This is a genomic window from Desulfosarcina widdelii, assembly GCF_009688965.1.
Classification (GTDB): domain Bacteria; phylum Desulfobacterota; class Desulfobacteria; order Desulfobacterales; family Desulfosarcinaceae; genus Desulfosarcina; species Desulfosarcina widdelii.
Map to the genome: position 1 here is coordinate 2821390 of NZ_AP021875.1, position 115343 is coordinate 2936732.

The following is a 115343-nucleotide window of genomic DNA, read 5'->3' on the forward strand; positions in this document are numbered from 1 at the left end:
GGCCATCAGATGGGACAGCAAATGGCCGTGACGTTTGATCATCAGCGGGACCATATCCAGGTCCACCACCATGTTGCCGAACAGAATCTCGTAGTCCAGGCGTTCGGGAATGTCGCTGTTCTGGGAGCGCCCCCGGTAGCGAATCAGAACCCGTCCGACGCCCTGGGGAAGCTGGGAAAGCTTATGGAGCGTCTCCGAAAGCTGGTCAAAGATCTGGCGCTCCTCCGCCTTGCGGGTATCCGGGTCGATGCGCTGGAAATAACCGGCAAAATGATGGACGATTTCACAGAGCAGGATGCGCCATACATCCTGCTGCTTCTGCTCCGCAGCCAGGCTTTCGGCCATCATTTCTGCAGCCGTAAGCCCTTTTTTGTGCTCCTCTATCCCTTCGATCTGTGCGAAAAGCTGTTCTGCAGCATCATCCAGAAAGATTTCTTTTTCATCCATAGCCAGGACCTGTGTTGCGGTAGAAAGATTACGGTTCCGGTGGGTGCCATTCGGCTCAGTTTTGAATTCCATGTCCGGTCCATCGCCTGGAAACGGGTCAACCCCATGATTCCAGAGCGTATTTACTAAATATCATAAATTTTTCCAAACGGGAAACGAAAAGCCCGGTCCCGCAATTTCATGGCCGGCGGGCAGACACCTGCGACCGCCATCCATGGATCGGATAAACCTGCAATGGAGTTGCTTGTAAAGAGGGCATCCCTTTGATATTTTAAATACGATCTATTTGGATGCTTTGCAAAAAAAGGATGCGGTGCCGACATGCCCATGATCAAATCCGAGGCCCTCGAGGCCAACCTGGCCAACACCTATGTGGACGTTACCATCGATGCCAAGTATACCTGCATCCAGGAGGTCATGTCCCGGTATTACGGTTTGATGGAAGGTGTAAACGCTTTTCTGCAGGAGTTGAGCCACCCCTATCGCAACTGGCAATTTATCGTTGGTGAAGCCCGGGAATACGCCCTGGACTATTTTCACCTTTTTCGGTCCCACCCCCGCGGTGTGGACGCTGCCGAAACCATGGTGGCCATCTTCTGCGAAGCCATCGAAGCCAAGGTGGACGATGGCGTACGCGCCGATGCCGTGGACAACCTTTTGTTGTATCTCCAACAGATCGTCGCAGAGTCGCGCGAACGGCTGACCGACTTTTTGCCGATGATCGACAGGGCCTTCGGCCGGATTCACCGATGCGGGCAGGACCATTTCTTCCTGTTCATCAAGAGCTTCTATCCACTCAAGCGCATTATCCGGCTGTTAGGGGAGCGCGGCGATGGACACATCGACGATTATTCCACCTTCAACCATCTGCTGATACGCGCGTTCAATACCACCTACGATTTCTGGTGCGATCTCAAGGATCCATGGGAGAATTTCCAGGCGGCCGCCGGGGCCATCGAGGAGCCCGAGCGGGTCCGAACCTGTTTCTCCGAGATTTCCCATGAAGTTCTGCACAGCCTGAAGGAGCGTTTGCAACAGATCGAAAACGTGCAGGAAAAAGAAACCCGGGAGGTTTTCGACCAACTGCTGGAACTCACCGACTTCAGCGCAATCGTGGAACAGTACCGCAAAATGCCCCAAATCCTTCAGGACGCCGGTGCCGAATGCGGACAGGGAAATCAGTGGCGGGTGATCTTTCTCTTTCACATCATGAGCATTTCGGACCTGAACATGATTTACGAGGAAACCCTGCGGGATATCAATCGCACCGTAGGGTGGTTGATCAACAATGAGAGTTACCGCAATATCGGCGAACTGATCGAGAAAACATTCACTATTCTGAAAACCCGGACAGAGCAGTTTCCCACCACCACCCTCACCTGCGTCCTCAACATGGGTCAAGCGGTGTATCAGACCGATGAAATCGACATGGTCAACTATTTTATTGATCAGGTAGTGGATCTGGGGTTCCAGACCCCCAATCTGGGCGGGGTGGGCAACGACTGGCAGATCCAGATGAATGCGGCCCATCTGCAGAACATCCGCACCTGGCTGGAACTGATCGAGTGCAAGCCCAGATGGTCGTCGCGGCTGCTCTCCAGCCTCATCATCAAACTGTCGCTGTCCGGCATTTTTATCCGTGACACGGACCTTTTTCCCAGGGATATCACCCGTCTGCTCAACAGCGACATCGGCCCGGTCTACAACCTGGTCAAACAGCTCACCCGGCTTTTTCCGTCCTATTTCAACGATATCGGTGCGGAAGGCAAACTACGGGAAATCTCCACGCGGCTGGACGAAATCACCCATCGGCGCGACATCCTCATCCATTTCCTGCGCAAGCAGAGCCACGTGGAAAGCTCCAACCGCATCATTCGCTTCATGGAGGCGGTGCTTAATTTCTGGAAAACGAGAGACAAGGCCTCCCTTGAGCCCTTCGTTCCCCCCAGCATCTATAACCAGATCGAAACCCAAGGCACCTACATCGACGGGGTCAACAAACTGTTCGATTTCCTGAGCGAACAGGGCTTTGCCATTCCCCATGAACTGCTTGAAATCGAAGATGGCCATACTCGCGCCCTGCTTCAAAAAGCGCCGGACGTCAACCCCGTGGACGTGGAGCGGGTGGCCCTGATCGCCGCATTTTACAAACTGCTCTACCACAAGTATCAACTGGACCACACCTCCCTGCGCCATCACTTGAACCAATTGGACAGGGAATCCTTTCCCGAGCTGGAAATGCTGCACGCCGCCCTCAAGGAAACCAGCCTCAAACAACGCCTGTTCAAACTGATGGATTACCTGGAGCGGCTCAAGGCGGTTATTCTCTCCGAAGAAACCTATGAGATCAAGGCGGACATTTACAAAAAACGCCATATTACCATTGACATTCCATCCATGTACGGCAGCTACCACGAACGCAAGTTCGATGCACTGGGGCTGACCTTCCGGATCGAATCCTTGATCAACGTGCTGTTCGAGGAACTGGTGGACCAGATCAATCTGGGGCTCATCACCCGGGCTACCTTTCACGACATTTACGAACGTCTGACGCTGTTCGACAAAGCCCTGCGCCTGGACGGAATCAATTCGGTGGAACTCGAACGACAGCTGGATCTTCTGGCCCATGCTCTGGAGGTCAGGGGCTTTACCCTCACCCAGTACCTGGATATTTTCAAGGGATTCGCCGTCGCTGTAAATAACATCATCAACGACTATTTCAACAACATCCACGGCCAGAACCTGACCCGTATCCTCACCCACATGAAACCGGATCGAATCCTGGATAAATTTCTTCCCCATGAAAACGCCGTGGACGCCGAAAAGCTCAAGCATCGCGTTTCGGAAATCTTTTTCCGGGATCGTATCGCCACATCGTTGGGCCTCCAGCAGCTGGACCTGTTTCTGACACGCATTCTCAACACCTTGTTTCATCAGTCCAATGTACTGCCAAAAGAAAAGCTTCACCTGCTGCTCAACTACGACCCCCAGCGGATCATGACCGGCCTGGAAGAGATCAACAACGCCGCTGTAGGCATCATTTACATGGGCAACAAAGGCCTGAACCTGCTCAAGCTCAAAAACCTGGGCATGCCGGTCCCGCCCGGTTTCATCGTCACGACCGAGGCCTTCCGCTGCCGGGAGTTGATCGACGGATTCGAGCCGGTGAAAGAAAACTTCAGGCAGCAGGTCCGGAAACACATCGTCCACATTCAGAAAACCACCGGCAAACGGTTCGGCGACCCGGCCAACCCGCTGCTCTTCTCGGTTCGCAGCGGTGCATCCATTTCTCAGCCCGGAATGATGGAGACCATTTTGAATGTGGGCATGAACGAGGAGATTGCCGCCGGGCTGGCCGAAAAAATGAACAATCCCTGGTTTGCCTGGGACAACTATCGCCGTTTTCTGCAGTGCCATGGCATGGCTTACGGGCTGGAGCGGGACGATTTCGATGCCATTATCGCCGAGTTCAAATCCCGCCTGGGCATCCCCCTCAAAAAAGGGTTTACCGGCGAGCAAATGAAAATGGTGGCCCTGGCCTATAAATCCCGCATTCAGGACGAAGGCGTCAACGTGCTGGAGGACCCGCTGGACCAGCTCTACATGACCATCAACGCGGTGTTCGAATCGTGGGAGTCCCACCGGGCCAAAACCTACCGCAAGATCATGGGAATTTCGGACGACTGGGGCACCGCGGTCACCGTGCAGCAAATGGTTTTCGGCAACATCTCTCCCAGCGCCGGTTCGGGTGTCTTTTTCACCCACAACCCCCGCTGGTCCGGGGACACATTGAGCCCCTGGGGCGATTTCACCCTGGAGAACCAGGGAGAAGATGTGGTGGCCGGCCTGGTCCGAACCCTGCCGATATCGGTCAAACAACAGGAACTCGAGTTGCGGGACACGGACATCACCCTGGAAACCCACTTCCCGGACATCTATGCAGCCATCCGTAAATGGGCAGCCCGGCTGATCTATAAAAACGGGTGGAGTCCCCAGGAGATGGAATTTACTTTCGAAAGCGATTCGGCCGACGACTTGTACCTGCTCCAGACCCGCGACATGTCCATCCGGGAACGCAAAACTGTGCTGGCTTTCGATGTAGAAGACGATGCGACTGATCGATACCTGGGCCACGGGGTCGGCGTCGCCGGCGGTGCCATGGCCGGAAGGGCCGTATTTACGTTAAAGGAAATCGACCGCTGGCGTGAAGACGAACCGCAAACCGACCTGATCCTGGTTCGCGGCGACACCGTCCCCGATGACATCAAGGAAATTTATGCCAGCGACGGCCTTTTGACCGGCAGGGGCGGATTGACCAGCCACGCATCGGTGGTGGCCCACCGATTGGGGAAAACCTGTGTCGTGGGCTGCGGGACGCTGGAGTGCAACGAGAAAGAAAAAACGGCACGATTCAACCAGGTCCTGATCCGATCAGGCGACCATATTAGCATTGACGGCCGGCAGGGATCGGTCTATCAAGGGATGATGAAAATCAGGGAAACCTGACAGCGCCCACTGATATAGATATGAACCCAAGGCAAACTTCGGAGCAAAGGCAATGAACGAAGGACAGATGAAGATCGGGATCAACGGACTCGGACGCATCGGCAAACTGACCCTTTGGCATCATGTGGGGCGGCGTTACTTCAATGAAATCGTCGTCAATACCGGCCGTCAGGCAGGCACAGGAATGGCGGACATTGCCCACTACCTCGAACGGGACTCCACCTATGGATCCCTGCACACCTTTCTGCACGGCTATCAGGCCAAACCGGTGATCACCGATGTGGACGAAGCTGAGGGAACCATGGTCATCGACGACATCCCCGTTCGACTGCTGCGAAGCAGTCGAATGCCGATTGAAATCGACTGGAAGGCCCACGGGGTGCGGTTGGTCATCGACACCACCGGCCAGTTTTTGGATCCCACCTTGCCTGCCGATCATCCCAAGGGAGCGGTCCGGGGTCACCTGGAGGCGGGAGCCGAAAAAGTGATTGTTTCCGCACCCTTTAAAATCAAGGAAGAAGGCGCTGCCATGCCCGAAGATGCCGTTACCACGGTCATGGGGATCAACGCCAACGAATACGACCCACGGCGCCACCGAATCGTCTCCAACGCCTCATGCACGACGACCTGCCTGGCGCACATGATGAAACCGTTAATCAACGCTTTCGGCGCCAAGCGGATCCTGTCGGCCTCCATGGCCACGATCCACGCCGCCACCGGCTCCCAGCAGGTACTGGATCGCCTGCCCAAAACCGGAAAAACCGACCTGAGAAAAAACCGCTCGATCCTGAATAACATCATTCTCACGTCAACCGGTGCAGCCAAAGCCCTGAGGCTGGTGATTCCCGAAATGGAGCAGATCGGGTTCATCGCCGAATCGGTGCGGGTGCCGACCAGCTCCGGGTCACTGATCATCCTGGTGCTTGGTATCCAGGAAAATCCCCTGGAAGAACCGATCCGGCGCGAAGCGATCAACGAAGTTTACGAGCATGCCGCCGAATTGGATCCCAACGGGTATCTGCAATTTACTCGCAAGCAGAATGTCTCCGGCGATATCCTCGGCGCGCCCCAGGCCGCCGCCGTGATCGAGGGGCATGAAACCCATACCCGTACAGCGGATTTGAGCCTGGATCTGGCCAACGTTCCCGGTTTTTCTCAAGAAATTTTGGGCAGCCTTCCGGATACCGTGGTCCGCGCACCGGTCACCCAGGCCGTCATTTACGGTTGGTACGACAACGAAATGGGCAGTTACGTGAATATGCTCGGCGACCGAACGGTAACCATGGCCGAAAACATGTGAGATGAAGCGTAGCGCAGATATCGGTTTTTTACGAGTCCGTCAATCTTAGGCCTTGACGACGACACAGCCGGGAACCTATATTATTTTTTATTTGAACCCCAACAGTGCGTTTTGAGTTTCGAATCAGTTGAATCGGTGCGCTTAAGAAAAGGCCATCCAATGGGCGAAAAACCTGAATCGAAAATTGATGAATGCATCTGTGCAGACATCCCCAAAGCGTTATATGAGCGCGTCGAAGACTATTGCAAATCCAAAGGACTATCCCCCAGCGAATTCATTTTAGATGCGGTCAGCGAAAAATTATTCTCTATCCACCGGGAACGACGGAAAAAACCAAGGTTGTAACCGATAGGCCTGTCGTCCGGATGGTTGATGGCCCTTTCATGGGTTCACATGATTTAAAAATTTCCGATTGCCGAACATGCCCCTGTATTCCTCCGAGGCCCCTCTAAAAGCCATCGTGGTAAGCCTTTTTTTGATCCTGATGCTGGCAGGTTGTGCAAGCATGCAGTTGAATCGGTTCCAGGCGCATGCCGACCGGAACGACTACCAGTGGATCGCCGACCAGCAGGTTACCTGTCGGCAGGCATCGGAAAGCTGCGGCTGGCTTCACCTGCTCAAAGGCGATGCCTGCCTGCGACTAGCCGGGGCCGCAGGTGCGTCAGCGAATCGTTACGCCTGCGCCGCTGACGAACTGGCCATGGGATTGACCCTGACCCCCTCCTGGTCCGATCCGGCCGAACGACAGCGGTTTCAGGAAAAACTCTGCGAAGCCATGCTACGCCTGCAGGATTTGCAATCCGGCGAGACTGCCGAAAAAACCCTGGCCCGGCTTAAGGACGCCGCAGAAGCTCTCTACCGACTGGCCCCGGGAAGCCTGTCGGCGGTCTATTACCTGGCCAGTGTGCGCCTGCTGCAGGTGCAGCCTGATCTGCTTGACCTGAATGCCGCCCGACGGGTGCCGGTATGCCACCGGCTCAAACGCACCCTGAACAAGGTCCTTTCGACGATGGAATCCGCCAGGCAGTCGGATTCACGGCAATGGGAACGCTACGCGCAGAACTACCAGCGCCTCGCCTTTGATCTGGGCAGCGCCGTTCGCATGGCCGAATGCTACAAGATGCAATGATGCAACGGCAGCTTCATGTCGCTATTCCCAATACACCTTTATGGATTCTCCTATCCCGATTCGATTTTCAGACGGGTATGGATATCGGCGGCACCGGCCGCGTGGATGGCATCCACAAAGGCCACGTAAAAGCTGCCCGGCCGGTCGCTGACTTCATGGGCCAGCTCCCCGCACAACCCGTAAAAACCGTAAGCCGCCGCGACAGCGTTGAAAAGATCCTCTCCGGCCACGGAACAAAAAGCGCCGGTGACTGCGGAAAGGCCGCAGCCTAGCCCGGTCACCCGGGTCATCAGGGGGACCCCGTTGGCCACCCGCAGCACCCGGTCGCCATCGGCAACCAGATCTTTTTCCCCGGAAATGGAAACGATGCAGCCATATTTCCGGGCGAGGGCACCGGCAGCGGTCACGATCTCGTCGGAAAACGACAGGGAAGAATCCACGCCTTTGGTCCGGACATCGTCCACGGCCAGGGAAAGCACTTCCGAGGCATTGCCCCGGATAACGGAAACCGAAGTTTTCCGAAGAATGGTTTCGGCAACCTTGCTGCGGTAGGCCGTGGCGCCGGCGCCCACCGGATCGAGGATGACCGGGATGCCGCGTTCGTTGGCGGCCTCGGCGGCCAGCAGCATGGCCTCGATCCACTTTTCCTCCAGCGTCCCGATGTTGAGCACCAGGGCGCCGGCCATGGCGGCCATTTCCTTAACTTCCCGGCGGCTGTGGGCCATAACCGGCGAGGCGCCCAACGCCAGCAAAATGTTGGCCGAGGAATTCATCACCACGAAGTTGGTGATGTTGTGCACCAGGGGTGCATTCGTTCTGATCTTGCCGAGCAGTTCGGCAGCAGTCTCTTTTAGATCCATATCGTGTTCATCTTTCGAGCAGGCAGGTTCCGAATCCCCATCAACCGTTTTCGGCGGCAGGCTCCTTGGCCGGCTTCGCCAACTCCAACTGAGCGGCCACAAAATCCCAATTGGCCAAATTCTCCAGTACCGCGGTGACGAAAGCCAGCCTGCGATTCTGGTAATCCAGATAGTAGGCGTGCTCCCAGAGATCCACCGTAAACAGTGGGACCAGGCCATGGGCCAGGGGCGTGTCGGCGTTGGCGCTCGACACCACGGCAAGACGCCCCTCCTCCAGCACCAACCAGGCCCATCCACTGCCGAACCGATCTACGGCCGCTGTAAGAAACACTTTTTTGAAATTGGCAAAACTGCCGAATTCGGCGGCGATCATCTCCGCCAGAACACCCTCCGGTTCACCGCCGCCACCCGGCTTCAGACACTTGAAGAAAAAGGCATGGTTCCAGGCCTGGGCGGCGTTGTTGAAAACAGCCGCCTGGGAAGCATCGCCGGCGGTGGATTGGATCACCTCTTCGGGGCTCTTTCCTCCGAAAGATCCCTTTAGCGTCAGTTGATTGGCTTTCTTCACATAACCGGCGTAGTGCTTGTCGTAATGAAATCCCATGGTCTCGGCGCTGATGGTGGGAGCCAGCGCGTCTTTGGCATAGGGCAGCGGCTGCTTGACGAAGACCGCCGAACCGCCCTTGGACCCGCACTGCAGGAGAAAAGGCGCGCCGACAGCACAGGCCGCGAGAATCGACGAACGCAGGAACTGACGTCTGTTGATAGAGGAAAACGGGGTTGCCATGGTTGGTCTCCTTCTTCTTGTTTGCAAATTGAATATTTTTTCGATTGTCGGAACCGTTCATTGAAACTACATTCAGGCCGACAATCGGTATTTCTCACCGGCCACTGCGCAAGCTTTCGTATAAAACGATGCCGGCTGCCGTGGAGAGGTTCAGGGAACGGATCTCGCCGTTGATGGGAATCCGGTAGCGGGCATCGGGGTAGCGACCGAGGATCGCATCCGGAAGCCCTCCGGTTTCGGACCCGAACACCAGAAACATCCGCCGGCAGGTGGGCATCTCCCAGAAAATCCGGGTGCCGGATTTGGTGAGCAGAACCACTTCGGCATCCCGGGGATTCAGGGCTTGGCAAAATGCGTCGAAACTGTCCCAGACATCCGGGGACACCCGCTCCCAGTAGTCCAAGCCGGCCCGCTTCACCTGGCGGCTGTCCAGGGAGAAACCCAGGGGTCGAATCAGGTGCAGCCGCGCTCCGGCCCCCAGACAGGTGCGGCCGATATTGCCGGTATTCCAGTGAATTTCCGGGGCCACCAGCACCACATGGCGCTCTAGTTCAGAACCGCCAATCATGTTTTCGATCATCACAACCGCAATTCTCTATCTCCGTAATGTCCTTCCATAAATGTCAGATTGCGGTTCAGCAATAAATACAGAAACCGAGAATCCGCATCATCTCAGGCGAATCTGCAGCAAGCCCGAGATCAAGGCTTGCGAGTCCTGAGGAAGGAGGCTGTATTGATCATACGCCGCAGTGACGAAGGACGAAGCGTAACGTAGATATCGGGCTTGCTGCGGATTCGTCGTTATTTGATGTAGCCCCACTCCTTTAGCCGCTTATACGCATACTGCGCCTGATTGCCCTGCTGCACCTGCTGCAGATAGGAATTGTAAGCCCGGGCAGACTGCTGAACCCGCTCCATGCCTTCCAGCGACAATCCCTGGAAAAAAATCGTATTGGGGTTGCCCGGCAGGTGCTGCTCATAAGCACTGAAATCCTGGTAGGCGGCTTCGTACTGCTTGTTGCGGATCTTGGTAATCCCGCTGATATGGTAGGCTTGGGCCTCTTCGGGGTACACCTGTTTGGCCCGCTCCACGTAGCGCTCGGCTTCCGCATTCTTTTTCTGCATCAACTGACACTTGGCCATAAGCAGCAGTCCCACATAATCGTCAGGCGCTTGGGCCAGGGCCTCCTTGAACAGGCTTTCGGCCTGACTGTACGCCTCCTTGCCCATGGCTGTCTCCCCATCCTGCATTTTTTTAATGGCACCCTTCATTTTTCTCAGGCCGGCGGTATTGTCCATGTAGCGTTCCCGGTTAAGCGGCTGGCCGTTGTAGCGCTGGTAGTCGTTGGTGGCCTGATTGACCGCCGTACGATAGCGTTCTGCAGACATGGGGTGGGTGGCGAAAAGAAGTTCCACCGAGCTGGTCTTGTGCTGGTTCATGTTGTTGAGCATCTCCATAAGCCCGACCATCCCTTGGGGGCCATAGCCCGAACGGGCCATGTATTCCATGCCCAGGCTGTCGGCCTGGCGCTCGTTGTCGCGGCTGTAGGAAGCCAGCAGGGCGCCGGAGCCCAGTTGACCCAGTTGCCCGGCCAGGTTGCCGGCGGTAGAACCCACGGCCACGCTGGTGAGAATCGCCAGCCCCCCCACGGCCATGTTGGCCACCTGGGCTTTGGACATGATTGCTGCAGTGTGGCGGGCGTTGACGTGGCCCAGTTCGTGGCCCAGCAGGGCGCCCAGTTCGGCCTCGTTTTCCAGGTCCAGAAGAATGCCCCGGGTACAGGCGATGCTACCGCCGGGAAAGGCGTAGGCATTGACGTAATTGGCGTTGACGCAGTGGAAATTGTAGGGCATCTGCGGGCGGTGGGTGTTGGGGGCCATGCGTTTGCCGGTGGCCTGGATATAATTCTCCAGCGATCGATCCTGGACGATGCCGTAATCGGACGAAAACTGGTGGGGCGCGTTTTTCCGATCGACGGCGATCTCCTGCTCTTCGCTCATGATCATGAACTGGGACCTTCCCGTAACCGGATTGGTGGCACAACCCATAGCCAAACCGGTGGCCGCCATACCGGTCATGACGAGAAATTCACGTCGACTCAGTCCGTTGATTGCCCTTCGATGACGATTCATATTCACCTCATCGGGGAGTTGCTTGAAGCCCCTGTCAACTCGATATCGATGAATCCGTAAAAAACGATGAAAGATGCTGTTTCCGGAGCGAAACGGTCAGGCTCTCTGGCCGCAATGTGGACAATACCGATACGAACGGTCAAACGACCGCCCGCAGGCCACACAAACCTTATCGGTCCCGGACGGTGGCACCGGGGGTGTCGGGGTCCGGAAACCATTGGCCGGCTGTCCGCAGTTGTCACAGAAAAGAAACGTTTCGCCCCGCTTGACCCGCAGCAGGGGAATAAAGAACAGGCTCAAATAATGGTCCACCCGGGTGGCATAGGCCCGGTTCATGCCGCAGGACGGGCAACGCTGCGGATTTTCGTCCACCCGCCTGGTTTTTGGTTGTATGCCGGCAATCAGAAACATGCAATCGGTTATGGAAACATTCCATACTCGGTATTCGTCTTGCGCAGGAGCCGCTTCCAATCGCGTTGGAACAGAGATGATCGCGGCTGGAAGTCTCTCCTGCGCCATTTCTACCTTTTTGCCCATAGCTGCAAAAACCGTCAGGTTCCTCTTGGCGGTTGCAAGCATGGGTTGTATTGTATAAAAAAAAGCTCCATAGTCAATATACAAAACATGGTATCAGGAGTCCCCAATGGCCGACAACAACCTCGAAGTTGAAAAGATGCTCAAAGACCTGATCAAGGTTAACGCCGTTATCGCCACTGAACTGATTCAGTTGGTGGAGAACTCCAGTAGACTGGTTCACGGCGGTGAGGTTCCCGAAACCTGTCGGGTCCAGCACCGGGCCTTGAGAGAGGAAATCGTCCAGATCGCCGAACGCTGGAACGAGGGCTGCGAAACGTTGCGGGACCACAATCTGGCCCATGATTGACCGACTCGTAAAAAGGCCGATATCGGCGTTACGCTCCATCCTTCGTCACCGCGGCGTACGTCTGAGTACGCTGCCTCCGGCACCCGCGATTGCGGTATTCTCTGGATTCGCAAGCCTTGATCTCGGCCTTCTTACGGGCCCGTCCAGAATGTTATTTTTTACGATTCTATCATGATTAACAGTAAGCGATTATCTGTAAAGTTCAAATTAACCAAGGAGTCTACCCATGATCATCGACTTCCACGTCCACACCTTCCCCGCTGACATCCGCGACCACCGGGAGCGGTTTTTCGACGACGAACCCGAATTCAAACTGCTCTACGAATCCCCCAAATCCAAGCTGGTGTCCGCCGAGGATATCGTCGCCATGATGGACGAGCAGGGGGTGGATCTTTCGGTGGTGTTTGGCTTTCCCTGGCGTAAACCCGAGACCTGCCGGCTGAACAACGACTACGTCATCGATGCGGTCAGCCGCTATCCCGACCGCTTGCGAGGGATGTGTTGCGTGGATAGCCTCAACCCCGACGCGGCCGACGAAGTGCAACGCTGCCTGGACGCCGGGCTCAGCGGCGTAGGCGAACTGGCCTTTTACGGATGCGGCATCGACGGCGAATGCCAGCTCAGCCTGGACCCCATCATGGCCATGTGCCGGGAGCGCGACGTGCCGGTGCTGCTGCACACCAACGAGGAGGTCGGCCACCTCTACCCCGGCAAGACCCCCAACACCATGATCCAGATTTACGAAACCGTCTCGCGCTTTCCGGACAACACCATCGTCCTGGCCCACTGGGGTGGCGGCATCTTTTTTTACAACCTGTTGAAAAAAGCGGTCAAGGAAACCCTCAAGAATGTCTGGTACGACACTGCCGCCTCGCCGTTTCTCTACGAAAGCCGCATCTACAGCTACGCCAGGGACCTGGTGGGCATCGACAAGGTCCTACTGGGCACGGACTATCCGCTGCTCAAACCGGCCCGCTATTTCAAGGAGATGCATGAAGGCGGGTTGAATCGGGAGGAAATGGATGCGGTCTGCGGGCAGAATGCCGCTGGCCTGATAAAATTGCCGATATAAACCGCCCTTTCGATATCGACGGAGAAAGGCACAGCGGGAGGCGAACGAGATGCCCCCCCCGTTGCGCAGCATCGTTTAGAACTGGAGAAAGCCTTCAAAAAAATACCCGTAGAAACTGAGGTCCGTGGTGTCCGTCTCCATAAGTTGGCTGTCCACGTCGTCCATATACCCCTGGCTGGTCACCATGTTGAACCAGTTCTGCCATTCGTAGCCGATCTTGGCGCCCATCTGTAAGCCGTTTTTCAATTGGTAGGCGTAACCGATGCCGGCCCGTGCCTCGGCCACCGGTATCAGCCGGTGGTCGTAACTTTCTTCCACCTCTACCCGGGCGGTTCGAGTATCTGAGCCTGCTGCCTGGTCAAACTGCGAGTACGAAACATCGAAATCCCCCATCAGCAGCGATCCGCCAAGGGACCCGAACAGGTCGAAGCCAAGGCCCATTTTCCAGTCGAAATCGATGCCGAAACGCGGCCCCCACCCGGTGAATTTGTTTGTATTGTCAATCCAGCTTGCGCGGTAAAGAGTAGAACTAACCTCTTGGACGTAGGAGATGTCGAATTCCTGATTCACCTTGGCATGGCGTAATCCCGCCTCGAGCCGCAGGTCTAAGTTCTCCCCGACGTTCAACCGTTGGCCGACGCTGATGTCGGCAACGATCTGTTCCCATTCGTAGGTTGCATCGGCGTCGGTCACATCGTTGTCGTCGATGATCGAATTGGCATGGAGCCAGGTTCCCCATAGATCGCTGCCTGTTCCCGCTTCTGCGGATGACGAGTCTCCCCCGGTTACCTTTCCAACCCCGAAACCGATATCTCTTCCCGAATCGGTCTCGATTCTCATCCCGCCCCTCCAGCCGGAACTGTAGCCGGGATCAACATCTATGTAACTGCCGGCCATCCTATCAGGCCCGACTTCGTCCTCATCGAGGACAGCAAAATCGAGGCCGCTGCGGCTGGGGCGCAAATAGACATTTTCGAAAGATACAACTGCTCGAGGCCCGGTTGTCGGTGCGCGGACGAGGGATTTTTCGGCCACGGCGTCCGCATTCGATCCAGGAGCCGGATTTGCCTTGAGCCCGGCCAGTTCGGCCTTGGCCTTGGCGGCTTCTTCCCTGGCCGCTGCTGCCTCTGCTTTGGCCTGGTCCGCTTCGAACTGGGCCTTGCGCGTCTGCTCCAGGACCTCATCGAATCTGGACTCCAGTTTGCGGATCATATTGAGAAGCTCTTCGTTACTGGGCTCCTGCGCCAAGGTTCCAATCGGCAGACATAAAACCATCAATACCGCAACAATAAGCATTCGCATACTTCGATCCTCCGGAAAATAGTGAACAACGACAATCTCTCCAGCACGGCCAAATCGAATCCCAAACAACGGGAAAACAACAAAAGTTGTGCCATTTATCACGTCGACCATGGGGTTGTCACGACCATTATCGTAATGTTCGGTAAAAGTTCGCTTTTCAGGCGTTAAGATTGGCGGGGGATCATTGCGAGAAACGGCGGAATTAATCGAGTTTTTTGTTGTTTACATTGTTCATCAGGATTTCTATAGTATCGTCGAACTTGGCGCTTACGAAAGGAATTTCCGATGAAGCTGGCATCCTGTTTCTGCGCACTTCTGATCGCGACTGTATTGGCTGCAGCCACCGCCCTGGCCGAACCGGTTCTTACAAACGGCGACCGCTGGCCGGTGAGTTCACCCCGGGCCGTAGCCATGGGAGGGAGCTATGTTTACATGGCCCGGGGCAATGTGCTGACCATACTGAACACTTCTTTAAATGTTACGGGTCAAATCGACCTGGATGCCGAAATCCGTTGCATTTGCTATGCAGGGAACCACGTCTTCGCCGCCCTGGGAAGCGCCGGATTGGCCATCGTGGATGTATCCACACCGGCAGTGCCATCCGTGGCAAGTACTTTCGAGCCTGCCGACGGCACCTCGGTGGGCAGTGTCTTCGTCAACGGCAATTATGCTTACATCGCCAACGTCGGCAACCGGTTCAAGATTATAGACATCTCCACGCCAGCCGCCCCTGTCGAAAAAGGTTCCGAAACCCTTTCCGGCTTGCTGGTGTCGGCGGTAAACGTTCACGTTTCCGGGACTACGGCCACCGTGGTGGACCAGGTCAACGGATTGCATCTCTTGAATGTGGCCGATGAAGACAATCCTCAATGGGAAAGCGTCACTGCCATCGCCGGTGCCTTCGACGCGCGCCTGGACGGCAGCTATGCCTACGTGGCCAGCATCTCCGGCGGGTTGGACATCGTGGACATCAGCGATAGTTCCAACCCGGAGATTTTGGGCAGCTACACACCCACGGATGGCTATTCGGTGGGTGTGTTCGTCAGCGGGAACACTGCCTGGCTGGCCGATCAAGTCAACGGACTACATGAAATCGACATATCTGATAAATACAATCCGACTTTGTCGTCAACCGCTGCCGGCACCACCGGAGCCTACAGCACAGCCACCGACGACGGCACCAATGTCTACGTCTGCGACCACGAGCAGGGGATTCAGCGGGTGGCCGGCGGAGCAGCATCCTACGAAGCCCCCTGCGAAGCGATCAATCTTTACCTGGATGACGACGACTACCTGTATGTGGTCAGCGGCAGCGCCGGCGGAAATGCAGACGACGAAGGATTGCGCATCCTCGACGCCTATTATCCTGGCAATGTCGGCTACGAAAGCTTCGTCGAAACGCCGGGGCAAGCGCACGGCGTCTTCGTGGATGACGATTACGCCTACGTGGCTGACGGCGACCAGGGGCTGCAGATCATTGACGTCAGCGACAAATCAAATCCAGGAGCACCGGTAAACGAAGGCACCTCGGGAACGGCATATGAGGTCTTTGTTTCAGGAAATTTCGCCTATGTCGCAGATGGGGGTTCAGGGCTTCAGGTCATCGATGTCAGTGACAAGTCCAATCCCGGAGCACCGGTAAACAAAGACACCTCGGGAACGGCATATGGGGTCTTTGTTTCAGGAAATTTCGCCTATGTCGCAGATGGGGGTTCAGGGCTCCAGATCATCGATGTCAGCGACAAGGCCAGTCCGGCAATCAGCGGCAGTTACGACACCGTTGGAACGGCATATGGAATCTATGTTTCAGGTAGATATGCATATGTAGCCGACGGCGATCAGGGGTTGCAGATCATCGATGTCAGCGACAAGTCATCTCCATCAGTCGTTGGCAGCTACGACACCGACGGAACGGCCAGGGGAGTGTTTGTCCGAAACGGATACGCCTATATCGCCGACGGTACCAACGGGCTGGTAACCGTGGACGTCTCCGACCCAACCGACCCATTGGAAGTTGAGAAATGGTGCACCGGGACCACGGCCGAAGCCCTGGGTGTCCATGTGGTGGGAGAATACGTCTACGTGGCTGAAGGATTGGGTGGCGCGGCCATCTACTACCTAACCGACGAAGATCCTTTCGTACCGACCCCGCTCCCCGACTCGGACGGCGGCGGCGGCTGTTTTCTTAACAGCTTGGGGTTCTGAAGGTCGATTTCTTTCTGGATGCCGGATCAAGTCCGGTATGACGAGTTCGATACTTCTAAGGAAATAACAACTGTTCGGGCGCAGTTTTTCGCTGGAGCGGCGTCCCTCATTCGTCCTCAGCCCTCAGTCTTCCGCCCACCGGCCAGCAGCACCTCGTCATTCTCAAACTCCTGGCGGCGGATGTCGGCGAACATCCCCAACAATCGTGGCACGGTAAGCTTTTTTTTCTCCTCACCGGAAACGTCGATGATGATCTCGCCGGCGTCCATCATCAACAACCGGCTGCCGTAAGTGATTGCGTGGTTCATGTTGTGAGTGATCATCAGGGTGGTCAATCGGTGCTCACGGATAAAGCGGGTAGTCAGATCCATGACGATGGCGGCATTGCGCGGATCCAGGGCCGCGGTGTGCTCGTCCAGCAAGGCGATATCCGGTCTGGACAGCACCATCATCAGCAGGGTCAAGGCCTGGCGCTGGCCGCCGGACAGGCTGCTGACATTTTCCTTCATGCGCGATTCGAGTCCCATTTTCAGGTGAATCAGTTGCTCGCAGAAATAGGCCCGCATCTTGCGGTTGAGGCTGATCACCGGCCATTTGAAACCCTTCTTGCAGGTGATCATCATGTTGTCTTCCAGGGTCATGTTGGAGGCCGTGCCCACCAGCGGATCCTGAAAAATTCGCCCCAAGTAGCGCGCCCGTTTATGCTCCGGGTGGGCCGTGACGTCTTCGTCGCCGATGTATACCTTGCCGGCGGTGGGCATCAGGCTGCCTGAAATCAGGTTGAACAGGGTGGTCTTGCCGGCGCCGTTGCTGCCGATGATGGTGACGAATTCGCCGGCCTGTACCGTCAAATCGAGATCCCGGATGACGGTCTTGGCGTTGGGGGTTCCGGCGTGAAAGGTGCATCTGAGATTTTGCAGGCGAATCATGCGGCGGTCCCTCCCTTGCCCCGGATGCGGCGGTAATTGGTCACCGCCAGGGAGGCGATAATCAGGATGCCGGCGATCAATTTGAGATCGTTGGGTGTCATGTTGATATAATAGCCGTAGAAGCGGCCCAGGTACATGATGGCCTTGAACAGGATGGCGCCCAGGATCACCCGCAGGGTGAGCAGACCGATCCGGTTGGACTTGATGATAAACTCGCCCAGCATCACCGACGCCAGGCCGGACACCACGATCCCCTGCCCCAGGTTGACATCGGCGAATCCCTGATACTGGGCCGCGAATGCTCCGGACAAAGCTACCAGGCCGTTGGACAACCCCACACCGATGAGCTTGAGTGTGGCCGGATTGACCCCTTGAACCCGGACCATCTGCTCATTGTTGCCCAAAGCCCCGAACACCAGCCCCATATCGGTGTGGAAAAAAAGATCCAGGGCCAGCTTGATGGCCAGCACCACCGCAATAAAAAAGATCAACGCGGCCCAATCTGCGGGAATCAGGTTACCGGCCGCAGCGGTAACATGGGTGAGAACCGTGTCCACCCTTAGTAAGGGGAGATTGGCGCGGTTGTCCAGGATGCGGATGTTGACCGAGTAGAGCATGGTCATGGTAAGGATGCCGGCCAGCAGGTGGGGGACCTTGAGCCGATTGTGGATGGCCGCTGTGACGAATCCTGCCAGCACACCGCCGCCGAAAGCCAGCAGCAATCCGAAAAGCGGGTTCTGGCCCGCGGTCAGGGATGTGGCCATGATTACGGCCCCCAAGGGAAAACTGCCGTCCACGGTCAGATCCGGAAAATCGAGAATGCGGAAGGTGAAAAACACTCCCAGGGCCATGATGGCGTAGATCAGCCCTTCAACAAAAATTCCTTCAAGCATGATGGTTCCGTTTTTCGGGTTTGATCAGTTGTAAATTTCAAAAGACCGCTTTCATGTCCATTCATGAATCTTTAGATTGATATGAACAAGAATGCAGGAGCCAGAATTCAGAATTCAGAAGTGCTGCACTCGCTTCGCTCGATCAATCTATTGAAACGATAGCAGCGGTTTTTCTTCCAGATTCTGACTCCTGGCTCCTGATTGCAAATATGCCATTTCTGCATGGTAACTACTGCTTGATCAACTTCCCGTCCTCAACAATCGTATTGGCCTTTTCAATCACATCTTCCGGAAAGATCAGCCCCAGTTCGTTGGCCACATCCAGGTTGATCAGCAGGTCCACATCCGAAGCGTCCGTCATGAAAATCGTAGGAATGGTTTCCGGCTTTTCTCCCTTGAGAATGCGATTCACCAGGCGGCCGGTGGCCCGACCCATCTTGTAGTAATCATGCCCCCAGGCGGCCAGAACGGGAGTGGTTTGGGCGCTGCTGGGATCGGCGGACATCACGGGGATCTTGTATTTCTTGGCCACGCTGGCCACAGCGGCGAGGGCGGACACCACGGTGTTGTCGTTGGAGATGTAAATGCCGTCCACCCGGCCGGCGATGGTCTGAACGGCCTGTTTGACCTCGGCGGAATTGGAGACGGTGGTTTCGACAAATTTGATACCCATCTCCCGGCACACTTCGCGGGCAATGTTGGCCAGGCTGACCGCGTTGGCCTCGCTGCTGGTGTAAACATGCCCCAGCGTTTCGATGGGCTTGATGCGGTTGAGCAGTTCAATCTGGGCCTTGACCGGCGTCATGTCGGAGATGCCGGTCACACTCTTTTCGCCTTTGTCCGTCGAGGCGACCAACCCGGCCCCCACCGGATCGGTAACGGCGCTGAAAATCACCGGACGGTCCTTGAGCGAGTTAACCAGCGCCTGTGCCGTGGGCGTGGCGATGCCCACGGCCAGGGTCACGTCCTCCGATTTGAACTTCTGGGCAATGGACGATGCCGTGGACATTTCTCCATTGGCGTTCTGGAGGTCGAAGCGCGCATCGGGGTGCTGAATCTTGACCACTTCCTGTACACCTTTTTCAATGGCGTCCAGGGCCGGGTGGGCCACGATTTTGGAAATGCCGATCAGGACCGGATCGGATGCGAACGCCGGGACGCCAAAAAGCATGGCAACGGACACGAACAGGGCAATCAGTGTGAAACTGCACTTTTTCATGAACTTTTTCCTTTCCTTTCCACTGTTTTTTCACTATGTTTTTGCAAACAGAAACAGGTTTGATCGGTCCTTACCTAATCGAGAGGACCGGTAAAAACAAGTCTTTTTCCTAATCGCCGAATGGCTGAAACCGGCATCCTGCCGACCATTTTAAAGGCCCGCCCCATGAACGTCGTTACCCGGGAATTAATCGATATTTTTACCCGTACCCGAGACCGCAGGGATATGGAGATTCTTTTCAAGGAGATCTTCACCCCCAGCGAAATCGACACCCTCACCCTGCGCTGGCAGCTCCTCAAGGATCTTTACGAAGGCAAAACCCAGCGCAAAATTGCCGCCGAACACAAGATCAGCCTATGCAAGATTACCCGCGGCTCCAAACTGCTCAAGGCCAAAGGCAGCTACCTGAAAAAAGTTCTGGACGACTACTACGAAGCGAAGGAAAAGGTCTGATAGCAGGACCGGAAATGATGCCATGGGTGTTCGGGAAGTTGTATTTAACCAACGCGAACGGCTGACCCGCCTCGAGCGGCTGGCCTGCAAATGGGGGGCCAGCCGGGCCGCAACCGTTGCCACGGCAAACATCGTCGTGAACGATGCCTTTGCGGAACTTTGCCGTCTTCCGGATTGCACGGTTTACGGGTTGTCCGCCGGCTGTCCGCCCCATGTCGGCGGCACTTTTGAAATGCGGAAGCTGCTCACGCAATACGAGTGGGCCATTGCACTGAAAATCGATGTCCCCACGGATATCCTGCTGGGGGAAGAGCGCTTTCACCTCTACCGTGTCCTGCATGAAATTGTCGCCGCCGTCGAACAGGCGGCCGTGGAAAAGGGCTTCTCCAGAGCCCGGGCCTTTGCCGGAGGGTCCTGCAAAAGGATCTTCTGCGCCGATCAACCCGATTGCAGCGTTTTGTACGGCGGCCCCTGCCGCCACCCGGACCGGGCCCGGCCTTCCATGTCCGGCTATGGCATCGACGTTTCCCGCCTGATGAACGCCGCCGGCTGGCAAATGAGTTGGATTACCCGGAATACTTCAGCGGAAGAAGTCCCCATGGGTGCGTTGGTGGGAATGGTGCTTGTGGGCTGAAGCCGCCTCAACCTTCATCCCACCAGGAAACAATCGGCTGCCTGCGCAGCGGCAGGCGCGGATAGGTAAAGCGAGGGTATCCCACCATCAACGCTCCGTAACATCGATGCCCCGATGGAAGGTCGAGGGCCTCGACCGTGGCGGGGAATCCCTGGGATGCCGCCCAGAAATACCCCGCCCAGCAGGCGCCCAGCCCCATGGGGACGGCGGCCAGTTCCATGTAGGCCAGGGCGATGGTGCAGGCCGGGGGCGCCGCAAAATCATTTTTCGGGGCATGGGCCACGACCAGCGCCGGTGCACCGCGCAGGATCACGTCGTTGCCGTCTTCCCAGCGCTCGACAGCCCTTGCCATGTGAAGCGCGGCTGCCACTTCGGGCTGGTTGTCCATCATCCAGCGCATCCATTCGATCACCGTGCCGGCCAGCATCTCGATCCGGGGCCGGTTGTCGATCACCCGCCACTGAGCGCTTTGCGAATTATGCCCCGACGGGGCATGGCTGGCGATTTCGATCATCTTTTGGATTTTACTGCGTTCAACCGGCTCCTCCTTATAGCGCCGGATGGATCTTCGGCTGCGTAAGAACTGTTCGCACTGATCGGCCGTTAATCGAAGTTCCGGCCGAATCAGCGGGCACTGGTCGGCCGCCATTTTCTCGTGGGAGATGCTGGCCGTGGGGCACACGGCCACACAGTGTCCGCAGGCGATACAATACTCTTGGGCATTTTCGGTCAGCCGCGGCACCTCTCCTTTGGAGAATTCGATGATGCCCGTGGGACATACGGCCGCACAGATACCGTCCCGATTGCAGGTGTTTGCGTCTATGGTCAAAAGGGCCATCGTATTCTCCTTTACAGCATATTCGTCATCCAACGCTATCTTCTATCAGGCGGCCGGGCATCGTCCCAATGGATGCCTGAAAATCTTTTCAGACCGCCCAACACCACACACTCGAATGAAAGGGGGTGGATTCTTGGGAGCGGCTTCCATCCGCGATATGGCTTGCAATCGTCGCGGCTGAAAGCCGCTCTATAAAAAAACCGGTCCCGAACAAATGACAGAAGGCTGTCAAGCGGTCTTGCTCTCCTCGTCCCGCAGCACCCGCCGCAGGACCTTGCCGACCGCGGAAACCGGAATCGCATCGCGAAACTCGATCTGTCTGGGCCGCTTGTAGCCGGCCATGTTCTCCTTGCAGAACTGGAGAATCTCCTCTTCGGTGCATGTTTCGCCGGGATTGACCTGGATGAACGCCTTGACCGTTTCGCCGCTTTTTTCATCCGGAATCCCCACGACAGCGACCAGGGCCACTTTGGGATGGGTAAAAAGAATATCCTCCACTTCTCTGGGATAAACGTTGAAGCCGCCTACCAGAATCATGTCCTTTTTGCGGTCCGTGATCACCACGAACCCGTTTTCGTCCACGTGGCCGATGTCGCCGGTGAGGAAAAAGCGATTTCCCTCGATTTCCCTGAAGACCTCCGCCGTTTCCTCCGGCTTGTTCCAGTACTCCCTCATCACTTGGGGCCCGCAGATGGCGACCTCGCCGTCCTCTCCCTGGGGCAGCTCGGTTTGACCGGTCTCCGCATCCAGAATCTTGAGAACGGTTCCGGGCAGGGGAAAACCGATGGAGCCGATCTTGCGCGTGTCCTTGAAGGTCGGATTGGCCGTGACCACCGGGGCCGTTTCGCTCAATCCGTAGCCCTCGAAAATGACGGCGCCGGTCTTCTCTTCAAACCGCTTGCACACTTCGGGCGGCAAAGGAGCGCCGCCGGAAAAGCAGCCCATCAGCGAAGTCAGATCGAATTGATCCAGCAGGGAGTGGTTGGTGAACGCCACGAAAATGGTCGGCACCGCCGGCATCAGGGTGGGCCGGTGCTTTTGTACCAGTTTGAGCACTTCGGTAAACGGCGGATCGCCGGCACGCGGATCCGGAACACAAACCAGGCGGCTTCCCGACGCACAGGCCGAAAGCATGGCGCAGGTCATGCCAAAGCTGTGATACCAGGGCAGCACGCCCAGGTAGCAATGGTATCCGCCCCTGCGGATTCCTTCGGGAGATCCGCCTTCTTCATGAACCAGCCGGGCCCATGCATCCAGCCCTTTGAGGTCGTAAACAAAGTTGGAATGGGTCAGGGCCGCCCCCTTCGGTCTGCCGGTCGTGCCGCCGGTGTAAATGATCAGAGCCAGATCCTCCATGGGATCGATGGTCACTTCCGGCGGGGCCGGATCGGCTCCGGCCAAGACATCGTCGAACATCAAATGGCCGGGAGCGTGTCGCTCGGCATGGGGGATCTTTCCCAGCAGTCCGCCCAGAAATCCTTTGAGCCAGGGCAGGTAGGATTTGACGTTGCAGATGACCACGGTTTCCACCGAGGTGTCCCGAATGGCCTTTCCGGCCGTGTCGTAAAACTGGGGATGGTCCATACAGAACAGCGCCTTGGCGCCGGCATCGTTGAGTTGATAGTTGAGTTCTCCGGGCGTGTATAGCGGATTGCAGGTCACACAGACCGCGCCCGCCTTGAGAATGCCGAAATAAACGGCTGGGTAGTGCGGCAGGTTGGGCAGGAAGATGGCCACCCGATCACCCTTGCGGATCCCTTGGGCATGCAGGAAGTTGGCGATCCGGTCGGCCGTTTCCTTAACCTGGGCAAAGCTGCGGGTCGCGTCGTTGAAGATGGTGTAGGCCTGGTTGGGATAGTCACGTGCAGCATCGTCGAGCAACTGGAAAAGCGGCATGTTGTAGTCGTCGATTTCGTGGGGAACGCCTTCGGGCCAATAGGGGGTCTTCCAGGGGGCTGTCGTCATAGCGCTTTCTCCTGTCCGTTGAGGTTGATGACCATATCGCGATCCTGACCAGCGGGGTTGCCATTTTTACGACGGGCGCAAAGCGCCTCATTTTCACGAAAGGAATCGTCCCAGTTTCCCCGGTTTTGAGAAAAGGGTCAAGTAATTTTCTCATCGATCTGCCACCATCGGATTCTTCTCACCGCCGGCAGGGACGCATGGGTTGCCTGTCGAATGATTGCGGCGGCACTGTTGCCGGTTGGCAGCCGTCTTATCGGCCCAGTGTCCTGTCACTTTCAGGCCGTCTTCGCGTCGATAATCCGCCACGTTTTCTTTTTTTTCTTCAGTTCCCGGGGAATTCCGTTGAGAATCGACTGCCGGAGAACTTCCAGCAGACGGGTCTTAATGCCCTCGCCGTGGGTGATCATGCTCACCTGTCGGGCCGGTACCGGCGGCTGAAGGGAGCGCACCAACCCCCGCGACGGCGCCGGCAAGGTCATGGCCGCCAGTTCGGGCAGCAGGGTGACGCCGTGACCGGATTCGACGATGCGGATCAACCCCTCGAGGCTCCCGCCCACGAATCGCAGCCGGACCGCCTTTTCATCGCGCGTTTCCAGGGTGCCCAGGCACACCTGAGAAACCTGGCCATGCAGACAGTGGCCGCTGTCCAGCAGAATCATCTCGTCCGGAACGAAGTCGCCGGCGGACAGGGAGGTCCGATCCACCAGCCGGTGCCCGGCGGAAACAAAGCCGTAAAAAGGTTCGTAGAAAAGAGGGCTTTCAAGGATGCCCTTTTCTCCTAAAGGTGTAGCGGCAATGCCCACGTCCAGCATATCGCGGCGCAGGTCCGAGATGATGTCCGCGACCAGCATCTCACGGACCGTCACCCGAACACCTGCATACCGGGCCAGCAGGTCCGGAATGAACCGCGGTAACAGATAAGGTCCCAACGTGGGGATAATCCCCAGGCGAAGTTCTCCGGAAAGTGTCTCCTGCTGCTCGCGCACCACCTCGGCGATGGCCTTGAATTCCTGCAATGCCCGATAGGCCCGCTCGATCACCAGTTGGCCCAAGGGCGTGGCCTGCACCGGTTTGCGCCCGCGGTCAAAAAGACTCACACCCAGTTCCGCCTCCATCTTTTGGATCTGCATGCTTAAGGTGGGCTGGGTGACGAAGCATTGTTCGGCCGCTTTTGAGAAACTGCCGTATCGATCCACCGCGACCAGATATTCCAGCTGGCTGGCTGTCAACATAATCTCTATCTATATTAATATAAAAATTATCGATTTGATTTATACTAAAAGCATTACCATAGTTTGTCAACGAAACAGTTCAGCGCAAATGAAAACATGATTACATGCAACCGATACGATTGGAGGATTGGCCATGAAACATATTTTACCCGAACTACCCTACGCCTACGATGCACTGGAGCCCTATTTCGATGCCCGCACCATGGAAATTCACCATACGAAACACCATCAGACCTACGTGGACAAACTCAATGCAGCCTTACAGGGCCAGGAGGATGCACTGGCGGATAAACATCCCGAAGAACTTCTGGCGGACCTGAATGCCGTTCCCGAGAACATTCGCACCGCCGTGCGCAATCACGGGGGCGGGCACTTCAATCACTCTTTCTGGTGGCCGATGCTTAAAAAAGATGTCCCCTTCACCGGTCCGGCGGCCGAAGCCATCACAAAACAGTTCGGCGGCTACGACGGGTTCAAGGAAAAATTCGCAAATGCTGCCGCCCTGCTATTCGGAAGTGGATGGACCTGGTTGACACTCAACCAGGGCAACCTTGAAATCGTGGCCACGCCCAACCAGGATAATCCGGTCAGTCAGGGCAAAACGCCGATCCTGGGGATCGACGTCTGGGAACATGCCTATTATCTGAAGTATCAGAACCGTCGGCCGGATTATATCGAGGCGTTTTTCAAGGTGATCGACTGGAACCGGGTCAATGATGTTTATACGGCTGCCCAATAGCCATTTTGAAGAAACAGGAAAGGTCAGGACGTCAACCGGCCGGCTTCGATGCGGTTGCGTCCCTCACTCTTGGCCCTGTAAAGCAGGTTGTCCGCTTCCTGAAGCAAGGCTTCGGGGGTGATCGCCTCTTTACAGGTGCCCGGAGAAAAACAGACGACACCGAAACTGCTGGTAATGCCAATCGCTTTATTGTCTGTCTCGATGGGGGTCGATTCGAGGGTTCGGCGGATTCGCTCGGTCAGCACCAGGGCACCATGCAGATGCGTTTCCGGAAGAACGATCAGGAACTCTTCACCACCATAGCGCCCCGCCCAGTCAACCTCCTGCCGGATGGATCCGGCCAGGCACCGGGCAAACGATTTGAGCACAACGTCGCCTACCAAATGTCCATACGTATCATTCACTTTCTTGAAATGGTCGATGTCGCACAGCACCAGGGAAAGGTCTCGTACGTATCGGTGGGCTCTACGAATTTCCTGGGGCAACCGCTCGTTGATGTAACCCCTGTTATAAAGGCCGGTCAGTGAATCGAGGATGGACATCAGGTGGATTTCATCGACTGCGGCCTTGAGGGACCGCTCCAGTTCCAGGATGCGGATACCGGTCCTGATTCGGGCGACCAGTTCTGCGGGATGGGCCGGTTTGGTGATGTAGTCGTCCGCACCGGCCTCAAGGCCGCTGATAATGTCGCCCTTGGAGCCTTTCGATGTGAGCATGACGATGAAAACATAGCGATTCGGGTTCTCGTCCCGAATGGCCCGGCACAACTCCGGCCCTTCCATCTCCGGCATCTGCCAGTCGGTCAAAACGATGGGGAAAAACCGCTGCCGGAACAGTTCGAGGGCTTCGCGCCCATTGGCCACCGTGGTCACCGCGAACCCCTCCCTGGCGAGAATCTTTTGACATAGCCGCCGCGAAATGAGGTCGTCTTCGGCCAGGAGAATGGGATAAGGGGGACAATCGTTATTCATTCGGTTTTCCATCCGATATCATGCAGGTGTTGTATTCTGTTTTTTTATCAGATCTGTCCGTTGAAAGCAAAGGAAGTCGTCGTGGACAGGCATCCTGGCGAATCCGAAGTAACTATAACAAAAAAGTAACACGCCATTATCTTATTCAACCCATTGACAAATAGGATTCACTACTATATAGTTCAATATATTTTAAAGGACAGAATACGGATCGCGAAAAATTATTCATCAATCCAATGACCCTGAGGACAGGATACCGGGCCGCAAATGAACAGCGAACTGCCAAACGACAGGCTGCAGAACTTCGAGAATATCTGCCATGAGAATGGGCTGAGCATCACCCCCCAGCGTGTGGCGATCTACAAGGAGTTGATTGCCTCTTCGGAGCACCCTTCGGCGGCGTCCATATTCAACAGCGTCCGTGAGTACTATAAAAACATTTCTTTGGACACAGTAAATCGCACCTTGTTGAAATTCCAGGAAATCGGTTTGGCAAAAGTGGTCGAGAGTTCAGGGCACCCAAAAAGTTTCGACCCCAATCTGGAGCCGCATCATCACTTCAGATGTGTCAGGTGCGGGAAAATTTACGATTTCAAGGACGAAGTCTACGATGCCCTGGCACTGCCCGAATCGATCAAAGGTAAATTTATCATTCTGGATAAAATTGTGCATCTGGAAGGAATTTGCGATGCATGCCGCGAGGACCGATAGCTTTGCACCCATTTTTTTTGCCTTTAAATAGTAATAACTACTATATAGTTAATTTATTTATTTAATAGCTTTACCAACTTCGTCGGGCATCGGCCCGGCAAGTCAAGGCAGATCAACCGTTCACTCAAACCACAGAAAAGGAGATTCAAAATGGAAAACGGTTTCCCCCTCATCGGCAGCGAATTCCCGAACGTTCAGGCGACCACGACCCAAGGACAACTCAACCTGCCTGCGGACCTCAAAGGAAAATGGTTCGTGCTGTTTTCTCATCCGGCGGACTACACCCCCGTTTGCACGACCGAGTTCGTTGCATTTCAGAAACGGTACGAGGATTTCAAAGCGCTCAATTGCGAGTTGGTGGGCCTTTCCATCGACCAGGTGTTCTCCCACATCAAATGGGTGGACTGGATCAAGGAGAACCTGAATGTGGAAATACAATTTCCCATCATCGCCGACGACATGGGGCTCGTGGCCCGGCAACTGGGCATGATTCACCCCGGCAAGGGCACCAATACCGTAAGAGCCGTCTTCATCGTCGACGACAAAGGCATGGTGCGGACCATTTTTTACTACCCCCAGGAATTGGGCCGCAACATGGACGAAATCCTGCGGGCCGTGAAGGCCATGCAGACCTCCGACGCCAACGGCGTGGCGATGCCGGCCGGTTGGCCTGAAAACGAACTCATCGGCCAGAGCGTCATCATCCCTCCGGCCGCCGATATCAAAACGGCCCGGGAAAGAGAAAAAGAGTACGAATGCTACGACTGGTGGTTCTGCCACAAGAAACTTTAACCACCGCAACTTTGTAGCCGGACCGGAATCTTGCCGGTCCGGCTATTCTATGGCTGCCGCCATTCAACCAATCCCTCGGTTGGCAGGTCGCTGCGCTCATTCTGCGTTGTTTGAAAGAACTCGGGAGCCATTCCGCACGACCCCGATCATGTAAGTTTCACCGGACAGTTGTAGGCCGGCACGTTTGGATGCTCATGTCTGATCCACGACGTCTTTTTGGCTGTCGCCGCCTCGGGCGGTGTATTCCTTCAGTCCACAGGAGAATCTATTGACGGCGTTCGTTTTCGGCATCATCGGGACCCCCGTCTCATGCGAAGACCCGAAGGTGAAAAGCGCTTTTCTTGAATTGTTCTTCTCCGTGGACGGCTGCGAGGTTGTATCGTCGACCAGTCTGCCCTAAAATAATCAAAATGTCTGATGCAGCTTTCGCTCTGTAAAGCCCTTACATCCGGTCTGAGTTGTGCACGGAGACTAATGTGGCCAAATACGGCAAAAAAGATCAGACTCTTGAACAATACTTGAATTATCATTTATTGATTCAAAAGCTGGTGAAGGGTTAACTTTCGATTTATAGCCTTCGGCCAACACCGGCGCAAAAAACTACTCAATACAATGCAAGTGGCGGCCATCGCTTGATCATATGTCTTGTGGTTTAGAAGGATTCAAGAAAAAAACAGTGAAAAATGTTCATGGAACCTTAAAATTTGCATCCGCCGGTCTGGTTTCGGCCTTTCTATTCGGCGCAGCAACTCCGGCCAGCAAATTCTTGATTCACGACATCCAGCCACAATCCCTGGCGGGCTTGCTGTATCTCGGCGCTGCCGTTGGCGTGTTCCCCGTTGCTATGAGAAAGGGGTCCATCCGTTGGCCCTGGCATGCAGGTCGTCGTACCATTTGGCTTCTCACGGGTGCCATCGTGCTGGGTGGCGTTCTCGGACCGTTGCTGCTCTTGATGGCGCTGCAATTCGCAAATGCAGGTTCGGTTTCCCTGTGGCTCAACCTGGAGTTTGTTGCCACGTTGATGCTCGGGCATTTCCTGTTCCGGGAGCATTTAACCTTGCGGGGGTGGATCGCTGCAGGCGGAACGGTCATCGCAGCTCTGTTGCTGGTCGGTGGAAATGAAGGTGGCGGCGTTATTCCCGCCCTTCTGATCGTTTGCGGTTGCATCTGTTGGGGTTTCGACAATCATTTTACGGCGCTCATCGACGGTATTCCGCCAACTCAGACCACATTTTGGAAGGGCGTTGTTGCTGGAAGCGTTAACCTTATGGCAGGTATTGCCATTGACGGGGGGCCAAATTTGCCGGTTTCAATTTTTGTGGCCTTGCTTGTCGGTGTATTCTCCTATGGAATCAGCATCACCCTGTATGTCATGGCGGCTCAAGGTCTGGGAGCCATCCGCAGCCAGATGATCTTTTCAACCGCTCCCTTTTTCGGATTGCTGCTTTCCGTGACCGTTTTGGGGGAGGCTTTCACAAGCGGCCAGGCGATTGCAGCAGGATTAATGGCAGCATCGCTGATGATCCTCTTCAGCGAGAAACACGTGCATTTCCATCGACACAATGCGATGTCGCACCAACATGCTCACCGGCATGACGGGCTTCACCACGACCACCACCATGAAGGTTTAGCAAGCACTGTGAGTCATTCCCACTGGCACGAACACAAACCGATCGCCCACAACCATAAACACTGGCCCGACCTGCACCATCGCCATGACCATGAAGAGAGTGATGTTTAGTGAAATGTCATTTCCCTAATGGTAGAACATCTTTTTTCTATGCATCATACGCTTCCGGGTTCGCCCATTAAAGGGCGGGTCAAGTAAAAAAACACCTCCCCGTGCGAAACGCATGACTGATTTTCGCTTGACCACATTTTTTTTGAACGACAGATTCGCTGTTTTCCCTTCTTCCGCACCCGTTGCTTCAATGATGTCGGCTGAATCGATGATGGTCGATCCGCACCAGTCACCCATCGGGATCAAGGTGGTCTATGCCACCCCTGGCTCAAAGAGCCCCAGAAAACCTTCGGTACCATGCCGATACCAAATGATGTTTCACAGACCGGTGGCTGGAAGCCAGCCCCATCGTGGTTCACGGCATGGGCGGATGAATCGAAAAACAGGCGGGATGCGGCAGTTCCAATCAGACCCTATGGATGATACCAACCCCAGAAATGGATCACTGCCGCACCCAGATTTTACCTGAATAATAATGCCGGATCGTAGGTCGTTTGATCCCGCATGATAAAATATGACGCCTTACTCAACTTGTTGGCCAAAGCCTTGATGGCCACGGTGTAATTTTTCTCAGCCATTTTGCGCTCAAGAAACTTCCGTGCCTGAGAACAACTACGCTTATTGTGATTGGCCGCTTCCACATAGGCCCAGGCCAGGTATCGGTTTCCGTTCTTGCGGTTGTTGTTGCCTTTCTTTTTGCCGTTTGACAGGCTCTGTGCCTTTACACACCGACAATAAGACGAGTAGTGACCAACTTTCTCGAATCGCCTTATATCTCCTACCTCAAGCATGATTGTCATGGCCAGAATCCTTCCGATGCCTGGTATGGTGAGCAAGCCTCTATAGGCGCTGTCCAACTCGACCATGGTCTCAACTTCCGATTCGATGGCCTCAATCTGTTTGCCCAGGAAACGAATTGTTTCTATCTGATGAAGGGCTGTGGAGACCAGATGCGGACAGTCAAACATCTGCTTGATGAAATCGTCCCGGAAACGGACGATGGCGCTGACGCTTTGCTCAACGCCTCGATTGCGAGCAATCATACTTTGAAGGCTGAGGGTTTGAGTGGTTCTCTGCTTGACGAACATCATCCTTCTTCGGAACATATCCCTTACGGATCGTAGCTTCTTGGGATAAATGTAACCTTGGGCCAGGATGCCCAACTGCAGCAGGTGCGCCAGCCAGAAAGCATCCTTTTTGTCATCCCTGTGCTTCAAACCCTTGTACTGCTGGATGGCCGCCGGGTTGGCCAAGTGGACCTTGTAATTATTTTCCATCAGGCCATCCACAAGCCAATACCAATTGTAGGTTGACTCCACGACAACCCCTTGCAGTGTGCGCTTGTACTTGCGCAATACTTTCAGCACAGTCTTCAGATTGTTGTCATAGCGGCGGCTGTGAAGCCGTTCGTTTTTGTGGTTGATCACACCGATGTAATTGTTGCTTGAATGCAGATCGATTCCGGCGTAAGTTTTCATATGGCACCTCCCTTTTGGTTGACATGTTACCCAATTATTCCATAGCGATGGTCGCTATGGAAAGGGAGGTGCCTTTTATTTTAACTCGGCGACTAGCAGGGAATCATCATGTGCGAGAATGGGCCATAAAAGCTCGTCGGAGCTCATGATGATTCCCTGCGGGTTCCATACGCCCTTTAATGATTATCAGAACACTTAAACCGCAGGGTTTCGTTACCGATACCGATGCCGGCAGCGATGTCTATGTGTTTCACACCATTGCATAATACAATGCTCATTCGTGTGCATGATCATGGGAAGTCTTGTCATGCCCCGGGTGATCATGATCATGAGCCCCATGCTCGCCGCTATGGTCGTGGCTGTGATCGTCCTTTCCACTTACATGATTGTGGGCATGGCTGTGTTCATGTCCGTGTTCATGAGAGTGCTCATGCACATGGGGATGGCTATGGGTTTTATCTCCATGTGTATGGGCATGCTCGTGTTCGTGAGTGTGCGTGTGGGAATGTTGATGCTTGTGTTTGTGCTCACCTTCCATGCTTACCTCCTTGACTGTTATAAATCTGCGTTTAATTTGATCGATAAGCGTTAAAACGACAAAGTTTTTAAAAATATAAAACCGATTTGGGCGGTTATACCAACAAAAAAAACGGACTGGACCTATAGTTCATTCAATATCAGCCCGGCAAGGTGCGGGCCGGCGTCCATGTGCGCCAGGTCGTCGAGAAGCAGGAAGAGCCGATAGAGGTCGTCCGGGCTCAGTGCCCTTAGCGCCTCGTCCTCATAGTGCTCGATCCGCTCGGCAAAGGCCATGATATGGGGTTTAATGATCTCCAGGCTGTGCTGGCAATCCTTGCAGCAGCCTAAAAAATCATGTTTTTTCAGTTCGTGCTCATGTCGATAGTTTACATCGTGCATGGATAATCCTATCTTTCCTATCCCGAAAAACATCGAAGCCGGGTTGCCCCTAAATTTCGGTACCCCTGAATGAAAGCTTAGGCACCGACATGCTTGGTTTCAATGGCGCCCAATGGGCAGGCCTCGATGCAGTCCCAGCATCCCATGCACATGTCCTGAAAAATCATCGGTTGTTCGAAGGCACCGTCCAGTTGTTTGATCACCTTGTGTTCACATGCCGGTACGGCTGGACAAAGCCCCTTATCCGGATTGCATCCGTTCGGATGGCATTTTTCGTAATTGATCGATGCAAATGTTTTTTTCGACTGTAAATTCATTTTTACCCGTCAATGGTGTGAAAGTTCCGATTTTCTATACATTCTATAGTTCTTTTCGAAAATTTCCGCGGTTTGGTCAATGGATGCAGCCATTTCTCCACCATATCAGGCCAAACAGCCCCTGCAAACCAGCGCGCCGTCCACGGATTCAAGTTTGGAATGCATGGTTGGCTCACCGCAACGACTGCATGGGGTGGATTTGTCGATGCGCGCCTTGTCGGGCATGCCGGCGGTGATCGGTGCCATGGAAAAGAGGTCTTCGGCGCGAATGTTCAAGATATCGGTCATCCGTTGAACCCCGAGGTTGTCCAGTTCGCTTTTTTCGGCATCGGTAATGCTGCCGTCGCGGTTCTTTTTGAACAACTCGATCTGGCGTTCGTTAACCCGAAACGTATCGGGTCGCATGATCAGCCGCACGCCCTGGCCGGTGCGGCGGTTGAAGAAGGTAAAGCCCATCTTGCCGTAATCCTTGTAAATCAGATTCCCTTTGCCGAAGGTGCAGCCGGTGAGCACCTGGATGGCGTCCACGCAGCAGGCATCGGTTTCCACGATAGCCACCAACTCCTCGTCCAGTGCGCGCTTTCCCCTCAGCCAGTCCATACCGGTCGTGGCGGCCTTGTAGCCGATGGCCAGCCCGCCGCAGACATGGCCGTGAAAGTCTGCGCAGCGCTTCCAATCCTCACTTTCCATGATTTGCTGGGCGTTCATGCGGTTCTCCTTCAATCTATTTCCATTTCCCTGTAAAGCTGTTCCATCCAGGCCGGCGTTTTCAGGCCGTCCACCTTGAGGTAGCTTTTCGAATAGGGCTTTACATCGACGATGGGGCTGCCGTCCACCGCCTCCAATCCTTTAACAGTAATCACGTTGCCGTTGCGCGCAACCAGGGGCACGGCCGATACCAGCACCGGATTGGGCCGGGCCGGACTGCAGGTGGCGAAAATACCCTGCAGGGGCATATCCTTGCGTCCCATGGGATGCACTTTTCTCAGGTTGCGCCGGGACGGGTCAAGCAGGTGCGGCCAGTAAAGCACCAGCACGTGGGAGAAGCCCTCGATGCCATCCAACAGTTCCTCCCACTCGGGATCGATGATCAATTCACAGATGCCTTTCTCGACCTGGCGATGATAAGCCTTGATATTTTCCATTCGATCCGTCAGGGAAAGGTCATCTTCATCCGCCGACAGCATAGGTGCCTTGATCTCGCTGCGTACCACGCCCACCGGCTTCAACGTCATATCCATAAATGTTTGTTTGGTGTCGTTCACTTTTTTCTCCTGTTTCGAAAAATTTTTGGAAAACCAAGGAATCGGTAACCAATCCAGGGGATGAAGCCCCTAAGGCAGCATATATGCCTCGTAGTCGATCAACCCGTTGGCATTCCCTCTGCTCAGCGACTTTTTCAGCATGAATCCTCCAAAAATAAAAAAGCCATGAAAGCGCGGACCCGTTATCGGATTGCTTCGCCTTCATGGCTCGTTGAGTATGTGTGCATCAACCCTAACGGTCGATGTGATTATTTTTTCAAAAATGATCGACTTCGGTCGATGCGATTACGTGTCGAAGGATATAGGCGGTCAAGAACGCAGCGTCAAGTCTTTTAGCTTATGCTGATTTGAATGATTTTATTCAGCGTGAACAATTCTTTTTGAATATCGAGCAACTTGCTCTGCATCAACGTTCCCAGGACCGCCAGGCGCCCCTGATGACTGCCGGATTTGTCGAGCAGATGATCGATCTCTTTTTGATATGCCTTCATATGGGGTCGCTTTTTAAGAAACCGGGCGCGCTCGGCCAGGGCCTCCTGCAAGATCTCCTCTGTCGAAGCAGGCTTCCGCTTATGTTTTTGGATGTCACCTTTGTAATCGTTTTCCATTCGCATTCCGCACCTTTCCTGAATCAGCAACCATTGAGGTATCAATGGTAACATTAGCATACATGGATGCCCACTGGCAGGCAATACCATTGTCTAATTGCAAGCTCGATGCAAGCGACATTCCAAAAACTGTGAATATTTAAATCATAACATTATCAACAGGTTAAAAAGAAGCCGCCATCATGCCGCGTCGAACATGGCAACAACTTCCCAGAAAATGAGCAAACGCGCAGTTTATCTATTTCATTATTTACCCAAGGAAGTTGGTATCTCTCCCGACCATCCAGCAGGGTCCGTTGTTACTGCCATTGACAAGGTCAATTCATCATTGGCGATCCATCCAAATTATCTATTGGACTTCGACGAACGCCTGTGTGATGAGTAAATGCTCATTTATAAGAAATATTCCATAACCAGCCAAGGAAAGGAGGACGTAAGCGCATGAAAAATTTTTTTGCCAGCCGCTGGGGCATCATCAGCGTAGGCGCGATTATCGGCATTCTGGCCGCTTTGCTGCAGAAGCTGGGCAATCCCGGAAACATGGGCATCTGCGTGGCCTGTTTCGAACGCGACATCGCCGGTGCCCTGGGTCTTCACCGGGCCGGTGTGGTGCAATATATCCGTCCTGAAATCATCGGGTTCGTCATCGGTTCGATGATTGCCGCCTATATGTTCAAAGAATTCCGACCCCGGGTCGGTTCGGCACCCATTGTCCGATTCGTTCTAGGTGCCTTTGCCATGATCGGGGCACTGGTCTTTCTGGGATGTCCGTGGCGGGCGGTGTTGCGACTGGCCGGCGGAGACGGCAATGCCATCCTGGGGTTGCTGGGGTTGACCGGCGGGATCTGGATCGGCACTCTTTTCCTCAAAAACGGGTATAACCTGGGCCGCACCCAGAACACCCATGCAACGGTGGGATGGATGCTGCCCCTGATCATGCTGGGATTTCTGATCCTCACGCTGATGTATCCTCAGATAGACGGCGAGCCCAAAAGCGGCGTTCTCTTTTACAGCCTCAAGGGTCCCGGCGCCATGCACGCCCCACTCGTCATTGCCCTGATCGTGGGATTGGGCATCGGTTTTCTGGCCCAGCGCAGTCGTTTCTGTACCATGGGTGCCATTCGGGACGTGGTGCTGTTCGGTCAGACCCATCTGCTCACCGGCTTTCTCAGCCTGGTGGTTTTCGCTTTCCTGACCAACCTGGCCCTGGGTCAGTTCCATCCGGGCTTTGCCGGTCAGCCCGTGGCCCACACCATGCACGTCTGGAATTTCGCCGGGATGGTCCTGGCCGGTCTGGCCTTCGCCCTGGCCGGCGGCTGCCCCGGTCGGCAGTTGTTTCTCTCCGGTGAAGGCGACGGCGATGCCGCCGTATTTGTGTTGGGAATGATTGTCGGAGCCGGGTTCGCCCACAATTTCGGGCTGGCCAGTTCCCCCAAGGGTGTTGGCCCCCATGGCATCGCCGCCGTGGTTGTTGGACTGGTCGTGTGCCTGTTCATTGGCTTTACAATGCGTAAAAAAGCATCTTAAAGCCTGTTTGATAAACCCGTCTAAGGCCCGCTACCGGCGTTGGAAAGTGTCTCAAAATGCTCACATATTACATATATGCTCCGCTTTTAAGCCACCTTCCGCCTTGTTATCGGGCCTGATCCAGATTTCTCGAACAGACTTTCAAGGAGGGTAGAATCATGAGTACAACCATCGATGCACGCGGATTATCGTGCCCACAACCGGTGTTGCTGACCCTGGACGAAATCAAAAAGGGAAGTGAGTCGGAAATCGTTGTCCTGGTGGACACGGACACTTCCAAGGAAAACGTGTCCCGAGCCGCCCAAAGTCAGGGATGCACCGTAACCGGCGTAGAGCCGGACGGGGATGGCTACCGCATTCTGATAGCCAAGGCCTAAAACATGAAGGTGTAAGGTGGGATTTTTCAATTTTTTCGATCGCACTGCCAAAAAATCGAAACCGGCGGCGGTAAGCCAGGAGGACCGGGGCTTTCTGGTATTCGAGAACACCAGCGAAGTCATCCAGGCGGAAAACCTGCTCAAACGGGAGGGCTGGACCGTACAGGTGATGGGGCCGCCGCCGGAGATCCACTCGGGCTGTGACTTGGTGATCACCTTCCCCCTGATCGAAGAACTGAATATCCTGCGGCTGCTCGATAAAAACCATCTCCCGCCCCTGTCGGTGGTGCCGGTCACCGGTCCGTTGCTCGAACCGGTCGGCATCTACCAGGTCAAGGACTTCGGCGAATACCTCATGGTGCGCGCGGCCAACATGAAGATCGTCGTAGAGAAGAAAAACCGAAAAATCGTCAACGTTTCCGGCGGCGGCTGTCCGGATGTGCCCTATCTGGCCCGAAAGATGGTCGGCAAAACCATTGATGAAGCGCCCCGCCCCCGCGAAATCGGCCACACCCTGTGCGGCTATGCCCTGGAACTGGCTTTCGAGGAGACCCGGGTTCGATGCGCGCCATAGTCGGAACCGTACCGTTCGAGGATTTTCCCCTCACCGTGGGCAAAGTCTCTCTCTCCGGACAGGACCTGCACATCGGCGGACGCACCGTACCCGTCAACCGTGGCACGCCGGCCCTGCTGGCGGCAACGGTCAGAGCCCTGGAAGTGCTTGGCAACGGAAAGGTCACCGGTTTTCTTGTCGGGGACATCGGCCTTGGCAAGGGTAGCCGCCGACTGTATGAAATGCTGGTCCGGGATCTGGACGGATATGATCTTGAAAGCCTAACCTTCCACTACCTGCAGCCGGATGTGGACTGGCATAACCGAGTCCTCTTTGCCGTGGAGGAAATGCCCCGGCGACCGCTGCTGATCGCCGACGCCGGGTTCATGTATGCGGCCAAGATGAGCGGCAGCGCAGCCGAATACGATCTGTTCACGCCGGATGCAGGCGAGTTGGCTTTTCTGGCCGACGAAGCGGCCCCCCACCCCTTTTACACCCGCGGGTTCATCCTGCACGACGAAAACAAAATTCCCGATCTGATTCAGCGGGCCTATTCGCACAAGAATGCGGCTCGTCATCTATTGGTCAAGGGAGAAATCGATCGTCTGGCCAATCGTTCGGGTATTCTGGAAAGCGTCGACGGACCGTCCGTAGACGCCATGGAAGCCATGGGCGGCACCGGCGACACACTGACCGGACTGGCCGCCGCGTTGATCGGTTCCAACGGCCTCTCTCTGACCGAAGCGACCATCGCAGCGGCGAAGATCAACCGCGAGGCCGGTGCATTGGCCGATTTGACACCGGCCAGCCAGGTTGCCGATCTGGTCCGTCGGCTTCCACAGGCAATGGAAAAAGTCCTGGGAGCAGTTTCGCAGCGTTGCGGCTTTCCCATTGAAAAAACGAGGTAACGGGAGCCGCTGTTTTTCGCTTTTTATAGATGTAATGAAAATGGGGGTCGGGTCCGACCCCAATTTTTTTATGAATTGTCGCTTTCGTGGGCCAGCAGCGCCGCCCCCAAAGCGCCGATCTGCTGGGGATCGTCGGGGATGCGGATCCTGCGGCCCAGCTTGGCTTCCAGCAGGGCGCACATGCACGGGTTTTTGGCCACGCCGCCGGTAAAGGCGATATCCCCTTGGGCCGAGACCCGATTGACCATGCCGGCCACCCGGCGGATAACGCTGGTATGCAAGCCTTTGGCGATTTCTCGGGGGTTTTCGCCTTTGGCAATCAGCGAGGTGACTTCCGATTCGGCGAAGACCGTGCACATGCTGGAAATACTCAGCCCGTTTTGACCTTTAAGAGCCGCTTGTCCAAATTCCTCGATCGTAAAGCCCAGGGTTTTGGCCATGATCTCCAGGAATTTTCCGGTGCCGGCAGCGCAGCGGTCGTTCATCTCGAATTTTTTTACATTGCCGTTGTCGAAAAGCGCGATGGCCTTGCTGTCCTGCCCACCGATGTCGATAACCGCCTGGACATCGGGAAACAATGCCCGGGCGCCGCGGGCATGGGCTTTGATCTCCGTAACCGTGGCCGCGTTGAAGGAAATCTCGAACAGGTTGCGGCCATAGCCGGTGGCCATGATGCGGTCGAAAGCCACACCGTCTATCATCTTTTTGGCTTCGGCCATGGGGTCGAATCCGGTGTTGGCCTGAACGCTGTCGAGTACTTCTTTCTTCTCGTCTATCACGACCAGTTCGATGGTGCGCGAACCGATGTCGATACCCGCAAAACGCTTGCTCATCGCAGTTGTTCCACAAAGGCCTCCACCCGCGTCTTCAACTGACCGACATCCTCCATGCTGTAGTCGGTCTCCAGGCGCAGGCAGGGAATCTGCCGATCCTCCAGCGCTTTTTCTACCGGAATGGATTCCATCAGATAAGGCTGGCAGAACTGCAAGCCGTAATGGATCACGCCGTCGGCCTTGGTTTCGGCGACCATCTGCTGAATGTGGTCCAACCGGTCCGGGTTGGGGGTAAAAATGGCACAATCCACCTGAAAATACCGGTCGACAATGGCGTCGAGCATCTCTTCAACGGTCTGTCCGGAGTCGTCCGTCAAGTTACGGGTACCGCGTTCTCCCACGCAGGACTCCTCGCCGACGATCACCGCGCCGGCGGTTTCGACGATCATGGGCAGTTTCCAGTTGGGTACCGCCTGGGGACAGCCGGAAACGAGAATCCGAGGGGTCTTTTTCGCGAAAACGCCCTCTTCGGCCGCAATCCGTTTTTCCAGTTCATCGCAGATTTTGTTGACCGAAGCGGTAAACCGGGCCGGATTGTCGTAAAAGAAAACCTGGTTTACCAGGAGGCCATCCAGACCGGAAACCGGCGCCGGATCGGTTTTTCGCAGCGCGGAAAGCCGATGGAGGGCCGCACGCTTGGCGTTGACCGTCTGGATCCCATCCTTTAACCGCTCGGCGGTGATGGTGACGCCGGTAAGCTTCTCGACGGCCGCCTTAAATCGCAAAAACTCGGCCTTGAGCAGAGCCTTTCCGTTTTCCGATTTCACCTGGGGCAGGTCCATGACGTAGAGATTATCGACCAGACCGGCCAACGACTCGTAGGCCTTCTTCTTTCCGTCGCAGGTGTTCTCGCCGACAATCATGTCCGCGCTTTCCAGGTAGGGACAGACCTTGCCAAGCTTGAAGCCGAAAGAGGATTTGATCAGGGCGCAGGTGTTGCGCGGCAGCATCCTCTCAACGTCCTCGGTGGCGAAATCAGCGCCGGAGCATAGGCCGACCAGGGTAGCGTTGGCCGCCAGGACGATCTCCTCAGGGACAAAAACGCAATAGCTGCCGACAATCTTCCGGCCGGCCGCCTTCTCGTCTACCAATTCCTTGATGCGCAATCCGTGGACCTCGCTCATGACGAAGTCAAAATACCCCATGCCTTCGGGGCGCTGTTTCTGCGCCAGATAGATGTCCTGATAGGCTTGTCCCAAAACACCCAGCAATGCGTCGTGAGCGTCCAGATCCAATCCCAATTCTTTCCACATTTGCCTGTAGTCGTCACTCATGATGGTTTCCTTTAGTCATTAAGGATGGGTAGATTTTAATTTGAAAACAGATGCACGAGGCGTGACAGCATTCCGCCGACCAACGATTGCCGCCGGTTGATGAATGCATGATCTGCCTGGTTGGCCAATTCGGGACGTTTTTCGAGCACCAGACGCGCCGCCATTTCCGCTGCCTGGGCCGTCAGGCGGGCGCAATGCTCGAAATGGACCTTTTTATCTTGTTTGACCTTTTTGGACAGCACCCGGCAACAGGTCGCGCCATGGGTTAGCTTAAACTGGTCATGCAACCGGCGGGCACTGTCGCGCATGTCTTTGCGATGCCGATCAGCACCGTCCTTTCCTAACAGCAATCCGGTGGCCAGGACTGCACCGCTTAATGCGCCACACAGGCAGCCGCTTTCCCCCAATGCGATGCAAAAGGGGGCTGACATGGCCGTGGCCTGGGCGTCGGTCAAGCCGCCCTTCAGCCCTTGGTTCAGGGCTGTCATCACGGCTTCGGTGCAGAGCATCTGCCGCGTCAGATAAAGATTGCGAGCACGATCAGCGATACCGGTGATCAATGTCTCGGTCTCTGCATCCTGTTTATCGGCCTGATCATTCATGCTATTCGACTTTTTCCAGCGGATACTTTGCCCCCTTCCAGGCAAACACCCCGCCCGAATAGCGGTAGACATTCTTGTATCCCAACTTAATTGCCCAGGCTGCGCCATTGTGGCTGCGGGTACATTTTACAAAACCGCAATAGATCACGATGGTCTTATCCTTGTCCGGTCCAAGCATCTCGATAAAATCGTCCTGGGTTTTACCGCCGGTTTCTTTGGTATCCCACTGGTTCATATCCGGTATAGGGAATAAAAACTGAAGCGCTCCCGGGACGTGCCCCTTTTTATAACTGGCCTCATATGGCATGGTATCCACAAGGACCATGTCTTTGCCACTGTCGATCCACCCCTTGAGTTCCTCGGTGGTTACCAGATCGTAGCCGCCGCGTTGAACTTCCCTTACCAGCTTGACTGCGCCTGCCTCCTTTTCGACTTCTTTTTCGAATTTATTGTCGAAAAGGGCCATTGCCGGGCAAGCCAGTCCCCCCACCAAAAGGCCGATCACAGCCAGTTTTAACATCCATTTAACCATGTGCTTCCTCCGTTTGATGGAAATTCTCCAATAGCATTGATAAACGAACGGGCACCATTTTGGCCTGGTACCGCCACCAGTATAAAAAGAACACCCCTGCCATCATGATCATATCTCGATAAAGGGCTGTTCTCAGTCCATGGAATGCCTTTGCCTCGGGATCTTCCGGGCCGAAGCAACCACAATCTACATCCAGTCCCATCCAGATGCCAAAACCCAGAATGACTACAAACAACAACAACAAACCGGTGATGGCCCCCAGGCTTCCGCGAAGATCGACCATTAAACCGGCGCCGGCCAGGACCTCAAACAGAGGAATGACCACGGCTATTGGCATCAGCAATATATCCGGGACCAGCCCGTATGCGTCAATCAGCACGGCAAAGGTAATGGGGGCGAAAAGCTTGGTGACGCCGGAATAGATGAATATACTTCCCAAACTCCAGCGCAATAATCGATACAGCCAAGGCAAAATAGCTATTGCGGAATTCTTGACTCGCATAGTCGGCGCTCTTCGGATAATGGTCGTGCATGGCTGTGTTGACCTATTGACAATCTTAATACCTTTAATTCCCGCTCTTAGCATAGTCAAAGAGTTATTATCTATGCGAATTACCTGCTGCATTGACATAATAAATTTGACTTTTGCCCCCTGTTGAGAGATGGGATAAATGATTAAAAACCCTCTTTTTAAAGGTTTCCTCCATGTTTCGGTTTTTCGGTTTTACATGACAGTGCTCAGGCTTGCTGCCCGGGCCGGTATGCACTGGATAAGACTGAAAAGCCGCATTTCTGTTTGCCATTTCGCTAAGGAAAGCGGTCTGATCGGCGGTGTCTGAATCGATATCGATCCCCAAGGAATCGTTTGGTGGGACATGCACATTTGCCCATCCGACGACAAACGGAGGCATCGGTAACCACAGGAATCGAAAACCTTAACAGCATCTTTTACCGTTCACAGGATGTGCGAGAGGAGAGACCATGAGTGAGACCGAAACTATAAAAATCAGCCATAACCGCAAAGATACGTTTTTGCAGAAGGTCAAGAAAATTCTTCCCGAAGGTGGAAACCTAAACCTTTGCCTTACCTGCGGTGCCTGCGCCTCGGGATGTCCGGCAACCGGGTTGGAAGGCATGGATCCGCGCAAATTTCTGCGTATGGCCGCGTTGGGGCTGGATGATGAGATCACCGGCCACCCCTGGGTCTGGATGTGCTCTTTGTGCCAGCGCTGCGTTTATGTCTGCCCCATGGAAATCAACATCCCGGCCCTGGTTTACGAGGCACGCCAGCTCTGGCCCCGTGAGGATCGGCCCAAAGGCATTCTGGGATCCTGTGACATGGCCCTTCGCAACGACAGTTGCAGCGCCATGGGATCACCCCCGGACGACTTCATTTTCGTGGTGGAGGACGTGTGCGAGGAGGTCCAGAACGATCAGCCGGGATGGGAAAACCTGCAGGCCCCCATGGACAAGGAAGGCTCCCATTTTTTTCTCAGCCAGAACTCGCGCGAGCCGGTAACCGAACCCGAGGAGATGGTTCCGCTTTGGAAAATTCTTCACCTGGTGGGCGCCGACTGGACCTATGGAAGCACCGGATGGGGAGGAGAGAACTATTGCATGTTCCTGGCCGACGATGAGAACTGGAAAGCCATCACCGAAAAAACCGTTCGCAAGGCTGAATCCCTGGGGTGCAAGGTCTATCTCAACACCGAATGCGGGCACTCCACCTATTCGGTCTGGATGGGCGTCCAGCGGCATAAAATTGAAACCGACCTGGAGATTGCCCCCATTGTCCCCTACTATGCCCGCTGGATCCGTGAAGGCAAAATCAAGCCCAGCAGCGACTGGAACAAGGACCTGAAAATCAAGTTCACCGTTCAGGACCCCTGCCAGCAAGTGCGCAAAAGCTTCGGCGATCCCCTGGCCGAAGACCTCCGGTTCGTGGTCAAAACCTGTGTCGGGGAGGAGAACTTCATCGACATGACGCCCAACCGGTCCAACAATTTCTGCTGTGGCGGCGGCGGCGGCTACCTGCAGTCCGGATACACCGAAGCCAGACACCAGTATGGCAAGATCAAGTTCGATCAGGTCAAGGCCACCGGAGCCAAATATGTGGTGACCCCCTGCCACAACTGCCATGCCCAGATTCACGACCTGGGAGAGCATTTCGACGGCGGATATCACGTCATTCACCTTTGGACCCTGATCGCACTTTCCTTGGGCGTGCTCGCCGACACCGAACGGGTCTATCTGGGTCCGGATCTGGCTGAAGTATGGCTGCCCGGCGAACCCGGGACGCCCGATCCGTTTTCGGATAAATAGGGGGCACCGGGTGATTGTCGGGTCCTAAAAAATTCGAAACGCTCCGTTAGAAAAGGAGGAGCCATGGAATCCAACTGCTTCGAACCTCAGATCGTCGCCTTTTGCTGCAAGTACTGTGCGTACGCAGCCGCTGACCTGGCGGGCTCCATGCGCCTGGACTATCCGCCGAATCTGAAAATCGTTCAGTTGCCCTGCAGCGGCCGGGTGGACGTGCTTCATCTGCTCAAAGCTATCGAGGAAGGCGCCGACGGTGTCTGCGTGGCCGGCTGCCTGGAGGGGGAATGTCATTTCGTGGAGGGCAACCTGAAGACCAGGAAAAAAGTGGAAGCTGTTAAAAAAGCGCTCGCGTCTGCCGGGGTCGAACCGCAACGGGTGGAGATGTTCAATCTTTCTTCCGCCATGGGGCCCCGCTTTGCCGAAATCGCAACGGAGATGACCGAGACGATCCGTGGCCTGGGACCGACGCCCGTAGTCCAGAGTCTGACCGTCGAACAGGAAAAGGCCATATCATGATCCAACGCATTCATCTGGACCCGAAACTGGAAAAAATTCTGGCCGGACTGAGAAAAGGTGATAGCCGAAGAAACCGGGTGGCGGATCGGGTGGAAGCCATTATCGCCGAGGCCAAACGGGGCCAGTTGCCCCCGGAGGAGGTGGCTGCGTTCACCCGCAATGGCGAGGCCCGCATCCGGGGGGCCCGCAAATACGATCTTGGGGCCGGCTATCGCCTGATCACGCTGAAACAGAGCGAGGATCTCTACCTGCTCTTTGTCGGCACCCATGACGAATGCGACCGCTGGGTCGATAACAATCGTGTGGGCCTGCCCCTGGAACTGATCGCCGAGCGCTGCCGTACGATCAGCCGGGCAGTTTCGGATGACACCTCACCCATGCAACCCTGCCTGCAAAATTGCCAGGAACCGGAGGAGGATTGGATTCCGCCGCTGAGCGATCAGGATTTGCGGGTGGTGTTCAGTGGGCTGTTGGGCAACAAATGAGTACGGTTTCGTAAGAATTGTTAAAATATTAGAATCAACCAGCTCTTCGAAAGGAATAGACCAAAATGATCCAAGTAAGCAAATCCGCCATCGAGGCGGTGACCGAATACTTCACAACCATAGACGTCAAGCCCATTCGAATCTTTCTCACCCAGGGTTGCGGCGGCCAGCAGCTTGCCATGGCCCTGGATGAGATAAAAGATACGGACGCCGTTCATGACGCCGGAAAATTTCAGTTCGTCATGGACCGATCACTTCTGGATCAGGCGCAGCCTGTCCAGATCGATTATGCCAACCTGGGATTTAAAATCTCATCCAATCTTGAGCTGGGCGGAGGCTGCCAGAGCTGTGGCAGCGCCGGCAGCTGCTGCGGATCGTAAGTCTGAATTTCTCTTTTACGAAACGTGACAACCGGTTCACAAAAACCGCCTTCGGGACTTCAAAAGTATTGACAAATTACCGGTGCCCTTCTATAAGGTTGCCAACCGTGCCATGCAAAGGCACACCGGCATTATGAAAATGCCAACTGTTTAAAAACATTTCAAAAAATATATTAAAGAACCAAAGCCAGGAAGGCCCACGTGCAGAAGCCCGTCGCCCCCTGGCTTTTTTATTTTCCCCAAAATAGGCGTTTCGCCTTTCTCGAAAAACAGAGGGGAATAATTATCTAATGAGATTACGCTAAGCTTTCCGTCTCAAAAGGTGAAACCCTCCGGGATTGCCGATCTCACCGCATCTTCGGCGTTAGCCGCCGCGGCGCATAGCCGACTATAGCGCTACGACGGCTGCCTTGAATCTGCGGCAAGCTCGACAATCGCCTAAATTAGGTTTTCTGAGATTATGAAATTTCACGATTGGACAGTCCTTATCATCGCTTTGGCAATTCTGTTTTTGTTCGCCTCCTGGTTTTCTCCCGCGCCCATCCTGGCAAAAGCCATCGAAAAAGATACGGACGAAGACGGAAAAATCGACCAGGTGGCCCACGTGGACAAGAAAGGAAATCTCGTCCGCCTGGAAATCGACAGCAACGCCGACGAAATCCTCGATAAATTTCAATTCTACCAGGACGGCAAACTGGTTCGGATAGAAAGCGACCGGAACCACGATGGAACCATCGATTCGAAAAACTTTTTCGAACAGGAAAAACGGATTCGCTACGAGCGTTATTCCACGGAAACCGGTAAGCTGGACCAGGTCATCCAATTCGACGACCAGGAGCGGCCTTTGAGCATGCAGCGGGATACCACCGCCGACGGCCGCTTCGACACCCGCTACGAATTCGTCGAAGGCCGACTGGCACGATCCACCCGCGACACCGATGGCGACGACCGGGTGAACAACTGGCAGACCTACCGCAACGACATGCCCGTAGAACTGAAAAGTGACGGAGACGGAGACGGCCGCGTCGAACGGATGGTGCTTTTCGATGAAAAAGGCCAACCCCACACCAGCCGCCACGACCTTGACGCTGACGGCAGCTACGAAACGGTGCGCCGCTACCTGGACGGCGAAATCTCCCGGCAGGAAAAGGACGAGAACAATGACGGCACACCTGATATTGTCCTCGATTTCGCAGATGCCCTGCCAGCGCTTCAGAAGCGCGATACCAACTTCGACGGCAGGTTCGACGTCACCACCACCTACAAAAAGGGAACTCCTGCAAAAGAGGAGAAAGACACCAATTTCGACGACATTGCGGATGTCTTCGTCTGGTACGACAACAACGGCCAACCCCTGAAGATGGAGGAGGATACCCGCTATACAGGACGTATCGACCGCATCCGGCATTATAAAAAAGGCGTCATTGACAAAGTGATCGCGGACGGTGACGGCGACGGCTTTCTGGAAACCCGCACTTATTTCAAGGAGGGCCGAATCGCCACCCAGACCCAGGACGAAAACAAGGACGGCAAAGGCGATGTAACCATCTTCTTCAATAAAAAGGGAGAGAAGATCCGCGTGGAGAGCGATACGGATTTTTCAGGACAGACGGATGCATGGGAGTACTTTTCCGATCAGGTCCTGGTTCGCACCGAGCGGGATGGCAACGGTGACGGAAAGGCGGATCTGAAAGTTTATTACCAGGAAGCTGAGCGAAAGCGCCTGGTCCAGGACCGCGATTATGACGGCCGGTTCGAAACCACCCAGTGGTTCGACCGCGCGCCCTGGTCCATGGTGATGGAAGTGGATGCGGATCTCGATGGAACCCCCGAGGGATGCTACTGCTATCAGGACGAAACGCTCAGGGAGAAGTGGGTGGATGAAACCGGCGACGGCCGATTCGATCTCAAGGAAATTTACAGCGAACAGGGCAAAATCGTTCGCAGCGAGGAGCAGCCGGACGAGAAGGGCCGCTTTGCCATGGTCTGGATTTACGACACCAACGAATCGGCGGTCCGGGCGGAGCAGGACCGTGACGGGGACGGCCGTCCCGATGTCTGTTTCGACTATGCCGAAAACCGGCTGGTAGGCGTTGCCGAAGACACCAACGGCGACGGAAAACCGGATCTTTGGGAAGAATACGACGAGGCCGAAGCCCTGGTCAAGCGATCCAAGGATCTCAATTACGACGGAGTGGCGGATGTCGAGGAAGTCGCAAGCGAAAATTAGCTTTCTGCCTTGAGCTTCAGTCCCTCAGACTACATTATTTCAACCTAATTACCTAATACGATTCAGGAGATTTGTATCATGTTCGATTTTCTTGCCAAGGGAGGCGTTCTGGTTGGGCCGATTCTGCTCTGTTCGGTGATCGCCCTGGCCCTTTTTCTGGAACGTCTCATTCGGCTGAGCCGGGTAAAAGTGCGCGGAAACGGTCTGGTTGCCAGCATATCCAAACATCTGCAAAAGGGAGAAGATGACAAGGCCTATGAAGTGGCCGGCCGGGATAAATCGCCCATGGGACGCATTCTTACCCAGGCCATGGAAGTAAAGGATCAGGATCGCGAAACGTTGGAGACGGTTCTGGTCCATGCAACCGAGGCGGAAACCCGGGATCTTTCCCGCTACCTTCAGGCCCTGGCCACCATCGGCAACATCACCCCCCTGCTGGGCCTTCTGGGCACCGTGATGGGCATGATCAAAGCCTTTATGGTGATCCAGGAAATGGGCGGCAAGGTGAATGCGTCGGTGCTGGCCGGCGGCATATGGGAAGCCATGCTGACCACGGCCCTCGGGCTGGCCGTGGCCCTGCCAACCATGGTGGCCCACAGCTATCTGGTTGCGCGGGTGGACCGCTACGAAGCCCAGCTTCAGGACGGCACCGTGGTATTTCTCAAGTCCATCGGATCTCGAATTCACGGCCATATTCACAGCGGCAAAGCACATACGCATACGCACACCCACGCACATAATTAGAAGGGGGGGGACATGCTGGTCCATAGCAAACGCAAGGCGCGCTATTCGGTGCAGATGCCCATGACCTCTCTCATCGACATTGTTTTCATGTTGTTGATCTATTTTTTGCTCACCACCAACTTCATGGTGGACGAAGGTATCAAGATCAAGCTGCCCCAGGCCAAGGCGGCGGCGCCGCAGACCGAAGAAGTGATCACGGTCTTTGTGGATGCCCAGGGGCGCGCCTATATCAATGAAGAGGAGGTTTCCATGGCCCGGCTGTTCGATCGTCTCAAGGAGAAGATCGGCGCCCGGGAAGACGAACTGGTCGTGGTGCGGGCGGACCGGTCGGTGATGCTCAACAAGGCGGTCAAGGTGATGGACATCGCCAAAGCCGCCGGTGCCGGCAGGCTATGCCTGGCCACGGAAAAGGAATTATAGGCACCATGCAACCGCAGGTTTCCATTATGACAACGGATCGGCCGCCTTCGGCCAACTGGCTTCTACGGGGGTTGATCCTCATCTCGATAGCGATCCACACCGTTATTTTCTTTCACATCTCGGGGATCTACCGATCAAATATGTTGACGTTCATCGAAATGTCCCTTCAAAACGTTGACCGCCCGACGGCAAGGGATATCCCGCGCCCGCGCATGCGCCCCAAGCCCCCCGATCCCAAAGACCAGGTAAAAAAGATCAATGTGGTGCCGAAGCCCGTGCCTCGCATCAAACCGCTGGCCATGGCCCCCGTGGACAGCAATTTACCCGACTCCCTCATGGAGGCCATCAGCGCGCCGGAGGTCCCCCAGATGCCGGGTGTGGATTCATCGGACTGGGTGCCCGGCCCCCAGACCCATGAAGCGGCAGGTGAATTCATGACCGCTGCCAGCTATCTGGACATGGTGCGTCTGAAAATCGAGAGCCGGAAACGCTATCCGGAAGCCGCCAAGGCCAGGAGCATCGAAGGACGGGTCACTATTCGTTTCGTGCTGCTGACCGACGGCAATGTCCGTGATCTGACTGTTACCAAATCGGCCCGCAGCAAGGCCCTGAACGTGGCTGCCATAGATGCGGTTCAGCGGGCCGCCCCGTTTCCCCGGCCGCCTGGCAATCTTTTCAAAGGCGACTTGCCTCTGGAACTGACCATCGTATTTGAACTGACTTGACGGCCATCGTGCGACCGGTGCCGATGGCGAGGCTGCCGCCGTTAAGGCGGTTCTGCACCCCCAAGGTGCAAAGGAGGTGATGAAACAGGCAAAATAGAAAAAGGAAGGGGAAAGCAGTCGGCTCCAGCCAGAGTCTTTCGACTGCCTCCCCCGTGAAGCCCCTGCGGATGGCAGGTGCTCTCAGATATTTTATATCACCGGAGCCCACCGCTTTCAAGTTTTTGCTCGTAACAAATCCCGCCATCCATAGGATCATACTTCCGTTTATCCAGCAATTTGAAGTGGTATTGTCATGCGATTTTCCGATTGATCGGTTGTGCGGTTGTCCATTGTATGAGGATTCTTTCTCAGCATTTGGACAAACGATTTCGGTTCACAAGCCAATGGTCCAATTGAGACTTAGCTAAAGTGTAAGTCATCGCTGTTTCATATCGAAAGAGAGCCAGACTTTACTAAGTACCGTGCATCTATGCTTATCCAACCGAATCTAAAGATCCCGCATCCAAATTGGCAAGGCTTAAGGATATTAATAGGGTATCAGCAAGCCAGTGCTTTTACGAAAATTCCATGTGAATTGATCTGGATAGATTGAAGTATTCGTTTTGAAAACAATCGAATTGAAAGGAACAAATAAATGAATCGAATGCAACAAACCAATTGCCTGATCGCTCTGCTTGCAACATTAATTTTTTTCGCGACGCCGGTCTTGGCCCATGACCTGTGGATTACCATCGACAACTATCAGGCCGATCAAAACAAAGCTGTTACGGGTACGGTTTTCAGCAGCCATTATTTCCCGGCTCCGGCATCGGACGCCACCCCCCCCGAACGAATGGACCGTTTCTTTTTCATTTCCCCCGAAGGCCAGCAGACCAATGCGGTGAACAGCGGTAAGGGCATCTATCGTTCCAACGCCCCTCTTAAAAAAACGGGGACCTACGTCGCCGTAGCGCTTCCGCTCAACACATTCTTCACCAAAACTCCCGAAGGTTACCAGCGGGGAAAAAGCCGCAAGGATGTCAAAAATCCTATCGTCTGCAGCTACTCGCAGAAATTTGCCAAGGCAGTATTTTCGGTGGGCAAACCCGGTGGTGACGCCTATTCAAAACCGATGGGGCATGCCATGGAGATCATTCCTTTGAAGGACCCGTCATCTATAGAAACCGGTGATGTATTGCCTGTCAAAGTCTTGATGGAGGGGAAACCGTTACGGACGTTTGTATACGGCACCTATGCCGGCTTTGCAGAAAACCGCGACACCTTTGCCTATACCACCCGCGCCAACAAGGAAGGCATCGCCGAGATCAAAATGATTCACGACGGGGTCTGGGTACTGATTGTCAAAGCAGAGGATAACTATCCGGATGCGAATGAGTGCGACAAACAGAGATGGGCGGCATCGCTTACTTTTGAGGTCAAAAAATAGAACGTTAAAAAATTGAACCAGCGGTCAGTTGTTGATCATGAAGTTGAAAATGAAATTTTGATATGAGGAGATGAGGATGAAGCGCCCGAAAAATTGGAAATGGAGATTTGTCGATTTATTGATTCCGGTGTTGAGCCTGACCCTTCTGTGCGCCGTCAGCGCCTATTCTCAAGAAAAGAATACAGAAAAGTCGGATGATGTATACAAACTCGAAGAGATCGTTGTAACGGACCTCCTGACAAAAGGATTCGAAGAAAAACTGCATGAGGAACCAGCAACAATTTACACCATTACGTCGGACGAAATTGAAAAGATGGACGTTAAACGGACCCTGGATCTGATTCGAAGAATTCCTGGCGTAACGGCCGAAGACTACAATCAACAGGGCGTTGCAGCCGCCTATTCGTTCAGGGGGTTCAGGGCGGGCCATGGTATCGGCGCCGCATCGTATCTGGACGGCATCCCATACAACGAGATCAATCATGTAGATGGTGATGGCTACCCCGATTACAACACGATTCTTCCGGAATCCATTGAAAGACTTGAGGTGATCAAGGGGCTGTCTTCTCCCCTTTACGGTGGCTACGCCCAAGCAGGAACACTGCATTATATCACAAAGGACAGGGGCGATTTCAACAAGGTCAAGCTATCTGCAGGTTCTTGGAATTACTACCGGGGTGTTGCTGAGATCGCTCGTGAATACGAGCGCTTTTTCACCTATAATGCAGTGAGCACAGAACAGGGCGATGGATACCGGGACCATAGTGACTTTGATGGTGGGAATCTGTTTTCACGCTTCGGTTACAAGATTGACGATGTATCGACAATCCGGTTAACACTGCACTCATACAAATCAAACTGGAATGCTCCCGGCCCTTTATCTCCGGAAGATTGGGATAACGACAACCTAACCAAAGCAACAGCCGACGGTGGTGGTGACAAAAAGAAAAACATGGCCAGTTTGGATTATAATCGTCAACTCACCAAAACCGCATCCGTAAGCCTTCTGGCGTACGGCTACGACAGCGACTTTACCAGATGGGTCGGTGCTGCAAACGAGGAACGGCACGATGAGCGAGAAACCTTTGGTTCACGTGCGATGGTTAACTTTTCCGGCGACCTTGCCAGCTTTAAAAACAATCTGACATTGGGAATCGATTTTGAGTCTATCGAATCGCAGGCGCGCAAATGGAATATTGAAAGCCCTGATAATCGCGTAAGGGAAAGTGTAAAACTGTCGGGCGACTTCGATTATTCAAACACGGCGCTCTATTTCCAGGAGGATTTCTGGCCGGCTGCATTTATGAAAATTATGGTCGGTGGCCGTTATGAAATGTTTGACGGTGACCTGACGAACAACCTGACGAATACCGATTACTCTTATTCGGAATCAATCTTCAATCCCAAGGGAGGAGTCCTGATAACCCCTGTCGACGGACTCGATTTCTTTGCCAACATCGGCAAAGGTTTTGTTTTGCCAAGTGGATATAAAAAATTTGAAAATGGCGACCTCGATCCTTCTGACCTGAGATCCTACGACGCTGGAGTAAGATATCTTCCAGTTCCGGAAATGCTGCTTCAACTTTCATTTTTCAGAACAGACACCGAGGATGAGATAATTACCGATCCGTTTACACTGGAAGAAGAGAATGCAGGCGAAACCAGGCGCCAGGGTGTCGAGTTGTCCGCTGAATGGTACGTGATTCCAGACCTGCTAATTTACGCCAACGGTGCATATCAGGATGCCGAATACGTGGACTATAACACGAGTGGTGGCGATTACTCCGGAAATGACATCAACCGGGTTCCGGAGTGGATTGTGAAAGTGGGCGCGGAATATTTCCCAAGCCTGGGTTTCGGCGGAAGCCTGTCTGCAAATTATACCGGCGAGAGATGGAGCGATTCCGCAAATACGAATCGTGAGGATGATTTCTGGGTTATCGATGCATCCATCCGTTATGCATTCGAAAAAGTGACCTATACTTTATTTGTAAACAATCTGTTTGACGAAAAATATGCAGAACTCCAGAGCGCCACTTCTTATTACCCTTCAAACCCTCTTAATGTGACGCTTTCCTGCAGTTTCGATTTCTAAAAAAACCGAATTCCTGTGATCACCTTCCCAATTAAGTGGTTGGTGATCACAGGAACGGAACAACCTGTATTTTCGGAAGGGGGGCATCGGTTTCCTGATGGGCCCCTTTCCCAAGACACCCCAATTTCAAGTGAATTGTTCTTTCTCTATAACACAGTCTCTTGGCACAAGCCCCTGAGAACCACTTGTATTGAATGGCTGAGATTCACGCTGTAAGATTGATTGTGAATTTCGTTTTCGGCAAGGCTTTCTCTCTTGACGGATCATTACCGGAGTGCTACAAACTGCGAGCATATACTTACATGATGGTGGCAGAAGCTGCCAAGCATTTCAATTTCATCAAAAAAGCTGCTGTCCGCAATACGAGCCACGAAGGCGTTTACCCGTGAATGGGTTTCTGTTTTCGTGGTTTTTTATTTGCGCGGCAATCCGTTTTTTTGAGAACCCGGAAAGGAGGTGAGTGAATCAGGCCAAAACGTTCGGCACCATAAAGATGGGGAAGGCAGCAGACTCCGCTCAGAGTTATAGCGCTACCTTCCCCGGTGAAGTCCCTCGGGTTGAGGGTTGCTTCGAAAACCACCATACTACCGCGTCGTGTTCGCGTCAACGTGTGCTTTTCAGGCATCCCGCCAATCTTCCCGAGGCCAGTTTTTAATTGTTGAATCGGACAGTTATTGTAAAAAAGGATAGCGAACATGAAATTTATTCGGTTCGGCCTCGCGGGATGGATAGGGCTTTTCATGCTCTTTTTCATCCCGACATCCGTCTTCGCCCAGGAGACGGACTCCGTCGAGGAAGAGAAGGTCTATCGACTGGACAAGGTTATTGTAAGGGACCATCCACTCAAGGAAGAGTCCATGGTCGTGACGCCGCAGGCGACGATCTACAATGTGGACGATTTTAAAAAGGCCGGCAAGGTGGAAACGGTACAGGACATACTCAGTGAAGCGCTGGGTATCAGCGTTCTCTCCTCATCCTCTACCCCGGCACAGAATGAAGGGGTCTATATCCGCGGGATGGACCAGTCGCGTTACCAGGTGTTCATGGATGGCCGTCCCATCAGGCTTCACGGAAGCCATGGATATTTTAAGATGGACTGGACGACGCTCCCCATTGACATCATCGAGACCGTCGAGGTCGTTCGCGGAAGCCACTCGCTTCTGTTTCCCTTTTCCATGGGCGGCGCGGTTAACCTGATCACCAGAAAAGGCGAGAAGACCGATGAAGCCAGACCCCATGGATCGGTGCAAACCAATTTCGGTGCCTTTGGTGCCCAAAGTTACAGCGCCAGCGCCAGTGGCGGCATCGATAACGCTATCGGGTATTCGCTCGCTGCCGCCCACAGGGAAGGCGACGGCTATTTGCGGGGCAACGATTACGACACGGACAACGTCAACGGCCGCCTTACACTCTATCTGCCGACTGACGGATCGATCACCTACGGAGTCGACCATGTGGATACCGTTACCGGATATGCGGTCATCAACGATCCCGACGATCCGGCATCCAATTACGACCCGGACTATCCCGTCGTTCGGGCCAGTGAGGTGGACACCTTCAGCCACGATTACGAGGGGACGTGTTATGACGGCGGAAAGAACCAATGGGAAAAGACCGTTAACGACCAGAGTCTTCTTTTCGAGCAACCGCTGCCCATCGGTGAGTTGCGAAGCCAGATTTACAAGCAGTTGTCCAAACGGGATCGATATCGGAATAATGCCGACGGATCGGAAAGTTCAAACTATAAGGAAGAGTACACCCATGGAGCTGCTCTGGATTATTTGAATATAAATGTCCTCGACAGCCATTATTTTTCCCTTGGCGGCGATTATCGCGATCAGGGTACGCCGGACAACAAGGACTTTTATTCCATTACGGCGCTTTACGTCCAGGATGTCTGGGACATTACCCCGGACACGGCCCTGACCTTCGGTACCCGCTGGTATAAATTCGAAAGCGATGCCTACGAATTCGCAAACTCCTCTCAAGCGACCCGACGGGTGGAGCGGGAATGGTGTCCCAAAGCGCGGCTGGATTACAACTGGGATGACAGTTTATCCCTGTATGCCTCAGTCAGCCGCGAAATGCGAATGCCTTGAATTTGAGATCTCTGGAGATGGGCCCGGGCTGGGTCCAACGAAGATTATGCAGCGGCAAATCCCGATTTTAAAACCGAAACATCATGGACGTACGAAGTTGGAGGGATCAAGAAGCTCTGGAAAGACACGAAGTTCAGGGGTGCATTTTACTACTCGGATATCAGCGACTATCAGCAGCACAATTATATCAGCGCTGATGTCTCGGCCCTTGTCTACAACATCGATATGGTCGTATACGGGGTGGAGTTGGAACTGTCGAGAAGTTTCAGGCAGGATCTGAGCGGCTACCTGGCCTATACCTACCAGGACTGGAATGCCGAAAACCACCCCATGGATACCGAGCAAACCCACTATCTGCTCCAAAATCAGCCCCGCAACAAGGTGGTTTTAGGGCTGAACTACAAACTATGGGAAAACGGAGTGGTCGAACTCAACGCCAAGTACATCGGCGAGAGATACAACAAAAGTCACGAAGCCATGGAGGATGTGATTGTTGTAAACGTCGGCGCTCAACACACCTTTAAACTGCCGCATCAATGCGAGCTGGTCTTGAAGGGGTATGTCAACAATGTCACTGACCAGGATTACCAGCTCCGCTACGGTTACGACATGCCCGGCACCAACTGCGGCATTGGAATGACACTCAAATATTAACCCGAAACCTTTGGGGGCCTGCTTGTCTGGCAGGTCTCCAAAGGTTTTTTTATTAAGGCGTATCGCAATGAAGAATCGGAACCAAGTATTCGGTTGGAGTTATCTTTGTAACCTGACGATCTGTATTTTTATGTTTTCATCGCTTGCCTTGACGGCCGATGTGCATGCGGACGGCAAAGTTCAGGGGAAATGCTACGTAATTGGCACAGGACCGGCGGGGCCGGAGCATGCCACGGTAAAAGCCATCGAAACGATAAAAAAAGCGGACTTCATCTTTTGCTCCGATCAGATGCAGGATCGTTTTTCCGACTATCTGAAGGGTAAAACCATCCTCGGCAGTCCCTGGCGGGGCAAATTTAAATATAGTTGGCGGGATCGGGACAAACTGAGTCCCGAGGAAAAAAAGCTCTATGTGGAAGAAAGGATCAACTTCTGGGACCAAACAGCCGCAAGGATCAGGGAGGAAGTGGCCCGGGGTAAAACTGTTGCGATACTGGACAGCGGCGATCCATGCGTATTCGGCCCTTCGCACCGCGTGATCGAGGGGCTCAAAGAGGATGAATTCGAGATCATCCCTGGCCTGGGCTGCTTTCAGGCGTCCATGGCCGCGTTAAAAAAATCGTCGATTCCTGCCTATGACACACGATTCGTCATGCTTACCGCCCCCATGTTTCTTTTCGGTCGGCCGCAGGATGACGCCATTTTGAAGGATCTTTCCAAATATCCGATAACGATGGCCTTCTACATGGCCCTCAACCATGCGGACACACTGATTAACAGTCTTAACAAGTACTATCCCAAAGACCTTCCCGTGGCGGTTGTCTACAATGCAGGTTTTCCGGAAAAAGAGAAAGTGATCATGGGGAACCTGGATACGATACTGGCAAAAATCAAGGCTGAAAAAGAGAACTGGCTGGGAATGATTTTCGTCGGCCGGTGCCTTGAGGGCCAGCCGCAGCGCGGGATGGTCAAGTTCGTATCTCAATGACCTGCCGGAAGATCCGGTTTCTGGATGGATAAAAAACCAATCATTCGATGCAACCCAAAGGCGGTTGAAGAAATACTTGCCAACCGTCTTTTGTTGCTTCTTACCACGCTTTGCATATCGTATGGAGAGAAAAAATGAAGAAAAACGCGCATATCGTTCTAATGTGGGTTGCTGTCCTGCTGGTCGCCATCTGCCCTGCCGCTTACGCCCACAACATTTGGTTGAATCCTTCCAACCAGTTCCCTGAGGTCGGGACAACCGTCGATATTGGTATCGGCTGGGGGCACAAGTTTCCAGCCAACCGGGTCGATGAGGAACTTAAAGAAGGCCGGGTGGAAGCGATTCAGGCGATGGATCCCGACGGGATTGCGGTCGATCTTTCCAAAGTCTCGACCGGTTTGTATCGGCTGAAAATCGACAAGCCGGGGGCCTACCTTGTTACCGCCCGGATCAAACCGGGATTTTTCACGAAGACTCCGAAAGGCCGTGAATGGGGAAACAAGACAACCGTTGCTAATGCCATTAAGTGCACCAACTATCATATCCAGGGCAAAACCATCCTCATTGCCGGCGGAAGCGATAAAAATCTCACCCAAACGGCCGGTCAACCCCTGGAAATCGTCCCGCTTACTGATTTCAAACAAATGAAACCGGGGGACACGCTATCCATCAAGTTGCTGTTTGACGGCAATCCCCTTCCCGATGCAAAAATCAGAGCCACCTACGCCGGGTTCGAAGCCGCTGACACCGCCTCGCGTAAGAATACAGCGAAAGGGCACAAGGGCCACGGCCATAGCCATTTTCCGGTGGAGACCGTCACGGATAACCAGGGCCAGGCCGATCTTAAACTGGAAAAAGCCGGCTACTGGATGATCGTGCTCTCCCATCGCTGCCCTTATTCGGACCCGGCGGTCTGCGATGAGTTTATGCATAATGTGGCGTTTACCTTCGAAGTAAAGTGAGTTACGGAGGGATAAAATTGAAAAGAGAATTGGGGCCGTTCTCGGCAACGGCCCTGGTGATCGCCAATATGGTCGGCACCGGTATTTTCACGACCTCTGGCTTTATCATGGCCGAATTAGGCGATCCCAAGGTCTTGCTTCTGTGCTGGCTGTGCGGCGGTTTGTTCGCCCTTTGCGGCGCGCTTTGCTATGGAGAACTGGGGGCGCGGTTCCCCCGGGCCGGCGGGGAATATGTCTTTTTAAAAGAGAGCCTGGGCAAACCGGTGGGTTTTCTCTCCGGCTGGATCTCCCTGATCGTCGGCTTTTCCGCTCCCATCGCCGCTGCGGCTGTGGCCTTTGCCACGTACCTTTTCCAGGCGTTTTCGGTTTCCATGGCGCACGGCGTCGACCCGTCGCTATTCGGCAGCCGATTTGCGTTCCTGTCGCCCGTGACCCTGACCGCCATCGGTGTGATTGGCCTTCTCTCTTTTCTCCATTACCATAGCCTACGCATCGGCAGCCGGGTGCAAAACGGACTGACCCTGTTCAAGATCGCATTGGTGATCGCGTTCATCGGCGCCGGGTTCCTGCTGGGAGACGGCTCCAGAGACCATCTTTTGGCTGCGGCACCGATCCCCTGGTCAGCTGAGAAGTTCGCCGTTGCCCTGATTTTCGTCTCCTTCGCCTACAGCGGGTGGAATGCATCTGCGTATCTGGGGAGCGAAATCACCGCTCCCCAAAGAAATATTCCGCTTTCCCTTCTCACCGGCACCGTTGTTGTGGTGGTCTTGTATCTGCTGCTCAACCTGGTTTACCTTTACGCCCTGCCTCCCGAAGCCATGCAAGGCGTTCTGGAGATCGGCGCCAAGTCGGCGGAATCTCTTTTCGGGCTGGACATCAGCCGCCTTTTCAGTGGCGCGGTCGCTTTGGGTCTTTTGTCCGTAATGAGCGCCATGATTCTCACCGGACCGAGGATTTACTATGCCATGTCCAGGGACCGCGTTTTTTTCGATCTGTTCGGCAAACTGAGCCAAAATCGTCAGACACCGGCCGCATCCATTGCGCTGCAGGCCGCCATTGCCATAGTGATGGTGGTCTCGGCATCCTTCGAAACCCTTTTGCTGTATATCGGCTTCACGCTCTCGCTGTTTGCCATGCTCACCGTCATCGGGCTGATGCGCATCCGCCGATTCTCTTCATCCGTCGGGCCTGCCTATCGCACATTCGCCTACCCACTGACGCCGCTTTTGTTTATTCTCAGCAATTTATGGATCATCTTTTTCTCCATCAAAAGCCGGCCGGTTACCGCCCTTTATGGATTCGGCACCATCGGCTTGGGGGCTGTAGCCTACATCTTTTTCGATCATATGCATCGATCAAAAAATCGTGCACTCTCGGCAAATGAGACAATTAAAAGGAAAGCGAAATGAAGCCTATTCTCATATTTCTCACCGGAATGGTCGTTGCGATGGCAACCGTCTCCGAGGGCCTGTGTCATGGCGTCGAAGGCTATGTTGAAACGGTCGAGGGCTATTGCATAACGGCCATGTATGACGACGGCGAATTGATGAGCTATGCCGCCGTTGAAATCAAAGCCCCCGGGGCGGAGATCGTCTTTCAAACCGGTCGGACGGATCGCAACGGCCGTTTCATGATCCTGACGGACAAACCGGGAACCTGGCAGGCGGCGGTCAGCGACGGTATGGGACACCGCCTGGCCCTCGATTTCGAAGTCATTCCCGAAGGCGAGAATCAACCGAAAGATCAATCCGTTGCCCCGATATCTACCGGCAAAACGAGTCGACCGATTAAAACGATTGCAGGCCTGTCGATTATCTTCGGTTTGTGCGGCTTTTTTTACGGCTGGAAAGCACGGCGCGCGAAGAACGGTTCCTGACAACCAACGGACACCTAAAATGCTTTCTCTTTTCGTGGCCGGTTGTTTTTTTCTGTCCGGAATGGCCGGTCTGGTCTACGAAGTCATCTGGGTCCGGTTGATCGAAACACTCACCGGCGGCGCACCATTTGCCGTAGCCACGGTGCTGTGCGTGTTCATGGCCGGAATGGCCCTGGGAAGCTATCTGGCCGGACATGTGGTAGACCGACTTTCCGGGCGCGGTGTGCTTCTGTCTCTCTATGGCCTGCTTGAAATCGGCATCGGGGTTTGTGCCGTGGCCGTGCCCTTCATGATCCAGGCCGCTGCCCCGCTCTACCAAACGATTTATAGCCGGCTGCCGCCTGGCTTCTGGGGCTGTCGGATGGCCGCCTTTCTGGGTTTTGTCCTCATTCTGGCGGTGCCCGCAGGGCTCATGGGAGCCGCACTGCCGGTGTTGTGCCGCTTTTATGTTCTGCGCCTGGATCACGTAGGTGCCCGAACCGGCCTGCTGTACGGGCTCAACACCGCGGGTGCGGCGTTAGGGGTGATCCTGTGTGGATTCTTGCTGATCGAAACCCTTGGGGTATCGACCACCCTTGGGATGTTTGCCTGCCTCAACATCTTGATCGGCCTGTCCTGTATTGCAGTCTCTCGCTTTGCAGCCGGTGAGGGCAGCCGGCCGGCAGAACCACTGGAACCTGTATTACCGAATCCGAGAGCGAAAAATAGCGCCTTCCAAGTAAAGATGCGCTGGGGCGTTTCGCTTTTCGCCGTGTCCGGGTTTTGCGCCATGGCCTACGAAGTTTTCTGGACGCGCCTGCTCGGCCTCGTCGCCGGCCCCACCACCTATTGTTTCACCCTCGTGGTGGCCACCTTTATCGTCGGCCTGGCCGCTGGCAGCCTGCTCTTCTCCTGCCGGGCCGATCACGTCGGCCATCCGCTCATCTGGCTGGCCGGCACCCAGGCCGCCGCCTTCTTGACAGCACTTGGCGTCAGCCAACTATTGGGAAACGGTCAATTTGTTTTCGCCAGGTTGGATCATGCGTTTCCAAGTCATTTTCTCAATCTTGTTCCGTTTCAAGCCATCGTGTCGTTCGGCCTGATGCTGGTGCCGACCCTTTTCCTGGGCGCTGCCTTTCCGCTGGTGAACCGTCTTTGCATCCAAACGCTGGCCGATACGGGGCGATCCGTGGGAACTGCCTATGCCCTGAACACCGTGGGTGGATTGCTCGGTTCTTTTGTTGCCGGGTTTGTGCTGATTCCCTGGTTAGGAGAGATGAACGGCCTGCGTCTGATTCTCTCGATCCAATTCCTGGCGGCCGGTTTTGCGCTGCTGGATATTACAAGACTTGAAAAAAGCGACAATCGGATACGACTGGCCGTTGTGGGGCTGATGGGCGTCGGGTTGCTGCTGGTCGCACACTATCCAAGCTTGCGCACCGATCTGCTCTTTCGGATCGGGTAGCCGGATTCCGTTGCCCTTCGGTCAGGGTTGAATCGCAGCATATGGTTCGAAACACTGGTCGGCAGCGGCCGGTGGATCTCCGGCCGCTGCCGGGCATTGTCAGTCAATTCCCAAGATGCAAAACTGGCTCTCTCACGCCTCGAACAAAATTCGATGATCCACCAGATTCATCCGCTTGAGCTTTCCCTTGACGGTCATCTGGTCGCCAAAGATCCCCACCAGGCGGAACGTACCGTCTGGCTCGGGTTCCACGAGATCGACCGATTCCATCAACAGAATTTCCTCATCGTTTTTTACCATATAGGCGTTGGCTTCACACATGATCGAGTACCTCCTTTAAACGCTTTTCTACCAGTTCCTGCACCAGGTGAGGCAGCGGTTCGGAAACGACCCCGACGATCTCGGCATTTTCCTGAAACAGGGGCAGCAATAGCTTGAACGCCTCGCTGGAGGTCACTGCCTCGGCCATACGTGGCGTCACCTCGCCAAGCATAGCATTGGCCCAGGTGATGGAGACCGGACCGATGATGCACTCCACTGATTCCGTGGTGTGGCAGATGGCATTCTCCCCTGATGCGCAGCGGTTGGCTCCGGCCCGCAGCATCTGGGATGCGGCAATAGCATTGGTACCCAGAGCGATCAGTTCGATCGATTCGCCATGGGCCGTTCTGAGGTATTTGATCACCGTTGAACCGATGCCGCCCCCCTGTCCGTCAATTACACAAATCCGTTTTCTCACTGGCGCCTTCACTGGTTGAAACCAATCTTCATTCAAAATAAAAAGGCCACGCGTCCGGCTCCGGGTTCTTCCCTGCCGATGCCTTCGTGGCCTTAAAAAAAATCCGATTATCTGTGTCTAACGCAGCGCCTTCGTGACGCTTACTTAGTGCCCACTCAGAAATGAACACTGCTTAGTCGATCTTTTACCCGCAGCCACCTGTCAAGTCAAGCGGTTTCGGTCGGCGCTTACCGGGCAACCTCCTTTCTACCGGCTATTGAAAAGAAAAATATCATCTTCCCCATGCATCCAAATTATGAATTGGACTTCGCCAGTTTTTCATGAAAATGAGTTTATACTCAAAAGAAACCAATTCAATCAGGATGCGGTATCTGTAACATTCAAACGCCCGGTTCGGGTCAAAAAAGAAAGGGAGCAACATGAATAAAGGATCGCGGATCATTGGCAAGAAGAACATTTCACTGATGCTGGGTGCGGTTTGCCTGCTGATGTCGCTGGTGGTGGCTGCGCCGGCTCAAAGCGAAGGAATTCTCGACCGGATCGAAAAGACCGGCAAGGTTACCATGGGGTTTCGGGAAGGCTCCGTTCCTTTCGGCTTCATGAATGAAAAAGGCCAGTGGGTCGGCTTCGGCGTGGATCTGGGTCAGGAAATCGTCAACGCCCTCAGCACCCATTTTGGCAAGGAGATTGAACTGGTAAGGCAGCCCATCAATCCCAAAACCCGCATTCCGTTGGTGATTAACGGGACCGTCGATATCGGTATCGGTTCGACGACGATTACCCTGGCCAGGGAAAAGGTGGTCGATTTCAGCCTGCCCTATTTTCTCACCGGCACCCGGATTATTGTTCCCAAAGACAGTTCCATCAAAGACTTTCCGGACCTGGCCGGTAAACGCGTGGGAATGGGCAGCGGATCGACCGCCAATATCAAAGGCATCGACCGGGCCGTCGCCTCCGGCTTGATTCAGCCCACGTGCCAGAAGGTGCTTTTCGAAGAGCACAACAAAGGCTTTCTGGCCCTTCAACAGGGTAAAATCCATGCCTACTTTACCGATGCCAGCATTCTGGCAGGTATGAAAGCCAAAGCCCGCAATCCCGAGGACTGGAAAATTGTCGGTCGATATCTGACCTACGAGCCCTACGGCATCATTCTTCCCGAAAATCAGGGCGAATGGCGGGATTTCGTCAACGAAACGCTGATTCAAACCATTAAAAGCGGCAAATTCGAAAAAATCTACGCCAAGTGGTTCGGCCCGGAGGGTGTCGTGCCCCTGCCCATGAGCGACGAGTACAAAACACTGCTCAAGGCTTTGAGTTATCCGGATTAGTAGAAAAAAATGACCCGGGCCGAGGCTCTCTATTACGGGAGGCCTCGGCCATCTTCTTTCTGACCGTATCGGTTTTTGGGTGGATTACCTTTGGGTTTATTGGAATATACGTTTGACTGGACGGTACTCTGGCGCGCACCATACGGCCGGATGTTTCTGGATGGGACCCTTACCACCCTAAAGCTTTCCACCATGGCCTGGGTCATCGCCGTGGCGGTGGGAATTCTGGTGGCCCTTTTGCGGGTTTCCCGGTCGCCATGGCTGCGATTTGTCGGCTTCGCCTACGTCCAGTTCTTTCGCAACACCCCGCTGCTGGTACAGCTTTTCTTCTGGTATTACGCCGCTCCGCTACTGCTGCCGGAATCCGCACAGGCGTGGCTCTACGACAACGTACCCGATTACTCCTTCTGGGCGGGCAGCGCGGCGCTGGGCATCTACACGGCCTCCCGGGTCGCCGAACAATTCCGCTCCGGCCTTGCGGCCATCCCGAGGGACCAGTACCAGGCGGCCTACTCCATGGGCCTGAACACCTATCAGACCTATCGCTATGTCATCCTGCCCTATGCATGCCGAATCATTCTGCCGCCCTTTACCACCGAATTTCTTACCTGCTTTAAGAATTCGGCCCTGACCATGACCATCGGCGTCATGGAAATTACCCACACTGCCTATTACATCGACTCGTTTACCTGGCACGGACTGGAGACCACCACAGGGGCCAGCCTGGTTTATCTCTCCATCGCCATCTGCGTGGCATTTTTCATGTCGCTGGTCGAAAAGCGGACCGCCATCCCCGGCATGATCGTCAGGGAGCAATAGAAAATGGATCTGGCAGTCATTGCCGAAAACGCGGCTTTCATGGCCGCAGGCCTTTTGGTGACGGTCCAGTTGGCCCTGATCGCCCTTTGCGGCGGCCTGCTGCTGGGCTTGCTTCTGGCCGCGGGCCGCCTATCGCGTGTTGTATGGTTTTACTATCCGGCCTCCCTGTATGTCCATTTTATGCGCGGGCTGCCATTGATCCTAGTCATCTTCTGGATCTATTTTCTCTTCCCCGTGCTTACGGGCAAAAAACTGGACGCCTTCTGGGCCGCCGCCGTTTCCTTTATCGTTTACGAGGCCTCGTATTTTGCGGAAATCATCCGGGCCGGGATTCAATCCATCCCGGATGGCCAGGCCCAGGCGGCGCTCTCCAGCGGGCTGACGACCTGGCAGAGCGCCCGCTATGTGATTCTGCCCCAGGCACTGCGAAACATGGTGCCGTCTCTGGTTACCCAGGCGGTGATCATCTTCCAGGATACCTCCCTGGCCTACGTCATCGGGCTGAGGGATTTTTTGCGGCGCGTCAACCTGGTGGATGCACGCGAGGCGCGTTCGGTGGAACTCTACCTGTTTGCCGGGCTGGTCTATCTGATCGTCTGCTCGGCGGGCACGCTCTTGAGCCATCGCCTGGAAAAACACAAACAGCATGCGGTATAATCGGGCAGGCAAACCCATAAGGAGCAATCATGAAGCATGATATCACCCTTTCCATTTTGTGCGAAGACCAGGCGAAAATGGGATTCCTGGATAAAAAATTTATCGGCCAGCATGGATTCTCCGTTTTCATCGAAGCGGAAAAACGGATTTTATTCGATACCGGCGCCTCGGATGTTTTCATGCACAACGCCGCCCTGCTGGATATCGATCCGCATACGGCCGACTGGATTGTGCTGAGCCACGGGCATTGGGACCACACTGACGGGCTTCGGGCATTGCCTGAAAAAGGAGAGAAGAATCTTCTGGCCCACCCCGGGATTTTTGTGGACCGGCGAAAAGCCAACGGCGCGTACAACGGGATGGCCTGCACCCGGCAGGAACTTGAACGGCGCTTCAACCTGATTCTGTCGAAAGAACCTTACCGGATTTGCGAGGCCATTTACTTTCTGGGGGAGATCCCCAGATTGAATGACTTCGAATCGCGGCAGACAGCCTTTTTTCATATGGAGGAAACCCAGCGGCATGAGGATTTCATTATGGATGACAGCGCCCTTGCCATCGAAACCGAAAAGGGCCTGGTAATCGTTACCGGATGCTCCCATGCCGGTATCTGCAATATCGTCGAACATGCCAGACAGGTCACCGGCCAACGCCATGTCCATATGGTTCTCGGGGGATTTCACCTGATGGGGGATTCAACCCAACTGCGAAAGACCATCGACTATTTTAAAAAGAACACCGTGGAACATCTATATCCCATGCATTGTACGACTCTACCCGCTCTGGCAGAATTTCACAACGCGTTCGGAATCGAAAAGTTGTGTGCCGGCGACACCCTTTCCCTTGATTGATGATGTAACGTTTTCCGTTGCGTTCGTTCTATATTGGAGTCGATATGGACATGCCGGAAAGACCGCATTACTATAATACCGGCCGCCATCACGGCTGGCGAGTCGACCCGTTGAAACGCAGACGAAATCAGGATGCCCGGTTCGAGGGAAAAGGAAAAAAACATGAACATTCGAAAAGCAACTTCTTTGACCGCAGCGCTGTCGTTTGTCTTGATGGTCCTTACCAGTATTGTCTTGTATATCGTTCCCCACGGCCGGGTGGCTTACTGGGCGAACTGGAAGTTGTGGGGGCTGTCCAAAACGGACTGGGGCGACATCCATATCAACCTGGGTCTTCTTTTCCTTATCGCCCTGTTTCTCCATATCTACTACAACTGGAAGCCGCTGATTGCGTACCTGAAAAACAAGGCCAAACAGCTGACGGTTTTCACACCAGAATTTAACGCAGCACTTCTCATTACCATTGCATGCGTTGTGTGCACCTATTTTTCGGTGCCTCCGTTCAGTTGGGTGATCACCCTGAATGGACAGATCAAGGATAGCGGAACGGCAAAATACGGGGAACCGCCTTACGGCCATGCCGAACTGTCCTCTTTGCAGATTTTCGCCAAAAAGATGAACCTGGACCTCGATAAAAGCATGCAGATGCTGGAGGCAGCCGGATACCCGGCGGCCAATGCGGACATGACCCTGCAGGCGATCGCCGATCAATACAACCGGTCCCCCCAGCAGATTTACGAAATCTTTAAAACGGCAGCAATGGTTCTCCCCTCCACTGGAGAGGGCTCGAGCCTGCTTCCCGAAGACCCCCAGCCGGGGACCGGCAACCTGACGCTCGACCAATTCTGCACCCGCCATGGCCTGGACATGGCCAAAGTGATTCAGGGCCTGGCAGGCAAAGGAATCGAAGCTTCCGGAGAACTGACGCTGAAAGAAATTGCCAGCCGCAGCCAGAGCAGCCCCACCGATATTTATGAACGCATCAAGGCTATTGTCCAGAAATAAACCGGCGCCGATTGTCAGCGCTGTAAATGGATGCCATGGGTAAAAGCACGAAAAGGAGCGACAACGTAAACTCCTGTTTTTAGGATGATCAATTGCTTTGAATCCTGGGTAGTGCTATGGCTAACAGGAAAGGAGTGCCCTATGAAATCCATTCCTCGCCGCAGTTTCCTGAAGTTTCTTGCCTTCTCGACGGTCTCGCCGTCGCTGTTCCCCGCCATCGTCAACGCCGATGCTTGCAAGGTGCAGCATCCCATCATGCCACCGGACAACCGGTATCCGGGACGATGCCCGGTTTGCGGCATGATCCGCCCCATGTGGGCCCGAACATGGATCACGTTTTCTCCCGTCATGGAGGTGTCCCAGGTCTGCTCCTTTCATTGCCTGGCCGACTGGGCGCTTAAATCCGGCCAGGACCCGGAGCAGGTCATGCTCACGATCTATCACCATCCGGAGAAGTCCATCCCGGCCGAAAAGGCATTTATCGTCATGGGATCCACCGCGGCCGGAACCATGAGCCCGGTTTCCAAAGTCGTCTTTGCCGCAAAATCCGAAGCCGATGCTTTTAAGGCAACCTGCGGCGGCACGGTGGTCGACTATCCCAGGGCGCTGCTCACCGCAAAAGTGAGTGTGGCTCAGGAAAACCAAACGATCAACAAACGCCGGATCGAGAAAGGCAAAATCCTCGAGCCGAAACAGGAAGACAACTGTGTGGTCTGTGGAATGTTCCCGGCGCGCTACCCTTACGGAAAGTGCCAGATTCAAACAAAAGACGGAAAAACCCTGCACTTTTGTTCCACCCAGTGCCTGTTCGCCTTTCTGGGAAGACAGAACGCTTATATCGACGATCCGGTAACGCCGCTTATCGTGTGGGTGGTTGATCGAAGTTCAGGGATGTGGATCAGCGGCCGCACCGCTTTTTACGTGATCGGCTCGTCCAAGGTTTTCGGTCCCATGGGGCACGAGGCCTTTCCGTTCGCACTGCTTGAAGATGCCAAAACCTTTGCCGTGGAGAACGACGGTAAAGCTGTGGTTTACGGGGATGTGACCATCGACAAAATCGTCCCCCAATGGAACTACAAGACCGAATAGGCGCAACGATGCACATCCATTAAGGGCCAAATTCGCTCAATCCCTTCGTTAAATAAAAACCATTCTGCGCCTTGATTCCAGGGGGATCTTTTTTACAAATGGTCACAAGTCAGGCGGGTCAGTCCGTTACGTGAAGCTGCCGCTCGGCGTCTTCGAATAGCGACCGGGTCCGGGAAACCATTTCGTAATAATGGCGGACAACATCAGCCCGAAAATCCTTGTGGACGTGGTCGATAACGTTTTTTGCTCTTTTGAACTGGGCCATGCAGCCTGCCCAGCCTTCGTATAGCTTTCGGCGCGGCAAGACGGAAGTAGCTTTTACCAGATCTGCCTGCCGGCCGATATAGGCGCGGGTTTTCTCATAAATGTCGTCGAGTGTGGACGAAACGGCATCCACTTTAAGGGTTTCCTGGGTGATGACATAAAAATGGTGCCCCATCACGGCATGGGTGATGGCCTCGGCAAACAGGCTGGGCCGCCGAATCAGGTTGCGGCCCACGAATTTGAGGTACTGCCAGCCATACTGGGTAAAAGGCTGGATCGCAATGGATTTGAGCAGCGCCCGGATTTCATACAGACGCAACGGTCGCCGCGGATAACTGGTGCCCTGCAACCGCGCCAGCAGCGTTTCGCAGCGGGCAAAATAATTCTTCAAATTTGCATCGTACAGGGTGCCCAGAACCTTTTTATAGCCTTGTTTCAAGATGTCCGGCGGCAGGGTCGTGGCAACGTTGGTACACATGGTGTGAGTGTTGCTGCCCGTCAGATTGCCTTCGACGATCCGGCCATCTTTTTCCAGCCTCCGGTAAAGTTTCGTTCCTGGAAGCGCGGTAAGGACGCCGACCATGGCCTTGGGGATGCCGGCAGCCTGGATAAAATCGATTTGACGGTCGAAGATGTCCTCGGTATCACTGTCGAATCCAAGGATAAAACCTGCCGTCACTTCAATTCCGTGCTGCTGAATTGTGCGTACCGCTTCCAGCAAATCACATTTCAAATTCTGACGTTTGCCGGTTTCGGAGAGGCTCTTTTTCGATGGCGTTTCGATCCCGACGAAAACCTGACCGAAACCGACGGCGTTCATGCCGTCCATCAATTCCGGATCGTCGGCCATGTTGATGCTGGCCTCCGTGTAAAAATCGAACACGAACCGATTTTCGTCTTCCCACTGTCCTATGGCCGGCAGCAGTTCTCTTTTCACTCTGGTTTTATTGCCGATGAAGTTGTCATCCACAATAAAAATGGAGCCCCGCCAGCCCAGGCGATATAGGGCGTCGATTTCCCGAACCATGCTTTCGGCGGATTTGAGCCGCGGTTTGTTGCCGTACATGATCCAGATGTCGCAGAATTCGCAGTTGAACGGGCAGCCCCGGGAGTACTGAATGGCCATGGAACCGTATCGATTCATCTTCAGCAGATCGAAGCGCGGCACCACCGTGTGGGTGATGTCGGGTTTTTGCTTGGCCCGGTATACTCTGCCGGCGATCCCGTTTTCGAGATCGGCCAGAAAATCGGGCAAAACGGCCTCCGCCTCTCCGAGCACGAAATGGTCCACCCCTTGGATTTCTTCGTGACTGGCGGTGGGATAGGGTCCGCCGGCCACAACCGGCGTGCCTGCCTTTCGGCACATCCGGATAATGTCCGCAAGGGAGTCTTTCTGGATGATCATGGCCGATACGAAGACCGCATCGGCCCATTCGAGATCGCTTTGCTTCAGCGGTTCGATGTTCATGTCGACCAGCTTCAAGTCAAACCGCTTGGGCAGCAGCGCGGCAATGGTAATCAGGCCCAGCGGCGGCAAGGCGGCAGACCGGTTGATAAATCGCAGCGAGTATTCGAAACTCCAGTAGGTGTTTTTGGGAATTTCAGGATAGACCAACAGAATGTTTTTCAGCCAGGGCATAATTTCCCTCTATTGGCGATTGGAATTTTTCATAACAGACATTCAGGGATTTGACGAATATTGTTGACTTGCGTGAAGCTTATCTCGGAAGCGATTATAACCAAACCAAAGGGGGAGAATACAATATAAAAATAGCTTGTTACATTTGTTTTACAAAGACGGGGAAATTAAAGGCGCACGGAAAGGCAGAGGATTTGATCTCAAATTCTACCGGCCAGCAGTTGGAAAGGAAGATTCTGGCATCATCATAAAAAATGGCGTAACATGGATCAATGTCAGATCAGATACCCTGACTCTTTCACGCCAAAAGGACTACCGAATGAACGATCAATTAAAATATGAAAATATGCTGAAAAAGGTCAGGCGCCTCGAAGAAGAGGTTAAAAATTATCAAGCCCTTATCGAAAACACCCCGGATCTTTTTTACCGGACGGATCTTCATGGCAGGATAACATTCATATCCCCATCCGTTTACAGGCTCTCTGGATATTCCATCGTGGAGGCCACCGGAATGAAAATGGCAGAAGAGATTTACCTGGTTCCGGAAGAACGGGAAACATTTTTAAATCTCCTTCAAAAGGAAGGTCATGTTGCCAATTTCGAGGCCCGGCTGAAGCGCAAGGATGGGTCGATATGGTGGGCTTCGACAAATGCGCATTTTCTCAAAAACAAAGCAGGGGAAATCATCGGCGTGGAAGGTATCACACGCGATATCAGCGACATTAAAGCTGCAGGAAAAGCGTTGCGTGAGAGTGAAGAGCAATTTCGACTGGCATTCCACACCAGTCCGGACTCGGTCAACTTAAACAGGGCCACCGACGGCATGTTCGTCGATATCAATGAAGGTTTCACGAAATTAATGGGTTTTACTAAGGAGGATGTCAGCGGGAAAAGTTCTCTCTCCTTGAATATCTGGAAAAATCCGAATGACCGGCAACGACTGGTCGATGCCTTGACCAGAGATGGCTTCGTAGAAAACCTCGAGGCAGAGTTTGTGACTAAAAGCGGAGAAGTCAAGGTAGGCCTGATGTCCGCCCGTTTCTTACGGATCAACGAAGAAGATCTCATTTTGACGATAACCCGGGACATCACCGAGTGGAAGAAGATGCGAGAAATGATGGTGCAGAATGAAAAAATGCTCTCGGTGGGTGGGCTGGCCGCAGGCATGGCTCATGAGATCAATAATCCTCTGGCCGGCATCCTGCAGAATGCTTCCGTATTGGCCAACCGGCTGACCGGAGACTTGCCTGCCAACCATAAAGCTGCAGAAGCCGCCGGAACGAGTCTATCGGCCATCCAAAAATACCTGCAACTGCGCAGGCTTCCGGAAATGATAGAAAACATACGCAGTTCAGGGCGCATGGCTGCGGAAATCGTCAGCAACATGCTGAGCTTTGCCCGCAAGAGTGAAAAGATGGTCTCAAGCCACGACATCGGCATACTATTAGATCAGACCCTGGATCTGCTAAAAACCGATTATGACATGAAGAAGCATTACGATTTCAAACAGGTCAGAATCGTTCGGGAATATGACGAGACTGTCGGTCCGATTCCCTGCGAGGCCAGCAAGCTTCAGCAAGTGTTTATGAACATTCTAAAAAATGGTGCCGAGGCGATGGCTGAAATGAAAGATGCAGCCATCCAGCCCACATTTGTTCTGAGAGTTCAGGATGACGGCACCTGGATAAAAGTGGAAATCGAAGACAATGGACCGGGCATGGATGCAAAAACCCGCCGCCGAATTTTCGAACCTTTTTACACCACAAAACCATTGGATAAAGGAACGGGCTTGGGCCTGTCAGTCTCCTACTTTATCGTCACGGAAGACCACGATGGTAAAATAAGCGTTGAAGATGCCCGGGGCAAAGGCACCTGCTTTGTTATCCGGCTGCCGAAAACCAGGGCTGAAGAGAAGTCCTTACCGATTGGTTAATCTATATTGGCTTCACGGCACGGATATCGGCGGACGAAACATATTTTTCGACCCCGCTTCCAGGAAACCAACCACTTACCAACGCCTTGCTGTGAGCCTTGAGTTCGATTTTGACATTCTCGAATCCTGCTTCTTCCAAAAAGCATCGGAGCCTATCCGTGCGTTCTGCTCCGGCAATGCACCCGGTTATCAGTGCCGCCTGTTCGCGCATGGAATCCGGCATTTCTGCTGTCGCGACCACATCGGAAACAAATAAACGGCCCCCTGGTTTCAACACGCGGCAAGCATCCTTGAAAACCTGCTGCTTTTCGGGCGAAAGGTTGACCACGCAGTTGGAAATTATGATATCCACGCTGTTGTCGGCAACAGGCAAGTGCTCGATCTCCCCCAATCGAAATTCGACATTGGCGACGCCCATCTTCACCGCGTTCTTTCTGGCTTTCGATAACATCTCAGGTGTCATGTCCACGCCAATCACCCGGCCCTTTTCGCCAACCTTCTGCGCAGCAAGAAAGCAATCGAACCCAGCCCCACTGCCCAGGTCCAGAACGACATCACCGAGCTGGAGTTCACCGATGGCGGTCGGGTTTCCGCAGCCCAAACCGAGATTGGCGCCTTCGATAACGCTGCCCAGTTCCTTGTCGGAATAGCCCATGATCCGGTTCACCTGCTCGATGCTGTCGGAATTCGACCCGCAACATCCTCCGGCATTGTGGGGTGTACACCCACAGCCTGTTCCCGTCGCTGCATGGGCATATCGACCTCTTACCATTTGACGCAGCATATCCGCATTTTCATTTTTCTCGGCATTTTCATTTTTCATGGCTGATCCCACCTATTTTTGGATATTCGCTCTCAAAAGGGTTATCCCTTCCTCCCGAGCCTTGAGAATGGTCTTGATGGCTATGCCGTCAAACTCGAGACGCGGCAGGATATGCGCGTTGAGCGCTTTTCGGTATAGCAGGTACTCGTCCTTGCCGGATATGTTGGCCGTCACTTTTTCCGTATAGAGAAAGTCGTCGATCGGACCGTTTTTCCCATTCTGGTTGCCCTCGGAAAGGTCCACCCGTTGGTCTTCGAAAACGAGGAAACAGTGCACCATGGGCAGGTACGGAAGATTGTACCGGTCCAGGATGGGCTTTGTCCCGGTCACGAGTGCTTCAATCATGGCATAGATGCCGATGTGTTTGTCGATGGCAATCTCCAACTCGGTGGCCAGCGTGGCAATGACCGCATGCTTGGTGGTGCAACTGCCCATCTTCTCCTTGAACAGGATCATTGGATCTTCCCGGTCGGAGTTATAGCCGTAAGGCAATTCATGCACGTAGCGGCAGGCATGATGGAAATCGTCAATGTCCATGCTTAGAAAAGTGCGGGCCATGGGTCCGTTATCCATGATCGGCTTGTCGGGAAACACTGTATAGGGCTGCATTCTTCTCTGTCCCTTCGTTTGGGTACGCAAAATGGAGCAAAATCAGGAGCACTCTTCCAATCCGGCTGGCCGACGGCGAACATGGCAAACGCCGGTCACCGTGTTGACCGCATGGGGAAAATACTTCCGTTTGAACCAGAACGCCACATTCACTAATCCGATCAGCACCGGCACCTCGACCAGGGGACCGATTACCGCGGCAAAGGCCTGACCGGAATCGATGCCGAAAACGGCCACGGCCACGGCGATGGCCAGCTCGAAATTATTGGAGGCCGCCGTGAAACTCAACGTGGTGGACTGTTCGTAGGTGGCCCCCACCTTCATGGACAGGTAAAAAGAAACGAAAAACATCACTACGAAATAGATGCAAAGGGGAATGGCAATGCGGAAGACATCCAGAGGAAGCTGTACGATGTGTTCCCCTTTGAGGGAAAACATCACGAAAATTGTAAAGAGCAGCGCAATCAGGGTAATCGGGCTGATTTTGGGAATAAACGTTTGCTCGTACCACCGGGCGCCTTTGAGTTTCAAACCGATGAAGCGGGAAGCCATCCCGCCGATAAAAGGGATGCCCAGGTAAATAAAAACGCTCTCGGCAATCTGGCCGATGGAAATATCGACCGCCATTCCCTGCATGCCAAACCATTGCGGCAGAACCGTGATAAACACATAGGCGTATATCGAAAAGAAAAGCACCTGAAAAATCGAATTGAATGCCACCAGCCCGGCGCAGTACTCACGGTCTCCGGCGGCCAGGTCATTCCAGACGATTACCATGGCAATGCAGCGGGCCAGCCCGATCAGGATCAGGCCGACCATGTACTCATGGTGCCCGGAGAGAAAGGCGATGGCCAACAGGAACATCAACACCGGACCGATGATCCAGTTCTGGATCAGGGAAAGGAGCAGCACCTTGACGTTGCGGAAAACCTGCGGCAGTTGTTCGTATTTTACCTTGGCCAGCGGCGGGTACATCATCAGGATCAGCCCGACGGCAATGGGGATATTTGTGGTTCCCACCTGAAAGTAGTCGATCACGTCCCGAACACCGGGGAAAAGATATCCTCCGATGACACCGGCAAACATCGCCAGAAAAATCCAGAGGGTCAGAAACCGGTCGAGGAAAGAGAGTTTTCTGGTTTGTGAATCGCCCATGGTTACATTCCTCTATTTGCTCCTGAGAGAATTTGGCTTTCAGGAATCACTGGCAACAAGCCGTCTCCAACGATACCGACAGAATGCGCGCCAGTTTTTCCCGATCCGCCTTGATGACGGGCTCATCCGAAACGGACTGAACGATCCAATCCAGCGCTTGCGTTACGATTTTTGATGCCTCCAGCCCGCGATTCAACCGGTAGTGCATCCAGCGTCCATCTTTACGCACTTTAACCAGACGGGCATTTTTTAGCAAAAACAGATGCTTGGAAACCGTCGAGGGCGCCAGTTCAAGCAGTTCGTTGATGTTGCAGACGCACAATTCATCGTGGGCGTGCAGCGCCATTAAGATTCTGATTCTGTTTTCGTCGGAAACGGCCTTGGTGATATTCATGAATGAAAGCATGTTATATCCTTTAATTCGCCAATTAACGAAATATCAAACATAGTAGCTCCCTTTTCACCTTTGTCAAACGTTATTTAAACTTGGTCCTTTTGGCTGCATTAATTTTAATGTACAGTGCCACCAGCTAAAGGATCGAGAAAGCGCCGATCAATAGCTCCGTCGTCTTCACCGATTTCGAACTTTTGTTTGATCCAATGGCAAGGATATCTATCCTGCGTTTTCCATACGCATGAACTTGTTTGTCGCAGTCACGCTCTACGCCCAGGCCGCGATTGATGTTTTGTAATGCATGCACACCCGGCGCATGGCGGTAAACAGAAAGGGTTCCCATGCTGATCAATCTGCTCTACGGACTGCCTGCCATGGGCGCCTGTCTGCTGTTGCAGTCCTTGCTGGTCATAGCGGCGTTTCGCTATTACGCCCACCGTCGCCCCTCAGTCAGACAGTCATCCTTCTGGCCGACCATGCGGGTGATCAACGGCGTGATGCTGATTCTGGTTATCGGCAACATTGCCCAAGTGGCAATCTGGGCCTTGCTGAATCTTTTTCTCGGAGAGTTTTCCATGTTCGGAGACGCCGTTTATCACTCGGCGGTCAATTTCACCACCCTTGGCTACGGTGACATTATCATGTCGGAAAAACATCGGCTGTTGGGCCCCCTGGAAGCCATCAACGGTGTGCTGATGATCGGGGTGTCCACCGCCGTATTGATGGCGTTTTTCCAGGATGCCATGAAAAAGACCTTCTTGGCACGGCGGAAAAAATAAGAAAGGAGTCGGCAATGAAATCCATGACGATATCCCTATTGGTCGGCTTTGTCTTTCTGGGCTGCGCAGCCGGCATGTCTGGCGAGCAGCCTGCACGCAGCAAAGATCCACAGATGGTAATCGGCAAAACGTGGCAGTGGGTCTCGACGGTCACACCGGTCGAGAAAATCACGGCGGCGGCTCCGGAGCGCTACACCATCCTCTTGCAGGAAGACGGGAACATCCGGGCGCGTTTTGACTGCAACAAAGGTGGGGGTAGATATACCCTGTCCGAGGGCCGGCTTTCTTTCGGGCCGCTGATGTCGACCCGCATGGCCTGCCCGCCAGACACCCAGGATGCGCCGTTTATGCGCGATCTGCAGCGAGTCAGCTCGTTTTTTGTGGAAAATGGCGAACTGTACCTGGAACTGCCGATGGACAGCGGCACCATGCGGTTCCGCCAGGCACCGTGATGTCTAAACAGACCCTTCGAAACATGCATTTCCGGCATCATTGCCCGAGGAGGGCACACGTGCGTTTGTTCTCCAATAAGTTGTCGGCCATCTCCTGGTTGGTCTGCTGCTTATTGTTGGTTGCCGGCTGCGCAAACCTTCCCAAGGATATCGAACGCCCATCGTCATACGCCATCGAAGATGGGAATGAAACCCGCCTCGGCAAAACCTTAGCCGCTGATCTCGCCACTCACCCGAACCAGTCGGGTGTGGTTCTGTTGGGAGGCGGCCTGGATGCATTTGTCGGCCGTATCGTTTTAGCCAACCTGGCCGAACGCAGTATCGACGTGCAGTACTATATGTTTCACCAGGATACGGTGGGCCAACTGCTCATCGACAGATTGATCAATGCCGCCGACCGGGGGGTACGGGTGCGCATGCTCATCGACGACATCTATGCCAGCGATGCCGACGATATCTGGACGGCGCTGGACGCTCACCCGAAAATGGAAGTGCGTCTGTTCAATCCCTTCGTTCGAGACGCATCGAAGAATCTGCAGTGGATCACGCGTTTCAAGGACGTCAACTATCGCATGCACAGCAAGTCGTTTACAGTGGACAACCAGGCCACCATCGTGGGCGGTCGCAACATCGGTGACGAGTACTTCGATGCCAATCCCGATTTGGCCTTTGCCGATCTCGACCTTTTGACCGTCGGCCCGGCAGTACCCGACGTATCCGAAGCCTTCGACGCGTATTGGAACAGCAAGTGGGCCTATCCGGTTTCGGCTCTGACCGGGCCCGCCACCTCCGAACAGTTGAACGCTCTGAGGGCACGCATGGCCGCATTTTCGAAAAGTGAAACCGCGGCCACCTATATCGGAGCCCTGAAAGACTCGCCCCTGGCCCGATCCCTGCGTACCGGGAGCGCTCAATTCAGATGGGCCGAGGCCAAGGTGATCCACGATTCGCCTGAGAAAAAGGAGCGTGGAGAAGACTGGCAATCGGAGCTGCTCATTTCACAATTGTGGCCCGCCATGGAGAAGGCCGCCGATGAACTGCTCATCGTTTCCCCCTATTTCGTTCCCGGGAAAAAGGGCGCAAAAGCGTTGTGCGACCTCAGCCGGAAAGGGGTGAAGGTGCGCATTCTGACCAACTCCCTGGCCTCCAATGATGTGTCCGCCGTGCACGCCGGCTACGCCCGGTATCGAAAAAAGCTGATCAGGTCCGGGGTGACGCTGTATGAACTGGACGAAGCGATCAAGAAGGAGGTAAAAAAGAAGTTCTTCTGGCTGCCGGGGCTGAGCAAATCGAGCCTGCACGCCAAAACCATGGTGATCGACCGCAAGACCATGTTCGTGGGATCCATGAACCTGGACCAGCGATCCCTTAACATTAACAATGAGATCGGCGTCCTGTTTTTCAATCCGGAAATCGCCGGCCAAAGCGCCGATGCCTTTGACCGCAACATCGAGAAGGTGGCCTTCCGCCTTGAACTCCAAAAAAGCAGCAGCGGTGCCGAATCGATTCGCTGGCATATAAAAAGGGGTGATGACGAAATTGTATACAATAGCGAACCATATGCAACCTTCTGGAAAAAATTGGGCGTGGGATTGATTCGCTTGCTGCCAGTGGAATCTCTGCTTTAATAATGCCAGACGGGTCAATGGCCGCCGCTTCCTTTTTCTTTACCGACGACTAAAAACGCACCGTAAGCATTTTAGATATCCCGAATGCAACTCAGTTGGTATGAGCAGATTTACAAATAAGTTAAGGGCATTAAAAGAAATGGGAGCACAGCGGAATCCGAGACATCCATTTACTGGTCTGTATCCGCACTGAAGTTAAAGTGAGATTACATAATCCCGTCTATCCCAACATTTGACAGGGCTGGCCAACTCAATGTAATCTCTAAATAATCCAGTTTAGATGAATCTGCATAGTCAATCATTGTTCAGCGATAGAATCGTTGGGAAATAATGAGCACAACGCAACCAATAACACGCTATGCCAAGAGCGGTGACGTCCACATTGCCTACCAAGTGACGGGTGAAGGCCCAATTGATCTGGTGTTCGTGCCCGGATTCGTTTCCCATGTGGAGGCCAACTGGCAGGCCCCAAACAGCGAGAAGTTTTTCAGCAGACTTGCGTCATTTTCCCGATTAATCCTTTTCGACAAGCGGGGCACGGGACTCTCGGACCGTAGCTCGCAGCTCTTTACGCTTGAACAGAGGATGGACGATGTTCGTGCGGTCATGGACGCGGTAGGATCTGAACGTGCAGCAATTTTCGGGATTTCCGAAGGAGGGCCAATGTCGATCCTCTTCGCTGCAACTTATCCCGAACGGACCAAGGCGCTTGTCATGTACGGCACCTATGCCAAACGAGCTTGGGCAGATGATCACCCATTTGGCTGGAAGGACGAGGATTGGGCTATGTTCTTCACCAATGTCGACAGCTACTGGGGGACGCCGCGTGGCATCGATCTAAACGTTTGGGCACCGAGTGTTGCAAACGACGAGCTTGCTTGCTTAAAGGTCGCTGAGTACATGCGGGCAGCCGCGAGCCCGGGAGCTGTCAAAGCCGTGATGCAGATGAATCGTGAAATTGATGTCCGGAGCGTACTGCCAACAGTCCGCGTACCGACGCTAATCGCCCATCGCACCCGGGATAGGAACATCAGCATCGAGCAGGCTCGTTACATGGTCGAGCGGATGCCAAATGCGAGGTTTGCCGAACTGCCAGGAGAAGACCACATCCCCTGGTTTGGCGACAGGGATACCCTGATAGGTGAGGTCGAGGAATTTTTAACAGGAGTACGCCATGAGCCCGAAGCAGACCGGGTGCTCGCAACGGTGTTGTTTACGGATATTGTCGATGCGACAAAACGCGCAGCCGAGTTGGGAGATAAACAATGGCGCGACCTCCTCGCACGTCATCATAGTCTTATTCGGAGAGAGCTGAGCCGGTTTCGTGGGCGAGAAATCGACACCGCAGGAGATGGGTTTTTTGTAACGTTTGACGGCCCTGCACGTGCCATTCGCTGCGCGAAGGCCATCCAGAAAACAGTCACGCAGTTGGGGCTAACCGTTCGCGTGGGACTGCATACGGGCGAGTGTGAAGTGATGGATGAGAAGGTCACCGGAATTGCCGTGCATATTGGGGCACGTGTAATGAGCCACGCCACGGCAGGTGAGGTTATCGTTTCCAGCACCGTTAAAGACTTGGTTGCCGGATCTGGCATAGGGTTTGTTGATCGCGGTGCTTATGAGTTGAAAGGGGTTCCCGGTAAATGGCGTATATTTGCGGTGAAAGGTTAAATGCGGCACTACTTTGTCTAACCCAGAGAAAATGTGCCCTGGCAAGGATTTTCACACTATCACTCAAATACCGCGCCTGACGGCCGGCCTTAATCCAAATATCTCAAACTAAAAGCCAGATTGACGTAACGGCAGATCGCCGCAATCCCGTAAATCCGAAATCGATTTCAGTGCCTGTACAGATTACAATACCTCATCGAATGTTTAGCCTAATTGCAGTTAGATTGAGTGTACCAAAAGCAAACACGTAACGTAAAAAGCCTTCAAGATATAATCTTGAAGGCTTTTCGCAAACAATGGTTAATATTGATGGTTTCTCAAAAATTAGTAAATTCCAAATCGGCGTCATTCCGGCGGATGCCGGCGCACGTAGTGACGCTTTAGTGCTATCCAGTCATTTCAATGCCTTCTGTATGCCGGATCAAGCCCGGCATGACGAGCCTGGAATTTTTTACGAGACTGTCAATATCGGTTACCGTTGAAGTTCAGTCTCCATGGCATCCTCTACCCGCATGTGCTGGGTATGCCAGATGTTGTTTTCGCCCATGTAGGTCTCCATGTTGCGGCTTCCCAGGTGGGCGACCATTTCAATATCGTCCTGGGCCTTTTCGGTATTGTCCATTTTAGCGTGAAGCGTCGCCCGGCTATAGTATGCGGCCCCGTATTCAGGGTCCTGTTCGATAGCCCGGTCGAAGTCGGCCAGAGCGGTCCGGTCGTCCCGGCGCTTCTCGCTGACCAGTCCCCGCATGTGATAGGCGCGGGCGTACCCGGGATCGATGGCAACAGCCCGGTCAAAATCGTTCCAGGCCTGGTCGAGCATGTCCAATTTAAGGTAAGCCGCCCCTCGGCTGACAAGCGCCAGGGCGTTTTTGTCATCACTGTCAAGACAGCGGGTGAACAGTTCGATGCTTTTCTCGTAGCGGCCGCCAACGAATTCCTGCACGCCCGTTTCGAACCACTGCGTCGATGTTTGATTTTCTGTCATGGTTTCTTCCTCCTTTATGCATACAGCCCAGTTGTGGGTGGCTGGTTAAAATCCAATTTTTATTTTGCAAACCATTATCAGGTCCTCGATGTAAGGCCTGTAATCCGATCAATATTAAAAAGATAACGACGTGAGATAGCTTTTCAACGTTCGGAGGCGGGGAGCCGGTAGTAGTGTATTGGGAGGAAATTGGCAGGCGTGCGGTCACCCCCGGCAAACGTTTCCGGTTGCGGGGGTGACTGCAAGAGCAACGTTAGAACGGCCAGAATCCGCTGTCGTTCCAGATACGTTCTTTCAGCTCCGCATCGATGGCGGCGAGAAAATCCAGGTGCTCTTTCTCCCAATCCGCCAGCCAGCGGTAGAGTTTTTTCTCTTCCGGATCCTGGGCCTCATCGCTGCGCCGGGAATATAGCGCGATCGCCCGCTCTTCCATGAGCATGGCCGCCGAAATAGCCGCGGCCTCGAAATCCGCTGCGGCGATGCGATCCTTGACCTCCGGCGTCAATACCTTCTGGGAAACGGCGCCCGTTGCCGAGGTGTCCGGCGCCTTGAAAGATCCGCTCTCCTTGAACGCCTTGTACTGGTCGGAAAGGATTTTGACGTGCTGGACTTCCTCGGCAGCCATTGTCTCGAAAAATTCCTTTACGTCGGTATTGGTGGATTGATCGGCAACTGTACGGTAAAAGGCCTTGCCCCGCTTTTCCAGCAGGATCGCACTTTTCAGGATATCCAGGGTACTGTTTTCCGTCATCGGTCTCTCCTCGTTTTTTCGTGTGGTCCGCTTTTGTCTCACTTGATACCCGGGTAAAATAACAACGCCAAGCCCGATGGCAATGCCCCCTGGCAATTAAGGGGTCGGCGTGAGTGTTCTACCGGTCGCCTACCATTCGCTGTGCAGTTGCCGTTCGATCTCCGGCCAACGGTTCTTGAGGTTGGCGATGGCATCCATGGCAATGTCCAGGTGGATTTCCATGTGAAGCTTATAAATTTCATCATGCAGTTTTTTGTCCTTGATTCCCCGCCGCTGCAACGGCATGTCGGACACCAGCATGATCGATCCGATGGGTACCTCATATCGGTAGGCCACGGAAAAAAGCGTGGCCAACTCCATCTCGATGGCCAGGATGCGCTGGTTGCGCAAGCACTCCACGAAATCTTCGTCAAACTCCCAGAGGCGCCGGTCGGTGGTGTACACGATGCCGCAGCGCGGGGTGATTTTGCGGGCCTTGACGGCGCCAAGACAAAGCAGGTTCACCGACATGGCCGGCAGAGCGGGAAATTCGACGGGCAGGTAGTGGCGGCTGGTGCCCTCCCCCCGGATGGCCGCCGTGGGCACCACAAAATCCCCCACCTCCAGGATATCGTCGATGCCGCCGCACATCCCCAGCATGATCACCGACTTGAGATTGTCCAGGTAGGCCAGACCATTGATCACCAGGGCCGCCTGGGGTGAGCCGATACCGAAATCGATCATGGTGCAGTCCAGATCGGGCGCGTTGGCGATGCGGAAGTTGCCCTCCAGAATCTCGCATCCGGCCCGTTCGGAAAAGGCCTTGATATACTGCCGGAAATTGGTAATCAACACGTGGCTGCAAAACTTGTCCAACGGGCAATTGGTATAACGCTCCAACGTCTGCCGGATGTACTCGTGCTCTTTGAGGCTCATCGCATCTCCCGTCTGATTGTGGCAACCGAAAATCAACGCAATCTACAGCATAAGAATAGACCGTTTTGACCGCCAAATGTCAATCATTTACAAACGAAACTATACAGCCCTTCCGAACGCCTGCCCGGCCATTTCCCGGTTGCGGGGGCGGAAGGTGCCGTCGGCCTTCTCCTTGCGCATCACCTGCTGGAACAGGTTGGACATTTTCATGTTCTGGGATTCGGTCCGGTAGAAGCTGTCCCAGGCATGGGTCAACAGCTCCTGGAGGCGGTCGACGCTCATGTTTTTGGGCTGAAACACCACCTTGTCGGCCGTGTATTCATCCCAATCATAGGAGAGAATCCGGTCCTGACGTTTGAGATCGGTCCAGGCCTTGGTATGGGGAAAGGGGGTCAGCACCGTGAATTCGGCCAGATCCAGGTCGATCTCCAGGAGAAAATCGATCAGCCGCAGAATACTGTCTTCGGTGTGGGTGTCCAGTCCCAGCAGGATGGTGCCCTCCACGCCGATGCCGTAATCATGGTAGCGTTTGATCCGCTCCCGGATGTAATCCGAGGTGTCGAAAACCGCCTGGTAAACGTACCAGGCACCGGCCTGGGCCGCCAGGTCCAGCACCTCGGGTTTGTCTTCGATGGGATGGCAGCACCATTTCTTCTTCAGCGGAATCATCTCGCGAAACAGGTCCTTCTCCCACTGGGTGTCCTGGGCCAGCGAGTTGTCCACGATGAAAAGCCGATTGTTGTCAATGGCCGCCATCTCAGCAACGGCCTTGTCCACCGGACGGGGTCGGAATTTCCGCCCTCCAAGATAGGCCACGCAGCACGGATAGCAGTTGTAGCGGCACCCCCGCGAGGCATGCACCAGATCGACCATCTGGATGCCCCGGTAGTTGTACAACTCTCTTTTGAGAATATCCCTGCGGGCCGGGCCGACCATTTCCACCGGCGGCGGGTCGCCGAGGTAGTCATAGACCGGTTTCAGACAGCCGGCCTTCAGATCGGCAAACACCTTCTCCATGCGCCCCTCGGCCTCACCAAGAAAAACCGCGTCGGCATGGTCCCGGGTCTGTTCGGCGTGCAGCATGGTAGCGATGCCGCCGAAGATCACCGGCACCCCTTTGGCCCGGTAGCGGTCGCCAATCTCCCAACCCCGTTTCACCTGGACGGTGAGCATCATGGAAATACCCACAACATCCGCCTCGTCATCGAAATCGATGGTCTCCAGATTCTCGTCGATAAATTCGACATCCACGTCATCGGGCAGGGCGGCGGCAAAGACCACCGGGCCGTGGGGGGGCAGGTGAAACTCAGTCTGGCGCATGAGCTTGGGCCAGCGGGGATAGATCAGTTTTAATTTCATGGAACGTAAACCTCAAAAAATATGTGCGTATATTTATGCAAGCGCTGTTTCTCTATCCAGGCGGCTCTTGTATCGAAACCGCCTCCACGAGTGTCATCGTCAGCCGATATCCATGGCTGCCAAGTGCCTGGAGTACGATTTTCCGTGAAAATCCGTCGGCATTCGGCGCATCGGCGGTCATGGTGCGCATCGGATAGCCCCGCGAATCGTATTGGCGCATCCGCCAACCGCCGTCGGGCCCTTCCATCAAGTCCACCGTCCGATTGCGTTCCGCACGATACCGGCAGCCGCGGCTTCCATCCTCGAAAATGCCGCAGGTTGTCTCTCCCTCGGGTTCGACAAACAAAAAGCGAATGTCGTCCATGACTCCCTTAGCGAAATTCTCATCGTCAAAAGGGCCGAAGGCGCGTTTCACGGTTACCCGGCCGTAATCCACGGCTTCGAAAAGCACGAATCCTTCAAGGGTCATCACCGCACATCGAATGGAATCGTCCTCGGGGGAGAGAATGACAACACCGGTGAAAGTCGCCTGGCGGCCGCCCTGGATGTTGGCGCTGATGGTGTGCACCATTTGCCAGCCGCCCTCGGGGAAATGAGAGCGGCAGTTCCCTGCACAAACGGTCTCCCGGTCCGCATCCAGGGGCTGCATGGCCTGCATGGAGGCACAGGCCGCCAGCAGCAGCGCGGCGATCAAAGCCAGGATCGTCCTCACTGCACTTCCCTGAACAGGCGATCCTCGATAACCGGATTGACCTGAATGTCGGTGAACTGCATGCGGGTGTATGCCTTTTCGCCTTCGAAAATCAGCACCTGCTCGATCACTCCCGGCTGCTCGGAAAGGAGCAGTTCGATTCGCTGGATGAAGCGCGCCATGCCCTCGTCCTTGGGGATCAGCACAATACGGCCATTTTCTTCCAGGCGGGCATCGAACATCGGATTGTCCTCGAAACGGCCGCTGAGCCATCCGCCGATCTCCGGCATCACGAACTGCATGGCCTGCATGCGGGCGCCAGCATCTTCCACCAGCCCCTGTTCGGACTCGACGAAACGCCGGGCCTTTCCGTCGACCATGAGAAGAACGCTTTTGACCGGTGAAAAATACTCCCAGCGCAATGAATCGGGGCGCCGGTAGACGAACCGGCCGTTGGACACCAGTGGCTTGGCCAGAATCGGCAGATGCTTTTCCTGAACGAAATCGGCGCTGATGGAGTTCACGTCTTCAGCCGCAGCCCGGATGCCTTCCCAACTGTCCGCCCAGCCCAGGCAAAGCCCGGCGGACAGGATCAGAAGAAGCAATAAAAGCCGCCTGATGACGTATTTGTTTTTAGTTGCGATTTTATCCATCGTACCGCGGCCGGAAGCCGCTCCAACCTCCTGAATGGATTTGTTCGGAAACAGCAAATTCTGTTCGAGATCAATGCTCGGCAAAAAGCAGCAATAGCATCCAACCAGTTATAAAATTTTACTTAGAACGCGAATTGGGGCTTTTTCTGTTCAGATGGGGTAGCTTGGGGTTCAGGCCAAGGCCGCAGCGACACCGACACCACAGGCGTAGCAGCGCTGCGTCGAGGATGGCGGTGGAGTGAGAACGCCGGCATTACCTAAATGTAGCCTTCACGTTGGTTGCGGTACCCTATCCTTCAAAAAAAAGTCACCCTCTGTATCGACATCTTCGTGTCTGTTCAGAATGGGTAGCTTATGGTTCAGGTCAAGGCCGCAGCGACGTTGAAACCGCAGGCGTAGCGGCGCGCTACGTTGAGGATTTCAACGGAGTGAGAACGCCGACCTGGGCCATAAGATGCCCGTTCTGAATAGACACGTCAGTGCATGCCTCCGTTTACCTCAATAACCTGCCCGCAAACATAAGACGCATCGTCCGAACAGAGGAAGCGCACCACCCGGGCCACCTCTTCGGGAGCCCCCACCCGGGCCAAGGGGATTATCGACTTGATGTTGGCCAGCGGCAGATCCCGAGTCATGTCGGTATCGATCAGTCCCGGCGCCACCACGTTCACACGTATGCCCAGCCGGGCGACTTCGGCGGCCAGGCTGCGACTGGCGCCAATAAGTCCTGCCTTGGCGGCGCTGTAATTGGCCTGGCCCCGGTTGGCGATCAGGCCCGACACCGAGGCAATGGACACTACGCAGCCTTTGCGCTGGCGAACCATCTTCTCGATTACCGGCCGGGTCACGTTGAAAAAACCGTCCAAGGTAGTATCGACCACCTTGCTCCAGTTTTCCCGGGACATCATCAGAAACAGCCCGTCGGCCGTAACGCCTGCATTGTTCACCAGGACATCCAAGCTGTCGACATCCTCGAGCAGCGATTCGATGGCCTCCAAAACGGCCTGACCGTCGCGCACGTCAAAACCCAGAATGCGGCCGCTGCCGCCCTCGCTCTCGATCAGGGCCAGGGTTTCCAAGGCCCCCTTTTCGTCGGTATTGAAATTAACGGCCACCTCGTAACCGCTACGGCCCAGTTCCACACAGATAGCCCGACCAATGCCCTTGGACCCTCCGGTTACCAATGCCACCGGTCGTTTTTCGTCCGTCTTCATAAGCCTGCCTCATCAACTATGGGATTACTTGGCTTCCATTACCTGTAAAGTGACTTCCGCTGCAATGGCGCCGTCGATGGTCGCCGAGCCGGCAATTTCCCGCAGGTCATCGAAAACAAAGGCATTTTTCGCCGTCGTCGTGATGCGTTTACCCAGAGCAATGGCCGCCGTATGGAAAACCGCCTGTTTCACCCCCACCAGCCAGCCGCCGTTATCTTCGCCGGCGCCTCTCTCTTTCAGTCGCGTCAACCCGTTGTGGATGCCAGAGGTCTGGGCCACCAGCTCAATCAAGATCAGCGGATTGCAAAATCCGTCTTTGAAAAGCGGCCAGTCTTCCCTGACCACGGAAAGCGCCGTTGCCTGCCGGTCGTCCACCTCCAGGATCTCGTCCACCAGCAGCATTCGACCCCGGTGGGGCAGCAGGGTTTCGATGGTCAGGTTGGCAAAATCCGGTCCGGCAGGTGTCATGATGGGCGAAAAGGCTTGAAAAGGGTTTGGATCGTTTATAGTATGACGGTTTTCGGAAAACGGATATTACACGACTTGCCTACGCCTGTAAAGGAAATGAGAGAGATGCAAGAACGGATCAACGAACTGCGGCAAAAAATTGTTCAGGCCCTGAATCTGCAGGATATCGCACCGGAGGAAATCGACCCGGACGAACAACTGGTGGGGGGGCGATTGGGCATCGACTCCATTGATGTACTGGAAATGGTCATGATGGTGGAAAAGGATTACGGACTGACCATCGACAACCGTGAACTGGGCGCCCGGGTGTTCGCTTCGGTACGGGCGCTGGCCGCTTTCATCGAAAATCCAACCGCCGAGACCCCGAATTAGCTGTCGCTATCTTGTATCCAGAAAATCGCCCATGAAGATTTTGCTGGTTTCCGCAAACACGCTCAAAGCACCCTACCCGGTCTACCCGTTGGGATTGGATCACGTGGCGGGGTCCATCGATGGGCGCCACCAGGTGCGCATCGCGGACCTCAACAGCCTGAACCACGACCAGGCGCTGCCTGACGCCATCCGGGAATTTGCGCCTCACCTTATCGGGATTTCCCTTCGCAACATCGATAACACAGACACCACGGATCCACGTGGATTTATAGGGGGCTATCGAGCGTTGATGGACACCGTCCGGCAAACATCCACAGCGCCGGTGGTGTTGGGAGGCAGCGGTTTCACCCTGTTCCCCCGACGCGTGCTGGCCGAACTGGGCGCCGAATACGGCATCGTGGGCGAAGGTGAGCGCCTGAATCTGCTGATCGACGCCTTGGAGGCCGGGCAAAATCCCGCAGCGGTTCCCGGCGTGATCCTGCCCCAAAGCCCGGAAGCCAATGTTCCGCCGCCCTGGCCCGGCGACCGCAAGCCGCGGCCCCGGCAAGTTTCGGACCATCTGCCCTGGTACCTGGAACACGGCGCCATGCTGAATCTGCAGACCAAGCGGGGCTGCCCCTTTCGATGCATCTATTGCACCTATCCGCTGATCGAAGGCCGCAAGCTGCGTCGGGTAGCGCCCGAAGATGCGGCCCGCACCGCCGTGGAACTGGAGGCCGCCGGCGCCCGCTACCTGTACATCACCGATTCGTCCTTCAACGCCGATGTGGAACACTCCCTGGCGGTGGCCCGGGCCTTTAAAAAAGAAGGATTGACCATTCCCTGGGGGGCCTTTTTTACCCCCCTGCCCCTGCCGGACGGCTACTTCGATACCCTGGCGGCAGCGGGACTCAAGCACGTGGAATTCGGTACCGATACCCTTTGCAGCGAGGTGATCCGGTCCTACAAAAAACCGTTTACCGTAGAACAGGTTCTGGACGCCCACCAGGCGGGTCTGGATGCCGGCTGCCACGTGGCGCACTACTTTCTGCTGGGCGGTCCCGGGGAAACCCGGCAGACGCTGGAAGCCACCCTGGACAATATCGAAAGGCTTAAGAGAACGGTACTGTTCTTTTTCTGCGGCATGCGGGTCTATCCCCATACCCAACTGTACCGGCAATGCCTGGAAGATGGACAACTTGAAACCGGCAGGGACCTGCTGGAACCCGTTTTTTACCGAAACCTTTCGCTGGATGCCGACGACATAGAACAGCAGGTGGTCGAGAAAGCCAAAGGGCGCCTCAACTGGGTGGTCGGCGCGGGTGGAGACGACACGGCCGATATTGTCCGGCGCATGTATGCCAAGGGGTTCTCCGGCCCCTTGTGGGAGTATCTGATCCGCTGATCGTTAGGCGATTCGGGGTCGAGCCAATGGCCGCCTTTAAAAGGTTAGAAAAAGCGATGACACTGTGGTATGAAATGGGGTTTGACGATCCGGTCGATTCCCGTTGGGAAGAAGGCGAAATCCGTGCCCGAATTCGAGTGCCGGCCGATTCGCCCTGGTTCGACGGCCACTTCCCCGGAGAACCGGTGCTTCCCGGAATCGCGCAGTTGGGCATGGTCCACGACCTGCTCTGCCGGGCATTCGACCAACAACTGCCTGTGGCACGGGTAAGCCGGGTGCGGTTCAGGCAGATGATCCGGCCCGAACAGCAACTGACCCTGACCGTGCAGCGCGATGAAGCCGCCGGCAGCCATCGGTTTCGCATCACCGGGGACGAGGGATCGATTTGCACCGGCCAGCTTCTGCTGGCGGACGGAAGAGACGGAAAAAACGCCCCTGATGGGACGTTCAGCACTACCGAAAATTAGAAATCCCTTTCCGGCGTTCGGAGGATGCGCTGCGGACAGGGTCAAAGGAGATCGACGAAAATGGCAGTTAAAACGGATGATATCATCCTGCGTATCGCGGAAATCATGATCGACGAACTCAAGCTGGAGGATGTCACCCCGGAAACCTTCGACCCGGACATCGACCTGGTGGATGAAGTGGGCATCGACAGCATGGACCTGGCCACCGTGGCCCTGGTGCTTCGGGACGAATATGCGGTGCGCATCGATGAGGACGACTACCCCAAACTGACCACGGTGCGTCTGATCGGGGAATATATCGAGAAAAAACTGGCAGCCTGATTGTTTCATGGATTCTACACCGACCTGGAAATTTTCGGATCTGATCGCCGACGCCGAAGTCAAGGCGCGCTGGGAAAAGGTGCGCCAATACTTTTTCCTGCGCGAATCCACCTACGATATGACCCGGCGCTGCAACATCCGCTGCAACGGCTGCTACTATTACGAAGGTGACAAGCAGCACACCCGGGACAATACCCGTGCCGAGGATTGGCGCGAGCTGATGCAAGCCGAGAAGGCGCGGGGCATTACCTTCGTGGTGCTGGCTGGCGCCGAGCCCTCCCTGGTGCCGGACCTGTGTCAGGCGTGCTTCGATGAGATCCAGTTGGGCTGCATCGCCACCAACGGGCTGGAGCGCATCCCGGACTCCGTGGGGTACCGCCTGCACATCTCCGTATGGGGCGACGACGAAAGCAGCCGCAAAACCCGCCATGCCGAACGGATGCTGGTTCGCCAACTGGGAAACTACGCCGGCGATCCCCGGGCGGTCTTCGTCTACACCTTCACGCGGCACAACATCGACCAAGCCGAAACGGTGGTCCGGACGCTGGCCGATCACGGCGCCCGGGTGACCTTCAACATGTTCAGCGCACCGGTAGGGTACCAGGGCGATCTGCGCCACACACCGATCAGCCTGGCCGAGACCCGTCGGACCATGGTCGACCTGTTGCAGCGCTATCCGCAGACCGTTTTGTTCTCCCGGTACAGCGCCATGGCCCACACCCACGAAAAAGGGCTGCACGACCTTTTCCGCTGCCCCTATCCCCGGCAGAATCCCAGCACCGACGTCGGATTAGGCCGCTCCTTTCGTCAGTACCGCACGGATTTGACCTGGGACCGGGCCGCCGCCTGCTGTGTACCGGATACGGACTGCGCGGACTGCCGGCACTACGCCGCGGCCAGTGCAGTGGTTACCGCCCGTCTGTTCCGCCATGCGTTAGATCCGGACACCTTTCGCTCCTGGCTGGATTTTGTGGACACCTATCTGGCGGTCTGGGTCCAGGGCTACGAAAAGGGAAAGAATCTGTGCGACCGGTGGATATCGCCGCCGGGAGAGGAACTGACCGCCAATTAGCAAGCTAAAACTTGAGGGAAGGTTTCGTAAGAAGCCCGAGATCAAGGCTTGCGAATCCCGAGGAGCGAGGCGTATCAGGAAACCGTCGCAGTGACGAAGGATTCGCGTAACGCCGATATCGGGCTTCTTACGAAACCGCCAAGGATAAAAAATAATGAAAACCGTCAGCTCTCTGCTGGACGACCACTGGTACGCCCGCTATAAAAAAATCTCCAAGCTCAATATCCGCAGCTCCATCTACGACGTGACCAATCGCTGCAACCTGCGCTGCAAGGGCTGTTTCTTCTTCTCTTCCGGCGAACACAAGGCCGCTGAAGAGGAAATGGACATCTCCAGGTGGGAAGCGTTTATCGACAAGGAGATGGAGCGCGGGGTGAATCTGGCCATTCTCATCGGCGGTGAACCGACGCTGTGCCTCGACCGGGTGGAAGCCTTTTACAAGCGCCTGCCGACCTTTTGTGCGACCAACGGCATCATCAAGGTGCCCCGGGACCGCTTTCCCGACATGATGGTGGGCATCAGCCTCTGGGGCGACGAAGAGGACGAAAAGCTGCTGCGGGGCAAGGATGCCTTTTCCATCTCGTCCAAAAATTATGAAGGCGACCCTTACACCTACTATCTGTATACCATCACTCCCAAACAACTGGGAAAGACCGAACGGATCATCCGTAAAATAAGAGATGCTGGCCTCAAGGTACACATGCAGCTTTTGTCCAATGACGAAGGCGTGGACGGGTTCAGTTGGCAACCCGAAGAGTTGGAACAGATTCGTCAGGAGATGGACGAGGTCCTGGACCGATATCCGGAAACGGTGATTTCCTCCAAATATTACCACGAAATCATCACCACCGGGAAAATGATGGGCCGGCCCTTTGGCTGGATGGAATGTCCTTCGGTGACCGAGCCGCTGGACAAACGCGATCCCGCGCCGCGCCGGCTGACCCGTTTCATCCGCTGGGCGTCGGACCTGAAAACCATGCACCGCTGCTGCACCTCGGAAACCCGCGACTGCAGCACCTGCAAGGACGGAGCGGCCCACATGAGCTGGGTGATGGTCAACAAACGCGCCCACATGAAAAGCACCCGGGACCTTCAGAACTGGATCGAGATTTACGAGATGTTTGCCAAGCTGTATCAGTTCATTCCCTGGTAATTTCTAGAGGCGGTTCCGTAAAGGGACCTTCCAACGGCAGTTAGATGAATAGCGATAACGGATAGTTATTCAATGCCCGACGACCCCATCGTCATTCTCAGCTATGACGCGGTCTCCCCTCTGGGGATCGATCTCGAAGAGCAATGGCAAAACGCCCTGGCCGGGACCAGCGGTATCGGGCCGTTGACCCGCTTCGACATGACCGATGACTTTCCCGTGCGCATCGCCGGCCAGGCGCCGTCCATCGACGATCTGCCCTACGATTTTCTGAAACCCCGCGAAAAGGCCCGCTGGCCGTCCCCCATCTTCCGGTACGCCCTGCTCACTGTCACCCGGGCCATGCGGAAAAGCGGGATAGAGATTACGCCGGATATCGCCGCGCGGGTGGCCGTGACTTTCAGCAGCGCCATCGGCGGCCTGGACGTCGTGCTGGCGGCGGATCGCAACCTGATGGGCCGCGGCAAGCTCCCACCGCCGTTCGTCAATCCCAATGCCTGCATCAACATGATCGGCGGCAGGGTCTCCATGCACACCGGGGCCACGGGCCCTATTACGGCCACGATCACCGCCTGCGCCACCGGCGTGACCTCCATGATCGTGGGCGCCATGCTGATCAACGAAAACCGCGCGGATGCGGCCATCTGCGGTGCCGTGGACTTCCCGCTGACCGAGCCCATCGTGGCCGGGTTCGGCACTATGGGCGGAGCCTTTGTGCCCAAGGAGGGCGAAGCCGAGCAGCCACCCCAAGAGGCCAGCCGGCCCTTTTCCCGCAACCGTCGAGGATTCGTGGTCTCCGAAGGCTCCGGCTGCATCGTCATCGCCAGAAAATCCTTTGCCCGGGCCCACGGCTTGGCCATTGCCGCCGAAATCGCCGGCTGGGCTATGACCTCGGACGCCTTTCACCACGTGGCGCCCAACCTGGAAACGGTTCGCCGCTGCATTTCCGAAAGCATTGCCCATGCCGGTATTTCCCCGGACCGGATCGATGCCGTCAATGTCCACGCCGCTTCCACCCGGGTGGGCGATGAAGTGGAGGCCCAAGCCCTGAAAGAGGTTTTCGGGCAACAGATGCCGCCGGTCACGGCCAACAAGTCCATGCTCGGACATGCCATGGGCGCCGCCAGCGCCATCGAATCGATCCTGGCGGTCAGGGGCATGCAGGCCGGCATGCTGCCCCCCACGATCAACTACAACCCCGATCCGGATCTGGATCTGGAAGGTGTGGTCGCCACGAAGCAGACGGTCGCTCAGGAATATGTGCTGAAAAATGCGTTCGGTTTTGGCGGGTGTAATGCGTGTGTGGTTTTTAAACGATTGTGATACAAACAAGCTTGGAAGAGATATCCGTTCTCCGGAATTTGGCTATTTTCAAGTGTTAAGTTCTAAGTGATTAAGTTTTAAGTTAATGGTTTCTATCTATTTTTGATGAAATTGCAAAAAATCGAGGATGTCATATTTTCGTCATTCCGGCGCAGGCCGGAATCCAGTCTTTTCAATGATTTCTGGATACCGGATCAAGTCCGGCATGACGGGTTCGGTACTTTTTTCGAGGCCATCTATTTAAAATCGACAACATTCCTTCCCTTAACACGTAAAACTTAACACTCTTAGATAGTTATCATATTCATAATACATGCAAACTATGCCGATATTGGCAAGATACCAAACAATATGAAACCACCCCAAAATCGCCGCGTTTTCGTCGTCGGCTACGACGCCGCCACCTGCCTGGGCAGCACCTTCGAGGCCACCTGGCAGCGGGCCGTGCGCGGCGAAGCCGGCTTCCGCAAAATCACCCGCTGTGAAACCACTTCGCGCAGCAATGTCGTCGGCGAAATTCCCGACTGGCACCCCGAGGACCTGCCCTTCATCGACAAAAGGGACTGCCGCAACTGGAACGCGGACTATGTCCTGCTGACCATGGTGGTGTGCAAACGGGCCCTGGACCATGCCGGCCTGACCATCGACGAGCGCACCGGGCCGCGGACCGCCTGCCTGGTAGGCTCGGCCCTGAACGGCACCGACGCCTACCGCATCGCCATGGACAACTACCTGACCCAGGGTCCCACCAAGGTCAGCCCCTACCTGCTGCCCAATCTGTGCGCCAACCTGCCGTCGGGCAAGGCCGGCATGCTGCTGGGGTTTACCGGGCCGATCTTCTCTCCCCAGGGGGCCTGCGCTTCGGGCAACCACGCCATTGGCATCGGCGCCCGCATGATCCGCGACGGGGAATGCGACTTCGTCCTGGCCGGGGGCGTGGAAACCTGCCTGACGCCGGAGATCGTCCAGGGGTTTGCCAACATGTGGGCCACTATCAAAGTCGGTCCCAATGACCGGGCCTTCAACGATCCCAGCCAGGCTTCGCGTCCCTTTTCGGTGGACCGGCGGGGCATTGTGCTGGGCGAAGGCGGCGGCATCCTGGTGCTGGCCGCCGAAGAGGCCGTCGCAGCACTGGGTCTGACGCCGCGGGCCGAGGTGCTGGGGGTGGGCTGGACCTCCGACGCCCATCACTTCACCCTGCCCAACCAGCAAACCATTGTCCGGGCCATCGTCCAGGCCATCGAAGACGCCCAGATCGAGCCGACGGACATCGGCTACGTGAATGCCCACGGCACCTCCACCCAGAAAGGCGATGCCGTGGAAATCGAAAGCCTGCGAGAGGTCTTCGGGTCGCCTTTGGGCGCCATTCCGGTCTCGTCCAACAAATCGCAAATCGGCCACACCCTGGGAGCGGCGGCGGCCATCGAGGCGGCCCTGGCCATCGAAGGCATGCAGCAGGGAATCGTTCTGCCGACGGTCAACCACATCCCTGACCCCGCCTTTGCCGATGTGGATCTGGTCCCCAATGCCGCCCGGCGCCACCGGTACACAACCTTTTTGTCCAACGCCTTCGGCTTTGGCGGCACCAACTGCTGTATTGTATTCAAGGAAATCTGAAATGAAGCCCAAACCCTTTGTTCCGCAGCCACTGAACGGGCGGCCCCGATATATTCTCGACCGCTCCGGCGGCAAGGTCTGGCATCGCTGCGAAACCCGCACCCTTTATGCGGACACGGACCGTTCCCAGGTCGTCTACCACGCTAACTACCTGCGCTATTTCGAATTCGGCCGGGCCTCGCTGATGCGCGACGCCGCCTATCCGTACAAGGAGGTGGAGGAGAGCGGTTTCGTCTACCCCATCATCAAGGTGGACATCGACTATTTCCGACCCTTGCACTACGATGACGCCATGTGGGTTTACACCCGGCCGTCCGTGTTGGAACGGGTGCGGCTGCAGTTCGACTATGTGATCACCCACCAGGAATCCGGCGATATCGTCTGCAAGGGATTCACCCGCCACTGTGCTGTCAACGCATCGGGGACCCCGGTGGAGGTGGACCCCAAAACCGTCCATCTATGGAAGATGTTCCCGACCTCGTGAAAGCCGAAGCCTTTCCCATAACCGTCCAGCCCCCGCCGTTTTTCCGGGATCATCACGTACAGGAGCGCCCCGTGTTTCCGGCGGTGGAAGCCATGGAACAGCTCGCTGCGGACACCTGCGGTCGGTTTCCGGAAACGGACGGCCGTCGATTGTCCGACCTTCGGTTCGACCGGTTCCTGCGCCTGGATGGACCGACACCTGTGGCGGCCACCAACCGGGTGGAAAAAAAAGATGACGGGTCCCTGCGCGCGGCACTGACCACGCGCATCCAATCCAAGAAGACGGGCATCGGCCGAAGTCTGGAGCACGCCTCGCTGACCGTCGGCCAGGCGCGATCCATGGATAAGGCCCTGTCTCTGGACGTTGCTGCATCCCTTGCCGGGATCTGCACCGCCGTGGAGCCCGAACGGATCTATGCCGACATGGTTCCGTTCGGGCCGGCCTACCGCAACATCTGCTCCGATCTGCTGCTATCGGCAGACGGCGCCCTGGCCCAGGTACGCTCTCCGCAGCCGCCCGATCCGCGAAACAATCTGTACCTGGGCAGTCCGTATGTCCTGGATGCGGCCTTCCACGCCGCCTGCGTATGGTGCCAGCGGTACTTAAACAACGTGGCCTTTCCCGTATCCATCGACCAGCGCACGGTCTTTCGCCCGACCCGGTTGGAATCGGTCTACACGGCCCGCATCGTCCCCGTGCAGACGGAAAAGGAACCCTTCGTTTTCGATATCTTCATCTACGATGATGAATCCGAATTGTGCGAGTCGGCCATCGGCGTGGGCATGCGCGATGTCAGCGGCGGCCGCGCCCGACCGTCCCGCGGGTTTTCCGAACCGGCAGAAACGGACCCGCTGCACTCCCTGGCCGACCGCGTGGCGGGCCTGGTGCTGCTGGAACGAAAGGCCTTGGCGCCCTTTGCCGCGGCAGCCCTTTCCGAAAAGGAAAAGCGGCGGCTGGAACCGATGACCGAGCAGCGGGCCGGTGCTTACCTGTCCGCCCGCCTGGCCCTCAAACGGCTCAGCCGCATGCTCGGCAACAGCGACGACCGGCGCGATGTCCGGCAAATCGAAACCGTGGCCGAAGACGGACGGCGCCCCATGTGCCCGCGGCCCGACGGCGGCCGGGCCTTCTGCTCCGTCGCCCATGACCGGCGGTTCACCCTGGCCGCTGCCGCAGAAACGCCTTTGGGCGTGGATGTGGAGCCCCTTGCGGACAAACCGCTGGCGGCCGCGCATCTGTACCTGCATGCCGAAGAACGGGCCCGGATCGAACAATCTTCCCTGGCCCCGGCACGGGCCGCCCTGCAGGCCTGGAGCGCCAAGGAGGCGGCGGCCAAAGCCCTGGGAATCGATCTGGCCCAAGCCTGGGAACGGGTATGCGTTTGCCTGCTATCCGAAAAAGAGAGCCGGCTGAAAACCGATGACGGGCGATCGTTGACGGCGGTCCATGCCACCGTGGAAGGCCACCTGTTCACCCTGTTGACCGAAGGCGAGAACCCATGAACGCTGCGGCCCTTTTTGTGCTCCTGCTGATAGGGGCCTACGTGGCCGGATCGGTCAATTTTTCCATTCTGGCCTTCCGCCTCACCGGCCGCCAGGATCCCCGGCAGCACGGCAGCGGCAATCCCGGTGCGACCAATGTCTACCGGCAGGCCGGCATGGGATGGGCCGCGGCGGTTCTGATTCTTGATATGGTCAGGGCCGTGGGCGTGGCCCTGGCGGCTGGTGCGCTGCTGCCCCTGGGGCAGACGATCTGGGTGGGGCTGGCGTTGATTCTGGGCAATCGCTTTCCCTGTTTTCACGGTTTTGCGGGCGGCAAGGGGGTGGCCAACTACCTGGGTTTCACCCTGGCCGTCGCGCCGGTCTGGGCCGGCATCGGCGTCCTGGCCTGGGGGGCGGCGTACCTGATCTGGCGGATGCCCTTTCTGTCCTCCTTTGCCCTGGTATTCTGTCTATCGGGTGGAACGGCGCTGGCCGCGAGGGGAAACGGGTGGGGCGTCGCCGGGGCCCTGCTGACGGCCGCTTTCATCGTGGTCTGCCACCACCGCAACATCCGGCAGCGCTGGGGCCGGAAGAGGTAGCCCGTAGCGGAGCATGAGTTGCTGCATGCCCACGCGCGTGGCCCATTTCAGGAAAATATGGCTGTACTTGGCCCCGGCCAGGTACATGCCCAAAAGGAAAACCAGGTGGGACAGGCCGTACACCGCCGGACCGCCGATCACGGCAATGGCGGCATTGCGATAGTAGACGGCGGCGGCACCCAGCAGGGAAATCAGCGGCCAGCCGATCACGTAGCTGATGGCAATGGCGGACACGCCGGCGATCACCCGGAAGTCGGGGCGCTCTTTGAATGCACTCAGGTCGGCGTTCTCGGCCATGGCCGTCCGGACAAACCGGACACGGGCAAGGCGCCGGACAAGGCTTTTAATGGGGTTTTCAATCCGATGCATGGAATTTCAACAATTTCTGATGGTGTCATAAAAAAAACGAATTCCATCTTTTTTGAAAGATGAATAAGGGACAGTAACCACTGGCGAAGGACGGATCAAGGATATTCTGGAAACGGCTCTAGGATGACCACCAACCATCCATATAATAAATCCCTCGGCGAAATCTGGGATTTCATCGACCGCACCTACTGCATCTCCCTGGCCGAGCGCACCGATCGTCAGGCCAGCGCGAAAGCACAGTTCGAGAGTGTGGGTTTGGGAGACAAGATGGTTTTCCATCTGGCCCAACGCCATCCCGCGGATTGCGAGCAGGGTATTTTTCAGTCCCACCAGGCTTGCCTGAAAATGGGTCTGGATGCCGGGGCCCGGCATATCCTCGTTTTCGAGGACGACGTGGTTTTCGGAGCCGTCGATGCCCATCGGCTCAGGCAAGGCATCGCTTTTTTTAAGGATCGAAGCGACTGCCAAATCCTGTTCCTGGGCTGTCTGGCCGGCCGCAGTTGGACCACGGGAGCCCCCGGCGTCCGGCGCGTTCGATACAGTTGCCTGGCCCACGCCTATCTGGTCAAAGCGTCATTGGCCCGCCGGCTGGCCGAGGAACCATGGCGAGGAATTCCCTGGGACATCCTGCTGAAAAAAAACGCCCCAAACGCTTTCGCGCTCTATCCGTCCATCGCCTTTCAGAGCAATTCGCCCTCGGACAATCACCGCCATCGGACCCTGGAGACGGTACGGCGCTTCTTCGGCGGATTGAGGGTCATCCAGGTGGTCAACGAGCGCTACAACCGATTCCGATATGCGATTATTGCCGCCCACCTGCTGCTGGCCGGGGCGGTACTTCTGTGGCTGCTGCGATGAGGATACGAAGGTTCGAATAGACAACTTTCATGCGAAAAAAAACCTCCATCAACCTGTTGGCGCTCTTTGCCGTCCTGATCCTGGGGGCGGGCATGGTATTCGTTGCCTATAAACGCATTGCCATCGATACGGACCTGGCCAGGTCCCTGCCCACCGGCGATCCGGTTATCGCCGACGGCATTCATATTTTCGAAAAAAATCCCATCAAGGATCAGATCGCCATCGACATCGGTGGGGTCGAAGAAGATGAGGAAACCCTGCTGGCCGCCGCGGAACTGGTGGAAGCCGAACTGAAAGAAAGCGGCCTGATCGCCCAAGTGGGCAGCCAGCCCATGCATCGGGCCCTGGCCGACCTGGCCGACCATGTGATCCACCACCTGCCGGTCCTATTTTCCGCCGGGGAACTTGAGCGCGATGTGGCCCCACTGTTGACCGACGAAAGGATTGATCAGGCCCTTGTGCAGGCTCGAGACGAATTGTACCGCATGGACGGCATCGGGCAGGCCAAGTCCCTGGCCGCCGACCCGCTGGGTCTGCGAAACATCGTTCTATCCCGGCTGGCGCCCTTAAATCCCGCCCCCGGCGCGAGCATCCTCCACGGCCGCATTCTTTCCGCCGACCGTGGCCATGTGCTGGTTCTGGCCACCCCGAAGGGGTCCGGCACCGATACCGCTGTGGCCCGCGACCTGTCCCGGTTTTTTGGGGACCTGGAACAAAAAGTGGGCCGGCAATTCGACGGCAAAATCGTCCTGACGCCCACCGGCGCCTACCGGGCCGCGCTGGACAACGAAACCATCGTTAAAAAAGACGTCCACCGGGCCATTTTGTGGGCCACCGTGGGTATCGGCATTCTCCTGCTGGCGGCCTTTTCGCGCCCCCTGGTGGGCATTCTGGCCCTGCTGCCGGCCCTGGCCGGCACGGTCATGGCCTTTTTCGTCTTCTCATGGCTCCGCGACAGCATCTCCATCATGGTGCTGGGCTTCGGCGGGGCGATCATATCCATCACCGTGGATCACGGCATCGCCTATATGCTTTTTCTGGACAGCGACGCCGGCTCCGGCAGGCACGGTGCGTCGCGGGAAATCCGCGCCGTCGGGCTCCTGGCAGTGCTCACATCCGTGGGGGCTTTCGGGGCGCTGGCCTTCAGCGGGTTTGCCGTCTTTGAGCAGTTGGGCCTGTTTACCGCCATGGGCATCGGCTTTGCCTTCCTCTTCGTCCACACCGTGTTTCCCCGCATTCTGAAAACCGGGCAAATGGAGGCGCCCTCCCCCCGGAAACGCTTCTCCCGGTTGGTGGACCTTCTGGCGTCCGGCGGCAAAGCCGCCTTGATTATGGCCCTCTTGGCAGCCGTTGCGCTGGGTGTCTTCGCCAAACCCCGGTTCAACACCGACCTGAAGACCATGAACAGCGTCAGCCCGGCAACCCGCAAGGCCGACGAAACGATGGCCGCCGTCTGGGGCGATATCTTCTCCAGCGTCTACCTGATGACGGAAGCCGGCGACCTTGACGATTTGCAGGCGAAAAATGACCGCCTGCTGGAACAGCTCGACACCGAAGCATACGCCGGCGGCATCGAAAAGCCGGTAACGCCCTCCCTGTTTTTTCCGGGCCGCGGCCAGTGCGCGGACAACGGCGACGCCTGGCGCAGGTTCTGGTTTCCGCAGCGTATTCAGGCCGTATCCGCGGCCATCGTCGAACAGGGATCAACTTTAGGTTTTACCCACGGTGCCTTTGCCCCGTTTCTCGGAGCCATTGCCGCCGATCCGCCCGCCGAAACCGAGATCCCGGCGGCCGTCATGCCGCTGCTGGGCATTTCCAGGGACGACACCGACGGAAGCTTCCGGCAGATGACTCGCATCACGCCCCGCGGTCATTTTGACGGCCAACGGTTTTTTGCCCGCATCTCCCCGCTCTCTTCCGTGTTCGACCCGGCCCTGTTTTCCCAGCGCATGGGCCATTTGCTGTTCGTAACCTTCTCGAAGATGCTGCTGATCATCGGAGTGAGCCTGATCGTCTTGTTGACAATTTTCTTCGCCGACCTGGGCCTGCTGTTGACTTCTCTGCTTCCATTGGTTTTCGCCTTTGTCTGCACCCTGGGCACGTTAGGGCTGATGGGACGTCCTTTGGACATCCCGGCTTTGATGCTGGCCGTCGTCATTCTCGGCATGGGCGTGGACTACACCCTCTTTCTGGTTCGGGGCTATCAGCGCTACCAGCGCTTCGATCATCCCCATTTCACGGTGGTCCGCACAGCGGTGGTCATGGCTGCCGCATCCACCCTGGTGGGCTTTGCCGTTCTTCTCACCGCCGATCACGGACTACTGAAAAGTGCAGGCTGGATCGGATTTTTAGGAATCGGCTACTGCCTGGCCGGGGCCCTGCTGCTCCTGCCGCCGCTGCTGAAACGACGGTTCGAAGGCCCTCGGCAAAATTCGGGCGAAATCGAAGCGCGCTATGGCAACATGGAGCCCTATCCGCGCATGTTTGCCCGCTACAAGCTGCGGATGGACCCGCTGTTCGACGAACTGGCCGAACTGGTGCCACGCAACGGAGCCATCGCCAACATCATGGATGTGGGCTGCGGGTATGGGGTGCCGGCCTGCTGGATGGCCGAGCGCTACCCGATGGCCACCATTTTCGGGTTCGATCCCCGGAAGGAGCGGGTGCGGGTGGCGTCCCTGGCGCTGGGCGAGCGCGGGCATGTCCGGATCGGGTCGGCTCCCGACCTGCCGCCCATGGACGTTCTGGTGGATCTGGTAACCATGCTGGACATGAGCCATTATTTACAGGACTGGGAACTGGAAAAAACCCTGGAGCGCATCCACGAACGCCTGCTGCCTGGCGGAAGGCTGATCATGCGATCGGTGCTGCCCCGCTCGGCCCGGCTACACTGGACCTGGTACCTGGAGCATTTCAGAATAAAAAGAAAAGGGATGTCCGTCTGCTACCGCGATTCAGGGGAACTGGCAGCCATACTGCAACGATGCGGCTTCGAGGTGACGGGCAACCGGCTTTCCGGAAAGAGAGAGGATATGGTGTGGCATGTGGCCAAACCCATGTAAATCGGAATCGATCCGCCTATCCCCCGCCGAACGCTGCGGCATCATCGCCTTTGCGCTGGCGATCCTGCTGGGCGCCGTCGACCTGCACCTGGCAACGGTGCCGCTGACTCTGCTGGTGATGCTTTGTGTTGTGGCCCCCTTTTTGCCCCGGGCCGGTTTTTTCTTTCCCGTGATCAGCCGCGGCACCACCGGCAGGAGCCGGGTGGCCATTACTTTTGACGACGGCCCGGACCCGGCCACCACGCCCCGTCTGCTGGACCTTCTGGAGAAATACCGCGTTCCGGCCGCCTTTTTCGTCACCGGCCGGCGGGCCGCTGTTTATCCTCATCTGATAAGGGCCATCATCGACCGGGGCCACGAGGTGGGCAACCACTCCTTTCACCACAACAAATACAGGATGTTCTGGCAGCCGGGGCTGCTGGACCACGAAATCGCTGCCACCCAGCGAGCGCTGGCGCCGCTGGGCATCGTCCCACTGGCATTTCGCCCGCCCATCGGCATCACTACCCCGGCCATGGGCAAGGTGCTGGCCGCCCGCAATCTTTTTGCCGTCAACTTCAGCTGCCGGGCCTTCGATGCCGGCAATCGCCGCATCGGACGGTTGTCCCGCAAAATTCTCACCACCGTACAAGAGAATGACATCGTGCTGCTGCACGATTCGACGCCCCATACAGAGCGCAGCATCGAACCGTGGCTCAACGAAGTCGAAGCCATCCTCAAGGGCCTTTCGGAAAAAGGGCTGGCGTCCATTCCCCTCTCCCGCCTGATCGACCGACCGGTGATGCGTCGAAAGGATGGCATGACTTCATAGTCTGATGTCCTGCATCTCTTCCCACCGTTTTCTATCTGATGATATCCATTCACTTTTTCTACTTGACACTAGACCGACCGGTCTATAGAATAATCGCATGAAATCCGATCATGTCAAAATGGATACGCGCAAGCGGCTGATTGTTGCAATGGCCGACTTGCTCCAGCGCAAAGGACTTCATGGGTTCGGCTTAAGCGAGGTGCTGGCCCAGGCGCAGGCTCCGAAAGGTGTGCTTTACTACCATTTTCCCGGAGGCAAGGTCGAATTGGCCATTGTGGCTATCCAGGCTGCCGTCAACAACCTGCTTTCGACAATCGAACAGCTCAAAACAACCAAAACGGACGTCGTGCAGGTTTTGCATACCTTTTTCAGCCTCGCACAAAACCAGCTTGAAAAGAGCGGTTTCGAGAGAGGATGCCCTTTGGCGGCGGTGGCGTTGGAATCGACGAGTGCCGATCAGGCGTTGCGGCAGGCACTGAGCGAGGGATTCAGGATCATCCGGTCCGTTATAACGGATCTTCTTTCCGAAACGGGAATGCCCACTGAGCGGGCGATATGGCTCTCCACCTTGATTGTTTCAGCTTATGAGGGGGCCTTACTCCAATCCCGCATCGCGGCCAGTGTGACACCAGTGAGTGAAACGATCGACATTCTATTAGAACTGATCCAACAAGAAATCGAAACGAATCAAAAAACGAGATGAGAACGACAGCAGGAACGACAAAGGAGTCTGAATGACCACCAATCCGCTGCACCGTTTGATGAATCCGTTTTCCATCGCCACCTTCGGGGCGGGCAACAACTTCATGAAAATGGGGACCATGCAGGCCCTGAGTATTCTCAAGGACGGATACACCGGTAAGTTCTACCCGGTTCACCCCAGGGAAAAAGAGGTCATGGGCCATAAAGCCTACGACTCCGTGGCTGAACTTCCCGAGCCGCCGGATCTGGCGTTTCTCGTCGTTCCGTCCAGCCAGGTGGTTCCCATCATGGAGGAACTGGGGAAAAAGGGAACACTAAGCGCCATTATCATCACGGCAGGATTCGGCGAAACCGGTGAGGACGGGCAGAAGATCCAGGACCGGCTCAATGAAATTTCCCGGCAGTACGGAATCCGCTTTCTCGGCCCCAACTGCATGGGAATCATCAACAGCGAGATTGCCTTGAACACCACGGTCATGCCCTACCCGTCAGCTAAAGGCTCATTCGGGTTCGCTTCTCAGAGCGGCACCTACCTTACCCAGACCATTCCCTATCTGAAAAAGCGGAGGATTCGGTTCAGCAAGGCCATCAGTGTTGGGAACAGCGCCAACATCGATATCACCGATGCCCTTGAGTATCTGGGAGAGGATAAACAGACCAGGGCCATCTCCCTTTACATCGAAAGTATCAAAGACGTCCGGCGCTTTGTTGAGGTCGCCCGCCGGATCACTCCAAACAAACCCGTGCTGGCCCAGTATGTGGGCGGCTCCAGTGCCGGAGCCCGTTCAGCCTTGAGCCATACGGGCTCCATGGCAGCGCCGGATCACCTTTACGAGGGGATGTTCCGCCAGGCAGGCGTTATCCGCGTCCAGTCCATAGAAGAACTCTACGGGTACGGGAACATGCTGGCCCTGCAGCCCGCGTTGAAGGGCCGGCGGATCGGCATCCTGACCAATTCGGGCGGACCCGGTTCGGCCATGGCCAACGCCCTGGAAAAAGCCGGGCTGGATGTTCCCAGGTTTTCGGAAGCGTTACAGTCCAAGATCCGGCCCCTTGTGCACGACCACGCCCCCTGCGGCAATCCCGTTGATCTGACATTTCACCTGGATATTGACACGCTTACCCAGAAGATTCCCGCCATCATCCTGGAAAGCGGGGAGGTGGACGGCCTGGTACTTCACGGCGCTCTGCGCAAAGGGTATCTTATTGAAATCTATGACCACATCAAAGAAGCATTGAACAATGCCCCGGTGGAGGCACTGTTGAAGGATTTCCAGGTGATTCCGGAGCAAAGCCTCGCCCTTGTGTCCACCTACAAAAAACCGGTCGGGATCTCCAGCTTTTATGACCGGGATGACGACTATACCGCCGCGTACCAGGACCATGGCATGCCGGTATTCGACTCCCCGGAGAAGACCGCCGGTTCTATGGCCGTGCTGTATAGGCATTTCGAGGTGAGGCAGCGCCCGCCCTGGCGCCCCCCGGCCGTTCCATCTCCCCCGGCCGCGGCCCTGGATCTGATCCGGGAATGCCGAGACCAAGGGCAAAGCAATCTCGATGAATACCAGTCCAAACGTTTTCTGAAAGCCTGGGGGCTGCCGGTGAATGAAGAGACCATGGTTCACAGCAGCGAGGAAGCGATACAAGCGGCCGACACCCTTGGGTATCCTCTCGTGCTCAAAGCCAGTTCCCCCGACATTCGCCATAAAACCGGCAAGGGGTTCATCCACCTGGGTCTGGATTCGGCCGATGCGGTGGCCGATGCTTATGGGAAGATTCAAAATGCCGCCGGCAAACAGGTTCCCGTACTGGCTGGCCGGATGCTGAAAGGCAAACGGGAGTTCGTCGCCGGCATCGTGGACCACCATGGTTTCGGTCCCTCGGTCATGTTCGGGTTCGGGGGGATCTTTACCGAGGCATTGGATGATGTGGTTTTCAGGCCGGCACCGCTCAGCATCGAGGATGCCGGAGAGATGATCGCGGACATCCGGTCGAAGAAGTTGCTGGGAGAATTCCGGGGCATGCCCGCGGTGAATACGAAAACCCTGGCCGAAATCATTCACAGATTGAGTCTGATTCCCTTGGCGCATCCCGAAATCGGGGAAATCGACATCAACCCGTTGATTGTGGAAAAGGACAACTTGGTTGCCGTAGATGCCCTGGTGGTGCTGAAAAAAAACAGGGCTGAGCGATAGCCGGATGCAAATGCCAGAAAATGAAAACGGCAACTCAAAAGCTTGCTTTAATCGTTCTCTCCTTGATGCTTCTTGCTGGTTGCATGAGGCTTGAAGGATATGATGTCCTGTCAAAAAGTGACGGGATTGACGGAGCATTCAAAGACAACAATTTGATTATACGTATTTACCGCCAAGGATGGCCTTTGAAATACAAAATCGACAAAAACCGTTCCTTTCTGGTAAGCCCTTCCGGTGAGAGATCGCATTTCACTACTGAAGTCCATGATATTGGATATGGAGACATTTCTAACAGTCCCTACAGGAAAATCTGCCGTTTAGACCGCTATGGGAAAAGATGCCGCTCATGGAAAAATGGAGTCTGGAAACTAACCATCGTTCTAAAGGACGACAAAACGGAAGTTGTGGAAGAAATGGAAATTCATGTCGCCAATGTGTTATGGTCGCCACTGATCCATGGCGTACCCAAGTAATTATCCAGCTACTGCAATTTTTTAAAAAACAAACTTCTATAGCCGGATGATGGTTTCCGTTATCAGGTTGCAGAGCATTTCGGAGCTTTGGGATAAAAAGGCATCGAACTCTTTTTGCGCCTGTTCACCGGCACTGTCGGAAATCACCCGCGTGACCACAAACGGAATTTCGTTGATCGCGCAGGTGTAACCCACGGACCCGCCTTCCATTTCAGTGCAGGCGGCGCCGAATTCTCGCTGAAGCCATTTGATCGTATTGGGATCGGATATGAAACTGTCGCCGGACACGATGGTGCCGACCATCATCGTCGGTGGCGCATCGCTGGTTTCCGTCACCCGGTCGAACGCTTCGGTCGCTGCCTGGATCATATCCGGGTCGGCCGGGATCAGACGTTCTTTATCGGCCAGTTCTCCGCGGCGGCGGCCGAATGCCGTCAGGTCGATGTCGAATTGAACCACGTGGGAAGACACCACCACATCGCCCTGTGCAAGCCCTCTGAGCAGGCCGCCCGCGACACCCCCGAAAATGATCCGTTCGCACTTAAACATGTCGATCAGGATCTGGGTGCAGATCGCCGCGTTGACCTTTCCCACCCCGCATTTCACAACGGTAAGGTCCCGTTGTCCCAATTTTCCCTTGTGAAACGCATATCGGGCTTTGGATAAGGTTGTACACTCCGCGAGCTGTTCACAGATGAGCGCGACTTCCTCATCGAGGGCACCTATGATTCCAATCATCGTTCCCCCTTTTGGCCGCGTTGGATCCTCGGCTATGAAATCCTCTCAATGGCGGCAAGGAATGCTTTATGTGAATATAGCTTATCAACGGCATGGCCGCCGATCAAGTACTTCCTGATCGCGGCATTTGGAATCTGTATTGTTCTTCCGCCTCGTAAGGGCGTGGTTCATCCACGTCCGATCAACAAAGGTAGAAAAAATTCAACGCCCTTTGCGCACAGTCAGCACCACATTGGCCCCGAAAATCAGCAAAGCCCCTATCCAGCCGATGGGTCCCAGGGCAGGCTCCGCCGCCAGCCACGGCCCCAGCAGGGCCGCAAGCAGGATACGCGTAGACGAGATTACCCCGCCCTCCACGGCGGTGACATAGCGAAATCCCAGGGTGATGAGAAATTGCCCGGCGATGCCGGCACCGCCGCAAAGCACCAGGTAGTATAGCTCCAGTCCGTCGGGCCAGAAGAAATGGCGGTGGAAACCGGCGAACATTACCACCGATCCCAGACCGAACATATAAAAGAGCACGGTGTTGGCATCGTGGTATTGTCGACTCAAGTTAAGGTAAAAGATGGCAACCGCGGCGCAGACCCCCGAGCATAGTCCCCACAGGCTGTGGATGCTCAGCCCGATGTGTCCCGGATTGAGAATCAGCCACACACCGGCCACCGCCACGACTACCATGGTTACGGCCACCGGATCACGCTGGTGGCGGAGTATAATCCACGACAGCATGGCCACGAAAATCGGGTAGGTCATGTTAAGGATGTTGGCTTCAGCCACGGAAGTATAACGAACCGCCTGGTAAAAGCAGTAAACGGCGACGCAGTTGGCCAGGGTGCGTCCGATGAGCAAATGGTAGCTTTTAGGAGCTGGCCGCTGCCGCCGCACACCCATGAGCGCACAGACCAGCACGAAGCCCAGCAGAAACCGGAAAAAGGTGAAGTAGGCCGAATCGATGGAGACAACCTCCCGCGACCAGCGAACGACCACGGTGGAGAAATAGAAACAGAAGGCCGAAGCGAATACGGCCGCGCTGCCGAGAAGGCCAACGATAAGCGGGGTTTTGGCGGGTGTCGCCGGGTTGGAAGCGTCGTTCATGGCAGAACTTTCAGGAAATCTTGGACGCATTGCGCCAGCAAAGGGGGTCCGAGGCCAGATAGTCGCCGGTAAGTTGATAGGCCGCGCCCCGGCAGCCGTAGCAGCCATCGGCCAACTCGCATTCCCGGCAGGGCCCTTTGATGGTGCGGCGGTGGTCTTTCAGGTCTTTCAGGACCGAACTGTTGGCGATGATCTCCTTAAGCGGCGTATGGCGTACGCTGCCCAGGGGCAGGGTCACCCCCACACAGGGCATCACCTCCCCTTTGGAGGTGACCAGGCATGAGAACTGGTGGCGCAGGCAGCGATTGCCCACCAGCGGCGGCTGCACATCCCAGGTGCGGCCGTAGCGTTCTTTATCGATGGCCGCCAGCCCTTCAAAAAGCGTTTGCAGCTCCGCGGTTCCCACTTCCAGCCAGCGATTCTCGAGGGCATTGGCCTGGGGGGTGATGATTTCGAAATAGGGCGCGATGCCCTGATCCCGCAGCCAGCACCACAGGCGGGGCAGTTCATCCAGGTTCTGGCGGCAGATAATGGTACTCACGGCCATAAAGGCCTCTTGCGATGGATAGCCGGCCCGCTTGAGATGATCGATGGCTGCGGCAATCGTCCTGCCGGCGCCCCGGTGGCCGGACAGGCGATCCTGCAATTCAGGATCGAAGGTGTTCATCTTCAGGACCACCCGCACCCGACGGTTGAAGAGCCAGCGGGAAAATTCAGCGCTGATGCCGCTGCCGTTGGTAAACATCTCCACGTCCATGCCCCGGGCCTGGATAAAATCGATCATTTCCCGGATGTGGGGAAAGATGCTGGGCTCGCCGCCCAGAATGATGATCCGCCGGGCGCCCAGATCCCGGGCCTGTACCAGCACATCCCGGATCTCGTCGGGGGTCAGTTCGTCGTCGAAGTAGCTCTCCGCCGGCACGTAACAATAGGGGCAACGGAAATTGCAGCGCAGGCTGAATTCGATCTCCATGGTCAGCAGTCGGTTTTCGGCGGCGGCACGGGCGATGGTCTCCCTGTCGAATTCGAAGTCACACAACCCGCGGGTACAACTTTCCATGATTCGGTCCTTATGGTGACATAGCGGACTCGTAAAAATTTATCGGACATATCATTCCCGCGCATGCGGAAATCCATAGAGGTCATAAGGGCGAAAAATTTTTCGCCCCTACCCCGCCTTGTATACGGAGATGACAAAAACGCCGTTAGCCGACGGCAGTGGGATAGCTATTCAAATTAACCCGCCCTGTCAACCCGACACTGAAAACTGCCGCCGAAAGGCCTTGACCCTACCCGTTCACGGGGTTGAAATGCCCAATGTGCTGCAACTGCCTGATCTGCAGTCGTTCACAGGGCGCCGCAGATGTGAGGCGCCGGGAACGCAGACGGTTGGGTCAACCTTCAAGTGCCCGGGAACAAATCGGATGCGGTACCCTGTGAACGCTTACCCTTGACCCTGCTTTCCCGCTGGTATAACTGGAGAGGCACATTTCAATCACAATCCCGGCGGCAAGACCGCCGCATCCACCCACAGGGAACAGGCACCCCATGGTTGACGCCGACGCTACCATCGACCCCATATCTCAAACGATCACGCGCCTTCTTGCCGGCCCGGCCCGTCCGGGCCAGGCCTTTACCATGCCCGACTGCAACTTCGACGGACTCTACCGCATGGCCAGACGGCTTAAGGTCTGTTTCAAGGACTTCTCCGACGAAGACGCCTCCATCTGCCTTTTTACGGAAGATCGCGCCGTGATGGCCGCCGCCCTGTTGGCCGCCCTGGACGGCGGACCGCAAATCCTGCTGCCCTACGCCCTGTCGAAAGCGGCGCTGCAGGACCTGCACCGCCTGACCGTCTTTTCGGCCGTGATCGGACGGGTCGACGGCAATCCGCCCGACGGTGTTCACATCATCAATCCGGAAACGTTGAGCGATGAAGTCGAAAGTCTGGCCCCCGAGAAAGAACCGAATCCCGACCGCCCCTGGGTCCGTCTGTTTACCGGGGGGTCCACCGGCTCCCCCCAACTCTGGACCAAAACGCCCCGCAACCTGCTGGGCGAAGTGAACTACCTGCTTGACCGTTTCAAGATCGGAAGCGGCGACCGCATTCTGGCCACGGTCCCGGCCTTTCATATTTACGGGATGCTTTACTCCCTTTTGGCCCCCCTGCTGGCATCGGCGCGCGTTTCGGCCGTCTCGCCCTCTTTTCCCGAAGAGATCAAACAAAAGATGGCCGAAATGTCGCCCACTATCTTCGTCAGCGTGCCGATTCACTATCGGGCTTTAAGGGACAACCCGCCGGACAAGGGCGCCCTGCGACTGGCCTTCTCCTCGGCAGGCCCCCTGCCCGAAGCCGACGGTCGGGCCTTTTTCGAGGCCGCCGGGGTGGATCTGGTGGAGATTTACGGTTCCACGGAAACCGGCGGCATTGCCACCCGCTGTCGAAGACAGGGCCAAACCGGCTTCACCCCTTACGACTGCATTGGTTGGCGGGTGGCCGGTGAGGAATTGGATATTCAATCCGCCTTCCTCTCCGCCGAACTGCCGGTGCGCGACAGCGGCTGGTTTACCATGGCGGACCGCGTCAAAACCGAAAACGGCGGCTTCGTGGTCGTGGGCCGGGCCGACAATGTCGTCAAGGTGGGCGGCAACCGGGTGGATCTGGAAAAAGTCCGGCAGGCCATTGCGGCCGTCGAAGGCATCAAAGAGGCGATTGTGCTTTCCAATCCCGCCGATACCGGCAGGAGCGAGGAAATCGTGGCCCTGGCCGTGGGCCGCCGAACCGCAGCCGAAATCCAGGTGCAGTTGAAATCGAAGCTGCTTCCCCATGAAAGGCCCCGCCGCATCCAAATCGTCGAGAAAATTCCCATGGCAGCCACGGGAAAGCCCGACCGGCAGGCCATTGGAGAAATGGTCACTGTCCCGATGATTCGGTTCGAGCCGTCAGGACGGCAAGTCCTTTTGGACACGGATCGAACCCTCCAGGAACTGGCTGCCGATCATGCCATCGACATCCGGTCCGACTGCGGCGGCAAAGGCATCTGCGGCAAGTGTCGGGTCCTTGTCGATCCCAAAAAGAATCTCTCTTCTCCCACCGATGCAGAGCTGGATCTGCTCACCCCGGAGCAGGTGACCACCGGATACCGTCTGGCCTGCCAGGCCCGGGCGACTGCCGGGACAACGGTCACCGTTCCCGACACGCTGGCGGAAGTTTCCGCAACCAGCGGGAAAACCGGGATCGACCGCAGCTATCCCGTGGATTCCCCGATCCATCGGTTGACGGTGGCGGGCCGTTCGCCGGGCCTGAAAACCGACAACCGACCCGAAAGCCTTATGGACTGGCTGGCCACGCAGGTCGGCCGACCGTCTTTGGCCAGGGCCGATATGGCCTCGCTACGGCAGTTGAGCCGGTATCGAGACAGCCTGAAGGATTTCACGTTGGTGGTACATGAGGATACCGGCATCCAACGGATTCTGGACGGGCCGCAGCCGGCCAGCCTCGGTTTTGCCGTGGACCTGGGAACGACCTCTATAGCCGGCTATCTTTGTAATTTGCAGACAGGAACGCTGTTGGCGGCCGAGGCTTCGGTCAATCCCCAAAGGCGCTTCGGAGAGGATGTGATCAGCCGCATCAGCCACCTCAACGAAAAAACGGACCGCCTTGGTCCGATGCAGCAGCTTGCCGTGGAAGGCATCAATCTTCTCTTGACCCGATGCCTTGAAGAAGTCGGGTGTGACGCCGCGGCCATCGACGAAGTGGCCGTATGCGGCAACACCACCATGCAGCAGATTTTTGCCGGTCTTCATCCCTACAATCTTGGCATCTCCCCTTACTTTCCACTGACCTTGACCCCGCCGACCGCCAGCGCTGGAGATTTGGGCCTGGCCGTCGATCCGGCCGTGCCCGTATTTCTCATGCCCGTCGTCTCCGGCTTCGTGGGCGGCGACACGATGGCCGCCATCATGGCCGACCGTACCCATGAAAGGGAGGAAACCACCCTGATCGTGGACATCGGCACCAACGGCGAGGTGGTGCTGGGCAACCGCGAGGGGCTGTGGGTGACCAGTTGCGCCACAGGCCCCGCACTGGAGGGTGCCCGGATCTCCTGCGGCATGCGTGCGGTATCCGGGGCGATCCATCGCGCCTGGCCGGACTCCGCGCAAAACGGTCTTGGCTACGCGGTCATGGGGAATGAGAAAAAACGCCCCATGGGCATCTGCGGTTCGGGAATCATCGACATCGTGGCCAGTTTACGCAAGACCGGGGTCATCCTGCCCAACGGTCGTTTCGACGAGAACAACCCTGCCGTGCTATGCGACGAAAAAGGTGTGGGCAGGAGCTATACCATCGCTGACGGGGAACGAACCGCCACGGGCAGCGCTATTTCCCTCACCCTCGACGATATCCGCCAGGTTCAACTGGCCAAGGGGGCCCTTTGCACGGGGATCGAATTTCTCATGGAAAGGGCCGGCATCGCAACCATCCACCGCGCCATCCTGACCGGGGCCTTTGGCGCACGCTTCAACTGGAAAAACGCCCTTGCCATCGGCATGCTGCCGCCGGCCGTGGCACAAGCAGAGGTTCTTCCCGAGGACAACCTGGCCGGCGTCGGCGTAGTCATGGCCCTGTTGGACAAGAAGATACGCTCAGAAGCCCGGGAGCTGTGCCGCCGCATCCGTTACCTGGAACTGGCTTCCGATCCGGACTTTGCAGAGGCGTTTGCCAAGGCGACGACATTTCCGAATGCAGCGGATTAGAAGATTGAAGGATTATGGAATTGATCGCGGCTGGAAGCCGCTCCTACAATTCCTGAATTCCTAAATCCCCCAATTCCTAATTACCATCTTCCGACTTCTGTTCACCATTCACCGTTCACCGATCACAGTTCACTGCTCAGCGATCATTGTTCACTGAACGACCGCCGTACATTTGATCTCCACGCAGGCGCCCTTGGGCAGAGCGCTCACCTCGATGACCGCGCGCGCCGGCGGACGGGCTGAAAAGTACTTGGCATAAATGGCGTTGAAATCTGCAAACCGGCCCATATCCGTTAAATACACCTCCACGGCCGTCACCTTTTCCATGCTGCTGCCTGCAGCCGTCAAAATCTGCCTGAGGTTTTCCAGGGCCTGGCTCGCCTGGCTTTCCAGGTCTTCACCCACCAGATCGCCGGTAGCCGGGTCCATGCCCAACTGCCCGCTGACAAAAACAAATGGGGACGCAACCACGGCCTGGGAATAAGGACCGATGGCCGCCGGGGCTTTGTCCGTTTTAACGGTGCTTAAATTCATTAAAAACTCCTTTCCTTCCATTTTTCGCTTTTCTATTCCGTTAATTGAAGTATGCTTGTCATATATGTCTTATTCAATACGCAAAAATTTGGCCTGCATTGGTAGACGCAACCGGCTTTTGGCCGACGAACTGGCCAAACTCCCCGAAATCCGGCAGTTGCAAACGCCATCGTCCCGCCAGGCCCTGAAAAATCTCACCACGATCTATGGATTTGCCCCAACCCGCTTCGACCAGATGTTCGACGGGATAAACCGGATCGGCCTGTCTAACCATCGCAAATACTGTTCTCCCCTGCAAGCCATCTTCTGGATGGTCCAAGACGAAAATTGGCGGGACACCGATCTGCTTTTGGGCGTGCAGGTCATTTCGGAAAGAGATGAAAAGGGGCATGAACGCTTACTCCTGGCACCCGAGGACAGTGTATCTCCGGGTCGCTTGGCCATGGCAACCGATCCCGAAGACATGCTGAAACAAACCCTGGATGCGGCCTGGTATGGGGAAACAGAATTGATTTCGCACACAACCATCCGCCTGATCGCCCGTCGTCTGCAAAGGCAGGCAGAATTAGAGGAATATGCCCTGCTTGTCAAACGTCACAGTGATCGGCAGTTGCAAAACTACATCCTGAATGACTACCTGAGGAAAAAAGAGGTGTTCAGCGTCAAGGATTGGTCCACCATCGAAGATGCCCTGCTCCACTGCCGCTGGAAAGGGTTCTATAGGGTTGCCGACCGCCTCAATTCCCCGGAACTGATCAATCACTATATCAACGAGAATTTCTTTTTCAATAAAAAGCCTGCCAGTGGGGTCTATTATACCTTCTTCAAAAAACGCGCCCAATGCACGGATGTCGCTTATTTTGCCCAGTTCATGCTGGATCGGTCCGGCTACCGGACCTTTATGCGAAGCGTCAAATGGAACGACGATCCCTGGGATGGCCTTCACACCGGCGCCGGTATCGTCTGCAAGGATGGCCGCTATCTGCTGGTGGCAAACTATACCGGGATCAATGCGATTTCCGGCCCCTTTTCTACGGTGGAGAACCTGGACCGACAACTCTCCTGCAACAGGGCCATCATCGACAGCCAGTGGGGAGCCTATTATCCGCCGCGCTATTATTGACGAACTCTTGTGCGAAGCGGCCTTACGAGGGCTCCGATCCGTTTGCCAGCGCCTGTACCAGGTCAAAGCCCGCATCGTAAGCCTCCTGCAAGGCAGATGAATGCTCCCGGATCTGGCCCTCTGTTTCGATCCCCCTGTAAAGCAGGGTTTTCCACAACTGCATGTCCAGCGCATCCATGAAATACTTCACACTGAGCACCGCCCCGTCGAACAATCGCTTGCCCTGGGTGGAGCCGACCGATATGAACAGGCCTTTGTGCGGATAGAGCTTCTGGCCGAAAGGCTTTTTCTCCACCCAGTACTTCTTGACCCACAGGGAGTTGCAGCGATCCATCAGTATTTTGGTATGTGCACTGACGGAATAGAAAAAAATCGGTGAGGCCAGCATCAATCCGTCGATGCACTGCAAAAGGGATTCGACGGTTTTAAAATCGTCCTTGATCACGCACCCTCCACCCTTTTTACAGCCGTAGATCTCAAGGCAGGGCGACATCTTCAGATCGCGCAGAACGATCTCGGTAACATGGGCGCCGGCATCGGCGGCACCGGCGACGGCCTGTTTGAGCAGTATCGACGTATTGCCCTTACGTCGGGGGCTGCCGTAAACGGCGGCGATTTCGATCATCTTGAATTCCTCGGCTCGGGCTATCGGTCAGCAGGTCAGGTGGAAACAGGCGCCGGTCTCGAGACCCGATGCGATCTTGCGGTTATATGTCTCAACGGCCCGGGGATTGGCTTCGGCAATCAACAGTATGTCTCTTTCCTCGAGGAAGTCCACCAGACCGGCCTCCGGCCGCATGCGCCCACTGGTTCCCGTGCCGGCAACGATCACCTTCGGAGCCGCATCCACGAGAACAAGGATGTCCTCCACACTCAGGACGTGGCCGCGCTTGCGCCACCAGCCGTCCTGGACGCGACCGTCCGGGAAGATGATTAAATCGCTGGTATAGGTCCGGCCGTCGATGGTCATGACGCCGAATGCGGTGGATTCAATCATGGCCTCTCCATGGAAATGGTGCTAATAAGTGTACAACAGATCGGGACAAATTGCACCTCATAAAGGAGGAACCATGGAGACGATCAAACATCGCATCGACACGCGCCTGATCCACGCCGGAGAGCCAAAAACGCGCATCCACGGTGCCGTCAACCTGCCGATATTCCAGTCTTCGACATTCGAATACACCGGCCAGTCCAGTTACGACGACCTGAAATACATCCGCATGAACAACACGCCCAATCACGTGGTGCTGCATGGCAAGCTGGCGGCCCTGGAAAATGCCGAGGCCGCCCTGGTGACATCTTCCGGCATGGCCGCCATCTCCACGACCCTGATGGCACTGTTCTCTCCCGGCGACCACATCCTGGTCCAAAACTGCCTGTACGGCGGGACCCAGGATTTTATAACATCGGATCTCGCACCTTTGGGATTCGAATTCGATTTCATCGACGCCGCCGACCCGAAAGACTGGGATGCCAAGCGCAAATCCAACACCCGCGGCCTTTACGTGGAGACCATCACCAACCCCTTGCTGCAGGTAGGTGATCTCAAGGGACTGGCCGAATTTGCCGCAGCCCACGGACTGATCGCCATGATCGACAACACCTTCGCCACCCCAGTCAACTTCCGCCCGCCCGAATGGGGCTACGACATCAGCCTGCACAGTTGCACCAAATATCTCAACGGTCATTCGGACATCGTGGCCGGGGCGGTCATCGGCAAGGCCGACCTGCTGGACAAAATCAACCACAAACTCGTCCATTTGGGCGGGAGTCTGGACCCCCATGCCTGTTTTCTGCTCCACCGCGGGATGAAAACCCTGGCGGTGCGGATGCGCCACCAGAATTGCAGCGCCTTGGCCATCGCCGAGTTTTTGGCCGACCATGCGGCCGTCGAACGGGTCAATTATCCGGGCCTGGCCGACCATCCCGGCCATGACCGCGCCAGGCAACTGCTTGAAGGATTCGGGGGTATGATCAGTTTCGAGTTGAAAGGAGGGCTTTCTGCGACCGAGCGATTCATGCAGCGGGCGACGATTCCCATCGTCGCCCCCAGCCTGGGCGGTGTGGAAACCCTGGTCACCCGGCCGGCCGTCACCTCCCACGCCGGCATGAGCCCGGCCCAACGGCAAGAGGCGGGTATCGGCGATGCACTGATTCGACTTTCGGTAGGCCTGGAAGATACGAATGATCTGACGGAGGATTTGGACAACGCCCTGATGGGTTAGGCGTCGGGACTCAGCGCAGGGGCATTTGCAACACTGGATTACACCCACAACATGCGATCGGCGCTCCCACGTGAAGCTTGGGAGTTAGGCGTGGCGGGTTTATGGATTTTTATGCAAAACCGTGTTCCGTTAGGACTCATCTTCATACCACGGATATAATCTCTTGGCGCATTCATCGCAGATACCGTGAGTAAACAATACATCCGATCGCTCCTCGATGTATTGTTCAACCCGTTGCCAATAACCATCGTCATCCCTGATTTTTTTGCATTGGGTGCAAATGGGAATGATTCCCCGCAGGGTCTTTACTTCCGCCAGTGCCGTTTGAAGTTCCTGGATCAACTGTTTGCGCTCCTCTTCGGACCGCTTTCGTTCCGTGATATCACGGCAAATGCAAAACACCAGTTTTCGGTTTTGATAAACTGCACCGTTGGTGCTGATTTCGACTTCATAAAGCGAACCGTCCTTGCGTTTATGGACAGTCTCGAAATGATCGCCGGCATCATCGACATCCCGAAGCTTTTCCAGCAATCGCGCTTTTGACCACTGGAAGTCCCAGTCCCAAACATGAAGATGCTGGATTTCATCGACGGTGTAGCCCAGCATGGCGGCAAACCGCCGATTGGCTTCGTAGACCTTGCCGTCCTGGTCTATAACAACGATGCCGTCCCTGGATTGATCCACCAGAATGCGCCGCCGGACGATTTCATCCTTGAGAATTTGCTCCGCCTCTTTTTTTTCGGTGATATCCCGTAAGGCAGTCACCCGGATGGATATCCCTTCGCGGTCGATCATCTGAGCCTGAATTTCACACGGGAAAGTCGTACCATCCTTGCGAAGGGCAACGACCTCGTATGGCTTTTCGTATCCGGTCCGCATGTTGGTTCTCACCCGCTCCCGATATTCGGGAGCGATCCATTCGGTGCCATGCCTGCCGATGGCTTCGGCATGCGAGTAGCC

114 protein-coding genes (2 of these 114 only partly in view) are annotated in these 115343 nt (G+C 55.5%); 65 read left to right on the forward strand and 49 right to left on the reverse strand.

Going from position 1 to position 115343, the window contains the following annotated elements; all coding sequences use genetic code 11:
- On the reverse strand, positions 1-519 hold the 5' portion of the coding sequence (locus GN111_RS13265; protein WP_155304212.1) for a hypothetical protein. The gene continues 1800 nt to the left of window position 1, outside the view; the window shows 519 of its 2319 coding nt (coding positions 1-519); its start codon is at positions 517-519; its stop codon lies beyond the left edge, outside the window.
- 53 nt (positions 520-572) lie between these two features.
- Positions 573-776, reverse strand: a complete 204-nt coding sequence (locus GN111_RS13270; RefSeq protein WP_155304213.1) for a hypothetical protein — start codon at positions 774-776, stop codon at positions 573-575.
- Here GN111_RS13270 and GN111_RS13275 point away from each other — a divergent pair.
- The 3 genes from GN111_RS13275 to GN111_RS13285 all read left to right on the forward strand — a co-directional run bounded on the left by GN111_RS13275 (position 769) and on the right by GN111_RS13285 (position 7382).
- Positions 769-4953 carry a PEP/pyruvate-binding domain-containing protein gene (locus GN111_RS13275; RefSeq protein ID WP_231715732.1) on the forward strand — a complete coding sequence of 1395 codons (4185 nt, stop codon included), beginning with the start codon at positions 769-771 and terminating at the stop codon, positions 4951-4953. The genes GN111_RS13270 and GN111_RS13275 overlap by 8 nt on opposite strands.
- Positions 4954-5005: 52 nt before the next feature.
- Complete coding sequence (locus tag GN111_RS13280) at positions 5006-6253, forward strand: type I glyceraldehyde-3-phosphate dehydrogenase (protein WP_231715733.1); 1248 nt, start codon at positions 5006-5008, stop codon at positions 6251-6253.
- A gap of 421 nt (positions 6254-6674) precedes the next feature.
- Positions 6675-7382, forward strand: a complete 708-nt coding sequence (locus GN111_RS13285) for a hypothetical protein (RefSeq protein ID WP_155304214.1) — start codon at positions 6675-6677, stop codon at positions 7380-7382.
- Positions 7383-7432: 50 nt separating this feature from the next.
- On the opposite strand, the gene thiM is transcribed toward GN111_RS13285, so the two are convergent.
- The 5 genes from thiM to GN111_RS33370 all read right to left on the reverse strand — a co-directional run bounded on the left by thiM (position 7433) and on the right by GN111_RS33370 (position 11534).
- Positions 7433-8242, reverse strand: a complete 810-nt coding sequence (thiM, locus tag GN111_RS13290; RefSeq protein WP_155304215.1) for a hydroxyethylthiazole kinase — start codon at positions 8240-8242, stop codon at positions 7433-7435.
- Positions 8243-8282: 40 nt separating this feature from the next.
- A complete protein-coding gene (locus GN111_RS13295) occupies positions 8283-9029 on the reverse strand; it encodes a superoxide dismutase (protein WP_155304216.1) in 747 nt (248 codons plus the stop codon).
- 94 nt (positions 9030-9123) lie between these two features.
- Entirely contained in the window at positions 9124-9609 is a 486-nt protein-coding gene (locus GN111_RS13300; RefSeq protein ID WP_231715785.1) for a tRNA (cytidine(34)-2'-O)-methyltransferase, read from the reverse strand.
- Positions 9610-9830: 221 nt separating this feature from the next.
- Positions 9831-11162 (reverse strand): M48 family metalloprotease, encoded by a 1332-nt coding sequence (locus GN111_RS13305; RefSeq protein ID WP_155304217.1) that lies wholly within the window; start codon positions 11160-11162, stop codon positions 9831-9833.
- A gap of 96 nt (positions 11163-11258) precedes the next feature.
- Positions 11259-11534 (reverse strand): zinc ribbon domain-containing protein, encoded by a 276-nt coding sequence (locus tag GN111_RS33370; RefSeq protein ID WP_170302265.1) that lies wholly within the window; start codon positions 11532-11534, stop codon positions 11259-11261.
- Between the two features lie 271 nt (positions 11535-11805).
- On the opposite strand from GN111_RS33370, the gene GN111_RS13315 reads away from it, so the two are divergent.
- The gene (locus GN111_RS13315; RefSeq protein WP_155304219.1) at positions 11806-12045 is read left to right on the forward strand and encodes a hypothetical protein; all 240 of its coding nucleotides are present in this window, start codon (positions 11806-11808) and stop codon (positions 12043-12045) included.
- 226 nt (positions 12046-12271) lie between these two features.
- Entirely contained in the window at positions 12272-13117 is an 846-nt protein-coding gene (locus GN111_RS13320) for an amidohydrolase family protein (protein WP_155304220.1), read from the forward strand.
- Between the two features lie 75 nt (positions 13118-13192).
- On the opposite strand, the gene GN111_RS13325 is transcribed toward GN111_RS13320, so the two are convergent.
- The gene (locus tag GN111_RS13325) at positions 13193-14419 is read right to left on the reverse strand and encodes an Lpg1974 family pore-forming outer membrane protein (RefSeq protein ID WP_170302266.1); all 1227 of its coding nucleotides are present in this window, start codon (positions 14417-14419) and stop codon (positions 13193-13195) included.
- A 285-nt stretch (positions 14420-14704) separates the two neighbouring features.
- Between GN111_RS13325 and GN111_RS13330 the strand changes: the two genes are divergently transcribed.
- Positions 14705-16624, forward strand: coding sequence for an LVIVD repeat-containing protein (locus GN111_RS13330; protein WP_155304222.1), 1920 nt, complete (start codon positions 14705-14707; stop codon positions 16622-16624).
- A gap of 116 nt (positions 16625-16740) precedes the next feature.
- Here the strand turns inward: GN111_RS13330 and GN111_RS13335 are convergent, their stop codons facing one another.
- From GN111_RS13335 to GN111_RS13345, 3 genes are all read right to left on the reverse strand, one after another.
- On the reverse strand, positions 16741-17553 hold the full coding sequence (locus GN111_RS13335) for an ABC transporter ATP-binding protein (protein ID WP_155304223.1): 813 nt from the start codon (positions 17551-17553) through the stop codon (positions 16741-16743).
- Positions 17550-18446: an ABC transporter permease gene (locus GN111_RS13340; RefSeq protein ID WP_155304224.1), complete on the reverse strand. Its 897-nt coding sequence runs from the start codon at positions 18444-18446 to the stop codon at positions 17550-17552. Before GN111_RS13340 ends, GN111_RS13335 begins: the two co-directional genes overlap by 4 nt.
- A gap of 229 nt (positions 18447-18675) precedes the next feature.
- A complete protein-coding gene (locus GN111_RS13345) occupies positions 18676-19665 on the reverse strand; it encodes an ABC transporter substrate-binding protein (protein ID WP_155304225.1) in 990 nt (329 codons plus the stop codon).
- 120 nt (positions 19666-19785) lie between these two features.
- On the opposite strand from GN111_RS13345, the gene GN111_RS13350 reads away from it, so the two are divergent.
- Both GN111_RS13350 and GN111_RS13355 read left to right on the forward strand, forming a co-directional pair.
- Positions 19786-20118: a Trp family transcriptional regulator gene (locus GN111_RS13350; RefSeq protein WP_231715734.1), complete on the forward strand. Its 333-nt coding sequence runs from the start codon at positions 19786-19788 to the stop codon at positions 20116-20118.
- 22 nt (positions 20119-20140) lie between these two features.
- Positions 20141-20752, forward strand: a complete 612-nt coding sequence (locus tag GN111_RS13355; protein ID WP_155304226.1) for a DUF2284 domain-containing protein — start codon at positions 20141-20143, stop codon at positions 20750-20752.
- Between the two features lie 7 nt (positions 20753-20759).
- Here GN111_RS13355 and GN111_RS13360 read toward each other — a convergent pair whose 3' ends face one another.
- From GN111_RS13360 to GN111_RS13370, 3 genes are all read right to left on the reverse strand, one after another.
- Complete coding sequence (locus GN111_RS13360) at positions 20760-21590, reverse strand: nitroreductase family protein (RefSeq protein WP_155304227.1); 831 nt, start codon at positions 21588-21590, stop codon at positions 20760-20762.
- A 228-nt stretch (positions 21591-21818) separates the two neighbouring features.
- Positions 21819-23555 (reverse strand): long-chain-fatty-acid--CoA ligase, encoded by a 1737-nt coding sequence (locus GN111_RS13365; protein WP_155304228.1) that lies wholly within the window; start codon positions 23553-23555, stop codon positions 21819-21821.
- Between the two features lie 275 nt (positions 23556-23830).
- A complete protein-coding gene (locus tag GN111_RS13370) occupies positions 23831-24787 on the reverse strand; it encodes a hydrogen peroxide-inducible genes activator (RefSeq protein ID WP_155304229.1) in 957 nt (318 codons plus the stop codon).
- Between the two features lie 133 nt (positions 24788-24920).
- On the opposite strand from GN111_RS13370, the gene GN111_RS13375 reads away from it, so the two are divergent.
- Positions 24921-25526: a superoxide dismutase gene (locus tag GN111_RS13375; protein WP_155304230.1), complete on the forward strand. Its 606-nt coding sequence runs from the start codon at positions 24921-24923 to the stop codon at positions 25524-25526.
- Positions 25527-25549: 23 nt separating this feature from the next.
- Here GN111_RS13375 and GN111_RS13380 read toward each other — a convergent pair whose 3' ends face one another.
- A complete protein-coding gene (locus GN111_RS13380; RefSeq protein ID WP_155304231.1) occupies positions 25550-26497 on the reverse strand; it encodes a diguanylate cyclase in 948 nt (315 codons plus the stop codon).
- Positions 26498-26764: 267 nt separating this feature from the next.
- On the opposite strand from GN111_RS13380, the gene GN111_RS13385 reads away from it, so the two are divergent.
- From GN111_RS13385 to GN111_RS13395, 4 genes are all read left to right on the forward strand, one after another.
- Complete coding sequence (locus GN111_RS13385; protein ID WP_155304232.1) at positions 26765-27208, forward strand: Fur family transcriptional regulator; 444 nt, start codon at positions 26765-26767, stop codon at positions 27206-27208.
- A 150-nt stretch (positions 27209-27358) separates the two neighbouring features.
- On the forward strand, positions 27359-28000 hold the full coding sequence (locus GN111_RS13390; RefSeq protein ID WP_155304233.1) for a peroxiredoxin: 642 nt from the start codon (positions 27359-27361) through the stop codon (positions 27998-28000).
- Between the two features lie 268 nt (positions 28001-28268).
- Complete coding sequence (locus GN111_RS34190; RefSeq protein ID WP_269433836.1) at positions 28269-28400, forward strand: hypothetical protein; 132 nt, start codon at positions 28269-28271, stop codon at positions 28398-28400.
- Between the two features lie 276 nt (positions 28401-28676).
- Positions 28677-29741: a DMT family transporter gene (locus GN111_RS13395; protein ID WP_231715735.1), complete on the forward strand. Its 1065-nt coding sequence runs from the start codon at positions 28677-28679 to the stop codon at positions 29739-29741.
- 461 nt (positions 29742-30202) lie between these two features.
- Here the strand turns inward: GN111_RS13395 and GN111_RS13400 are convergent, their stop codons facing one another.
- Complete coding sequence (locus GN111_RS13400; RefSeq protein ID WP_155302142.1) at positions 30203-31219, reverse strand: IS110 family RNA-guided transposase; 1017 nt, start codon at positions 31217-31219, stop codon at positions 30203-30205.
- Positions 31220-31511: 292 nt separating this feature from the next.
- Here GN111_RS13400 and GN111_RS13405 point away from each other — a divergent pair, with 292 nt between their 5' ends.
- Entirely contained in the window at positions 31512-31811 is a 300-nt protein-coding gene (locus GN111_RS13405; protein WP_155304235.1) for a hypothetical protein, read from the forward strand.
- A gap of 68 nt (positions 31812-31879) precedes the next feature.
- Here the strand turns inward: GN111_RS13405 and GN111_RS13410 are convergent, their stop codons facing one another.
- The 5 genes from GN111_RS13410 to GN111_RS13430 all read right to left on the reverse strand — a co-directional run bounded on the left by GN111_RS13410 (position 31880) and on the right by GN111_RS13430 (position 34333).
- Positions 31880-32137, reverse strand: coding sequence for a hypothetical protein (locus tag GN111_RS13410; RefSeq protein ID WP_176603290.1), 258 nt, complete (start codon positions 32135-32137; stop codon positions 31880-31882).
- A gap of 77 nt (positions 32138-32214) precedes the next feature.
- Positions 32215-32340, reverse strand: coding sequence for a 4Fe-4S binding protein (locus GN111_RS33375; RefSeq protein ID WP_170302267.1), 126 nt, complete (start codon positions 32338-32340; stop codon positions 32215-32217).
- A gap of 219 nt (positions 32341-32559) precedes the next feature.
- Positions 32560-33162 (reverse strand): FmdE family protein, encoded by a 603-nt coding sequence (locus GN111_RS13420; protein WP_155304237.1) that lies wholly within the window; start codon positions 33160-33162, stop codon positions 32560-32562.
- Between the two features lie 11 nt (positions 33163-33173).
- Positions 33174-33719, reverse strand: a complete 546-nt coding sequence (gene tsaA, locus GN111_RS13425) for a tRNA (N6-threonylcarbamoyladenosine(37)-N6)-methyltransferase TrmO (protein WP_231715736.1) — start codon at positions 33717-33719, stop codon at positions 33174-33176.
- A gap of 332 nt (positions 33720-34051) precedes the next feature.
- Positions 34052-34333, reverse strand: coding sequence for a hypothetical protein (locus GN111_RS13430; protein ID WP_155304238.1), 282 nt, complete (start codon positions 34331-34333; stop codon positions 34052-34054).
- A 435-nt stretch (positions 34334-34768) separates the two neighbouring features.
- Here GN111_RS13430 and yedE point away from each other — a divergent pair, with 435 nt between their 5' ends.
- The 4 genes from yedE to GN111_RS13450 all read left to right on the forward strand — a co-directional run bounded on the left by yedE (position 34769) and on the right by GN111_RS13450 (position 37692).
- Positions 34769-35854: a YedE family putative selenium transporter gene (gene yedE / locus GN111_RS13435; RefSeq protein WP_155304239.1), complete on the forward strand. Its 1086-nt coding sequence runs from the start codon at positions 34769-34771 to the stop codon at positions 35852-35854.
- Between the two features lie 158 nt (positions 35855-36012).
- A complete protein-coding gene (locus tag GN111_RS13440) occupies positions 36013-36231 on the forward strand; it encodes a sulfurtransferase TusA family protein (protein ID WP_155304240.1) in 219 nt (72 codons plus the stop codon).
- Between the two features lie 16 nt (positions 36232-36247).
- Positions 36248-36805: a putative Se/S carrier protein gene (locus GN111_RS13445; protein ID WP_155304241.1), complete on the forward strand. Its 558-nt coding sequence runs from the start codon at positions 36248-36250 to the stop codon at positions 36803-36805.
- The gene (locus tag GN111_RS13450) at positions 36793-37692 is read left to right on the forward strand and encodes an NAD(P)H-hydrate dehydratase (protein WP_155304242.1); all 900 of its coding nucleotides are present in this window, start codon (positions 36793-36795) and stop codon (positions 37690-37692) included. The genes GN111_RS13445 and GN111_RS13450 overlap by 13 nt, the downstream gene beginning before the upstream one ends.
- 68 nt (positions 37693-37760) lie before the next feature.
- On the opposite strand, the gene GN111_RS13455 is transcribed toward GN111_RS13450, so the two are convergent.
- Genes GN111_RS13455 through GN111_RS13475 form a run of 5 tightly spaced genes read right to left on the reverse strand, consistent with a single transcriptional unit; the run spans position 37761 to position 41435 of the window.
- Positions 37761-38525: an acyl-CoA dehydratase activase gene (locus GN111_RS13455; protein WP_155304243.1), complete on the reverse strand. Its 765-nt coding sequence runs from the start codon at positions 38523-38525 to the stop codon at positions 37761-37763.
- Positions 38522-39799, reverse strand: coding sequence for a double-cubane-cluster-containing anaerobic reductase (locus GN111_RS13460; RefSeq protein ID WP_155304244.1), 1278 nt, complete (start codon positions 39797-39799; stop codon positions 38522-38524). The genes GN111_RS13455 and GN111_RS13460 overlap by 4 nt, the downstream gene beginning before the upstream one ends.
- A gap of 35 nt (positions 39800-39834) precedes the next feature.
- Positions 39835-40401 carry a C-GCAxxG-C-C family protein gene (locus GN111_RS13465; protein WP_170302268.1) on the reverse strand — a complete coding sequence of 189 codons (567 nt, stop codon included), beginning with the start codon at positions 40399-40401 and terminating at the stop codon, positions 39835-39837.
- 1 nt (position 40402) lies between these two features.
- A complete protein-coding gene (locus GN111_RS13470; protein WP_197740545.1) occupies positions 40403-40933 on the reverse strand; it encodes a rhodanese-like domain-containing protein in 531 nt (176 codons plus the stop codon).
- The gene (locus tag GN111_RS13475; RefSeq protein WP_170302269.1) at positions 40926-41435 is read right to left on the reverse strand and encodes a MauE/DoxX family redox-associated membrane protein; all 510 of its coding nucleotides are present in this window, start codon (positions 41433-41435) and stop codon (positions 40926-40928) included. Before GN111_RS13475 ends, GN111_RS13470 begins: the two co-directional genes overlap by 8 nt.
- A 479-nt stretch (positions 41436-41914) precedes the next feature.
- On the opposite strand from GN111_RS13475, the gene GN111_RS13480 reads away from it, so the two are divergent.
- From GN111_RS13480 to GN111_RS13560, 16 genes are all read left to right on the forward strand, one after another.
- On the forward strand, positions 41915-43255 hold the full coding sequence (locus tag GN111_RS13480) for a (Fe-S)-binding protein (RefSeq protein ID WP_155304247.1): 1341 nt from the start codon (positions 41915-41917) through the stop codon (positions 43253-43255).
- Between the two features lie 63 nt (positions 43256-43318).
- Positions 43319-43768 (forward strand): hydrogenase iron-sulfur subunit, encoded by a 450-nt coding sequence (locus GN111_RS13485; RefSeq protein WP_155304248.1) that lies wholly within the window; start codon positions 43319-43321, stop codon positions 43766-43768.
- Positions 43765-44253 (forward strand): hypothetical protein, encoded by a 489-nt coding sequence (locus GN111_RS13490; protein WP_155304249.1) that lies wholly within the window; start codon positions 43765-43767, stop codon positions 44251-44253. The genes GN111_RS13485 and GN111_RS13490 overlap by 4 nt, the downstream gene beginning before the upstream one ends.
- Positions 44254-44318: 65 nt before the next feature.
- Positions 44319-44633 (forward strand): IscA/HesB family protein, encoded by a 315-nt coding sequence (locus GN111_RS13495; protein WP_155304250.1) that lies wholly within the window; start codon positions 44319-44321, stop codon positions 44631-44633.
- A gap of 460 nt (positions 44634-45093) precedes the next feature.
- Entirely contained in the window at positions 45094-46863 is a 1770-nt protein-coding gene (locus GN111_RS13500; protein ID WP_155304251.1) for a hypothetical protein, read from the forward strand.
- A 78-nt stretch (positions 46864-46941) separates the two neighbouring features.
- Positions 46942-47607 (forward strand): MotA/TolQ/ExbB proton channel family protein, encoded by a 666-nt coding sequence (locus GN111_RS13505; protein ID WP_155304252.1) that lies wholly within the window; start codon positions 46942-46944, stop codon positions 47605-47607.
- Between the two features lie 12 nt (positions 47608-47619).
- Complete coding sequence (locus GN111_RS13510; RefSeq protein WP_155304253.1) at positions 47620-48027, forward strand: ExbD/TolR family protein; 408 nt, start codon at positions 47620-47622, stop codon at positions 48025-48027.
- A gap of 5 nt (positions 48028-48032) precedes the next feature.
- Positions 48033-48752 carry an energy transducer TonB gene (locus GN111_RS13515; protein WP_170302270.1) on the forward strand — a complete coding sequence of 240 codons (720 nt, stop codon included), beginning with the start codon at positions 48033-48035 and terminating at the stop codon, positions 48750-48752.
- Positions 48753-49386: 634 nt separating this feature from the next.
- Positions 49387-50178, forward strand: a complete 792-nt coding sequence (locus GN111_RS13520) for a DUF4198 domain-containing protein (protein ID WP_155304255.1) — start codon at positions 49387-49389, stop codon at positions 50176-50178.
- Positions 50179-50254: 76 nt separating this feature from the next.
- Positions 50255-52273: a TonB-dependent receptor gene (locus tag GN111_RS13525; protein WP_170302271.1), complete on the forward strand. Its 2019-nt coding sequence runs from the start codon at positions 50255-50257 to the stop codon at positions 52271-52273.
- Between the two features lie 695 nt (positions 52274-52968).
- On the forward strand, positions 52969-55026 hold the full coding sequence (locus GN111_RS33910; RefSeq protein ID WP_419836663.1) for a TonB-dependent receptor, PUIUD motif-type: 2058 nt from the start codon (positions 52969-52971) through the stop codon (positions 55024-55026).
- 130 nt (positions 55027-55156) lie between these two features.
- On the forward strand, positions 55157-56014 hold the full coding sequence (locus GN111_RS13540) for an SAM-dependent methyltransferase (RefSeq protein WP_170302272.1): 858 nt from the start codon (positions 55157-55159) through the stop codon (positions 56012-56014).
- A 134-nt stretch (positions 56015-56148) separates the two neighbouring features.
- The gene (locus GN111_RS13545; protein ID WP_155304260.1) at positions 56149-56976 is read left to right on the forward strand and encodes a DUF4198 domain-containing protein; all 828 of its coding nucleotides are present in this window, start codon (positions 56149-56151) and stop codon (positions 56974-56976) included.
- Between the two features lie 17 nt (positions 56977-56993).
- Complete coding sequence (locus GN111_RS13550) at positions 56994-58385, forward strand: APC family permease (RefSeq protein WP_197740546.1); 1392 nt, start codon at positions 56994-56996, stop codon at positions 58383-58385.
- Positions 58382-58852 (forward strand): hypothetical protein, encoded by a 471-nt coding sequence (locus GN111_RS13555; RefSeq protein ID WP_155304261.1) that lies wholly within the window; start codon positions 58382-58384, stop codon positions 58850-58852. The genes GN111_RS13550 and GN111_RS13555 overlap by 4 nt, the downstream gene beginning before the upstream one ends.
- A 19-nt stretch (positions 58853-58871) precedes the next feature.
- Complete coding sequence (locus GN111_RS13560) at positions 58872-60296, forward strand: fused MFS/spermidine synthase (protein WP_155304262.1); 1425 nt, start codon at positions 58872-58874, stop codon at positions 60294-60296.
- Positions 60297-60428: 132 nt separating this feature from the next.
- On the opposite strand, the gene GN111_RS13565 is transcribed toward GN111_RS13560, so the two are convergent.
- Positions 60429-60617 carry a CooT family nickel-binding protein gene (locus GN111_RS13565; protein ID WP_155304263.1) on the reverse strand — a complete coding sequence of 63 codons (189 nt, stop codon included), beginning with the start codon at positions 60615-60617 and terminating at the stop codon, positions 60429-60431.
- Entirely contained in the window at positions 60610-61035 is a 426-nt protein-coding gene (locus GN111_RS13570; RefSeq protein WP_155304264.1) for a DUF3842 family protein, read from the reverse strand. The genes GN111_RS13565 and GN111_RS13570 overlap by 8 nt, the downstream gene beginning before the upstream one ends.
- A 419-nt stretch (positions 61036-61454) precedes the next feature.
- Between GN111_RS13570 and GN111_RS13575 the strand changes: the two genes are divergently transcribed.
- From GN111_RS13575 to GN111_RS13600, 6 genes are all read left to right on the forward strand, one after another.
- Positions 61455-62363 carry a transporter substrate-binding domain-containing protein gene (locus GN111_RS13575; protein WP_231715737.1) on the forward strand — a complete coding sequence of 303 codons (909 nt, stop codon included), beginning with the start codon at positions 61455-61457 and terminating at the stop codon, positions 62361-62363.
- Positions 62364-62453: 90 nt separating this feature from the next.
- A complete protein-coding gene (locus GN111_RS13580) occupies positions 62454-63182 on the forward strand; it encodes an amino acid ABC transporter permease (protein WP_231715738.1) in 729 nt (242 codons plus the stop codon).
- Positions 63183-63185: 3 nt separating this feature from the next.
- A complete protein-coding gene (locus GN111_RS13585; RefSeq protein WP_155304265.1) occupies positions 63186-63839 on the forward strand; it encodes an amino acid ABC transporter permease in 654 nt (217 codons plus the stop codon).
- A gap of 29 nt (positions 63840-63868) precedes the next feature.
- A complete protein-coding gene (locus GN111_RS13590; RefSeq protein ID WP_155304266.1) occupies positions 63869-64690 on the forward strand; it encodes an MBL fold metallo-hydrolase in 822 nt (273 codons plus the stop codon).
- A 162-nt stretch (positions 64691-64852) separates the two neighbouring features.
- Positions 64853-65695 carry a DUF4405 domain-containing protein gene (locus tag GN111_RS13595; protein ID WP_155304267.1) on the forward strand — a complete coding sequence of 281 codons (843 nt, stop codon included), beginning with the start codon at positions 64853-64855 and terminating at the stop codon, positions 65693-65695.
- Positions 65696-65836: 141 nt separating this feature from the next.
- A complete protein-coding gene (locus tag GN111_RS13600; RefSeq protein WP_170302273.1) occupies positions 65837-66784 on the forward strand; it encodes a nitrous oxide reductase accessory protein NosL in 948 nt (315 codons plus the stop codon).
- 118 nt (positions 66785-66902) lie between these two features.
- On the opposite strand, the gene GN111_RS13605 is transcribed toward GN111_RS13600, so the two are convergent.
- The gene (locus GN111_RS13605; protein WP_155304269.1) at positions 66903-68687 is read right to left on the reverse strand and encodes a B12-binding domain-containing radical SAM protein; all 1785 of its coding nucleotides are present in this window, start codon (positions 68685-68687) and stop codon (positions 66903-66905) included.
- Positions 68688-68832: 145 nt separating this feature from the next.
- On the opposite strand from GN111_RS13605, the gene GN111_RS13610 reads away from it, so the two are divergent.
- A complete protein-coding gene (locus GN111_RS13610) occupies positions 68833-70620 on the forward strand; it encodes a PAS domain-containing sensor histidine kinase (RefSeq protein WP_155304270.1) in 1788 nt (595 codons plus the stop codon).
- Between the two features lies 1 nt (position 70621).
- Here GN111_RS13610 and GN111_RS13615 read toward each other — a convergent pair whose 3' ends face one another.
- The 5 genes from GN111_RS13615 to GN111_RS13635 all read right to left on the reverse strand — a co-directional run bounded on the left by GN111_RS13615 (position 70622) and on the right by GN111_RS13635 (position 73944).
- Complete coding sequence (locus GN111_RS13615; RefSeq protein ID WP_155304271.1) at positions 70622-71443, reverse strand: arsenite methyltransferase; 822 nt, start codon at positions 71441-71443, stop codon at positions 70622-70624.
- A gap of 12 nt (positions 71444-71455) precedes the next feature.
- Positions 71456-72052: a hypothetical protein gene (locus GN111_RS13620; protein WP_155304272.1), complete on the reverse strand. Its 597-nt coding sequence runs from the start codon at positions 72050-72052 to the stop codon at positions 71456-71458.
- Between the two features lie 42 nt (positions 72053-72094).
- The gene (arsB, locus tag GN111_RS13625) at positions 72095-73207 is read right to left on the reverse strand and encodes an ACR3 family arsenite efflux transporter (RefSeq protein ID WP_155304273.1); all 1113 of its coding nucleotides are present in this window, start codon (positions 73205-73207) and stop codon (positions 72095-72097) included.
- Positions 73208-73253: 46 nt separating this feature from the next.
- Positions 73254-73613: an ArsR/SmtB family transcription factor gene (locus GN111_RS13630; RefSeq protein WP_155304274.1), complete on the reverse strand. Its 360-nt coding sequence runs from the start codon at positions 73611-73613 to the stop codon at positions 73254-73256.
- 124 nt (positions 73614-73737) lie between these two features.
- Complete coding sequence (locus GN111_RS13635; RefSeq protein ID WP_155304275.1) at positions 73738-73944, reverse strand: hypothetical protein; 207 nt, start codon at positions 73942-73944, stop codon at positions 73738-73740.
- Here GN111_RS13635 and GN111_RS13640 point away from each other — a divergent pair.
- From GN111_RS13640 to GN111_RS13655, 4 genes are all read left to right on the forward strand, one after another.
- Positions 73943-74380 carry a potassium channel family protein gene (locus GN111_RS13640; RefSeq protein ID WP_155304276.1) on the forward strand — a complete coding sequence of 146 codons (438 nt, stop codon included), beginning with the start codon at positions 73943-73945 and terminating at the stop codon, positions 74378-74380. The genes GN111_RS13635 and GN111_RS13640 overlap by 2 nt on opposite strands.
- Positions 74381-74394: 14 nt before the next feature.
- Positions 74395-74832, forward strand: a complete 438-nt coding sequence (locus tag GN111_RS13645; protein ID WP_155304277.1) for an META domain-containing protein — start codon at positions 74395-74397, stop codon at positions 74830-74832.
- A 59-nt stretch (positions 74833-74891) separates the two neighbouring features.
- A complete protein-coding gene (locus GN111_RS13650; protein ID WP_170302274.1) occupies positions 74892-76460 on the forward strand; it encodes a phospholipase D family protein in 1569 nt (522 codons plus the stop codon).
- A gap of 330 nt (positions 76461-76790) precedes the next feature.
- Complete coding sequence (locus GN111_RS13655; protein ID WP_155304279.1) at positions 76791-78131, forward strand: adenylate/guanylate cyclase domain-containing protein; 1341 nt, start codon at positions 76791-76793, stop codon at positions 78129-78131.
- 472 nt (positions 78132-78603) lie between these two features.
- Here the strand turns inward: GN111_RS13655 and GN111_RS13665 are convergent, their stop codons facing one another.
- The 8 genes from GN111_RS13665 to GN111_RS13700 form a co-directional block, all read right to left on the reverse strand.
- Positions 78604-79116: a tetratricopeptide repeat protein gene (locus GN111_RS13665; protein WP_155304281.1), complete on the reverse strand. Its 513-nt coding sequence runs from the start codon at positions 79114-79116 to the stop codon at positions 78604-78606.
- Positions 79117-79369: 253 nt separating this feature from the next.
- On the reverse strand, positions 79370-79867 hold the full coding sequence (locus tag GN111_RS13670; protein ID WP_155304282.1) for a ferritin-like domain-containing protein: 498 nt from the start codon (positions 79865-79867) through the stop codon (positions 79370-79372).
- Positions 79868-79996: 129 nt separating this feature from the next.
- On the reverse strand, positions 79997-80782 hold the full coding sequence (locus GN111_RS13675; protein ID WP_155304283.1) for an AMP nucleosidase: 786 nt from the start codon (positions 80780-80782) through the stop codon (positions 79997-79999).
- Between the two features lie 99 nt (positions 80783-80881).
- Positions 80882-82141, reverse strand: coding sequence for a B12-binding domain-containing radical SAM protein (locus GN111_RS13680; protein ID WP_155304284.1), 1260 nt, complete (start codon positions 82139-82141; stop codon positions 80882-80884).
- 52 nt (positions 82142-82193) lie between these two features.
- Complete coding sequence (locus tag GN111_RS13685) at positions 82194-82853, reverse strand: hypothetical protein (RefSeq protein ID WP_155304285.1); 660 nt, start codon at positions 82851-82853, stop codon at positions 82194-82196.
- The gene (locus GN111_RS13690; RefSeq protein ID WP_170302275.1) at positions 82850-83437 is read right to left on the reverse strand and encodes an outer membrane lipoprotein carrier protein LolA; all 588 of its coding nucleotides are present in this window, start codon (positions 83435-83437) and stop codon (positions 82850-82852) included. Before GN111_RS13690 ends, GN111_RS13685 begins: the two co-directional genes overlap by 4 nt.
- 524 nt (positions 83438-83961) lie before the next feature.
- Positions 83962-84699 carry a 3-oxoacyl-ACP reductase FabG gene (gene fabG / locus GN111_RS13695; RefSeq protein ID WP_155304287.1) on the reverse strand — a complete coding sequence of 246 codons (738 nt, stop codon included), beginning with the start codon at positions 84697-84699 and terminating at the stop codon, positions 83962-83964.
- A 24-nt stretch (positions 84700-84723) separates the two neighbouring features.
- Positions 84724-85167 (reverse strand): hotdog family protein, encoded by a 444-nt coding sequence (locus tag GN111_RS13700; RefSeq protein WP_155304288.1) that lies wholly within the window; start codon positions 85165-85167, stop codon positions 84724-84726.
- Positions 85168-85272: 105 nt separating this feature from the next.
- On the opposite strand from GN111_RS13700, the gene GN111_RS13705 reads away from it, so the two are divergent.
- The 17 genes from GN111_RS13705 to GN111_RS13790 all read left to right on the forward strand — a co-directional run bounded on the left by GN111_RS13705 (position 85273) and on the right by GN111_RS13790 (position 103907).
- Complete coding sequence (locus GN111_RS13705) at positions 85273-85539, forward strand: phosphopantetheine-binding protein (RefSeq protein ID WP_155304289.1); 267 nt, start codon at positions 85273-85275, stop codon at positions 85537-85539.
- A gap of 31 nt (positions 85540-85570) precedes the next feature.
- Positions 85571-86923 (forward strand): lipid biosynthesis B12-binding/radical SAM protein, encoded by a 1353-nt coding sequence (locus GN111_RS13710; protein WP_155304290.1) that lies wholly within the window; start codon positions 85571-85573, stop codon positions 86921-86923.
- Between the two features lie 56 nt (positions 86924-86979).
- Positions 86980-87390, forward strand: coding sequence for a 3-hydroxyacyl-ACP dehydratase FabZ family protein (locus GN111_RS13715; protein WP_170302276.1), 411 nt, complete (start codon positions 86980-86982; stop codon positions 87388-87390).
- A gap of 60 nt (positions 87391-87450) precedes the next feature.
- Positions 87451-87711: an acyl carrier protein gene (locus tag GN111_RS13720; protein WP_155304292.1), complete on the forward strand. Its 261-nt coding sequence runs from the start codon at positions 87451-87453 to the stop codon at positions 87709-87711.
- Positions 87712-87718: 7 nt separating this feature from the next.
- Positions 87719-88783, forward strand: a complete 1065-nt coding sequence (locus tag GN111_RS13725) for a radical SAM protein (RefSeq protein WP_155304293.1) — start codon at positions 87719-87721, stop codon at positions 88781-88783.
- Between the two features lie 154 nt (positions 88784-88937).
- Complete coding sequence (locus tag GN111_RS13730) at positions 88938-89936, forward strand: radical SAM protein (RefSeq protein WP_155304294.1); 999 nt, start codon at positions 88938-88940, stop codon at positions 89934-89936.
- Between the two features lie 72 nt (positions 89937-90008).
- Positions 90009-91256, forward strand: a complete 1248-nt coding sequence (locus GN111_RS13735; RefSeq protein WP_155304295.1) for a beta-ketoacyl-[acyl-carrier-protein] synthase family protein — start codon at positions 90009-90011, stop codon at positions 91254-91256.
- Positions 91257-91607: 351 nt separating this feature from the next.
- On the forward strand, positions 91608-92873 hold the full coding sequence (locus tag GN111_RS13740) for a beta-ketoacyl-[acyl-carrier-protein] synthase family protein (RefSeq protein WP_155304296.1): 1266 nt from the start codon (positions 91608-91610) through the stop codon (positions 92871-92873).
- 1 nt (position 92874) lies between these two features.
- Positions 92875-93357, forward strand: coding sequence for an acyl-CoA thioesterase (locus GN111_RS13745; RefSeq protein WP_155304297.1), 483 nt, complete (start codon positions 92875-92877; stop codon positions 93355-93357).
- Positions 93354-94859, forward strand: coding sequence for a polyketide synthase dehydratase domain-containing protein (locus tag GN111_RS13750; protein WP_170302277.1), 1506 nt, complete (start codon positions 93354-93356; stop codon positions 94857-94859). Before GN111_RS13745 ends, GN111_RS13750 begins: the two co-directional genes overlap by 4 nt.
- Complete coding sequence (locus tag GN111_RS13755; protein WP_155304299.1) at positions 94856-95437, forward strand: glycerol-3-phosphate acyltransferase; 582 nt, start codon at positions 94856-94858, stop codon at positions 95435-95437. The genes GN111_RS13750 and GN111_RS13755 overlap by 4 nt, the downstream gene beginning before the upstream one ends.
- A 492-nt stretch (positions 95438-95929) precedes the next feature.
- Positions 95930-96664 (forward strand): glycosyltransferase family 25 protein, encoded by a 735-nt coding sequence (locus GN111_RS13765; protein ID WP_155304300.1) that lies wholly within the window; start codon positions 95930-95932, stop codon positions 96662-96664.
- 29 nt (positions 96665-96693) lie between these two features.
- Entirely contained in the window at positions 96694-99726 is a 3033-nt protein-coding gene (locus tag GN111_RS13770; RefSeq protein ID WP_155304301.1) for a methyltransferase domain-containing protein, read from the forward strand.
- Positions 99707-100537, forward strand: coding sequence for a polysaccharide deacetylase family protein (locus GN111_RS13775; RefSeq protein ID WP_155304302.1), 831 nt, complete (start codon positions 99707-99709; stop codon positions 100535-100537). The genes GN111_RS13770 and GN111_RS13775 overlap by 20 nt, the downstream gene beginning before the upstream one ends.
- A 97-nt stretch (positions 100538-100634) precedes the next feature.
- Positions 100635-101240 (forward strand): TetR/AcrR family transcriptional regulator, encoded by a 606-nt coding sequence (locus GN111_RS13780; RefSeq protein WP_155304303.1) that lies wholly within the window; start codon positions 100635-100637, stop codon positions 101238-101240.
- Between the two features lie 31 nt (positions 101241-101271).
- Positions 101272-103434 (forward strand): acetate--CoA ligase family protein, encoded by a 2163-nt coding sequence (locus GN111_RS13785; protein ID WP_155304304.1) that lies wholly within the window; start codon positions 101272-101274, stop codon positions 103432-103434.
- Positions 103435-103454: 20 nt separating this feature from the next.
- Positions 103455-103907, forward strand: coding sequence for a hypothetical protein (locus tag GN111_RS13790; RefSeq protein WP_155304305.1), 453 nt, complete (start codon positions 103455-103457; stop codon positions 103905-103907).
- A gap of 36 nt (positions 103908-103943) precedes the next feature.
- Here GN111_RS13790 and GN111_RS13795 read toward each other — a convergent pair whose 3' ends face one another.
- The 3 genes from GN111_RS13795 to GN111_RS13805 all read right to left on the reverse strand — a co-directional run bounded on the left by GN111_RS13795 (position 103944) and on the right by GN111_RS13805 (position 106800).
- Complete coding sequence (locus GN111_RS13795) at positions 103944-104645, reverse strand: 5'-methylthioadenosine/adenosylhomocysteine nucleosidase (protein WP_155304306.1); 702 nt, start codon at positions 104643-104645, stop codon at positions 103944-103946.
- Positions 104646-104846: 201 nt separating this feature from the next.
- Positions 104847-105740 carry a DMT family transporter gene (locus GN111_RS13800; RefSeq protein ID WP_155304307.1) on the reverse strand — a complete coding sequence of 298 codons (894 nt, stop codon included), beginning with the start codon at positions 105738-105740 and terminating at the stop codon, positions 104847-104849.
- 10 nt (positions 105741-105750) lie between these two features.
- Complete coding sequence (locus GN111_RS13805; protein ID WP_155304308.1) at positions 105751-106800, reverse strand: radical SAM/SPASM domain-containing protein; 1050 nt, start codon at positions 106798-106800, stop codon at positions 105751-105753.
- Between the two features lie 488 nt (positions 106801-107288).
- Here GN111_RS13805 and GN111_RS13810 point away from each other — a divergent pair, with 488 nt between their 5' ends.
- On the forward strand, positions 107289-110498 hold the full coding sequence (locus GN111_RS13810; RefSeq protein WP_155304309.1) for an ASKHA domain-containing protein: 3210 nt from the start codon (positions 107289-107291) through the stop codon (positions 110496-110498).
- 150 nt (positions 110499-110648) lie between these two features.
- On the opposite strand, the gene GN111_RS13815 is transcribed toward GN111_RS13810, so the two are convergent.
- Complete coding sequence (locus GN111_RS13815) at positions 110649-111032, reverse strand: Rid family detoxifying hydrolase (RefSeq protein WP_155304310.1); 384 nt, start codon at positions 111030-111032, stop codon at positions 110649-110651.
- A 64-nt stretch (positions 111033-111096) separates the two neighbouring features.
- Between GN111_RS13815 and GN111_RS13820 the strand changes: the two genes are divergently transcribed.
- Entirely contained in the window at positions 111097-112155 is a 1059-nt protein-coding gene (locus GN111_RS13820) for a hypothetical protein (protein WP_155304311.1), read from the forward strand.
- A 22-nt stretch (positions 112156-112177) separates the two neighbouring features.
- On the opposite strand, the gene GN111_RS13825 is transcribed toward GN111_RS13820, so the two are convergent.
- The gene (locus GN111_RS13825) at positions 112178-112780 is read right to left on the reverse strand and encodes a flavodoxin family protein (protein ID WP_155304312.1); all 603 of its coding nucleotides are present in this window, start codon (positions 112778-112780) and stop codon (positions 112178-112180) included.
- A 27-nt stretch (positions 112781-112807) separates the two neighbouring features.
- Positions 112808-113152 carry an Mth938-like domain-containing protein gene (locus GN111_RS13830; protein WP_155304313.1) on the reverse strand — a complete coding sequence of 115 codons (345 nt, stop codon included), beginning with the start codon at positions 113150-113152 and terminating at the stop codon, positions 112808-112810.
- A 73-nt stretch (positions 113153-113225) separates the two neighbouring features.
- Here GN111_RS13830 and GN111_RS13835 point away from each other — a divergent pair, with 73 nt between their 5' ends.
- Positions 113226-114383 carry a trans-sulfuration enzyme family protein gene (locus GN111_RS13835; RefSeq protein WP_155304314.1) on the forward strand — a complete coding sequence of 386 codons (1158 nt, stop codon included), beginning with the start codon at positions 113226-113228 and terminating at the stop codon, positions 114381-114383.
- A 129-nt stretch (positions 114384-114512) separates the two neighbouring features.
- Here the strand turns inward: GN111_RS13835 and GN111_RS13840 are convergent, their stop codons facing one another.
- Positions 114513-115343, reverse strand: the 3' portion of a protein-coding gene (locus GN111_RS13840) for a PAS domain-containing protein (protein ID WP_170302278.1). It continues 162 nt past the right edge of the window; the window shows 831 of its 993 coding nt (coding positions 163-993); the start codon falls outside the window, past its right edge; it ends in the stop codon at positions 114513-114515.

Bases quoted from the DNA above. Each gene is read 5' to 3' on its own strand.
- GN111_RS13275 (WP_231715732.1), top strand. From the start codon at position 769: ATGCCCATGATCAAATCCGAGGCCCTCGAGGCCAACCTGGCCAACACC.
- GN111_RS13270 (WP_155304213.1), bottom strand. From the start codon at position 776: ATGGGCATGTCGGCACCGCATCCTTTTTTTGCAAAGCATCCAAATAGA.
- GN111_RS13280 (WP_231715733.1), top strand. From the start codon at position 5,006: ATGAACGAAGGACAGATGAAGATCGGGATCAACGGACTCGGACGCATC.
- GN111_RS13285 (WP_155304214.1), top strand. From the start codon at position 6,675: ATGCCCCTGTATTCCTCCGAGGCCCCTCTAAAAGCCATCGTGGTAAGC.
- thiM (WP_155304215.1), bottom strand. From the start codon at position 8,242: ATGGATCTAAAAGAGACTGCTGCCGAACTGCTCGGCAAGATCAGAACG.
- GN111_RS13295 (WP_155304216.1), bottom strand. From the start codon at position 9,029: ATGGCAACCCCGTTTTCCTCTATCAACAGACGTCAGTTCCTGCGTTCG.
- GN111_RS13300 (WP_231715785.1), bottom strand. From the start codon at position 9,609: ATGATCGAAAACATGATTGGCGGTTCTGAACTAGAGCGCCATGTGGTG.
- GN111_RS13305 (WP_155304217.1), bottom strand. From the start codon at position 11,162: ATGAATCGTCATCGAAGGGCAATCAACGGACTGAGTCGACGTGAATTT.
- GN111_RS13315 (WP_155304219.1), top strand. From the start codon at position 11,806: ATGGCCGACAACAACCTCGAAGTTGAAAAGATGCTCAAAGACCTGATC.
- GN111_RS13320 (WP_155304220.1), top strand. From the start codon at position 12,272: ATGATCATCGACTTCCACGTCCACACCTTCCCCGCTGACATCCGCGAC.
- GN111_RS13325 (WP_170302266.1), bottom strand. From the start codon at position 14,419: ATGCGAATGCTTATTGTTGCGGTATTGATGGTTTTATGTCTGCCGATT.
- GN111_RS13330 (WP_155304222.1), top strand. From the start codon at position 14,705: ATGAAGCTGGCATCCTGTTTCTGCGCACTTCTGATCGCGACTGTATTG.
- GN111_RS13335 (WP_155304223.1), bottom strand. From the start codon at position 17,553: ATGATTCGCCTGCAAAATCTCAGATGCACCTTTCACGCCGGAACCCCC.
- GN111_RS13340 (WP_155304224.1), bottom strand. From the start codon at position 18,446: ATGCTTGAAGGAATTTTTGTTGAAGGGCTGATCTACGCCATCATGGCC.
- GN111_RS13345 (WP_155304225.1), bottom strand. From the start codon at position 19,665: ATGAAAAAGTGCAGTTTCACACTGATTGCCCTGTTCGTGTCCGTTGCC.
- GN111_RS13350 (WP_231715734.1), top strand. From the start codon at position 19,786: ATGGCTGAAACCGGCATCCTGCCGACCATTTTAAAGGCCCGCCCCATG.
- GN111_RS13355 (WP_155304226.1), top strand. From the start codon at position 20,141: ATGGGTGTTCGGGAAGTTGTATTTAACCAACGCGAACGGCTGACCCGC.
- GN111_RS13360 (WP_155304227.1), bottom strand. From the start codon at position 21,590: ATGGCCCTTTTGACCATAGACGCAAACACCTGCAATCGGGACGGTATC.
- GN111_RS13365 (WP_155304228.1), bottom strand. From the start codon at position 23,555: ATGACGACAGCCCCCTGGAAGACCCCCTATTGGCCCGAAGGCGTTCCC.
- GN111_RS13370 (WP_155304229.1), bottom strand. From the start codon at position 24,787: ATGTTGACAGCCAGCCAGCTGGAATATCTGGTCGCGGTGGATCGATAC.
- GN111_RS13375 (WP_155304230.1), top strand. From the start codon at position 24,921: ATGAAACATATTTTACCCGAACTACCCTACGCCTACGATGCACTGGAG.
- GN111_RS13380 (WP_155304231.1), bottom strand. From the start codon at position 26,497: ATGAATAACGATTGTCCCCCTTATCCCATTCTCCTGGCCGAAGACGAC.
- GN111_RS13385 (WP_155304232.1), top strand. From the start codon at position 26,765: ATGAACAGCGAACTGCCAAACGACAGGCTGCAGAACTTCGAGAATATC.
- GN111_RS13390 (WP_155304233.1), top strand. From the start codon at position 27,359: ATGGAAAACGGTTTCCCCCTCATCGGCAGCGAATTCCCGAACGTTCAG.
- GN111_RS13400 (WP_155302142.1), bottom strand. From the start codon at position 31,219: ATGAAAACTTACGCCGGAATCGATCTGCATTCAAGCAACAATTACATC.
- GN111_RS13405 (WP_155304235.1), top strand. From the start codon at position 31,512: ATGGGAAGTCTTGTCATGCCCCGGGTGATCATGATCATGAGCCCCATG.
- GN111_RS13410 (WP_176603290.1), bottom strand. From the start codon at position 32,137: ATGCACGATGTAAACTATCGACATGAGCACGAACTGAAAAAACATGAT.
- GN111_RS13420 (WP_155304237.1), bottom strand. From the start codon at position 33,162: ATGAACGCCCAGCAAATCATGGAAAGTGAGGATTGGAAGCGCTGCGCA.
- GN111_RS13430 (WP_155304238.1), bottom strand. From the start codon at position 34,333: ATGCGAATGGAAAACGATTACAAAGGTGACATCCAAAAACATAAGCGG.
- yedE (WP_155304239.1), top strand. From the start codon at position 34,769: ATGAAAAATTTTTTTGCCAGCCGCTGGGGCATCATCAGCGTAGGCGCG.
- GN111_RS13440 (WP_155304240.1), top strand. From the start codon at position 36,013: ATGAGTACAACCATCGATGCACGCGGATTATCGTGCCCACAACCGGTG.
- GN111_RS13450 (WP_155304242.1), top strand. From the start codon at position 36,793: ATGCGCGCCATAGTCGGAACCGTACCGTTCGAGGATTTTCCCCTCACC.
- GN111_RS13455 (WP_155304243.1), bottom strand. From the start codon at position 38,525: ATGAGCAAGCGTTTTGCGGGTATCGACATCGGTTCGCGCACCATCGAA.
- GN111_RS13460 (WP_155304244.1), bottom strand. From the start codon at position 39,799: ATGAGTGACGACTACAGGCAAATGTGGAAAGAATTGGGATTGGATCTG.
- GN111_RS13465 (WP_170302268.1), bottom strand. From the start codon at position 40,401: ATGAATGATCAGGCCGATAAACAGGATGCAGAGACCGAGACATTGATC.
- GN111_RS13470 (WP_197740545.1), bottom strand. From the start codon at position 40,933: ATGGTTAAATGGATGTTAAAACTGGCTGTGATCGGCCTTTTGGTGGGG.
- GN111_RS13475 (WP_170302269.1), bottom strand. From the start codon at position 41,435: ATGCGAGTCAAGAATTCCGCAATAGCTATTTTGCCTTGGCTGTATCGA.
- GN111_RS13480 (WP_155304247.1), top strand. From the start codon at position 41,915: ATGAGTGAGACCGAAACTATAAAAATCAGCCATAACCGCAAAGATACG.
- GN111_RS13485 (WP_155304248.1), top strand. From the start codon at position 43,319: ATGGAATCCAACTGCTTCGAACCTCAGATCGTCGCCTTTTGCTGCAAG.
- GN111_RS13490 (WP_155304249.1), top strand. From the start codon at position 43,765: ATGATCCAACGCATTCATCTGGACCCGAAACTGGAAAAAATTCTGGCC.
- GN111_RS13495 (WP_155304250.1), top strand. From the start codon at position 44,319: ATGATCCAAGTAAGCAAATCCGCCATCGAGGCGGTGACCGAATACTTC.
- GN111_RS13500 (WP_155304251.1), top strand. From the start codon at position 45,094: ATGAAATTTCACGATTGGACAGTCCTTATCATCGCTTTGGCAATTCTG.
- GN111_RS13505 (WP_155304252.1), top strand. From the start codon at position 46,942: ATGTTCGATTTTCTTGCCAAGGGAGGCGTTCTGGTTGGGCCGATTCTG.
- GN111_RS13510 (WP_155304253.1), top strand. From the start codon at position 47,620: ATGCTGGTCCATAGCAAACGCAAGGCGCGCTATTCGGTGCAGATGCCC.
- GN111_RS13515 (WP_170302270.1), top strand. From the start codon at position 48,033: ATGCAACCGCAGGTTTCCATTATGACAACGGATCGGCCGCCTTCGGCC.
- GN111_RS13520 (WP_155304255.1), top strand. From the start codon at position 49,387: ATGAATCGAATGCAACAAACCAATTGCCTGATCGCTCTGCTTGCAACA.
- GN111_RS13525 (WP_170302271.1), top strand. From the start codon at position 50,255: ATGAAGCGCCCGAAAAATTGGAAATGGAGATTTGTCGATTTATTGATT.
- GN111_RS13540 (WP_170302272.1), top strand. From the start codon at position 55,157: ATGTTTTCATCGCTTGCCTTGACGGCCGATGTGCATGCGGACGGCAAA.
- GN111_RS13545 (WP_155304260.1), top strand. From the start codon at position 56,149: ATGAAGAAAAACGCGCATATCGTTCTAATGTGGGTTGCTGTCCTGCTG.
- GN111_RS13555 (WP_155304261.1), top strand. From the start codon at position 58,382: ATGAAGCCTATTCTCATATTTCTCACCGGAATGGTCGTTGCGATGGCA.
- GN111_RS13560 (WP_155304262.1), top strand. From the start codon at position 58,872: ATGCTTTCTCTTTTCGTGGCCGGTTGTTTTTTTCTGTCCGGAATGGCC.
- GN111_RS13565 (WP_155304263.1), bottom strand. From the start codon at position 60,617: ATGTGTGAAGCCAACGCCTATATGGTAAAAAACGATGAGGAAATTCTG.
- GN111_RS13575 (WP_231715737.1), top strand. From the start codon at position 61,455: ATGAATAAAGGATCGCGGATCATTGGCAAGAAGAACATTTCACTGATG.
- GN111_RS13585 (WP_155304265.1), top strand. From the start codon at position 63,186: ATGGATCTGGCAGTCATTGCCGAAAACGCGGCTTTCATGGCCGCAGGC.
- GN111_RS13590 (WP_155304266.1), top strand. From the start codon at position 63,869: ATGAAGCATGATATCACCCTTTCCATTTTGTGCGAAGACCAGGCGAAA.
- GN111_RS13595 (WP_155304267.1), top strand. From the start codon at position 64,853: ATGAACATTCGAAAAGCAACTTCTTTGACCGCAGCGCTGTCGTTTGTC.
- GN111_RS13600 (WP_170302273.1), top strand. From the start codon at position 65,837: ATGAAATCCATTCCTCGCCGCAGTTTCCTGAAGTTTCTTGCCTTCTCG.
- GN111_RS13605 (WP_155304269.1), bottom strand. From the start codon at position 68,687: ATGCCCTGGCTGAAAAACATTCTGTTGGTCTATCCTGAAATTCCCAAA.
- GN111_RS13615 (WP_155304271.1), bottom strand. From the start codon at position 71,443: ATGAAAAATGAAAATGCCGAGAAAAATGAAAATGCGGATATGCTGCGT.
- GN111_RS13620 (WP_155304272.1), bottom strand. From the start codon at position 72,052: ATGCAGCCCTATACAGTGTTTCCCGACAAGCCGATCATGGATAACGGA.
- arsB (WP_155304273.1), bottom strand. From the start codon at position 73,207: ATGGGCGATTCACAAACCAGAAAACTCTCTTTCCTCGACCGGTTTCTG.
- GN111_RS13630 (WP_155304274.1), bottom strand. From the start codon at position 73,613: ATGCTTTCATTCATGAATATCACCAAGGCCGTTTCCGACGAAAACAGA.
- GN111_RS13640 (WP_155304276.1), top strand. From the start codon at position 73,943: ATGCTGATCAATCTGCTCTACGGACTGCCTGCCATGGGCGCCTGTCTG.
- GN111_RS13635 (WP_155304275.1), bottom strand. From the start codon at position 73,944: ATGGGAACCCTTTCTGTTTACCGCCATGCGCCGGGTGTGCATGCATTA.
- GN111_RS13645 (WP_155304277.1), top strand. From the start codon at position 74,395: ATGAAATCCATGACGATATCCCTATTGGTCGGCTTTGTCTTTCTGGGC.
- GN111_RS13655 (WP_155304279.1), top strand. From the start codon at position 76,791: ATGAGCACAACGCAACCAATAACACGCTATGCCAAGAGCGGTGACGTC.
- GN111_RS13665 (WP_155304281.1), bottom strand. From the start codon at position 79,116: ATGACAGAAAATCAAACATCGACGCAGTGGTTCGAAACGGGCGTGCAG.
- GN111_RS13670 (WP_155304282.1), bottom strand. From the start codon at position 79,867: ATGACGGAAAACAGTACCCTGGATATCCTGAAAAGTGCGATCCTGCTG.
- GN111_RS13675 (WP_155304283.1), bottom strand. From the start codon at position 80,782: ATGAGCCTCAAAGAGCACGAGTACATCCGGCAGACGTTGGAGCGTTAT.
- GN111_RS13680 (WP_155304284.1), bottom strand. From the start codon at position 82,141: ATGAAATTAAAACTGATCTATCCCCGCTGGCCCAAGCTCATGCGCCAG.
- fabG (WP_155304287.1), bottom strand. From the start codon at position 84,699: ATGAAGACGGACGAAAAACGACCGGTGGCATTGGTAACCGGAGGGTCC.
- GN111_RS13700 (WP_155304288.1), bottom strand. From the start codon at position 85,167: ATGACACCTGCCGGACCGGATTTTGCCAACCTGACCATCGAAACCCTG.
- GN111_RS13705 (WP_155304289.1), top strand. From the start codon at position 85,273: ATGCAAGAACGGATCAACGAACTGCGGCAAAAAATTGTTCAGGCCCTG.
- GN111_RS13710 (WP_155304290.1), top strand. From the start codon at position 85,571: ATGAAGATTTTGCTGGTTTCCGCAAACACGCTCAAAGCACCCTACCCG.
- GN111_RS13715 (WP_170302276.1), top strand. From the start codon at position 86,980: ATGACACTGTGGTATGAAATGGGGTTTGACGATCCGGTCGATTCCCGT.
- GN111_RS13720 (WP_155304292.1), top strand. From the start codon at position 87,451: ATGGCAGTTAAAACGGATGATATCATCCTGCGTATCGCGGAAATCATG.
- GN111_RS13725 (WP_155304293.1), top strand. From the start codon at position 87,719: ATGGATTCTACACCGACCTGGAAATTTTCGGATCTGATCGCCGACGCC.
- GN111_RS13730 (WP_155304294.1), top strand. From the start codon at position 88,938: ATGAAAACCGTCAGCTCTCTGCTGGACGACCACTGGTACGCCCGCTAT.
- GN111_RS13735 (WP_155304295.1), top strand. From the start codon at position 90,009: ATGCCCGACGACCCCATCGTCATTCTCAGCTATGACGCGGTCTCCCCT.
- GN111_RS13740 (WP_155304296.1), top strand. From the start codon at position 91,608: ATGAAACCACCCCAAAATCGCCGCGTTTTCGTCGTCGGCTACGACGCC.
- GN111_RS13745 (WP_155304297.1), top strand. From the start codon at position 92,875: ATGAAGCCCAAACCCTTTGTTCCGCAGCCACTGAACGGGCGGCCCCGA.
- GN111_RS13755 (WP_155304299.1), top strand. From the start codon at position 94,856: ATGAACGCTGCGGCCCTTTTTGTGCTCCTGCTGATAGGGGCCTACGTG.
- GN111_RS13765 (WP_155304300.1), top strand. From the start codon at position 95,930: ATGACCACCAACCATCCATATAATAAATCCCTCGGCGAAATCTGGGAT.
- GN111_RS13770 (WP_155304301.1), top strand. From the start codon at position 96,694: ATGCGAAAAAAAACCTCCATCAACCTGTTGGCGCTCTTTGCCGTCCTG.
- GN111_RS13775 (WP_155304302.1), top strand. From the start codon at position 99,707: ATGTGGCCAAACCCATGTAAATCGGAATCGATCCGCCTATCCCCCGCC.
- GN111_RS13780 (WP_155304303.1), top strand. From the start codon at position 100,635: ATGAAATCCGATCATGTCAAAATGGATACGCGCAAGCGGCTGATTGTT.
- GN111_RS13785 (WP_155304304.1), top strand. From the start codon at position 101,272: ATGACCACCAATCCGCTGCACCGTTTGATGAATCCGTTTTCCATCGCC.
- GN111_RS13790 (WP_155304305.1), top strand. From the start codon at position 103,455: ATGAAAACGGCAACTCAAAAGCTTGCTTTAATCGTTCTCTCCTTGATG.
- GN111_RS13795 (WP_155304306.1), bottom strand. From the start codon at position 104,645: ATGATTGGAATCATAGGTGCCCTCGATGAGGAAGTCGCGCTCATCTGT.
- GN111_RS13800 (WP_155304307.1), bottom strand. From the start codon at position 105,740: ATGAACGACGCTTCCAACCCGGCGACACCCGCCAAAACCCCGCTTATC.
- GN111_RS13805 (WP_155304308.1), bottom strand. From the start codon at position 106,800: ATGGAAAGTTGTACCCGCGGGTTGTGTGACTTCGAATTCGACAGGGAG.
- GN111_RS13810 (WP_155304309.1), top strand. From the start codon at position 107,289: ATGGTTGACGCCGACGCTACCATCGACCCCATATCTCAAACGATCACG.
- GN111_RS13815 (WP_155304310.1), bottom strand. From the start codon at position 111,032: ATGAATTTAAGCACCGTTAAAACGGACAAAGCCCCGGCGGCCATCGGT.
- GN111_RS13820 (WP_155304311.1), top strand. From the start codon at position 111,097: ATGTCTTATTCAATACGCAAAAATTTGGCCTGCATTGGTAGACGCAAC.
- GN111_RS13825 (WP_155304312.1), bottom strand. From the start codon at position 112,780: ATGATCGAAATCGCCGCCGTTTACGGCAGCCCCCGACGTAAGGGCAAT.
- GN111_RS13830 (WP_155304313.1), bottom strand. From the start codon at position 113,152: ATGATTGAATCCACCGCATTCGGCGTCATGACCATCGACGGCCGGACC.
- GN111_RS13835 (WP_155304314.1), top strand. From the start codon at position 113,226: ATGGAGACGATCAAACATCGCATCGACACGCGCCTGATCCACGCCGGA.